A 95,688-nucleotide genomic window follows, 5' to 3' on the forward strand; every position below is an offset into this window, starting at 1 on the left:
GCCTTCACCCGGGGCAACTTAATCACCCTGAGGCCGGGCGGCGCCTACCCGCCCGCCCTGTGGGGCGCCGGGCCCGGGAGGGGCCCGACCGGGGGCGCCCCGCTCGTCCGAGCGGGCCGCCGCCGTACGTACAGGAGGGCCGGCCTGTCCCTCGCGGACCTACCCCTTGCTGACCGCCGCCAGGATCTCCGGCAGCCGCCTCGCCGTCCGGGGGGCCGACAGCTTCAGGCTCGCCCATACGAGGAGCGCGCCGTACAGCGTTCCGGCCGGGAGCAGGAGCCACAGCAGGGACTGCCGGTCGGACAGGTGCAGGTACACCGTCGCGCCGATGAGCGGCGCGCACAGCAGCGGGGCCGTGAGCATGCCGCCCAGGATCGAGATCCAGGCGAGCCCGGCCTGTCCGGGCGCCACGTTCTTGTAGCCGCTGTCCTGCGGGATGGAGTACGGGAAGAGCGCCGAGGCCACCGCCCCCGTCGCCAGCATCGCGCCGAGCAGCGCGAACGCCAGGCCCAGGGCCTCCGGCAGCCGCGACCAGTCACCGAGGACGGCGGTCGTGAGGACCGTGACGAGAGCCGCGTACGGCAGGGTCACGGCGAGCAGGGCCAGGGCACGCGCGCGGAGTTCGGCGTACGCGTCGGCGGTCGTCGAGATGGTCTGGGCGACCATCCAGAACGCCGAGGTGTCCTGGCCGAACTGGTTGTACATCAGCATGCCGAGCATCCCGGAGGCGAAGCAGGCCCAGTAGATCGAGCCGGTGCCCTGGAAGGCGTTGAACAGCGGCACGATCAGACCGAGGGCGAGCGAGGTCACCCACGAGGCCTTCGTCTTCGGGTCGCGCCACATGTAGCGCAGGCTCCGCTCCATGACGGCGCCCGTCCGCCCGCCCGGCAGGACCCGGGCGAGGAGCCCCGTACCGGCGGACTTCTCGCGGACGCCCGCGTCCGACGCGGCGCCGATCGTGGAGCCGTCCGGTTCGACCATCAGCCGGACGAGGCTCCGCTGCCACCAGTGCACGAGCGCCACGAGCGCGGCGGCGGTGAGCAGCAGCCGCGCCACCGCCTGCACGTGGTCGCCGGTGCTCGCCGCGTCGACCGCGCCGATCGCCGCGGAGGGCGGCAGCCAGTCGGCGACGGCCGCCACCGGTTCGAGGGCGGTCAGACCGCCGGGTCGGCTGAGGCGCTGGGCGCCGAAGTTCACCAGCTGGATGCCGACCGCGATGACGAGGCCGCTGAGCAGCGCCAGGTCCCGGCCCTTGCGGGAGGTGAGCAGCCGGATGTTGGCGGCGGCCACGGCCCGGGACAGCGCCACGCACACGGCGACGGTCAGCGGCACAGCGGCGACGGCGACGACCGTGGCGGCGGCGCCGTGCGCGACGGACAGGGCCGCGCCGAACGCCAGGAACAGGGTGAGGACGGGCCCGACACCCACGAGGGAGGCCACGAACAGGGCCCGGATCAGCGGCTGGGGCCGCAGCGGCAGCATCACGAGCCGCGACGGGTCGAGGGTCTCGTCACCGCCGGGTACGAACAGCGGCATCACCGCCCACGAGAGCGCGGTCACCGCCGTCATGAGGACCGCGATGCTCCCGGCGTCGGCGCTGCCCCGCAGGAGGGCGAAGCCCAGCACCATCCCCGCGGCGAACAGAACCCCGAAGACGATCGAGACGATGTACGCGGCGGTCCGCCCGCCCGACTGCCTCAGCCCGTTCCGCAGCAGCGACAGCTTGAGCCGTACGAAGACGGACGTGAGCGACGGTACGGGGGAGGCGGTGGCCGCGGTGGTGGTGGGGGTCGTCACGGCACTCATCGCTGCGCCCCGCCGCCCAGCCAGTCGAGGGAGTCCCCGGCCGTCTCGCGCCCGTTCGCCCCGACGAGTTCGAGGAACGCGGCCTGGAGGGAGGGCGCGTCGCCCCGTACCTCGGCGAGCGTCCCCTGTGCCCGGATCCGGCCCGCCGCCATCACGGCGACCCAGTCGCAGAGCGACTCGACCAGCTCCATGACGTGGCTGGAGAAGACGACGGTCGCGCCGGACGCGGTGTACCGCTCCAGGACCCCGCGGATGGTCTGCGCCGAGACCGGGTCGACGCCCTCGAAGGGCTCGTCGAGGAAGAGCACCTCGGGGTTGTGGAGCAGCGCCGCCGCGAGCCCGATCTTCTTCCGCATGCCGGTCGAGTAGTCCACGACCAGCTTGTTCTGCGAACCGGTCAGGTCGAGGACGTCGAGGAGCTGCGCGGCCCGCTTGTCGACCTCGGCGCCCGGAAGGCCCCGCAGCCGGCCGCTGTACGCGAGGAGTTCACGGCCCGAGAGGCGCTCGAAGAGCCGCAGGCCCTCCGGCAGGATGCCGATCCGCTCCTTGACGCGGGCGACCGACTCCGGGTCGGCCCACACGTCGTGCCCGGCGACCTGGATGCGGCCCTGGTCGGGGCGGAGCAGACCGGTGATCATCGAGAGGGTGGTGGTCTTGCCGGCGCCGTTGGGGCCGACGAGCCCGATGAAGCGTCCTGCGGGCAGGACCAGGTCGATCCCGTTCACCGCGATCTGCTGGCCGAATCGTTTCCACAGCCCCTCGACACGCACAGCGGGCGCCGCACCTTCCCCCGGTGCGGCGCCCGCCTTGTCGAACTTCCCCTCGAATGCCTGGTCAGGCATGGTCCGTCATCCCCTTGATCGTCCCCGTGTGTACGGGCCCCACCTTAAAGGCGGGGCCCGTACGGGGCCCAGGGTCACGGCGCTACGGGCCCGAGGTCACGGCGTCACGGGCCCAGGGTCACGGCGTGCGGTTCCGTGCCTCCGCCGCCTCCCGGCCGCACGCGTACGCGAGGGCGCTGATCAGCTCCTCCGCGTCGGGCAGCCAGCGGTTCGCCGGGGTGGGGCGCCGGGCCCACTGCACCGCGCCGCAGCCGCCGATCCGGGTCGGCGGGGCCGCCACGTAGTAGCCCTCGCCGCGGGTGGTGAGATCGAGGGCGGAGGGGACCCAGCCCAGCTTCCGGACGAGGTCCGGCACCTTGGTGGCGGCGCCGGGCAGCACGAAGAAGTACATCCGGCGGTCCGGGGTGCAGGTCACCGGGCCGAGCGTCAGCTCCATGCGCTCCATCCGGGCGAGCGCCAGGAAACCGGCCGACTCGGAGACCTCGATCGCGTCGAAGGTGCGGCCGGTCGGCAGCAGGATCGACGACTTCGGCTGCTTCGACCACATGCGCCGGGCCCCGACCCCGCTGCCGGTCGCCTGGGTCGACCAGTCGGGCCTGACCGCGTGGGCGCCGGGCACGGCGCACGTGTCCGCGCCGCACGAGCAGCGTTCCCTGCCCTCGACGGCCTCCAGCCAGGTTCCGGGGAACACGTCCCAGTGCCGCTCTTCCGCGTACCGCACGGCGCTGTCCAGCAGCTGCTCGCCCCGCTGCTTGGGGATCTGTGCGGCTTCCGTGACTCCGATGGTCTCTTCCACGGTGAACACAACTTCCCCCGTCACCTGGGGTTACGGGCGGGGCGCCGCCCGGTGTGAGGCATCGATCCTGCACGCGGGGCGCATCGGTGCACGGGCGGGGGCGCGCGGGGGGCCGGGGAGCGGGGATGGGTACGCACAGGTGGGGCGCCGGCGGCGAGGACGCGGCCGACGTGTCCGGTTTCGCGTGTTCACATCGGCATTGACCGGATATCCGCCGGGCAGTGATCACTTCTCTCGTCGTCACTTCTCCCGTGATCACCGCACGGCCTCAGGGGGTACTCATGGCAGCCAGACCACTCGTTCCGCGTCAGCTCAACGAACGGCTCCAGGCGCTCATCCAGGAGGCCGGCTGCTCCAACGCCGGTCTCGCCCGCAGGGTCAACATGGTCGGCGCGGAGCGCGGCCTCGACCTCCGGTACGACAAGACGTCGGTGGCGCGCTGGCTGCGCGGCCAGCAACCGCGCGGCCGGGCACCGGGAATCATCGCCGAGGCGCTCGGCCGCAAACTGGGCCGCACCGTCACGATCGACGAGGTCGGCATGGCCAACGGCCGCAACCTCGCCGCCGGGGTCGGGCTCCAGTTCGCGCCGACCGTGCCCGGGGCGATCGAGCAGGTCTGCGAGCTGTGGCGCAGCGACGTCGGCCGCCGCGACTTCCTCTCCGGCTCCACCGTCGCGGCCTCCGCCCTCGTCGAGCCCAGCAGGGACTGGCTGATCACGGTGCCCGACTCCCACGTGGCCCGGACGGCCGGGGCCCGCGTCGGCGTCGCGGACGTGGCGGCCGTACGGGAGATGACGAGCGCGCTCGTCGACCTCGACCGGCGGTTCGGCAGCGGCCACGTGCGACCGGTGGTCGTCCACTACCTCAACAGCGTGGTGTCCGGCATGCTGTCCGGCTCCTACCGCGAGGCGGTCGGCCGGCAGCTGTTCGCCGCCGTCGCCCGACTCACCGAACTCGCCGGGTACATGGCGGTGGACACCGGCGAACCGGGCCTCGCCCAGCGGTACTACATCCAGGCGCTGCGGCTCGCGCAGGCGGCCGGCGACCGGGGCTACGGCGGGTACGTGCTCGCCGCCTCGATGAGCCATCTCGCCGCGCAGCTCGGAACCCCCCGGGAGATCGCCCAGTTGGCGCGGGCCGCGCAGGAAGGGGCGCGGGGCAAGGTGCCGCCGCGGGCGGAGGCGATGTTCCTCGCGGCCGAGGCACGCGGGCACGCCCTCCTCGGGGACGTGCGCGCCTTCGAGGCGGCCGCCGGACGCGCCGTACGGGCACTGGACCGGGCCGCCCCGGAGGCGGACGACGACCCGGCGTGGATCGCCCACTTCGACCGGGCGTACCTGGCGGACGAACTGGCGCACTGCCACCGCGACCTGGGGCGGGCGGAGGCGGCGGCGCGGGCGGCGGAGGAGTCGGTCGCGGGACACCCGGTGACGCGGACGCGGCGGCGGGCGATCGGTCTCGCCCTGCTCGCCTCGGCGCAGGTCCAGCAGCGGGAGGTCGAGCAGGCCTGCCGGACGGGGACGCGGGCGCTCGAACTCCTGGGCACGCTGCGGTCGTCGCGGGGCACGGAGTACCTGGACGACCTGCGGGAGCGCCTCGAGCCGTACGCGGCGGAGCCCGTGGTGCGGGAGTTCGGGGCGCGGATGGAGCTGTACGCGGCATAGGGCTCCGATGGCGGAAGAAGGTTGTGTAACCGGGCTCACACGTGTGTGCGGAGCCCGGCGCGCACCCGGTAGCGTGGGCCGACGATTCCGTAGGTCCACCAGTAGGAGTCCCGGTGACGCAGAACGGACAGGGTCCGGAGCCGCAGTACCCGGCGGTGCCCCCCGCGCAGAACGGCCAAGGGGGAGCACAGTCGTACGGTGGCGCCTGGGGTCCCGCCGGCGCCGCGCCGGGCGGACAGCCGCTGCCGCCCGCGCAGCCGCTCCCTCCTGAGGCGCCGCCGGGCGGCCCCGCCGACATGCAGTCCACCCAGTACCTGCCGCCGGTCCCGCCGCAGGGCGCGCCGCCGCAGCCCGGCTACGGCTACCCGGGCCAGGGCGCCCCGGGCGCCGCCGACATGCAGGCGACCCAGCACATCGCCCCGGTCGCGGGCGCGATGCCGCCGGTGTCGGGCGGGATACCCCAGGCGCCGGGCGGGATGCCGCAGCCGGGGTACGGGTACCCGCCGCCGGTGTCCGCCCCGCAGCCCGGGTACGGCTACCCGGGGCCGGGCGCTCCGGCCGCCGGTGACATGCAGGCGACCCAGCACATCGCCCCGGTGCCCCCGCAGCAGCAGGGCGGTGGCTCCCACACCCAGTTCCTCGGCACGGGACCGCTCCAGGCGCAGGGCCAGCAGGGCCAACAGGTTCAGCAGGGCCAGCAGGGCCCCGGGCCCGCGGGCGCCTCGGACGCGACCCAGTACATCGCCCCCGTACCGGGGCAGGAACCCGGTGAGCGGCAGCCGCCCGCCGAGTTCGACAACCTCTTCCGTACGGAGGCCCCGAGGCCGCCGCAGCAGCCGCAGCCGCACACCCAGGCGTACCAGCAGCCGACTCCGCCTCCGTACCAGCAGCATCACCAGCCGCCGCAGCACCAGCACCAGCCGCCCGCGCCCCCGCAGCAGTACGCGTACCAGGACGCCTACTACGACGGTGGCGAGCCCGAGCCGCCGCGCCGCAAGTCGCCGGTCGCACTGATCGCCGCCGTCGTCGTCGGCTGCGCGGTCGTCGGTCTCGGCGCCGGCGCCCTCCTCAGCGGCGGCGAGGAGGAGGACCCCAAGACCGACGGGCAGAACGTGGTGGCGACCTCCTCCGCGCCCGCCCCCACCGAGACGCAGCAGCCCACGGAGAAGCCCGCCGACCCGGCGGAGCCGCAGGCGCAGGAGCTGAGCAAGCTGCTGGCGACCAGCAGCGACAGCCGTGACACGGTGATCAGCTCGGTCGAGTCCGTCAAGCAGTGCAAGAACCTGGACAAGGCCGCCGCCGACCTGCGCGGAGCCGCCGACCAGCGCCGGGGCCTGGTCACCAAGCTCCAGGCGCTCTCGGTCGACAAGATCCCGGACAACAAGGCGCTGACGGCGGCGCTCACCAAGGCCTGGCAGGCCTCGGCGGCCGCCGACGACCACTACGCGGCCTGGGCCGTCCAGATGAAGGCCAAGAAGGCGTGCAAGGGCGGCAAGGCCACCTCCACCAACCACCTCTCCGCGGCGAACACGAAGAGCGGTGAGGCGACCAAGGCCAAGCGCACGGCGGCCGGGCTGTGGAACCCGACCGCCGAGAAGTACGGACTGGAGAAGCGGCAGCCCACCCAGCTGTAGGGGGTGTCTTGCCGATCAGGCCGGATCAGGGGGCGCTGAGGACGGTCTCGCCGACGTCGACGAAGCCGGGCTTCTGTGCCACAAGGCGTCCCTGCCGGACCACCTGGAACGTCACCTCGTGGTTGACGATCCGGGGGAAGCTCGGGGCGCCGAGCAGGTCCTCGTACTTCCAGCGCAGGACGGGGGTCAGACCGCCGGTGTCGATCCGCGCGCCCCGGTCCAGGGCGTGGGCGATCCGGGTGGCCGTGACCTTGTCGGTGTCGAGGGCCTCGACGACCTCCTTGAGGACCGTGTACGCGATCCAGGTGGTCTGGACGCCCGCGTCGGCCGGGTCGACCCGGTTGTCGGCGAACGCGTGCTCCTGGATGACCTTGCGCATCGGCGTCCAGCTCTTGTCGGACGCCTCCGGGTACCAGCCGGTGACGAACGCGCCCTCGAAGGGGCTGCGGGCGCCGCCGGTGCGGTCGATCACGGGCTGGTTGACGCTGCCGAGGACGGACGAGATCCGTACGGCGTCCCGCTTCTCGTCCGAGCCGCCGTCGCCGCCGTTGTCGCTGTCACCGCCGCTTCCGTCGTTCCCCGGGAGCCGGCGGAAGGAGTCGAAGAACGTCTGCGTGCGCTCGCCGAGCACGGCGGTGACGCAGCCGTCCTCGTCGCCGGCCTTCTCGCGGGCCCGGTCGGCCTGCTCGGTGTACTCGGCCGCGTCCTCGACGGCCGGGATGTCGACGGCGTTGCGCTGACTCGACTTGCGGAGGCCGGAGTTGAGGAGTTCGGGAAGCTTGTCGCCGGCGAGGGTGTCGGGCCGGACGAGGGAGACCGTACGGCAGGACTCGGCGAGCTGCATGCCGTGGCCGGCGATGAGGGAGGCCTGTCCGCCGTTGACGGGGTAGGAGAGCGGGCTGCTGAACTCGTCCTCCGAGATGCCGTAGCCACCGATGTACGGGATGCCGGCGGCCTCGAGGGGGGCCATGAAGGCGCGGCCGTTCTGGCTGTACGAGCCGACGACCGCGACCACGTTCTCGTGGACGGCCCGGCGTGCGCAGGCGGCGGCGCCGGTGCTGGTGTTGTGTTCGTTACAGGTGAGGACGCGCAGTTCGTGGCCGTCGATGCCGCCCTGGGAGTTGACCCAGCGGGCGAAGGCCTGCGCCATGGCGGGCATTCCGGGCATATTGGTTGCCCGGGTCTGGTCGGGAGCCCACGTCATCACCGTGACGGGCTCCCTGGAGCCCCCCGTGGCCCCAGGGAGCACGCCACACCCGGTGAGCAACGAGGCTCCGGTCGCCGCGGTCGTGACATACGCGAAGAGTGAGGTCAGTCGCCTACCGGTCATGGGCATGCACATTTCCGCCTCATGGGTAACGCGGGAGTGTGCGTGGTTCAACGGTGGGTGACGTCAAGGTGAATTACGGGGGCCGCGAGGGGCGGACTCCGCTTACCGGACACGGGAACGTACGATCGAAGCGTGTCCAGTCCAGTCTCCGGTTCGGTGAACTCTTCCCGTCGCGGCCGTCGCTCCTCCACCATGGGCGGCATGCCGCTCAACGACATGCCGTGGTGGCGCTGGCGCATCAACGTGCGCTCGGCGCTTCACATGCTCTCCGACCCAGGGTTCCACGAGACGACCTGGCTCGCCGGCCTCGACGGGTACGGCGACGTCACCGACGCCGTCTACCGCCTCGTCGAGGACACCTGGCTCGACAACTGGTCCGCCGAGAAGTACGTCGGCTCGATCTTCCGTGACGCCGGCGAGGCCGCCCTCGTCGACGTCGCCGTCCTCCGGGTGCTCCGCATCATGCACCAGGTCGGACCCGACGCCGCCGTCTCCGCCTACCTCGAACACCCCGGCTGGCCCGAGGCCGTGCGGGCCGCCCGCGAGGCCCACGTCCACCTCGCCCGGGCCGACGGCGAGGACCCCGACACGCCCCCGCGCTCGCTCGACGTGCTCAGGATCATGACCCGGTCCTGACCTGATCACGACCCGGTCCCGAGACGCTCCCGGGACGCTCCCCCGGCGTTCCGTCAGACGGACAGTGGCGCACCCGGCCCGCCCGGGTGTGGCAGGCTGACAGGATGACCGACCAGTACGTCCTCACCCTCTCGTGCCCCGACAAGCAGGGCATCGTGCACGCCGTGTCGAGCTACCTCTTCATCACGGGATGCAACATCGAGGACAGTCAGCAGTTCGGAGACCGTGACACCGGTCTCTTCTTCATGCGGGTCCACTTCTCGGCCGAGGCCCCGGTCGACGTCGACAAGCTGCGGGCCAGCTTCGCCGCCGTCGGCGACGCCTACACCATGGACTGGCAGATCAACCGGGCCGACGAGCGCATGCGGGTCGTCCTCATGGTGTCGAAATTCGGCCACTGCCTGAACGACCTGCTGTTCCGGTCCCGGATCGGCGCGCTGCCCGTCGAGATCGTCGCGGTCGTCTCCAACCACACGGACTTCGAGGAACTCGTCGGCTCCTACGGGATCCCCTTCCGGCACATCCCGGTGACGAAGGACACGAAGGCGGCGGCGGAGGCGGAGCTCCTGGACCTGGTCCGCTCGGAGAACGTCGAGCTGGTCGTCCTCGCCCGCTACATGCAGGTCCTCTCCGACGACCTCTGCAAGCAGCTCTCCGGCCGGATCATCAACATCCACCACTCCTTCCTCCCCAGCTTCAAGGGCGCCAAGCCCTACCACCAGGCGCACACGCGCGGCGTGAAGCTGATCGGCGCGACGGCCCACTACGTGACGGCCGACCTCGACGAGGGCCCGATCATCGAGCAGGAGGTCGAACGGGTCGGCCACGAGGTGACCCCCGACCAGCTCGTCGCGATCGGCCGGGACGTGGAGTGCCAGGCCCTGGCCCGCGCGGTCAAGTGGCACGCGGAACGCCGCATCCTCCTGAACGGCCGCCGCACGGTCGTCTTCGCGTAGCCGCCGGGCCCGCGACGAGGGGCGGGCTACAGGCGGCTCAGGGACGCCGCTGCCGAGAGGACGTCCCTGATGGCCTCCCGGTCGCCGTCCTGGCCCGCCGCCGCCTCCTCCGGCGAGACGTGCCCCGCCATCAGCTGGCAGAACTCCACCCCGTCCATCGCCACCTGCGCCACCGCGTGGTCCGGCGATCCGACGGCGGCCGGGGAGTCCAGGGCGATGTACCAGTGGCCACCGCCCGCGCCCTCCACTTCCAGGTGGAGCGAGCGGCCCGGCGCGCCCGCCGCGACCAGGTGACGGGCCGGCGCCGCGAGGCCGCTGCGGCGCCGCCCGGCCAGGGCCGCCGGCAGCAGCCGGGCCGCCAGGTCGATCATGTCGTGGAGGTGCGGGCCGCTCGGCGGCGCGTACGGGTACGCCACCGCCTGCGCGATGTCCTCCGCGTGCACCCAGCACTCGAAGGCCCGCTCCAGGAGGGAGTCCCGCAGCGGCAGCGCGAAGTCCTTGTAGGTGACCGTCAGGTCCGCCACTCCCCGCCCCGCGAACGAGACCGTGCGGATCAGGGTGTGGCTCTGCTCCCGCCAGGGCTCCCGCAGGGACCGGTTCGCCGGCCGGTCGAGACCCGACCAGAACGCCTCCGTCCGCTCGGTGGGTGACAGCTCCGGCGTGCCCGCGCCCAGCGGGTCGTCGAGGCCGAGCGCCGTCGACACCAGGCCGTCCACGGCGAGCAGGTGACCGATGACCCCGGCGACGGTCGCCTTCCGGCGGACGACCCGGTCCTCCTCGTACCACTTGAGCCGTACCGGCGCGTGCCACTCCGACTCGCCGATGTCCCGCAGCAGCGCGTCGAGCCGCGCGGTCTCCGCGTCGTACGGGGTGACCCAGCCGGGGATCGGGATGCGTGCCGGGCGGCGGCCCAGGCAGTTCTCCAGGACCCGGGACCGCAGCAGCGGGTCGAGGTCCAGGTCGCGGTCCTCGTGCAGCAGCGCCACGGCGTCGCGCAGCCTCAGGGCCTCGTCCGCGCACGGCGCGCAGGCCGTGAGGTGGTCCTCGACGGCCTGGGTCTCCCCGGCCGAACACGCCGAAAGTGCCCAGGCCCCGAGGAGGGACTTGAGCACACCGTGACTGAGGACCGGCACCTCCGGCTCGGGTTCCACCCCGGGCGTCTCCTCCGTCTCGTCCGTTCCGTTCGTCTCGTCCCCGTACTCCTCCGGTCGATACGCCTCCGGCCCGTGCTCCTCCGGCCCGTGCTCCTCCGGTCCGCGCTCCTCCGGCTCGGGTGGCGCCGTCAGGTCCGCGTGGTCGTCCGCCGCCCGGCGCGGCCCCGGTATCCACGGGGTGCGTGCGACGCCGTCCGCGTCGTCGTCCGCCCCCGTCACCGTGCCCGTCCGTAGCCCGGCGGTCCGCCGCCCTCGGGGTGCCGGGTGTTCGCCGAGGAGAGCAGCTGGAGGCCGAGGCGGAGGCGCCGCCGCGCCTCGTCCTCGGTGACGCCGAGGTCGGCGGCGGTCTGCCGGTAGTCCCGTCGCTGGAAGTAGGCCAGTTCGAGCGCGGCCCGCAGCGGCGTCGGCATGGACGTCACGATGTAGTCGGCGCGGGCCGCGACGGAGGCCCGGCGCACCTTCTGCTCCAGCTCCTCGACGGAGCCCAGGCCCGTCTCCGCGTACGCCGTCGCCTCGGCCTGCCGCAGCCGGTGCACGGCCTGCGACTGCGTCAGCCGGGCGATCCACGCGCGCATCTTGCCCTGCTTGGGGTCGTAGGCGTCGGGGTTCTCCCAGATGTAGCCGAAGACCTCGCGGGTGATCTGGTCGGCCGCGTCGTCGTCGTCGAGGACCCGGTGGGCGAGGCTGTGCACCAGCGAGGCGAACCGGTCGTACAGCTCGCCGAGCGCGGCGGCCTCACCGCGCGCGAGACGCTGCTGCATTCTGCGGTCCCAGCGCAGTGGTGTGTCCCTCGCCATCCGCCCCTCCGCCCCTCCGGCTCCCCTCCCGGCTGCCCGGTTCTCCTCCAAAGTAATGCGCCGTGCCGACAACGCACGTCCGTTTGCCGCAAGTGCGCCCTTGACGTGGATCCGGGTGGTAAGGAAAGCGCCATCCTTCGGCCGGGGGGTTTCGCCGGGTTACGGCGGGGCAGGCGGCGTCCGTGACGACGATCGAGGTCGACGAGGACGAGTACGGCTCCTGGACGCTGTTCCGCGTGCGGGGGGAACTGGACCTGATCACCTCCCCCCGGATACGTCGCCGCGTCCACGACGTGGTCGCGGGTGGCCGTCACGATCTGGTGCTCGACCTGTCCGCCGTCCGGTTCTGCGATTCCAGCGGCGTGGGCATGCTGATCGCGGCCCGCCGGCTGCTGCGGTCCTGCGGGGGCCGGCTCCGGCTGATCCTTCCCGAGGACCGGGAGGGGCACGTCGGCCGGGTGCTCGCCGCGCTCGGCGTCCGGCGCCTCTTCGAGGTGTACGAGAACGGGGCCGCGGCCCTGTCCGGAACGGATCCACTGCCCGTGGAGGTGCCCTCGCCCACCGGTCCCGGCGACGCCGACGCGGAAGCCGACCCGGCCGGTGTCACGAGGGCGGACATCATCACGACCGGCCTCACCGTCACGGGGCCGAGACCGGCCTCATCGTGACGGGCCTCACCGCGACGGGCCGAAGCGTTCCCTGAGCTTGTACTTGAGCACCTTCCGCAGCGTCTCGTTGCGGGGGAGCGCGTCCACCACCTCCAGCTGTTCCGGCAGCTTGTGGACGGAGAGGCCCGCCTCCCGCAGGAAGGCCGTCAGCGCGGGCAGGGTCAGCGGCGCGGCCCCCGGCGGCTGTTCGACGACCGCGCAGACGCGTTCGCCGCGCTCGGCGTCCGGGAGGCCTATGACGGCGGTGTCACCGACGTCCGGGTGCTCGTGGAGCAGGTCCTCGATCTCCTTGGCGGAGATGTTCTCCCCCTTGCGGATGATGATGTCCTTCACGCGGCCCGTGAGGACGAGGTGTCCGCTCGGGGTGAGGTGTCCGACGTCCCCGGTGACGAGGAAGCCGTCCTCGTCGAAGGCGGCGGCCGTCTGGGCCGGGTCGAGATAGCCCCGGCAGACGGCCTCGCCGCGCAGCCGGACCTCGCCGGTGCCGGTGATCCGGATCTCCATGCCGGCGGGCGGGCGGCCCTCGGTGGTCGCGAGGTTCTCGGGGGTGTCGTCGGGGTCGCCCATCGTGATCATGGGGACCTCCGTCATGCCGTACCCGTGGGTGAGCTGGCAGCCCAGCTCCTTCCGTACGGCGTGGTAGATCTCCGGCGGCTTCGGCGCCCCGCCGCCCGCGAGCAGCCGCAGGGTGGGGATGACGGGTTCGCCGGGGTGTTTGCGCTGCTCGGCGAGGAACATCGCGTAGAAGGCGGTGGAGCCGCCGGCCACGGTCACCCCGTGCCTGCGGTACTCGGCCAGGGCGTCCGGGAGCGCGAACTGTTCGAACATCACCGCCGGGAATCCGTAGAGCAGCAGCATCACCGTGTAGTCGGGTCCGGCGATGTGCGCGTACGGGAAGGCCATCGAGCCGACGTCGGCCTCGGTGAGCCGGAGCGCGTGGGCGAGGCAGGAGCCGCCGGCGAGGAGCGAGCGGTCGGTGTGCAGGACGCCCTTGGGGTCGGACGTGGTGCCCGAGGTCCAGTAGATCCAGCGGACGTCGGTGCCGGAGGAGGGCGGCGGGGGCAGGACGGCCGGGTCGCCGTCGGGGAGGGAACCGGGGCCGTACGCCTCGAAGACACCACGCGCGCCGAGCCGCCGGGCCATCTCCGCGTGGTCGAATCCGCGCCATTCTCCGGGGACGGCGAAGAACTCGGCCCTGGACTCGCGCAGCGCGAAGCCGACCTCCTTGTCCCGGTAGAAGGGGATCACGGGCGTCTGTACGGCTCCGATGCGGGCGAGCGCGAAGGAGAGCACCGCGGTCTCGATGCGGGTGGGCAGCTGCCAGGCGACGACGGTACCGGGGCGCACGCCCATGGCGTACAGGCCGGCGGCGCAGCGCTCGGCGCGCTCGCGGAGGCCGCCGAAGGTGAGGACGCGGTCCTCCTGGAGGAGGACGGGCCGGTCGGGGGTGAGGGCGGTGCGGCGCTCGACGAGCTCCCAGAGCGTGCGGGACTCGCCGAGCGTGTGTGCGGTCTCTTCCATCCCGTACTCCTCTTGGCTGACGCTCCGTCAGATCGTGCGGCGAGCGTAGAGGTCCGCCGCTTGTCGGTCCAGGGGTGCGGGGCTAGCCTGGTCCCGTCAGATCTGACGGGTCATCAGAAAATGGAGAACGCTCCATGACGGAACTGCCCCGCATCATCAGCGTCGACGACCACGTGATCGAGCCGGCCCACCTCTTCGAGACCTGGCTCCCGAAGAAGTACCGCGACCGCGGCCCCCGGCCCCTCACGGCCGGCATCGGCGCGCTCGCCTACGTCGCCGGCAAGTACCAGATCACGATGGACCCCGAAGGGCCGCCCACCGACTGGTGGATCTACGAGGACCTCAAGTTCCCGTACAAGCGCAACATCGCCGCCGTCGGCTTCGACCGCGACGACATGACCCTCGAAGGGATCACCAGGGCGGAGATGCGGCGCGGCTGCTGGGACCCGAAGGCGCGCCTCGCCGACATGGACCTCAACCACGTCGAGGCCTCCCTCTGCTTCCCCACCTTCCCCCGCTTCTGCGGCCAGACCTTCGCCGAGGCCCACGACAAGGAGGTCGCCCTCGCCTGCGTCCGCGCCTACAACGACTGGATGGTCGAGGAGTGGTGCGGCGACAGCGGCGGACGGCTGATCCCGCTCTGCATCATCCCCCTGTGGGACATCGGCCTCGCCGTGGCCGAGATCCGGCGGAACGCCGCCCGGGGCGTCAGGGCCGTCACCTTCTCCGAGATCCCCACCCACCTCGGGCTCCCCTCCATCCACTCCGGCTACTGGGACCCCTTCTTCGCCGTCTGCCAGGAGACCGGAACGGTGGTGAACATGCACATCGGCTCCAGCAGCCAGATGCCGGCCGCCTCCCCCGACGCCCCGCCCGCCGTCCAGGCCTCCCTCAGCTTCAACAACGCCATGGCCTCGATGATGGACTTCCTCTTCTCCGGCGTCCTCGTCAAGTTCCCGACGCTCAAGCTCGCCTACAGCGAGGGCCAGATGGGCTGGATCCCGTACGCCCTCGAGCGCGCCGACGACGTCTGGGAGGAACACCGGGCCTGGGGCGGCGTCCGCGACCTGATCCCCGAACCCCCCTCCACGTACTACTACCGACAGATCTTCTGCTGCTTCTTCCGCGACAAGCACGGCATCGCCTCGCTCGACGTGGTGGGGAGGGACAACGCCACCTTCGAGACCGACTACCCGCACGTCGACTCGACCTTCCCGCACACCAAGGAGGTCGCCCTCGACCACGTCCAGGGCCTCGACGACGAGACGGTCTACAAGCTCATGCGCGGCAACGCCATCCGCATGCTGGGCCTCGACCTCGACCGGCGCCTCGTCTGATGGACCTGTCCTGCACCGACGAGGAGGAGGAGTACCGCGCGAGGTTGCGGGAATGGCTCGCCGCGACCCTGCCCGGCCTCCCCGCCCGGCCCGACCCGCTCGACTGGCCCGCCCGCCGCGCGTACGACTGCGGCTGGCAGCGCCGCCTGTACGACGCCGGATACGCCGACACCCACTGGGACGCCTCCCCGACGCAACGGCTCATCTTCCTGGAGGAGACCGAACGCGCCGGCGCGCCCTACGTCGGCGCCAACTTCGTCGGACTCCTCCACGCGGGCCCCACCGTCGCCGCCGAAGGCACGGCGGAACAGCGCGCGCGCTGGCTGCCGCCGATCCTGCGCGGCGACGAGGTCTGGTGCCAGGGCTTCAGCGAACCCGACGCCGGCTCCGACCTGGCCTCGCTCAGGACCCGCGCGGTACGGGACGGCGACGCGTACGTCGTCAGCGGCCAGAAGATCTGGACCTCGCACGCCGAGGTCGCCGACTGGTGCGAACTCCTCGTACGGACCGACCCGGCGGCCCCCCGGCACCGGGGCATCAGCTGGCTCGCCATGCCGATGGACGCCCCCGGCGTCACCGTACGGCCGCTGCGCACCCTCGCGGGCTCGACGGAGTTCGCCGAACTCTTCCTCGACGAGGTGCGCGTACCCGTCGGGAACCGGGTCGGCGAGGAGAACGACGGCTGGCGGGTCACCATGGTCACCCTCTCCTTCGAACGCGGCACCGCCTTCGTCGGCGAGGTCGTCGCCTGCCGCCGCCTCCTCGGCGGACTCGCCCGTACCGCCCGCGCGAACGGCACCTGGGACGACCCCGTCCTGCGGCGGCGCCTCGGCAGGCTCTCCGCCGAGTTCCAGGCCCTCTGGCGGATCGTCCAGGCCAACGTCAGCGAGGCCCAGGCCACCGGCGGGGTCCCCGGCGCCGGCGGCTCCGTCTTCAAACTGCACTACTCGCACGCGCGTCAGGAGCTGTACGAGGCCGCCGCCGCCGTCCTCGGCCCCGACGCGCTCGACCTGGACCGCGACTGGACCCTCGACCGGCTCTCCTCGCTCTCGTACACGATCGCCGCCGGCACCTCCCAGATCCAGCGCGACATCGTCGCCGAGCGCATCCTCGGCCTCCCGAAGGGCCGGTGACCCCCGCCATGGACTTCCGACTCACCGAGGACCAGCGGGCCCTGCGCCGGGGCGTACGGGAACTGCTCGCGCGCCGCTTCGACCGGGACGCGCTGCGGGCCGCCGTCGCGTCCGGCCGGCTCGACCGGGACCTGTGGCGGGAGCTCGGCGCGGCCGGGTTCTTCGCGCTGCGGCTGCCCGAGAAGGAGGGCGGGGTGGGGCTCGGACTCCCGGAGGCGGCGCTCGTGTTCGAGGAGGCGGGGCGGGCGCTGCTGCCGGGACCGCTGGTGGCGACGCACCTGGCGGCGGGGTCCGTGCCGGGCGCGGCGGAGGGGGACGTGGTGGTGACCTCGGTGGACGAGGGGCTCGTCCCCTGGCTGGACGAGGCGGACGTGGTGCTGGGGGATGTGGAGGGAGCCGTACCGATGAGGTCGGTGGATCCGCTGACCCCGCTGCACCGGGTGCGGGGCCAGGGGGGCGCACCACTGCCGGCGGCCGTTCTGCTCACCGCCGCCGAGCAGGTGGGGAGCGCGGCGGCGACCACCGACGCGGCCGTCTCGTACGCGCGCGTGCGTGAGCAGTTCGGGCAGGCGATCGGGGGGTTCCAGGCCGTCAAGCACCTCTGCGCCGGGATGCTCGTCCGCACCGAACTCGCCCGCGCCGCCGTCCGCGCCGCCTCCCTCACCGCCGACCCCGTCGAGATCGCCGGGGCCAAACTGCTCGCCGACGAGGCCGCCACCGGCAACGCCCGCGACTGCCTCCAGGTGCACGGCGGCATGGGCTTCACCTGGGAGGCGGACGTCCACCTTCACCTCAAACGGGCCTGGGTGCGGGCGGAACTGCGGCTGCCCGCCGCGCGGGCCGAGGAGGCGGTGGCGGCCGCCCTGTGACCCGGTGGCACTGCGCGTCCACCGGGTCACGGAACGTCGATATCGGGTTGTGTCCTTCGGCGGGGTCGTCACGGCCCGGAGTCGGCCTCCGGCTCCGGTACGCTCCGTGGGATGCGAGTGCACGTTGCCCCGGATCGTCCCGGTGTCGCCCCCGAGGTGGCTCCGGCTCCGGGAATGCGCGCCGCTCGCGCCCCCAGGAGGCGCCCTGCGCGCTCCTGTTCGACTCCCCGCAGCGTGCGTCGCACAGTATGGACTACGCGTACTCCTTCGCGCTGGAATATGCCCGAAGCGCTTGTTGCGGTGACTGTACGTCAACCATGCTGTCTCGCAAGGAAATCACGTTCTGTCAGGGCGTCGATGGCTGTGAGGCGCGAGGCGATGTGTCCGCCGGTTCGGATGGTGTGAGCGGTGCAGGTGCTTCAGGTTCAGTTGGAGGTCGGGCCCGACCCGGCGGAGGTGGGGCGAGCCCGGAGGTGGGCCCGGTCGCGGATCGCCGGCTCGGGCATAGGGGACGACGAGTCGCTGGCCGAGACGCTGGTGCTGCTCATCTCCGAGCTCGTGACCAATGCCGTGGTGCACACCGGCTGCCCGGCCGTGCTGCGGATGCTGTTCGTGGCGGAGGGCGGGGTGCGGGTCGAGGTCGCCGACGCGAGCGACCGCCCGCCGCGGCCCCGGCACGCGGAGGGCGACGACACCAACGGGCGGGGCCTGGAGCTGGTGGACGGCCTCGCGGACCGGTGGGGCTGGCAGCCCGAGGGCGCGGGCAAGAGCATCTGGTGCGAGCTCGACCGGGCTCCGGCCGGTCCGGGACCGGTTTCGGAGGCCCCCGTGTCGCCCGGCCGGGTGCACTGTTGACGGTTCGTTCCGTTCTGTCCACCCTGGTGTGAGCGATGCGCGGCGAGGGGAGCCGAGGGCCGTGGGCCCTCGGCGTGCGGGTCGCGGCCGGGTGGCGGCGGTGGTGCCGCCGCCCATCGGCACCGGGTGCGGGGGTGAACAACGGTCACAGGATCGCGACCGGTGCCACCGGTGTGCCCGTGCCGCCGACGAAGGGCTCCGGCATCGCGGAGAGCAGGAACGCGTACCGCCCCTCTTGTGCACAGGCTGTGGACAGAGTTTCCAGATTCCAGTTCTGCCCCTGGAGCATCCCCATCTCGACCAGGTGGAGCGCGTGCACGGGCAGCCACAGGTCCTCGATCTCCGGCGGGAAGATCTCGAAGGTGAGGGTGTCGTTGGCGACGGCCGCGACGTCCCGGTCGTGGAACCACTCCGGCGTACGGACCGAGAGCCCCGGTGACGGGAAGGCGTACCCGTGCCGGTCCCCGGCCAGGTACGACCGCATCTGACCCGTCCGTACGAGCACGATGTCGCCGGACCCGACCGTCACCTCCCCGAAGTCCGCCGCCTCGTCCAGGTCCTCGGGGGTGACGGCGTGGTCGCCCGGCAACCGGTCCAGGCCCTTCGCGCCGGCGACGTCGAGCAGCACCCCACGGCCCACCAGGTGCCGGGCGGTGTGGATGCCGCTGAACTCGGAGCGGCCGTGCGGGGTGATGGAGGCGGCGGGCCGGCCGTTGTAGATGCGGCCCGAGTGGGAGACGTGGGTCAGGGCGTCCCAGTGGGTGCCGGCCTGGAGTCCCAGGGTCACGGCGTCGTCGCTGGTGGCGACCGTGCCGGGGCCGAAGAGCTCCTGGTTGACCTGGACCATGACGTGGAGCGGATTGACCCGGCCGGGGATCATGCCGGTCTGTACGCCGTCCTGTCTGAGGTCGACGGCGAGCGGGACGCGGTGGCCGGTGCGGACGGTGGCGACGGCGTTCCGCACGACCTCGTCCGTGACGAGGTTGAGGGTGCCGATCTCGTCGTCCTGGCCCCAGCGGCCCCAGTTGTTGACGCGCTTGGCGATCTCGTGGAATGCGGCGGGGAGAGACATCGGGGCCTCCGGGGTCTTGTTCTCCGGTATCTGACGGGCCGTAGAATCCTGACGACGAACGAATCTAACGGACCGTCAGAAAGTGACGGAAGGGGCCGGGCGTGGGGAACTTCTTGGCTGGCAAGGTCGTCGCCGTCACGGGCGCGGGACGGGGCATCGGCCGCGCCGTCGCCCTCGCGTGCGCGGCGGAAGGCGCGAAGGTCGTCGTCAACGACTACGGCGTGTCGATCGAGGGCGGCGAACCGACCTCCGAGATCGCCCTCTCCGTCGTGAAGGAGATCGAGGCGGCGGGCGGCACGGCCGTCGCCGTCGCCGACGACATATCGACGATGGCGGGCGGACAGCGGGTCGTCGACACCGCGCTCACGGAGTACGGGCGGATCGACGGGGTCGTGTGCGTGGCGGGCATCCTGCGCGAACGGATGCTCTTCAACATGTCGGAGGAGGAGTGGGACCCGGTCGTCGCCACCCACCTGAAGGGCACCTTCACCGTCTTCCGGGCGGCCTCGGCGGTCATGCGCAAGCAGGGCGCCGGCACCCTGATCGGCTTCACCAGCGGCAACCACCAGGGGTCCGTGGCCCAGGCCAACTACTCCGCCGCGAAGGGCGGGATCATCTCGCTCGTACGGTCGGCGGCGCTCGGCCTCCACAAGTACGGGGTCACGGCGAACGCGGTGGCGCCGGTGGCACGCACCCGCATGTCCGCGAACGTGCCCATGGAGCTCAAGGAGATCGGCGAACCCGAGGACGTGGCCGCGCTCGTCGTCTACCTGCTCTCCGAGAGGGCGAGGGAGGAGCGGATCACCGGCCAGGTCTACACGATCGCGGGTCCCAAGATCGCGGTCTGGGCGCAGCCGAGGGAACTGCGGGCGGGATACGCGGAGGGCGGCGCGTGGACCCCGGAACGGATCGCGGACTTCCTGCCGGGGACGGTGGGGGTGGACCCGATGCCGATGCTGGCGCGGCTCGAGGAGATGGCGAGGGCGGCGGCGGAGGGCTCGCGCCCCAACGCGGTCGCGCCGACGGGCAGTAAGGAGAACGGCTCATGAGGGGAGTGGTGTTCGACGGGAAGCAGGTCCAGGTCGTCGACGACCTGGAGGTACGGGACCCGGGACCCGGCGAGGTGCTCGTCGGGATCGCCGCCGCCGGCCTCTGCCACAGCGATCTGTCCGTCATCGACGGAACGATCCCGTTCCCGCCGCCCGTCGTCCTCGGGCACGAGGGGGCGGGGGTCGTCGAGGCCGTGGGTCCCGGCGTCACGCACGTCGTCCCGGGCGACCACGTCGCCCTCTCCACGCTCGCCAACTGCGGGGCCTGCGCGGACTGCGACCGGGGGCGGCCCACCATGTGCCGGAAGGCCATCGGGATGCCGGGGCAGCCGTTCTCACGGGGCGGGCGGCCGCTCTACCAGTTCGCGTCGAACTCGTCGTTCGCCGAACGGACCGTCGTCAAGGCGGTCCAGGCGGTGAAGATCCCCCAGGACATCCCGCTGACCTCGGCCGCCCTGATGGGCTGCGGTGTCCTCACCGGCGTCGGAGCCGTACTCAACCGGGCGAAGGTCGGCCGGGGAGAGACGGTCGTCGTCATCGGCACCGGCGGGATCGGGCTCAACGTCCTCCAGGGCGCGAGGATCGCGGGCGCGCCGACGATCGTCGCCGTGGACACGAACCCGGCGAAGGAGGCGGTGGCCCGGCAGTTCGGAGCGAGCCACTTCCTGACCTCCACCGACGGGATACGGGACATCCTGCGCACCGGCGCCGACCACGTCTTCGAGTGCGTCGGCCACACCGGACTCGTCCGCACCGCCATCGACCTCCTCGACCGGCACGGCCAGGCGATCCTGCTCGGCATGACAGCCCCGAAGGCGGAGGCGAGCTTCCTGCCCGCGGCGATGTTCCTGGACAAGTCGATCCTGGGCTGCCGCTACGGCTCCTCCCGCCCCCAGCACGACATCCCCCTCTACGCCGAGCTTTACCGCTCGGGCCGCCTCCTCCTCGACGAACTCGTCACCGCCACCTACCCGGTGGAGGAGTTCGCGCGGGCGGTGGAGGACGCCGAGCAGGGGAAGGTGGCGCGCGGGGTGCTCACTTTCTGAGCCGTACGAGGCGGTGGGGAGCCCCTGCGGAAACTCCTGAGGGACAGGACCACCGACAGGTTACGGTCGTGGCCATGTCCTACCGCGAGCTCGCCACCCGACCCGTCCTCGCCTGGTGTGCCGTCACCGCCGCCGGGCGGCTGCCCGTCGCCATGGCACCGCTCGCGCTCGTCTTCCTCGTGCGCGAGCGGCCCGGCGGGTACTCCCTCGGGGCCGTGCTGGCCGCCGCGTACGTCATCGGGGAGATCGTCGCCGCCCCGGTCCTCGGCCTCCGCATGAACGCCGAACGGGCCCGGCCGCAGCTCGCCGCCGGACTCGCCGTCGGTGCAGCCGGGTTCGCCGGGCTCGGGTTCGCGCCCGACGCGCACCCCGTCGCCCTCTCCGCCCTCGCGGTGCTCGCGGGCGCCGGTCCCGCGGCCGTGGCGGGCGGGCTGCGCGCGCTGCTCACGAGCATGGTTCCCGAGCGGGCCGTCACGCAGGCGATGAGCGTGGAGTCGATGCTGACCTTCGGCGTCTGGGCGGCCGCCCCCGCGCTCGCCACCGGCCTCGCGCTCGGCGCCGGCCCCGCCGTACCGCTGCTCCTCATGGCCGTCCTGACGGGGCTCTCCGTGGCCGGGATGTGGCTGCTGCCGGCCGGCTGGGCGGCCGAGCCGCCGGAGAAGGGGGTCTCCGCGCGGCGGGCGCTGCTGCGGGCCTGGCCCGTGTACGTCCTCGGGGCCGCCGGGCTCTCGCTGCTCGCGCTCGCCGAGCTGCTCCTGCCCGCCCTGCTCGAACAGCGCGGGATCGCCATCGGCTGGGCCGGTGTGCTGCTCGCCGGGTTCTCGATCGGCTCGGCGGCCGGCGCGTTCGTCTACGGCCTGCGGGGGCACTGGCCGGGCCCGCTGCTCGTGCAGTCCGTCGCCCTGGTGCTCGCCGTGACCGCGGGAGTCGCCCTCGTCGCCCTCCTGCCCTGGACCGCCGCCATCGGTGTCGTCCTGGTCGTCGCCGGACTCCTCCAGGCCCCTGCCGCGCTCACTCGCAACCTCGCCCTGCGCCGGCTCCTCCCGCCGTCCGCGCTCGCCGCCGGATACTCGGTCATGTACGCGGCCGTCGGAGCCGGTTACGCGGCGAGCGGCGCCCTCGCGGGCGGCCTGCTCAAGGTCGTGGCCCCGTCGACCGCGATCCTCTGCGGCGTCGCACTGACCGTGCTGCTCACGGCGGTCGGCGCGGTGGGGGAGCGGCGGCTGACCCGCCGGACCGGTGACGCTCAGGAGGAGGTCGCGCCCGTGGAGGAGCGGAAGGTGCGCCGGTAGGACGTCGGGGTCACCCCGATCGCGCTCATCAGGTGCGTCCGCAGCGACTGGGCCGTGCCGAAGCCCGCGTCCCGCGCGACCCGGTCGACGGGCAGGCCGGTGGACTCCAGGAGGTGCCGGGCGCGTTCGACGCGCTGCTGGGTGAGCCACTGGCCGGGGCTGACGCCGACCTCGTCACGGAAGCGGCGGGTGAACGTCCGGACGCTCATCGCCTCCTTCCCGGCCAGGTCCCGCAGCTGGATCGGCTCGTGGAGGTGGGCGAGCGCCCACGCCCGCGCGGTCGTCGTGGTGTGGGTGCCGGCCTCCGGCAGGGGCCGCTCGATGTACTGGGCCTGGCCGCCGTCCCGGTGCGGCGGTACGACGGTCCTGCGGGCGACGTCGTTGGCGACCGCCGTGCCGTGGTCGCGCCGCACGATGTGCAGGCACAGGTCGATCCCGGCGGCCACGCCCGCCGAGGTGAGGACGTCGCCGTCGTCGACGAACAGGACGTCGGCGTCGACCCGTACGCGCGGGAACAGGCGCTGGAAGTGCTCGGCCGAGGACCAGTGGGTGGTGGCCGGGCGCCCGTCGAGGAAACCGGCGGCGGCGAGCACGTACCCGCCGGTGCAGATCGAGACGAGCCGGGTCCCGGGCCGGATGTGGGCGAGCGCGGCCGCCAGCTCGTCGGTGAGCCTGCCCTCGTCGTAGACCGGGCCCAGTTCGTACGAGGCGGGCACGACGACCGTGTCGGCGGTGGCCAGGATCTCCGGGCCGTGCTCGACGTGCACGGAGAAGTCGGCGTCGGTCGGGACGGGCCCGGCGACCGGGGCGCAGGTGACGATCTCGTAGAGCAGCCGGCCCTCGGGGTCCCGGGCGCGGCCGAAGATGCGGTGCGGGATGCCCAGCTCGAAGGGGAGGAGGCCGGGCAGCGCGAGGACGGCGACGCGGTGGGGGGTGGGCACGGGCGGTGCTCCCTTCGAAAATCACTGGTGGTCCAGACCACTTGGGTGATAGGTCAGCTGTCCGTGACGGACGACACGTACAAGTCTGAGGCCCCCGACCGGATTCCCGCCCCGGTGGGGCCGCCCGCCGAGCCGCCCACCGGGTCACCCGTCGAGTCACCGGCCGAGTCGCCCGCCGAGTCGCCCGCACTCTGGAACCGTAACTTCCGGCTCTTCTTCGTCGCCCGGGGCGTCGCCGTCTTCGGCGAGGGCATGGTCCCGGTCGCCTTCGCCGCCGGACTCCTCGGCGCCGGCCACCCCGGCTCCACCGTCGGCTACGCGCTCGGCGGCTGGACGGCCGCCTTCGCGCTCTTCGTCCTCTTCGGCGGCGTCCTCGCCGACCGGTTCACCGCCCGCCGCATGATGATCCTCGCCGACCTCCTGCGCCTGCCCGGAGCCGCCGTACTCGCCGTCTCCTTCACGCTCGGCAGCCCACCGCTGTGGGCGGTGTACGTCCTCTCCGTCGCCGCCGGCACCGGCGCCGCCCTCTTCCAGCCGGGTGTCGCCTCCACCATCCCGCGCATCGCCCCCGACGTGCAGCGCGCCAACGCCGTCCTCCGGGTCGTCGAAGCCCTCATGACCATGGCGGGCCCGGCCGCCGCCGGCCTCCTCGTCGCCGTGTGGGACGCGGGCGCCGCCTTCGCCGTCAACGGCGCCACCTTCGCCGTCAGCGCCCTCTGCCTCGCCCGCATGCGCATCCCGCCCCTCCCGTCCGACACCCTGCGGCGCGACTCCCTCGGCGCCGAACTGATCGGCGGCTGGCGGGAGTTCAGGGCCCGGAGCTGGCTCTGGGGCGTCATCGCCATCTGGACGGTGTACGGGCTGACCGTCGCCGGACCCATGGTGCCGCTCACCGCGAGCCTGGTCACCGACGACCACGGCTCGGCCGCGTACGGCGTGCTCATGGCCGTCAACGGCGCCGGCAGCGCCGTCGGCGGCCTCCTCGCGCTCCGGCTGCGCCCGCGCGCGCCCCTCGCGGCGGGCGCGGTGGCGCTCCTCGGCCTCCCCGTGAACCTCGCCCTGCTCGGCCTCGGCGCGCCGGTGACCCTGCTCGGCGCCGGCCAGTTCGTCGGCGGGGCGGCCTTCGCCTTCTGGCTGGTGATGTGGTCGACCGCCGTGCAGACCCACGTACCGCAGGAGGCGCTGAACCGGATGCACGCGTACGACGTGGCCGGCTCGCTCCTGATGATGGGGGTCGGCCGGACCCTGTCGGGGCCGGTGGCGGCGGTGGTCGGCGCGGAGGAGGTGCTGCTCGCGGGGGCGGGGATCGCGGTGCTCGTGGTGGGCGCGCTGCTCGCGGTGCGCCCGATCAGGACGCTGCCCCGGGTGTAGGCCACCGCTGCCCCGGGTGTAGGCCACCGATGTCCCGATCCTTTGCAAACCTGTCATTCGGGCCAATGGCCGGGAGGCGGCGGAGACGGGAGGCTCGGTGGCATGGCCCAGACAACCGAGACCCCCGCCGGACCGCCCCTCCTCCGCACTCCTCGCACCCCCCGCATCCACCGCGCGTGGTTCGTCGCGGCGGTCACCTTCGTCACGATCATCGGCGCCGCGGCCTTCGCCTCCCTGCCGGGCCTGCTGATCGAGCCGCTGCACGAGGAGTTCGCGTGGTGATGCTTGGGGGAACCATCGGCAAGAGCGGCTGATCAGACCGGTGAACTCCTGCACCACCCTGGACGGCGCTGCCCCTCCCCTTGCCGAACAGTCCGGATCCGGCCCCCTTGACCAGCGCTGTCCGGCAGAGTGAAGGTCGTGCAACCAGGCGCAACGCGCTCGACAGGGAGGGACACCATGGCCTTACGGTTCGTCGGTAAAGATCCCGAGTCCGGAGATCACGGATCACCCGCTGTGTGGGTGGACCAGGAGTCGAAGGATCTTGTGATCCAGGGGTGGACGGCAGACGAGCGGACCACGGGCGAGAGCTCGCAGGATGTGCCGATCCCCGGGCATGAGTCGGTGATCAGGGTTCCGAAGCGGATGATCCCGCTTCTCAGGGAGGCGCTCCGTGTCGCAGAGTCTGACTGACTTCTCTGACCTCATCAGGTCAGTGCAGGAGTCAGCCGTGCATCTTGAGATGCGCGACACGTACGGCGTTGAGAACGAGATCGAAGGCTTCGCGGCGTGGAAGCAAGGGCGCCGGCTCGACCCGGAGGACCGGGGTTCGTGGTGGCGTCCGTGGCTCGACCTCGTTCAGGAGGTCACGGCCAAGGGTGTTGTCATCCGACGTGCCCGCATCGTCTCGGAGCCCGTCAGTGATTACATCGCCTTCGAGCACTCGGGCACCTTCACGAACGTGGCTGCTGGGGAGCAGATCCGTTGGCTGCCCCGTCGCCACGCCTCGGACCTTGCCCTGCCGGGCAACGACTTCTGGTTGTTCGACGGCCGCCTTGTCCAGTTCAACGTCTTCGATGGAGTCGGCCGGTGGGTCCACACTGACCAGACGGAAGACCCTGCCGCCGTTGGGCTGTGCGCGTCGGCGTTCGAAGCGGTGTGGGATCGAGCCATCCCGCACGAGAAGTACACCGTCTGATTCCTGACCGGTCAGCTCATGCCTTCCTCTCCACTCTCCAGCGCCCAAGCGGCGCGAGCCGCTGTGGCTGCCCGCTTGCAGGGCCTCATGCAAGACGCTGGCCTGACAGGGCATGAGCTGGCCGCTCGGTGTGGTTGGCACAAGTCGAAGTCGTCCCGTATCGCGCGGGGCAAGACGCCGCCCTCGGATGCTGACATCCGTGCATGGTGCGCTGCCTGCGGGGCTGACGATCACGCGGCTGATCTGATCGCTGCGTCCCGAAACGCCGAGTCGATGTACGTCGAGTGGCGGCAGATCCATCGCGATGGGATGCGCCGGGTTCATGAGCAGACTGTCCCGCTGTACCAGCGGACCCGCTCGTTTCGCGTGTACGCCTCGAACGTCATGCCGGGGATACTCCAGACCCCCGGCTACGCGACAGGGCTTCTGCGATCCATCACAGCCTTCCAAGGAACCCCGGACGACGTGGCCGAAGCCGTGCAGGCTCGGGCCCAACGGTCCCGTGTGATCCGGGAGGGGGATCATCGGTTCGCCCTGGTGCTCGAAGAGACTGTTCTCTACTACAGGGTGAGCGACGATGCCGCGATGGCGGCCCAGCTTGAACACGTGCTCTCCGTGATGGGACAACCGAACGTATCCCTCGGCATCATCCCCGCACGGGCCCGCCGTACCGTCTGGCCGCTCGAAGCCTTCTACGCTTTCGACGATCAACAGGTGGCGGTGGAGACCCTCACCGCAGAGATCAACCTGACCACGCCCGGCGAGATCCGTACCTACCTTCGGGCCTTCTCCGAGCTGTCCCGGTCCGCCGTGCGCGGAGCCGAAGCCCGAGCGCTGATCACGAAGGCGCTCGCCGCCCTCGGGTGAATCCGTGCAACCGTGTGCAACAGCGTGGACCCCTCACAACCCCGCTCCCTACGGTCTGTTCATCGACCTCGGAAGCGACAGGGAGGGCGCGACGATGACGAGGACAGAACCCACACGGTGGCAGGAAGCGCCGGTAGAGCTGCCGATTAGGGAGGAGCGCCCTGCGCCCCGTCCGGTGCCTGGATGCCCCGAGTGCGCGCGACTCGGTCAGCTTCGAAAGGCTGCCGGGATGGAGGGCGACGGCACGACGGTCGTCGACTGCAACATCCTGCTTCGGATGCACGGGACCGGCCACTGATGGACATGCAGACGTGGCGAGATGCCTGGTCGCAGGCAACGGACGCGACGGAATCCATACGCGCGACACTCGCCGCGCTCGGCGTTCCCGAGTCCGCGTGGAGCAGCGTCCGGCCCATGGTGACGCACACCGGTAAGGCGTACGTCCACCTCGGGATGATCCGCGCTGATGCGGTCGAGCAGATCGCAGAGGTGCTGCGGGTTCCCTCGGCTCCTTGAGCCGCTCACAGAATCCTGTCACCGCTGCCCTCCCGGCGAGAGGCAGGTAGTCCCCCGATCGACAGGCCGTAGAGCAGAGACAGGACGTGTCTCGTCTGAGTTGACGTGCCCAGGCTCCGGCCCGGTCCGCCCCTTGACTGGGGTGCCGCCCTGGGCGGTGAGGGCATCGCTCCGGACTCAGGGAAGCCGGGGCATCCACTCGAAGACTTCCGTCCGCTACGGGCGGGGGACGGCCCTGTCTGGGCCGTCAGCAGATCAGGAAGGGCACGACGATGACCGACCTGTACGAACTTCCCATCGAGGGAGCCGAGTTCTCGAAGGCGTGCGGCGGCAGTACCCACCCGGACGGCGAGGCGTGCGTGACCCTCGCGAAGATCGGGCCGGACGCGTGGGCCATGGGCGACAGCAAGCGCCCGGGCGCCGAGCCGCTGCGCTTCACCACGGCCGAGCTGGACGCGGCGGGTATCGACCCCGCGCGCTTCGACCTCTCCGCCTGATCCACGGCACCACCTGAACTGACGGCCCCGCCCTCACGCCGACGGGCGGGGCCGTCGTCATCCCTCGGAACGGAGCAACGGTGCACCACCACGGTTACGCATGGGTGGGGGAGAAGAAGACGTTCGACAGGGAGAGCGTCCGCAGACCGGCCGGACAGGCCCCGACCGGGAGCAGCGAGAAGGAGGTACTCGACCGGTACCGAGAAGCCGTGGCCGTGTTCCCGACGACCGACGTGCCCCCGATCCAGACGGCGCACTGGCTGATGAAACCGCCCTCGATGATCCGAGGGACATGGGAGGAACCCAAGGAGGCCGGCGAGTGGTTGGGCCTTCAGCTCGCAGAGTTCGCACCCCGCTTCGCCTCTGAGCAGGATCGGGAAGTGACCAGACTGGTTCTCCTGGTGAAGGGTGCAGTCGAGCGGCTGACATGGGGAGGAGACGTGTCCCTCGGCCACTACCTGAAGGGCACTGTCTTCCACTCCCTCGCCCTCGTGACGTGCTCGCCGAACCGCGCTGCTCCCGACTTGCCCTGCCCCGTCCAGCAGGCCCGCGCATGACAGCGGCCCCCGACGTAATGCCAGGGGCCTGTCTGCGTCCGTGTGCGCCTGCCTCAGGCGCTCTCTCCCAGGTGCCGGTACAACGTGGCACGACCGATTCCCAGGGCCTTGGCGATGGCTGTGACGCTCTCTCCCTTGGCGTACCGGGCACGGGCTACGGCAAGCCTGTCGTCGTCCACGACGGACGGACGCCCACCGACGTTGCCCTTGCGGGCCGCAGCTTCCAACCCTTCCAACGTCTTCTCCCGGATGCCTTCCCGCTCCACCTCTGCACTGACGGCGAGGACGGCGAACACGATGGCACCTGCCCCGTTCGGGTCGTACACACCCTGAAGGGGGCCGGACAGGAGTTCCAGTTGGATGCCGTCCGCCTGAAGGGCGGAAGACAGCGTCATCAGCTCTGACGCGCTGCGGGCGAGACGCTTCATCTCGACCACGGTCAGGATGACCGGCTGATTCGGTGCGGCTGCCTTGATCTCCCGTGCCAGGGTGAGCGCCTTCTCAAGCTCCGGCCGCTCCTTCACGCGGGTGCTGATCTTCTCCGAGAACACGCGGGTGCAGTCGGCACGGGCAAGCATGTCCAACTGGGACTGAAGTTCCTGTCCAACGGTTGAGCAACGGGCGTAGCCCAGCCGGATCGCTGCGCCCGGTATCGCGTCGGACACCTGTGTGACAGGAGCACCCTGTGTCCACGCCTTGCCAGGGTTGCGGTCGGCCGGAGTCTTCACGGTCAGTTCCGCCTTGAGCGCGGGCACCAGGGCGAAGCGGCCCGTGTGGTAGTTCGCCGCCACCTTGCCCGTGGTCGTACGGCAGGGGCTACCGGCGGGGGCATCGCACTTCGGGCAGGCGTGACGTTCGACCTGTGCGGCCGGGGTGTTCGTGGTCATGACGAGACCGTCTCACAAACGTGTCCCGAAAGCCAGTGGTGAGAGTGATGTTTCGGGACGGGTTACGAGACATCCGAGCGTGGGCGAAACGGACACGACCCGAGCCTGGCCCGTCCGTCCCGAAAACGAAGGTTTACGAGACGGCCTACGCGGGCGAGAGAGACACGAGCATCGGACCGGCCGCCTTGCTCCATGCCGCGCCTCGCGAGATGGCTGCCTGTCCCTCGGTGCGTACAGCCTCGACCACGGGGGCGAGGAACGTGGACCGCCAGTGCTGCGCCGTCTCGGCTGTCATGCCGCTGTCCTCGACCACGGCCGTGAGCCTGGCTTGGAGTACAGCCGCGCCCTCTTGGGTGTCGGCCCCGGTCCACTCGTCTGCGTGCTCGCCTATCAGTGCCCAAGACATCTTGATCATGCCGGGCATCGTAGGGCGACGGCGGTGGGATGCGAAGGCCCAAGGGGTGGGGGTATGACCCCCGAAGGGGGCCTTGCCCGACCGCCTTGTCTTAGCAGCTCTGATTCCGCCACGGTTTCAGGGGCGACGAGGCGCCCTCGCCTACCCGTAGGCGTCGCGCATCTATGCAGGTCAGCGGCGACAAGAGGGTCCTATAGCGGTTCGCCGGCGCTGTGCAGGAATGAAGCATTCTCGTTAGGTCATCGACCGAAGTGAACCTGCCAGCGATGACGGACGCTACGGCCCCACGTCTCCTTGGCAGCCCGCATCAGAGCGTCGACGACCTGCTGGTCCGTCACCCCGTAGAGCGCGCACATGTCACGCACATCGCGTGGGTTGGCGGCGCGATGGCCGTTCTCCAGGTTGCTGATCTTGCTCTGAGACACCAACAGTCGTTCTGCTGCTTGCGTGGCGGTCAGGCCGCTCGCCTCTCGGAGTCGGCGGAGTTCGGCCCCCGGGTGCCGTCCACTGGCAGAGGTATCGGTGTTCGCCGCCACTGGTCGTGCGCCTCCGGCTCCCAGGGCTCCAGTCGGCAGCCCGCCATGATCAGGTGAACGATTCTGCATCGCATCTGTCGAGGCCAACAGCACCGTTTGCCGGACTTCACCTATCTGGCTCCTTCGTGTGCTCCCGAGGTGACCCGGTGGCCTTGCCGCTGGCAGTAAGGAGTCTTCGCGAAGGGGCGGCCTCCGGCCGCACAGCCGCTTGCCGTCTTCATGCTGTCCGCCCTTCGGGCGGCACTGCTCCTTCGCCGCTGGAAGGCTTCGGGCTTGGCAGTTCTTCAGCGGCCTGCGTGCTGGTCGGCCGAAGGCCGCCAGTGTCAGAGGACTGACGTACTTACGTAAGTAGAAGGAGGAGCGAGGCTTGCCGAGCGGAGCGAGGTAGCTGGTGGTGGTGACACTTCCTATAAGGGGGCAGCATCACCACCACCACGACTCACGCTGTGTCGGCAGGCTTCCTCACCCAGCGCCCGCCTTCACGTACGAGGGCGTCGCTGAGCTTGGGCCGTACCGTCTCCCACTTCCTTCCGACGAGGGGCGCGTATCGTAGTGCGAGCGCCTTGTACGTCGTCTCCTCCGGCTGCTCCTCCACCACGCGGGCAACGAGGTCTTCGTCCCAAGGCTTCGCCTTCGGCAGGCTGACGACCTTCAGTCCGGGCTCTGTCCGCTCCCAGACGGGCACCTCTCCGTGCTCGCCGGCACGGCGCACGGTGACGCTCAGGTCCAGGTCTTCCCTGGCCCGGTTGCTCGCGGTCTGAATCCTCTTGCCGTGCTTGCCGGAGTTCCGCAGCGCGATCAGCCCACGAGCGCCCGCAGCGATGGCCCGTCCGCCGATCGGGGAAGACGAGACGCTCATCCCTTCCCCTGTCCCCTTGGGCGTGTGGGTGACCAGGAGGGTGGGGATGCCCGCCTCGCTGATCGGGCGAAGGCTGCGCATGATCCGCTGTGCCGTGACGGGTGACGAGATGTCCTCGCCGGGGGCGAGTGCGCCGATGATGTTGTCCAGGACGAACAGTCCCGGCTTGATGTCCGCCAGGTCTGCGGCGATGCCTGCCCAGTAACCGGAGTCGCCGGGGTCCTCGACGGGGAAGATGGTCACCGCGTCGTCGGGCACGGCATCCTGTAGCCGCTCCTTCAGTTCCTCGGGTGCGCCGTCGTCGGTCACGCCGAACACGATGTGATCCAGCTTGCGGAGTACGGGTTGCCCGAGGAACGTCGGCTCACCGTTGAGCAAGGCGATGCCCATGCCCGCGCTGAGCAAGGTCTTACCGGCCTTCGGCTCCCCGGACAGGATGGTGGTCCGGGTGGTGAGGAGATCACCGATGAGGAACGCATCCTCGTAGGGGACGCGCTCGATCTGGTGGAGCTGTCGCCCCATGTCCTTGATGGCACCCAAGGGGTTGCCTACCTCCCTGCTTCCTGTGTGGCGCAGCGTGCGCCGATGACCCCCGCCGGATGGCGGGCGCATGTGCCTCCCTTTCTTCGCGGGGGTGGACCAGCCACGGATGGGCGGTCTCTTCACAGGAGCGCCCGAGGCTTGGCCTCGGACTCGGTCTCGTGCAGTCGGGGGCGACGGCGGCGACCTGGCCCGGCATCGTACAACATGCCGAGACGGGAGAGGCTTCCTGGTCAGGGCCCTCGCCTGCCCGCTTGGCGTAAGACGGGACGACAAAGCCCCGCCCTCGGGTGAGAGCGGGGCTGAGTCGAGCGGGCAGGCTACGCGTCGGATTCGTCGTCAGCGGTGTGGTTCCAGTCCACGGACATGTAGTCGTCCACGGTCATCTTCGCCGCCTTCTTGAAGCCGTTGGGGTGCATCGTGATCGTGGTGACGAACTTGACCCACGCGCGCCGGACGGGGAGCGGAGTGTTCGGCCAGTCCTGAATCAGGCCAGCGATGCCGGACACGGGATCGATCGGGGGCAGGCCGGTGACACCGGACAGCTTCTCGTCGATCTCGTCCAGCCTGGCGCGGATCGCCTGGGTACCAGCCGTCATCTGCGACAGGGTGATGGACCCCGAGGCGTAGGCCACAGCCAACCCGTCGAGCCGTTCCCGCAAGGTCTGCGCTTCCTGGTGAAGGTGGGCCGAGTCGTCTCCCTGCTCCTGTCGAGCGGCGAGGACCCAGGGCAGGAAGTCGGGGAAGACGATCCGCGCCAGGACGGCGTTACCGGCTCGCTTGTCGGCCAGCTCGCGGGGTACGCGGACGTGCTTCTGTCCGCAGCGGTAGACCGGGGTCCCTCGGTACATGCCGCCTCGCACGGTCTCCCCGCAACGCCCGCATGTAGCCAGTCCGGCGAGCAGGGTCTGAGGGGCCGAGCCGGTACGTGCACCACCCGTGAACCGCTTGGGGTTCGTCAGTGCCGACACGAGGGCGTAGTGAGTCGCCTCGTCCAGTATCGCGGGCCACTGACCCTCGCCCACCACTTCGCCCAGGTAGGTGGCCTGAGCGATGTACCGAGGGGAGATGAGCACCTTCTTCACTCCGCCTACGCCCCACCCCTTCGCCTCGCCCTTCGCCTTGCCGGACGACGAGCGCGGGGCGAGCAGGCCGAGCCCCGTCCAGTAGCGAGCGACGGCCGCCAGGGTCTCGCCCTGAAGAACCATCTCGGCACCCTTGCGGATCGCGTCCGCCTCGTCCTCGACCACGGTCAAGTAGTCATCGGCGTAGCCGAAGGGACGGATACCCGCCTTGTGCGGGGTGCCGTTCTTCGCTGCCTGGAGGTTCGACGCCTTCTGTCGTAGCGCCTTCTGCTCCCCCTCGTACTCGGCCCACGCCGTAACCGTCTTGGCCGTGGCACGACCAGCCGGGGTCGAAAGGTCAAGGTGTCCGGCGTGGATGGCGTGGACGTTGACCGCGAGTGCGATCACTCGCAACAGGTCTTCCGTCCTGCGCACCAGTCGGTCGGTGTGCCAACAGAGGATCGCGTCCGGCTTGGACGCCAGCAGCCGCTCGAACCCCGGCCTCACCTTGCCCGAGGTGGCGCTGATGTCGTTGTCCGAGATGACTTCTCGTACGCTCCAGCCACGGGCTGCGGCAAACGCCCGACACTCGTCCTCCTGGCGCTGAACGCCCAACTCGTCGCCGTGCTGATCGAGGCTGAGTCGTACGTAGATGGTGACATCCATCTGTCCCGCCCCCCTTGCTCTTACTCGCGGACTGATGTGCCCCAAAGTTTTACCACGGGTTCGGCTGGTCACGGGGCACCATCGGCTTCGCCGTCTCGGTGAACCTGGCCCTCTACGGCCTGACGGCCCCCTTCGCCGCCGCCCTCATGGACCGCTTCGGCATCCGCCGGATCGTCGCCGTCGCCCTGACGGTCATCGCCCTCGGCTCGCTCCTCACCGTGTGGATGACGGCCGCCTGGCAGCTGATCCTCTACTGGGGCGTCCTCGTCGGCCTCGGCAGCGGCTCCATGGCCCTCGCCTTCGCCGCGACCGTCACCAACCGCTGGTTCGTCGCCCGCCGGGGTCTGGTGACCGGCATCCTCACCGCGGCCGGCGCCTCGGGCCAGCTGGTCTTCCTCCCGCTCCTCGCCTACCTGATCAAGCACCACGACTGGCGCCCGGCGGCCGTCACCGTCGCGCTCGCTGCCCTCACGGTCGTCCCCTTCGTGTGGCTGCTGCTCCGCGACCACCCGGCGGACGCCGGACTCGCCCCGTACGGCGGGGAGTACGCCGACAAGCCCGCCCCCGTCCCGGGCGCGGCCCGCCGCGCGGTCACCGTCCTGTTCAAGGCGGCCCGCACGGGGCCCTTCTGGCTGCTCGCGGGCACCTTCGCGATCTGCGGCGCGTCCACGAACGGCCTGGTGAAGACCCACTTCGTACCGGCGGCCCACGACCACGGGATGCCGGTGACGGCGGCGGCCGGACTCCTCGCGGTGATCGGCGTGTTCGACGTCGTCGGCACGATCGCCTCGGGCTGGTTCACGGACCGCTTCGAGGCCCGCCGCCTGCTCGCCGTCTACTACGCGCTCCGCGGGATCTCCCTCCTCTTCCTGCCGATGCTGCTGGCCCCCTCGGTCCACCCCCCGATGCTGTTCTTCATCGTCTTCTACGGCCTGGACTGGGTGGCCACCGTCCCGCCCACGATCGCCCTGTGCCGCGAGCACTACGGCGAGGACTCGGCGATCGTCTTCGGCTGGGTCCTCGCCTCCCACCAGATCGGCGCGGCGGTCGTCGCCTTCGCGGGCGGGGTGGCCCGCGACGTCTTCGGCACGTACGACGTCGTCTGGTACGCCTCGGGCGCGCTGTGCGCGGCGGCGGCCCTGATGGCCCTGGTCATCCGCCGCCCCCGGACGGAGCCGCCGTCCCTGGCGGGAGCATGATGATCGCCAGGGGGTGATCGCACGTGAGCGGTCCGGGCATGGGGCGCACGCACGCCCGGATGCTGAGGGTCTCGACACCGGCGCTGTGCCTGGAGGCCGGGGCGGGCCTGGCGGTGCTGATGACGGTGGGCCTGTCCATGGAGCCGGGGCCCGGGGAGGACACCGCCGGAGGCGGCATTTACCTGCTGGCGCTTCCGTTCGTCGCGGTGTTCGGCGTACTGGCGGCGTTCGCGGTGTCCGCGGTGCTGGTCCTGCCCGTGGTGCTGATGGGCGAGGACCTGGGCCGCACATTCGGCGGCCGCCCGGTCTGGTGGCAGCTGGGCCTGTCGGCCCTCGCCGGAGCCCTCCTGGCGCCGCTCGCCGGCGTGTGGGGGTGGCTCGCGGGCTGGGCGACCCTGGCCGGGGCGGCGCTGCTCACCCGCCCGGCGAGGCAGGGCTCCTTCGTCTCCCTGCTCCTGTGGGGCTCGCTCGCCGTGGTGAGCGTCTTCATGGCGGGCGGGATCGTCCTGTACGCAAAGGGCTGACGCCCCGCTCGTACGGCGCCGGAGCGGCCGTACCCGCCCCTACCCGCTGAACCGCCCGAACCGCCCCCGGTGGAACAGCAGCGGCTCACCGCCGTCCTCCGTCGCGCCGAGCGACTCCACCCGGCCCACCACGATCAGGTGGTCGCCGCCCGTGTGGACGGTGGTGATCGCGCAGTCGATCCAGGCGGGGGCGCCGGGCAGCCGGGGCGAGCCGGTGGCCGGGGACGGGGTCCACTCCACGCCCGCGAACTTGTCGGCGCCGCTCACCGCGAACGTCCGGCACAGTCCGCCCTGGCCGGCGCCGAGGACGTTGACGCAGAAGGTCCCGGCCGCCGCGATCCGGGGCCAGGTCGTCGACGTGCGGGCGACCATGAAGGCGACCAGGGGCGGGTCGAGGGAGAGCGAGGCGAAGGACTGGCAGGCGAAGCCCGTCGGGCCCTCGGTGTCGAGGGCCGTCACGATCGTGACCCCGCTCGCGAAGTGGCCGAGGACGCGGCGGAAGTCGGCCGGATCGACGGGTGGCCGTTCGTCCTCCCGTACCGCGCGCAGTGCCGGCCGTGGCAGTGGTTCCACGGCCGTCGGCGAACCGGCCGCTCTCAGGTGTCGGACGGCGGTGGCCGCCATCCCCGCGTGTCCCATCACATCGCCCATTGAACCTGACGATGCGTCAGATGAGTACCCTCAAGACCCCTCGGAACGCGGCCTGTCGGGAGGGAGGTGGCCGGGGGCGTCCCAGGGCAGGTGGTTGCCGGGGCGCTGTTTCGGGGTGCGGCGGGCTCTCCAGGCATTGACGAACAGCTGTTCCTGGTCGGAGAGGCGGTCGTACGCTTCGGGGGGCAGGTCGTCCTCGTACCACGCGGTGCCGGGCAGCTCGGAGGCTTCCGTGCGTCGTGGGCCCGCGGGCAGGGCGACCAGAGCCAGCCTCGGCGGCAGCAGCTGGGTGACCGGACCGAGCGCGCGCAGCGCGACGACCACGGTCTCCCAGTCACCGTCCTCGACCAGCACGAGCACCTCGCGCTTCTCGTCCATACCGTCCTGCTCCATCCGGTTCGTCGGGAGACTTCGCGGTCTCGGCCCCGGAGGCCGTCGCGGTGGGGCCGTCCGCGGGCTCGACGCGGGGCCGGGCCCGCGGACGATCGTCACGTGCGGTGGGACCGGACGTGATCAGAGGCGCCACTGCTGGTTGTCGCCGCCCCACCAGTCCCACTGGATGAGCTGCGCGCCGTTGTCCAGGGAGATGCCCGAGACGTCGACGACCTTGCCACTGTGCTTCGCCGTCAGCTTGAAGTAGCCGTTCTCGACGGGTTCCATCCGGAACCGCTGGTTGTCGCCGCCCCACCAGTCCCACTGGATGAGCCGGGCACCGTTGTCCATCGACGCGCCCTCGACGTCCAGCACCTTGCCGCTGTGCTTCGCGATGACGCGCACGTAGCCGTCACCGACCGGTTCCAGCCGCCAGTTCTGGTTGTCGCCGCCCCAGTAGTCCCACTGGATGACGGCTGCGCCGCTCGCCGTGTCGATGCCGGCCACGTCCATCGCCCTGCCGCTGTGCTTGGCGAAGAACGGCTGGAACTGGCACTGCCAGCGCTGGTTGTCGCCGCCCCAGTAGTCCCACTGGATGATCCGGGCGCCGTTGTCCTTGGAGACGCCCTCGACGTCGAGCACCTTGCCGCTGTGCTTCGCCACCAGCACGTGGACTCCGTCGGCGATCGTGTCGAAGCGCCAGCGCTGGTTGTCGCCGCCCCACCAGTCCCACTGGATCAGGGGTGCGCCGTTGTCCGGCGAGACGCCCGAGACGTCCAGTACCTTGCCGCTGTGCTGGGCGACCGCCCGGACGTATCCGTCGCCGACCGCTTCCAGCCGCCAGCGCTGGTTGTTGCCGCCCCAGTAGTCCCACTGGATGACCTGCGCGCCGTTGTCCGGCGAGACGCCCGAGACGTCCAGCGACTTGCCGCTGTGCCGGGCGAAGAGCGGGGTCACCACCGACCAGCCGAAGTGGCTCGCCGTGTAGTCGCAGAAGCTGAAGTCGTTCTCCTTCATCAGGCAGGCCGATCCGCCGGCCGGAGCGCAGTTGCCGCAGTTGCCGTTGTTGACGCCGAAACGGCCCCACCGTCCGCCGCAGTCGCACCCGCTGCTGGCGTACTCGTCCGGGCAGCCGAAGATGTGCCCGGTCTCGTGCGCGAAGACCCGGTCGATGTTGTCGGGGCCCCACCCGTCGTTGTTGTAGTCCATCACCACGCGGGGCCCGCCGATGCTGGCGTACGCGAAGTGACCGATGGGGTACTTGGTGAAGAAGCCGCAGTACGTCCACCGGGTGCCCAGTCTGCTCCGGATGGCCTCGACGTAGGACAGGACGCCGTTCCAGTCGGCGCTGTAGCCGAGCGCGCCCATGGCGGGGTCCCGCCAGACGGCCTCCAGGTCGGTCGCCGAGGGGTCGGGCTGGGTCGACAGCGAGACGGTCTGGATGTCGTAGGTGAAGCTGACGCCGGCGAGGGGATTGGCGCTCGCCAGCCACCCGAGCCCGTTCTGAACCTCCGCGACGACCTTCGTCCGCTCGTCGTCGGTGAACTGCAGTGCGGCGGTGGGCCCCTGGACGATGATGATCCCGACCGCGACGCTGCCTTCGAGGTAGGCGCTCGTCGGCGGGGCGAACGCCGCCGCCCCGGGGTGCGTGGCCGCGGTGGGGGTGGGGACGACGGTGGTGCAGCCGGGCATGTCCCAGCGCTCACCGGCCCTCGGTCGGTCGGTCTTGGCGGCGATGAAGCCCTCCGACTGCCGCAGGCGGAGTGCTTCGAGCCCGAGACGCTCGATGTCCTTCAGACCGTTCCTGCTGTCCGCGAAATTCGATGCCGTCGGTACGGCCGTGGGCGATTCGTGGTCCACGTCGGAGACGATGGTGAGCCGTCCGTACCGGTGGATCGTCCGCCCGGGTGACTGCTCCCCGTTCGGTTGTCGCGTGGTCGACGGTGGTACAGCCGCGGCCAGTTGTGGTTCGGCCGTGGTCTCCCTCACGAAGAGGTCGTCGTAGCGAGCCATGTGAACTCCATTTGTTGCGCAGCTGCTTCCCGCGGCGAGGCCTGGAGCCGGTTCGGCACGCCGAACCACGCTCACCGGTTGCCACGTTCAAGGAAGCGCCGATACATGTCTCGGCTGATAGCCGGGCGGGAGACGGGACCCCGCGCGTTTCGACGAGCGCGCACTGTGGGGTGGGACCGTCATGACATGTTGGCTGTCGCTCTTCGAACGAACCCGGCCGGGCGCGGCCGTGGATCGGCGAAGAGGTTTCTCTCCCAGAGTGACACCTGCCGGAGCGAGTCGCGACTCGGTACGCGGAGCTCCGAGGGGTACGGGTCGTGCGCCGGGGCGCAGGTGGGAGCGCGGGCGCGGAAGGAAGGCGATGCGGCGGCTGCCCTCTCGGGTTCGAGCGCGCACGGGCACCTCGGCCCGACGACGGTCCCGCCGGAGCCGGAGCCGGAGCCGGAGCCGCCGTGGAAGCGCGTCATGGCGCGGGCGGCACTTCGCGGTCTCACCGGCACCCGCCTGATCGCGTCGCCCGGGCCGCCGGACGGGGAGCCGCGGTACGACAGCCTCCGTCGAAGGGCGGGAGGCACGACAGCCCCCGCTACCGCCCCTCGTACCGGGCCTCCCGCCGTTCCACGAAGCTCGCCACCCCCTCCCGCGCGTCCCTCGTCGTCATGTTCAGCTCCTGTGCCACCGCCTCCGCCGCGAAGGCGGCCGCCCGGTCCGCGTCCAGGGACGCGTTCACCAGCTGCTTCGTGAGCGCGAGGGCGCGGGTCGGGCCCCGGGCGAGGCGCTCGGCCCACTCCCGGGCCGTCTTCTCCAGGTCCTCCGCCGGGACCACCCGGTTCACCAGGCCCAGCTCCTTCGCCTCCGCCGCCGGCACCGCGTCCCCGAAGAACATCAGCTCCTTCGCCCGCTGCGGCCCGATCAGCCGGGGGAGGAGATACGCCCCGCCCCCGTCCGGGACGAGGCCCCGCCGTACGAACACCTCGACGAACCGCGCCGAGTCCGCCGCGAGGACCAGGTCGCACGCGAGGGCGAGGTGTGCGCCGATCCCCGCCGCCGTGCCGTTCACCGCCGCGATCACCGGCTTCTCGCAGTCCAGTACGGCCCCGACGAACCGCTGGGCCCCGAGCCGGATCATCCGGGACACGTCCCCGGCGACCTGTTCCCCCACCGACGGCGCGCCCCGCAGGTCCGCGCCCGCGCAGAAGCCCCGGCCGGTGGCGGTGACGACGACCGCCCGGACGTCCGGGGCCGCGGAGGCCTCGGCGAGCAGGGCGATGATCCGTTCCCGCTGGTCCCAGGTGACGGCGTTCATCGCCTCGGGGCGGTTGAGCGTGATCCACGAGACGCCGTTCTCGACGGCGTGCAGGACATCGGCCATGAGATCTCCTCAGCGGCAGACCGCGAGCGCGTCCAGGGCCACCGCGCCCTGCCCCCGCGGCAGCACCATCAACGGGTTGATGTCCAGTTCGGTGAGGTCGCCGTCGAGTTCGAGGGCCATCCGCTGCACCCGCAGGACGACTTCGACGAGCGCGTCGACGTCGGCCGGCGGGGCACCCCGCACCCCCTCGAGGAGCGCCCGGCCCCGCAGCTCGTCGAGCATCGAACGGGCGTCCCGCTCGCCGAACGGCGGGACGCGTACGGCCGTGTCGTTCAGGACCTCCACCAGGACCCCGCCGAGGCCGACCGTGACCGTCGGCCCGAACAGCTCGTCACGGGTCACGCCCACCACCATCTCGACCCTGCGCCCCACCATCTGACAGACCAGGACGCCGTCGAGGTCGACCGACTCGTAGCGGGCGATGTCGGTGAGCTCGCGGTACGCGTCCCGCACCTGGCTCGCCGACGTGAGCCCCACCTTCACCAGGCCCAGCTCCGTCTTGTGGGCGAGCTGCGCGCCCGAGGCCTTCATCACCACCGGGTAGCCGACGAGCCCGGCGGCGCGCACGGCCGCCGCCGCGCTGGTGACGAGCTGTTCGCGCGGCACCCGTATCCCGTACGCCCGCAGGAGCTGCTTCGCCGCGTGCTCGCTGAGTCGCCGGCCGGGCCGCATGAGGGCCTTCGCCTTGCGGAGGGACGGGGAGGGGGTGCGGGGCGCCTCGTCGAAGGGGGAGCGGTAGCCGGCGGCGAAGCGGTGGTGGTCGAGATAGGCCTTCACGGCCCCGATGCAGTTGGCGAACGTACGGAAGGTGGCGAGGCGCGAGGAGCCGAGCAGGGTCGTCCGGTAGGCCTCCTCCGTCCCGACCGGGGAGCCCCACACCACGCACACCAGCTTGTCCGTCGCCTCGGCCGCGTCGGCCAGGTCCTGGGCGAGCCTGTCGCTCATGGGAGGGAAGGGGCCGGTGATGGGACAGATGAGGACGCCGACCGCCGGATCGGCGAGGATCGCGTCGATGATCTTCCGGCCGCGCCAGTCGCCGACCGGGTGCCCGCCGTTGTCGACGGGGTTGGCGACGTTCAGGTACTCCGGTATCCACTGGTGGAGTTCGTCCTGTTTGGCCTGCGGGAGGGTGGGCAGCCGGAGTCCCGCCGCCGTGGCCAGGTCGGCGAAGTGGGCGCCCGTACCGCCGGAGATCGAGTAGACGACGACCCCTTCGGCGACCGGCCGGCGCGCGCGGGCGAGGAGCGTCGCGGTGTCCTGGAGCTGGTCGAGCCCGTCGACCCTGATCACCCCGAACTGGCGCATGGCCGCGTCGACGACCTGGTCGGCGCCGGTGAGCTTGCCGGTGTGGGAGGCGGCGGTACGGGCCCCGGTCTCGGTCCTTCCGACCTTCACGGCGACGACGGGGACGCCGTTGCGGGCGGCGCGGTCGGCGGCGAGGAGGAAGGAGCGGCCGTCCTTGAGTCCTTCGACGTAACACGCGATGGCGCCGACCTCGGGCCGTCCGGCGAAGTACGAGAGGAAGTCGGCGGTCTCCAGGTCGGCCTCGTTGCCGGTGGGCGCCCAGTGGGAGAGCCGGACGCCGAGCTCCTGGAGGGTGAAGACAGGCCGTCCCTGGTGGCCGGACTGGGTGATGAGCGCGACGGCGGGCCCTTCGAGGTCCTCGCGGAAGCGCTCGAAGGCGTTGAGGTTGGTGTTGGGGCCGAGGAGGCGGAGTCCGGAGCCGCGCACGGCGGCGGCGAGACGTTCCTGCGCGGCGGCGCCGGCCTCGCCCGTCTCGGCGAAGCCGGAGGCGAAGGCGACCGCGAACCTGACCTTGGTCGCGGCGAGCTCCTCGACGACGGGGAGCGGGTCGGCGACGAGGAGGACGGCGAGGTCGACGGGCTCGGTGAGCGCGCCGACGGAGGGCACGCAGTCGATCCCGAACACGCTGGTACGGGTGGGGTGGACGGGCACGAGCCGGGCGCCGACCCGCTCGGCCCAGGCGAGCAGTTGCCGGGTGATCCCGGTGTTGGGCCGGCCCTCGGTGTCGGACGCGCCGACGACGGCGACGGACCCGGGCCGGAAGAACCGGTCCAGGTCGGGCACGGGCGCGTACAGCGGGCGTCCGCTGACGTCCCGGTCGCCGGCGACGGCGGTGACGCCGTGCACGGCGTCCCGGGGCGATTCCCCGCAGGCGACCACGCGGGCGCGGAGATCGGTGGTGAAGGTGCCGTGAGTCGATCCGAGCATCGTTCCGCTCCACCCTTCCGCCCATGACAAGGAACCTGACACCTAGTCAGGTTACAGAACTGATGCCCAGTCAGGAATGGGTGTGCGCGGACCGGATCGGGACTGTCCCGAGACCGGCCGCCGACCGGCTCGGCGCCGGCTTCACGCCCCCCGGGGAATGGCCTCGATGCGCTCCATGTGCTCCTCGCCCCACTCGCCGAGCGGCGCCAGCGCGGTGTTGAGGGAGCGGCCGAACGCGGTCAGCGAGTACTCCACCTTCGGCGGGACCTGGTGGTACACCTCCCGGTGCACCAGGCCGGCCGCCTCCATCTCCCTGAGCTGGAGGATCAGCATCCGCTCGCTGATCCCGGCCACCGCGCGCCGCAACTCCCCGAAGCGCAGGGGACCCTCGTCGAGCGAGAAGAGGATCAACCCCTTCCACTTGCCTCCCATGACGGCGACGGCGGCGTCGAGTCCACAGGTGTAGCGGGGTTTCGTCATCCGTTCCTCCTCACAGGAATGTCAGTACCCCACAAAAATGTAGGTACTTGAGGGAATGTGCGTACCGACCCAGTATGAGGATCATGCATCCGCCCGTGGAGGAACTGGAGCAGCACATGACCGAGAACAGCCGCTCACCCGTCACCGTCATCGGGTTGGGGGCGATGGGACGGGCGCTCGCCGAGGCGTTCCTCGGCGCCGGGCACCCGACGACCGTATGGAACCGCACACCGGAGAAGGCCGCGCCGCTCGTGGCCGGAGGGGCCGTCCTGGCCCCGTCCGTGGAAGCCGCGGTCACGGCCGGCCCGCTGGTCGTCACCTGCCTGACGACCTTCGAGGCCACCCGACAGGTCCTCGCCCCCGCCACCGGGGCGCTGTCGGGACGCACCCTCGTCACCCTGAACAGCGGTTCCCCCGCCGGTGCCCGCGAGACCGCCGCCTGGGCGGCCGGCCACGGCGTCCCGTTCCTCGCCGGGGCCGTCAAGAACGTGCCCTCCGCCGTCGGCGCCCCCGACACGCTCCTGTACTACAGCGGCGACCGGGCCGTCTTCGACGCGTACGTCACCACGCTGGAGGTCCTGGGCGGCGACACCGTCCACCTCGGCGAGGAACCGGACCTCGCCGCCCTGTACGAGATGGCCGTGGGCGCCATGCTGCTGCCCGCGCTCGTCGGCTTCTTCCAGGGCGCCGCGGCCGTACGGGCGCGCGGGCTCGACGCGGGCAGCATGGTGCGGTTCGCCGGGAAGTGGCTGGACATGATCAAGTCCCTGCTGCCGGTGTACGCCGAGGAGATCGACAGCGGCGACTACTCCGAGGCCGCGTCCTCCGTGAACCTCTTCCTGGAGGGAGCGGCCTACGACGAGGAACTGGGCCGCGAGACGGGCGTCGACACGGCCTGGCTCGCTCCCCTCCACGACCTGGTGGAAAGGGCGGCCGCGGCGGGCCACGGCGAGCACAGCGTCTCGGCTCTGACGGAGGTGCTGGGGAAGCGGGGGTAGGCCCGCGACGCCCCGAGTGTTCTCACCCGGCTCGGGCGCTCCGGCGTCCCCGCCCCGACGCCCGTCCCGGCATCCCGGTTCAAGAGCCCCGGCGTCCCGGTTCAGTCGCCCCGGCGTTCCGTCCGGGCTATCCGCCGCGCGATCTTCTCCGCGTCGATGGCCAGCTCCCTGAGCATCCCGCTGATCGGGTTCGTGAACCCCGTGAAGTACAGGCCCGGCGCCTCGCGCGGGCAGCGCGCGCCGCTCACCAGCGGCAGCCCGCGCCCGTCGAGCACGTCCAAATGGCCGAGGAGCGGTTCCAGGGCGCGCCGGTAGCCGGTGGCGGCGATGACGGCCTCCGGGGCGATGCGGGTGCCGTCCGCGAGGAGCACCTCGCCGCCCTCGAAGCCCTCCACGGCGGCGACGATCTCGACCTTCCCGGCCCGCACGGCGTCGATCAGGCCCACGTCCTGCACGGGGACCGCGCCCTCGCGCTGCCGGGTGGCGAGCCCCTTGTCGGGCCGGGGGAGCCCGTACGCCGTCAGGTCCGGTGCGGCGACCCGGGCGAGCACGGCGCCGAGCCGGTCGACCAGGGCCGCCGGGAGCCGTCGCACCAGGATGCCGGAGCGCTGGGCGGGCCAGCCGGCCGTCGTGCGGCGGACGATGTGCGGGACGGTGCGGACCGCGAGCCGGACCCGCCCGGCACCGCCCCCGGCGAGGTCGGCGGCGATCTCGGCGCCGGTGTTGCCGATGCCGACGACGAGGACGTCCTTCCCGGCGTACGGCTCCGGGTTGCGGTAGGTCCTGGCGTGGGTCAGCTCGCCCGCGTACGCGTCGCGGCCGGGCCAGTCGGGCAGGCGCGGGGTGTGGTTGTAGCCGGTGGCCACGACGACCGCGCCCGCGACGAGGCGCCGCCCGCCGGTCGCGTGCAGCACCCACTCCTCACCGGCCCGCTCGATCCGGAAGACCTCGACGCCCGTCACGATCTCCAGCTCGTGCTTCTCGGCGTACGTCTCCAGGTAGCGCACCACGTCCGCGCGGGCGACCCAGCGTCCGAACGAGCGGGGCATCCGCAGCCCGGGGAGGGCGGAAAGCCGCCGCGTGGTGTGCAGCCGCAGCCGGTCGTAGTGGGCGCGCCAGGAGGCGCCGACGGCGTCGGACCTCTCCAGGACGACGGCCCGGACGCCCCGCGCGCGCAGGGCGGCGGCGACGGCGAGTCCGCCGGGGCCGCCGCCGATCACGTACACGGGGTGGGTGGAGCGTTGCTCGGGGGTGGGGCGTTGTCGGGGGGTGGTGACCATGACTGCTGAGCGTAATGACGTGTACACGTAGTGGGTCTCGACCGGGAGGGATTTCGGTTGCGAATCGGTCACGTGCGCCCACCCCTTGCGCTCCGTACCGGCCTGCGCTGAACTGACGTACCGTCAGATCCTTGGGATCGGGTTCATGGGACCCGCCTCGCCGAGAGGACGCGCGCATGCAGACCGTCTGGCTCACCGGCGCCGAATGGCTCGCCGTCCTCCGCATCGGCCTCGGCCTGTGGTGGCTGGAGAGCTGGCGCCACAAGGACAGGAAGGGCTGGTTCGAACGCGGCACCGGCATCGCCTGGGCCGCCGACGTCGCCGCCAAACACAGGTGGCCACAGGTCGGGAAGGGCTTCGAGACCGTCGTCGCCCCCCGCCCCCGACTCATGGCGTACGTCGTCGTCTACGCCGAACTCGCCCTCGGCCTCGGCCTGGTCACCGGCTTCCTCACCCCGGTGGCCCTCGTCGGCGGCCTCCTCCTCAACCTCCTCTACCTCGTCCTGATGATCCACGACTGGGCCGAGCAGGGACAGAACGCGATGATGGCGCTCATCTCCCTCGTCGCGCTCTTCGCCATGTCCTGGCAGACCTGGTCCCTCGACTCCGCGATCGGACTCTTCCTGTGACGGCGACGGACCGCGACCGGACAGGTCCGACGACGGCCGCCGACCCCGACATCGACGCCTTCACCCGCCCCTACTGGGACGCCGCCGCCGAAGGCCGGCTGCTCCTGCGCCACTGCACCGCCTGCGACCGGCCCCACCACTACCCGCGCGAGTTCTGCCCGTACTGCTGGAGCGAGGACGTCCGCTGGGAGCGGGCGAGCGGTCGGGCCACCCTCTACACCTGGTCGGTCGTGCACCGGAACGACCTCCCGCCCTTCGGCGAACGCGTCCCGTACGTCGCCGCCGTCGTCGACCTCGCCGAGGGGCCGCGCATGATGACGCAGGTCGTGGGCGTGCCGGAGGACGACCTCCGGATCGGGATGGATCTGGAGGTCGCCTTCCGGGCGGAGGGTGAGGTCACGGTCCCGGTCTTCGGCCGCCCGCGCTCAGAGGGCTGAGATGTTCCGCCAGAGGTGGGCGCGGTCGCTCGGGTTGCAGGTGTACGTCATCGCGAACGGCGGCCCGGTGATCAGGCAGTAGCCGCTGTTCACGTTCTTGATGGTCCGCCCGGCGGACGTCGACGTGCCGATCTTCCAGGACTGGACGTCGGAGCCGTTGCAGGCGGCGACGGTGACGGTGGAGCTCGACGGCTGCAGGCACTTGCCGGAGATCTTGCTGACGAGGCGGAAGGTGCCGTTCGCGCCGGGGGAGTAGGTCCAGGAGTAGGCGAGAGAGCCGCCGTTGGTGGGCTTGGAGCCGCACTCGTACGTGTCGACGAGGACGGCGTAGCCCGCGTCGTTCTCCGCCAGACAGTGACCGTTGGAGACGTTCTGCAGGGAGTACGTCCCCGAGGTCGACGAGCCGCCGCCGGTGGACGGCGGGGGCGCGGGCTTCTGGGTCGTGGGATCCGGCCGGGGAGCGGGAGGACGGGTCGTCGAACCGCCGCCGGAAGAGCTGGTGGAGGTCGAACCGCCGTCGGACCCGCCGCCGGAGCCACTCCCGGACCCGCTTGCCGACCCGCCCCCGGAGCCACTCCCGGACCCGCTTCCGCCGCCGGTCGCGGTGCCACCCGCATCGCCACCTCCGCCACCGCCGACACCGCCGCCGTCGGCGGGCGGGGGCAGGGGCGGGAGCGGCGCGCCCGGGGACGACCCCGGCGGCTTGGACGACGGGGTCTTGACGCCCGGGGTCTTCGCGGACGGCGAGCCGGACGCGGCCGACGAGGGGACGCTCGCCGGCTGCGAGGCCACCGAGGACGGCGGCGCGGAGGAACCCTCCGGGGCCGCGCCGAGCCGACCGATCTCGTACGGGCCGAGGGCGACGGTCAGGGTGGTGCCGGTCGCCACGACTACGGGCACGGCGAACATGACGAACCGGTTGCGCCGCCCCTCCCGCTTGCCGGGCGCGGCCTGTCCGGTGACGGCCAGGGGATCCGGCGAGGCGGTCGCGGGCTCCCGCCCGCCCTGCGGGGTGAGGGAGGCCGTCGCCACGTCCTGGGCCGGCTCGGCCTCCTCCAGCTCGGCGAGCTGCTCGGCCGTGGGCGCCCCGGCCGCGAACGTCGCCCGCTCGTCGATCCGCTCGGTGACGGCCGCCGGCCACACGACGCCCGCCGCGTGCTCCTCGGTGAGCCCGACGAGCTCGTCGGCGGTGGGCCGGTCCGCCGGGTCCTTGGCGAAACATTTCTGTACGAGCTCCGCGAGCTCGGGCTCGGTCTCCGTGAGCCGCCCGAAGTCGGGCTCGCCGTGGACGACCCGGTAGAGCAGGTCGGGCCCGGAGCCGTCGCCGAAGGGAGGGCGGCCGTTCGCCGCGTACAGGAGGAGGCTGCCGAGCGCGAAGACGTCGGCGGCACCGGTCAGCCGGCGGTCGGCGACGGCCTGCTCGGGAGCCATGTAGGCAGGGGTGCCGATGACCATGCCGGTCCTGGTGAGGCGGCTCTGGTCGGCGGCGCGGGCGACACCGAAGTCGATGAGCGAGAGGCCGGAGGAGGTGAGCATGATGTTGGAGGGCTTGAGGTCGCGGTGCACCATGTCGGCGCCGTGCACGACGCGCAGCCCGGCCGCCGCCTCGCGCAGGAGCCGCCACAGGGCCTCGCCGGGCAGCGGGCCGCCGTTCAGCCGGATGGCCTCGCTGAGGGTGATCCCCGGTATGAACTCGGTGGCGAACCACGGCGGCTTCGCCGTGCGGTCGCTCGCGAGCAGCTTGGTGTTGGCGCCGGCGGGCAGCCGGGCGAGGTTGTCGAGCTCGTGCCCGAAGTGGTTCAGGAAGTCGGTGTCCTCGGCGAGCACGGGCAGTACCCGCTTCACCGCCGCGAACTTGCCCGGCACGGCGCCGAGATAGACCCGCCCCATCCCCCCGGACCCGAGGACGCCGAGCAGCCGGAACGCCCCGATCTGACGAGGATCCCCCGCTTCCAGCGGCATGGCCCCGCTGCCGCTCAAACTGTCCGGACTGGAATTGTTTTCCGGTTCCCCCTGCATGGGCCACACAGTAGCCGAGCGGGTTGACGATCTGAATGGAGGTCAAGTGCTTGTTGTGCGGCGGAGGTTGGAGACACCGCGTACGGCACATGCCGTATGTGCCGTACATGCCGTACATGCCGTACGCGCAGGCGGACGAGCGGTCGGGCGGGGGCGGACGGGCGGACGGGCGGGCGGGGGCGGCGAGCCGGCTGTCCGCCGATCGCGGCGCGCCGCACGGCTTCCGGCTACCGATCCGACTCCATCGGGAGCGCCACCGCCTTCTTCCACTCCGTCAGCTGCGCGTCGTCCACGGGAACCATCGGGCCCTGGTACAACTGCGCGTGCCCGTTCTCCGTGACGTCCGCCCAGGCGTGGGTGGCGAACACGTACGTCCGGCCGCCCTCGGTCGGGCCGCACATACGGGGCTAGCCTGACCGGTGGGATTGCCGATGCCTCCGAGGGGAGCCGTTCATGACCACGGCGAAAGACCTGTTCATCATCGCCATGGACCGGGGCGTGGGCCAGGGCGCCCTGTCGCTCGCGCTCGCGGGAGCCGAGCTGATCGACCTGATCGACGCGGGGGCCGTGACCGTGGACGACGACCGGATCGTGCCGGGCGGGGCGGCGGTGGACGACCGCCTTCTCGGCCGGGCTGCGGCCGAGCTCACCTCCCGCGAGGGGATCGACGACTGGCTGTGGCGCCGGGGCCGCGACCTCTCGGCCGCGTATCAGGCCGCACTGGAGGCGGACGGCGAGCTGACGCGGAAGCGAAGCGGCCTGCTGCCCTTCGGCGCGGAACGCGTGGAACTGGTCGACACGCCCGCCCGTAGCCGGGCGAACGACCGCTGGGAGGAACGGGAACCCGTCCTGACGGCCCTCGCCTCGGCCGTGGGCATGGACGGAGGATCCGGCGACGAGCCCGACCTCGACGAGGCGGTGACGACGGTGGTGGCCGCCGTCCACGACGCGATCATGGAGCTGGAGGCCGTACGCCAGAGGCGGACCATCGAGAACACGGCCTTCGCCAACATCTGGCGCGGCCCGTGACCCCCGCACGACCATGTCGGAAATTCGGAGCCGGTTACCAGGAGTAGGGCGGAGTTACCTCCCTCTTCCCCGCCGGGAGTGACCGGCGGGGCCTGAAGCCCAGCCATCTGACAACCGCGAGACGCCGAGCCGGAGCCGACCGCCCCATGCAACAACCGCGCACCCAGACGCAACCGAACCGCACCCGCTCACCCCGGCAACGAACCCGGCCCCCGCCCACCAACCGGTCAGGCCCATGACGACCCGGACCACTGCCCGGGGCTCCGGTGACCCCCGCCCCCGGACCGCCCTCCGAGAGGTCTTTCGCTCCTGGAGGCGGCGGGTCAAGGGTGGGCGCAGCCCATCGCGCAGCGGCGCCGAAGGCGCCCTTGACGCGCCGCCGGAAGGAGCGACTCTCGGAGAGAGGGCGGTCCCACCAGAAGCCCATCAGACACGACCACCCCGAGGGCCTACACCCGCGCGGCCAGCGCCAGGATCTCCGGTGCCGCCTCCGCCAGGGACCGGAAGTGGCGATGGGCCCCGGGGTGCGGGGTCCCGGTGTTGACCGTCCACACCGTCATGCCGGCCGCGAGCCCGGACCGTACGCCGGACGGCGCGTCCTCGATCACCAGACACTCCGCCGGGTCCGCGCCCAGCTTCTCCGCCGCCAGCAGGTACGGGACGGGCGACGGCTTCCCTTCCACCACCGAGGCCGCGTCCACGACCAGTCCCGGCAACGGCAGACCGGTCCGCTCGAACCGCCCCCGTACCCGGTGCTCGTAGTTCGACGTCACGAGCGCCCACCGGTCCGCCGGCAGCGCGGCGAGCAGCTCGGCCGCCCCGTCGAAGGCCGCGTACGTCCCCGTACGGACGTCCTCGTCCTCCAGCTCGTGCAGGAGGGCGAGGCACTCGTCCGGATCGGCGTCCGGCGCGACGGCCGCGAAGGTCTCCACGGGCCGTGTCCGCAGCGCGACGGCGTACACCTCGTCCCCGTCGAGCCCGTACCGCGAGGCCCACGCGTGCCACATGCGGCGCTGGTTGGCGACGGCGTCCACGAGGGTGCCGTCGACGTCGAAGAGGAAGAACTTCGTGGGGATCACGCCCCGGATGCTACGGCGAGGCGTCCGAGGCGCGACCGCCCGGTACCGGGCTACGCGGTCGTCACGACACCGACGTGAACTTGGTCCCCTCGCCCGCGTACAGCGAGGTCGCCGTCTTCGTGAACGGCGTGGCCCACGCCCCCGTCCCCAGGTACACGTGCGTCCCCGCCGACCCGTACGCGACGAGGTCGGGCCGCCCGTCGTTGTTCGCGTCGTCGACACCCACCAGCTGGCTGTACGCGCCCCAGCCCGTGCCGATCTTCGTCCGGGCCGTGAACGTTCCGTCGCCCTTCCCGAGGTACAGCCACAGCACGCCCGCGGTGTCGCGGGCGACGAGGTCACCGGCCGGACCCCCGGCGAGGTTCCCGACGGCCGTCAGCTGGTTGTAGACGCCCCACCCGGAGCCGACCTTGGTGCGGGCGGCGTAGGGAGTGGTGGCGCTGCCCGTGCCCTTGTAGAACCACAGCACGCCGGAGGCGTCCGTCGCGACGAGATCGGCCCTGCCGTCGCCTGTCAGGTCGGAGCCCGCCGCGAGCTTGTTGTAGATGCCCCAGCCGGGTCCGACCCGCACGCGCGTCGCGAACGTGCCGTCGCCCTTGCCGAGGTGGTTCCACAGCACGCCGGCCGTGTCCCGGCCGATGAGGTCACCGGCGGCGCTGCCCGCGTTGTTCCCGGCCGCCTCGATCAGGTTGTACGTGTTCCACCCCGTACCGACCTTCACGCGAGGCTTCGCCGGCGTCACCTGACCGGCCACCGGCCAGTCGAGGGTGTCGTCCCGCCACAGCGTCCCCGACGCGTCCCGCGCGAGCAGGTCGGGCGAGCCGTTGTCGCTGAGGTCGTGCGCGTTCGCCTTCCGGGTCACCTTGAACGCGCCCGTCGCGTGCCCGGGGTACCCGATGCCGTTGGTCGGCGTGAGGGTGACCTGCCAGGTGTAGTCGCCGTTCGGGGCGCTGACCCCGTTGATCAGCCCGTCCCAGGTGAGCCGCGCGGGCGCCGAGGGCCGCGTGAGCCGCTTCGTGAACGTCTTCCCGGTCACGTTGTGCCGCAGGGTGACGTCCAGGTTCACGTTGTACCGGGAGAGCTGCCACTCCATGGGCACCCGACCGCCGTTGCGGTCGAGCTCCGCCACGGCGGGGACGGTGCTGTGGAGCACGGTCGGGGAGGTGGACGCGCCGGGTGTGCCCGCGATCAGCGAGGCCTGCGGGTAGCCGCCCTCCGCGATCTTGAAAAGCCCTTCCCCGTCGGTCGCCTTCCCGCCCTGGACGTAGATGCTTCCGTCGGGCGCGGTCGACGTGGACGTGAAGTGGTCGAGCAGCGTCATCGTCTCGCCGGTGAGGACGTTCTGCGCGGTCAGTCCGTACAGCGGGTCGGGGGAGGGGGCGGTGAGCCCGCCCGGCACCCCGTACAGCACCCAGTCCCCGTCGAACCCGACGACGACACCACTGGTGCCCGCGCCCAGCGAGACGTACCTGAAGGGCTCGTACGCGCTCCGCTTCTGCACGGCCACCCGCGTGACGCCATCCACGGTCTCCGTCCACCCGAGGTACGACGGACTGAGGGCGCCGGTGACCTTGGCCGGGTCGAAGGGCCGGGTCGCCTGCTCCAGCCCGTGGAAGTTGCCGAGGAGGTTCGTCAGGGCGCGCAAGTACGTGGTGACGCCGTTCACCTCCTTCGTGAACATGAGGGACACGTCGGTGCCGGAGTGCGCGACGATCCTGTAGTCGCGCGCGTAGGGGAGGTACGAGATCTCCTCCTGCTGCTGCACGCCGTTCACCCGGGTGAGCCGGTAGAGGTCCTCCCCACCGGCCGTGTTGGGAACGGTCAGGTAGAGCGTCGAGCCGGCCGCCCCGACGACCCTGTAGTTCGTCCCGAGCGACGCGGACGGCTCGACGAAGGACGTGAACATGCTGACGCTCATGTCCCGGAGGACGAAACGATTCCCCTCGCGGGTGATGACCGTGTCCGAGCGGCTCGGGTGGGCGAGCGTCCCCGGAATGTCGGTCCTGCTGCCGTCGGACAGCCTCGTCCACGTCAGCGCGGTCCCATCCGCGCCGTCGTCCTTCGAGGTGAGGAAACCGGTCGTCCCGGCGCTGACGAGCTTCTCGCCGGCCGGGAGGGTGACGGTGACGTCCTGCGTCGCCGCCACGGCGGCCACGGCCGTCGGCGCGGCGACCAGCGTCGTCCCGCCGACGGCGGTGACGGCGAGCACGGCGGTGACGGCCACGACGAGCCGACGGCCGGATATGTGCGCGTGATGCATGGTGCGTGTCCCCCCGGGGATGCGGGCGGGGTGTCAGCAACACCGCGTCCGTTACTCATGATTGCGTAGAGGTCGCAGCGTACGAGACGAAGGACGACCACGTCGCGGGGGTGACGGCGGGCTGGGGGCCGTGGGGGTTCTTGGAGTCGCGGAGGTGGATGGCGGTGGGGTGGGCGGCTACCTCGACGCAGTTACCGCCTTCGCCACCGTTGTAGCTGCTCTCGAACCGGTCAGCGTACGGCCGACGGCCCACTCTCGTGGTCATGAAGTCCGAAACGGCCACTCCAACCGGCGAGTTCACGCTCCGGCTCTCGGCGACGCGCCGGGGCGCGCGCCCCGCCCGGCTGCTCGCCGTGCGGCAGCTCCACGACTGGGGCGTGACCGGCTCCGCCGCCGAGGCGGCCGAGCTGGTCGTCGCCGAGCTCGCCAACAACGCGGCCCTGCACGGACGGGTGCCGGGGAGGGACTTCGAGGTGCGGATGGCCCTCGACGACGAGCACGCGCACGTACGGATCGAACTCTCCGACGCGCGCGGTGAGCGCCGCCCGTTACCGTCCACGAACCCCGACGAGGGCGGTAACGGGCTGCTGCTCGTCGCCGCCCTCGCCACCGCCTGGGGCGTGAGGACCGCCGCGTCGGCAAGACGGTCTGGGCGACCGTCCCGCTGTCACGCCTCTGATCCGTCAGAACACGGTCGCGTCCCGGCCGAGCGTGTCGTACCCGTAGACGGAGCGGCGGGCTTCGAAAGGCGCGCGCCAATTGCCCGTGCCTTTGTAGTAGTACGTGCTGCCCGCGTCGTTCGCCAGCAGGTCGGCGTGGCCGTCACGGTCGACGTCGCCGAAGCCGACGAGCCCTTCGTACGCGTTCCAGCCGCTGCCGATCCTCGTCCGGGGCGCGAAGGTCCCGTCGCCCTTGCCGAGGTACAGCCACAGCACGCCGGCGGTGTCGCGGGCGACGAGGTCACCGGCCGGGCCGCCGCCGATCTGGCCGGTGGCGGTGAGCTGGTTGTAGACGCCCCAGCCACCGCCGACCTTCACGCGCGCCGCGAAGGGGGTGATGGCGGAGCCGGTGCCCTTGTGGAGCCAGAGCGCGCCCGAGGCGTCGGTGCCGAGCAGGTCGGACCTGCCGTCGCCGTTGAGGTCGCTGCCGCCGGTGATCTGCTGGTAGGCGCCCCAGCCGCCGCCGACCCGCACGCGGGGAGCGAGCGCGTGGCCGGTGCCCTCGTGGAGCCAGAGGACGCCGGTCCTGTCGCGGGCGACGATGTCGGCGTGCGGGGCTCCGGCGACGTCTCCGGGCGAGACGAGCCGGTCGTAGGCGTTCCAGCCGCCGGTGCCGAGCAGCTCGGGAGTGCCCGAGCCCCAGGACCCGAGGGGCTGGCTCGTGTTGTGGAGCTTCAGGCCGCCGGAGTCCCGGACGAGCAGGTCGGGGGTGCCGTTGTCGTTGAAGTCGTGCGCGACGGTCTTGCGGACGACCTTGAAGGTGCCGGTCCTCTCGACCGGCGGGCCGACCCTGTTGGCGGGTGTGGCCGTCATCCGCCAGGTGTACTCGCCGTTGTAGGCGGGGACGGCGTCGCGGCCCGTGCCGGACATGCTGTTCCAACCGACGGTTCGGGTCCATCCGCCGTCGGATCCGGGAAGCGGCACCTTCGTTCCGGTCGCGGTGTGCGTCAGCTCGACGCGCACGCCCACCGACCTCCGGCTGAAGGTCCAGCTCAGGGGGATCGGCACGGAGGCGGTGTCGAGGTCGATCACCTCGGGGACCTTCTGGTCGTACAGTTCGAGCGCGGTGGGCTCGCCCGTGCTCGCCACGAGCGTGGCGGCCGGGGTGCCGTCCTCCCCGACGGAGATCCGGTACAGGCCCTCGCCTTCGGCGAGGGTGCCGCCGCGCACCACCTGGGTGCCGTACGGCCCGGTGGTGGCGCTCTCGAAGGTGTCGAGGAGCTTGACCCTGGTGCCGTCCTTCAGCGACAGGGCCGTCAGCGCGTACAGGGGGTCACCGGTGCCGTGGTAGCCCCCCGGCATCCCGTACGTCAGCCAGTCGCCCACCAGCTCGACCTGTATTTCCCTGTACGTGGTGCCCAGGGGCACGCGCGTGGTCTCGCCGGTGTCCCGCCGGACGGCGACGAGGGTCGGGGCGAGGGACTGGGGAGAGGTGACGGGCCACTCGACCCAGGCGACGTGCGTGGCCGACAGCGCGGTGCTGTAGAACCGGCTGTTGAGCGCCCCGTTGGTGATCTCCTGCGAGGCGTACGTCTCGACCACCGCGTGGGTCGCGAGGTCCACCACGGCGACGTGGCGGGTGGGCGTCGCCCCGTCTCCGGGGCGGGTGTAGACGGCCACGACGGTGTCGGGGGAGTCGAGGTCGAGGTGGACGAACGTGGCGTCCTCGGGCAGGCCGGTCACCTTGTGGTCGACGAGTTCGCCCTGCGGCTTGCCGACGACGTGGAGATCACGGCCGCCCGTCGCGTTGGCCTTCGTCACGACGAGGGAGGAGCCGGCGCTCCTCGCGTGACCGTAGCCCTCTCCGAGCAGACCGAGGTCGATCACCACGGGATCGGCGCCGGTGGCCATGTCGTACAGCGAGTGGACGGTCCCGTCGATCCTGGTGACGATGTCCGTCCGCCGGCTCGACGTGTACGCGCCTTCGGGCAGCGTGGTCGTCACACCGTCCGCGTACCGCGTCCACCGGTAGGTGAAGGTCTGGAAGTCGGCGCCCCTCCGGGCGCTCAGGAAGCCCGAGGGGCCGGCGCCGGTGATCTGGTCCTCGGCCGGGAACGGGAGCACGTCCTGCTCCGTCGACTGCGACCCGGCCGCCGTCACGGACCCCGTCGTCGCCATGGCCACCGGCGCCGCTCCCGTCGCCGCCGCGCCCGCCGTCACGGCGAGGGCGACGGCGACGGCGGTGGTGAGCCGGTACCGGGATGCGCGTGCTGTGGACAACGTGTGTTTCCCCCAGAGGTGTGGGCATGGCGGGTGATCCGCCATGCCCCCATGACTCACGAGGGAGTCGAGAAGTTGTACGTCGGTGGTTGTGCGCCGGTGTCAGGAGACCGAGGTGAACCTGCTGCCCTCGCCCGCGTACAGGTTCGTCGTCATCCGGCTGAACGGAGCCGTGGCCGAGCCCGTCGACCGGTAGACGTACGTGCCTCCCGCGCCGTACGCGATCAGGTCCGGGCGTCCGTCGGCGTTGACGTCGCCCGCGCCGACGAGCTGGGAGAAGGCGCCCCAGCCGCTGCCGACCCGCACGCGGGTGGTGAAGTTGCCGGCGCCGTTGCCCTGGTAGAGCCAGAGGACGCCGGCGGTGTCACGGGCGACCAGGTCACCGGCGGCCGTGCCGGCGATGTTCCCGACGGCGGTGAGCTGGTTGTAGGTGCCCCAGCCACCGCCCACGCGCACGCGTGTCGCGAACGGGGCCGTGGTGCTGCCCGTGCCCTTGTAGAACCAGAGCACGCCGGCGGTGTCCGTCGCGAGGAGGTCCGAACGGCCGTCGCCGGTCAGGTCGGAGCCGCCGGCGAGCTTGGTGTAGCCGCCCCAGCCGGCACCGACCTTGACGCGGGGCGCGAAGGTGCCGTCGCCCTTGCCGAGGTGGTGCCAGAGCACGCCGGAGCCGTCGAGGCCGATGAGGTCGCCGTGTGCGCTGCCCGCGATGTTGCCGACGGCCTCGATCTGCTTGTACGTGTTCCAGCCGGAGCCGATCCTGGTCCGCTCGGCGGTGCCGATCTGGCTGCCCACGGGCCAGTCGAGGAGGTCGTCCCGCCAGAGGACGCCCGAGGCGTCGCGGGCGAGGACGTCCGTGGAGCCGTTGTTGTTGAAGTCGTGCGGGTTCGCCTGGCGCGAGACCTGGAGGCTCCCCGAGGCGGTCGCCGGGCTGCCGAGGCCGTCGGCCCGGGTGGCGGTGACCTGCCAGGTGTAGGTGCCGTTCGGGGCGCTGATGCCGTCCAGGAGGCCGTCCCAGGAGAAGGCGACCGTGCCGCCGGGGTCCGGCGGGGACAGGCGCCGGGTGAGCTTCCTGCCGGTGGCCGTGTGCGTGAGCGTCAGGTTCGCGGTGGCGTCGGCGCGGGACAGGGTCCACTCCATGGGGACCGTGGTGCCCGGCTTCTCCAGGCTCACCGCGGCGGGGACTTTCGACCCGGTCACCTGGAGGGACATGACCCGGCCCGTGTCGGCCACGAGCGTGGCTGCCGGACGGCCGTCGGGCCCGGTCAGGATGCGGAAGATCCCGTCGCCCGCACCGGAGAACCCGCGCACGAGCACGGCGCCGTCCGGGGCGTGGGCGACGCTGGAGAAGTTGTCCAGGACCTTGTACGGAGCGGCGGCGGCGTCGGTGAGGCTCCGCGCGTACAGCGGGCTCGGCGTCTCCCCGGCGGTCGTACCCGGGACGCCGTACAGGAGGACGTCCCCGACGATGCCGGCGACGACGACGCCGCTCATGGAGCTGTCCATGGGGAACCGCTTGGAGCCCGCGGCGATCACGACGCCCTCGTCCTCCGGGTACTGGACCCATCCCTGGTGGGCGGTGGTGTAGGCGCCCGTCGAGCTCTGGGTCCACCGGTAGGTGCCGTACGAGCCCTCCCAGTCGATGACGCTGTTGCTGAGGACGCTCGTGGTGGCCCTCCACCACGAGGGCGCGTAGGCGCTGGCCGGCGTGGACCGTGTCATCTCGGTGCCCAGGACGATCAGCTTGTTGCCGTCGGAGGCGACGACCTTGTAGTCCGTGTTGCGGGTGCGGGACGACAGCTTCGACTTCTGGGAGACGCCGTTGACCTTGGCGATCTTCCACAGCTCGCGGTAGCCATCGGTGTTGGGGACCGAGACGCTCACGTAGAGGTTCCCGCCGACGGCGCCGACCAGCTCCGACGACGCCCTGAACTCGGAGTACAGGTCGATGTACGTTGAGAAGGACGCGCCGGAGTTCATGTCCCGCAGCCAGACCGCACCGCCGCTGCTCGTCACGACGATGTCGGAGTTGCTGTCGTGGGCCTTGGTGCTCAGGCCCGTGCTGACGGGCACGACCGAACCGTCGGAGTACTTGTGCCACTCCAGGACGGTGTTGCCCTCCTCGTCGTGCCGCGACGTGAGGTAGCCGGTCGTGCCGGTGCTGACGACCTCGGCGTCGAGGGGCAGGTTCGCCTCGGCGGCGGCTGTGGTGGCGGTGATGCCCGCCGTGGCGCCCGCCGGGGCGGCGAGGGCGGCCGGACCGGCCGCCAGAGTGCCGGCGGTGACCGCGAGGACGGCGGTGACGGCGGCGGCGAGACGACGGGCGGACAAACGGTTCTGCACGGTGAATTCCCCCAGGACGACCGGGCGTGGCGATTGCCACGCCCGGTTGGACTCATGATCGACGCCGAGGGTTGTACGGCAGATCGAACAAGTGGGCGGTCAGGGGCGCGCGTTGTACGCCAGGTCCTCCCGCCAAGGGGACACGCCGACTGCCTCCGCCGTGCGGAACGGCTGCGTCCAGGAACCCGTACCCCGGTGGAGGACCGCCGAGTCGCCGCCGTCCGACGCGGTGGCGTACAGGTGGGGGCGTCCGTCGCGGTCGGCGTCGCCGGCGCCGAGGCCGTTGAGCGGCCTCGCCACGATCTGCCCACGTACAGGGCCCGGCGTTCGCGCCGGTCCACAGGGCACCGCTGCCGTTCCGGCTGAGCTCCCCGGCGGCCCCGCTAACCGCGCTCCACCACACCCCGTACGTACGCCGCCTGCCCCGCGTGCTGGAGGTCGTCCGCGATCACCGACACCAGGCGGACGCCCAGGGTGACCGGCGGGTCCCAGGTGGTGTCGACGACCCGGTCCAGGTCCGCGTCGGTCACCGCGCCGACCAGCTCCTCCGTACGGGCGTGCACGGCGTCGTGGTAGCCGAGCAGCAGCTCCGCCGGGGCGCGGACCTTCCCGGCCTGGGCGCGCGACTGCCCGTAGCCGGTCGCCGCCGCGGGGAACGGGAGCCCGAAGCGGTCCCGCCAGCCGTCCGTGTCCCACAGCTGGTCCCTGCCGAAGGCGCCCGCGAGGTGATCGTCCTGGATGCGGGTGAGGTGCCAGACGAGCCAGGCGATCGAGTTGGCGCCGGGATCGACGCGTACGGCGAGCTGTTCCTCGGTGAGGCCGTCCACGGCCTCGTGGACGGCCTCCCGGATCCGGCCGAACGAGTCGACCAGCAGACCGGCGCTGTTCATGGGGGCTCCTCCGTGTCAGGGCAGGTGTCGGCCGTCGGGGACCTCGGCGACCGCGGGGCTACGACCGCTTCTTCTTCCTCCGCCACGCCTCCACCGCCGCCTCCACGTCGAACGGCCTCAGGTTCAGCGGCGGCCCGGCCGGCGGGCGGAGGAGGGCTTCGGCGATCTTGGTGTTGATCTCGCCGAGGATCCGGCGGACCTGGCTCTCCGAGACGGCCGCCGCCACCGCCGCCTCCGCGTCCTCGGCCTCCTTGCGCAGGGCGAGCGAGGGCGGCAGCACGGACGCGCCCTCGCGGTGCATCTTGCCCTTGATCCACCACAGCTCGTCGTACGGGGCCGAGTCGTCGGGCAGGGGCTTGCCGAAGCCCGACAGGCGGCTGAACTCACCCCGTTCCGACGCCTCGCGGATCTGCTTGTCCACGAACGACTCGAAGCTGACTCCGGGCGGCTTGCGTTCGGTCATGTGTCCAGCCTACGTAAACGACCCCGCCGGGGTGTGGTCGTCGCGGTCTACTACGGCACGCGATCTTCCGGCACGCTGTGGTCCGTTCAACGCGCGTCGACCCTTGTCCCGTCTCGGTACCCGGAGGACACATGCGTGCACGGATCACCCCGCTCGGCACCCTGTTCGCGCTCGTCGCGGGCCTGCTCACCGCCCTCGTCACCACCACCCCCGCCCAGGCCGCGCCCGTCTTCAAGGCGCCCTACCCCTGCGGCCAGACCTGGACCTACAGCCACCACTCGGCCGAGGTGCGCCAGGCCCTCGACTTCGTCCGCTCCGACGGCGGTACGACGGCCGGCGCCCCGGTCCTCGCCTCGGCGTCCGGCACCGCCTACCGCTACTCGCAGCCGTCCGGAGCGGGCAACTACATCGTGATCGAGCACGGCGGCGGCTGGAAGACGTACTACTTCCACCTCAACGCCTACTCGGTGGCCCACGGCGCCCAGGTCGCCCAGGGGCAGCAGATCGGCACCACCGGCAGCACGGGCAACAGCTCCGGCGCCCACATCCACTACGAGCAGCTCTACAACGGCGTCGGCCAGCCGATCGTGATCAACGGAGCCTCCCTGGCCCCGTACCCCGGTTCCTACGGCTCCAAGTCCCTGACCAGCGACAACGGCTGCTCGGGCGGGGGCGGCGGAAAGTACTGGGTCGACACCTTCGCCAACGCCACCGGATACGCCCAGGCGAACACCACCTCCCCGCAGGGAGTCCTGAACGCCGGCACCAACTACGTCTACTGCAAGGTCTGGGGCCAGGAGATCCGCGACGCCTCCGGCAACTACAACCACTGGTGGCTGAGGACCGACCTCGACACCGTCTACGCCGGGAAGAACGGCTACGGAGCGTACGTCTCCGCGTACTACCTGTCCCGCTGGGGGAACGACGAGGCCCGCGACAACAACGGGGCCGTCATCCCGAACTGCTGAGTCTCCCGAAGGGGCGGCCGTCCGCAAAGGGCAGGAGCCCCGCTCGTGCCCGGAGGCACGGAGCGGGGCTCCTTGGGTACTGCTCTAGTCGTGCTTGTCCGCCGACCCAGGCACCTTAGGCCGGGGAGACGTTCTCCGCCTGCGGGCCCTTGGGGCCCTGCGTGACGTCGAAGGTCACGAGCTGGTTCTCCTCGAGCGAACGGAAGCCGTTCGCGTTGATCGCGGAGTAGTGGACGAAGACATCCGGGCCGCCGCCGTCCTGGGCGATGAAGCCGAAGCCCTTTTCAGCGTTGAACCACTTGACGGTTCCGGTAGCCATAAGCCCTCCTTGGGCCAAAGGGTTGCCCTGCTCCAGAACCTGCAAAGAAGTCTGAAAACTACAAAAGCCTGCGGGTCACATGCTCCGCAGGCTCTGTACTGCAAGGGAAACCAAACTGCAACTTGCGTTGAGCGTAGCACGCAGGACGCGCGTGGCGGTAGAGGGAAGGATCACGTCACTCGCATGTTTGATCTCGCTCCGGACGCTGACGCGCGTGCCCCGCCGATGCCCATGGACCGAGACGGGTCTAGCCTCACTATGTGGACAATGCAACCGACGAGCAGCAGCGCAGCCGGCCCCGCGTCGGGCACATCCAGTTCCTGAACTGCCTCCCCCTCTACTGGGGTCTGGCGAGAACGGGGACGCTCCTCGATCTGGAGCTGACGAAGGACACCCCGGAGAAGCTCAGCGAGCGGCTCGTCCGGGGCGATCTCGACATCGGCCCCATCACCCTCGTCGAGTACCTCCGCAACGCGGGCGCCCTGGTGGCCCTCCCGGACATCGCCGTCGGCTGCGACGGCCCCGTCATGTCCTGCGTGATCGTCTCCCAGCGGCCCCTCGAGGAGCTCGACGGGGCGCGCGTCGCGCTCGGTTCCACCTCCCGCACCTCCGTACGCCTCGCCCAGCTGCTGCTCGCCGAGCGGTACGGGGTGGCGCCCGACTACTACACCTGCCCCCCTGACCTCGGCCTGATGATGCAGGAGGCCGAGGCGGCCGTCCTCATCGGCGACGCCGCGCTCCGGGCCTCGCTGCACGACGCGCCCCGGCTCGGCCTCCAGGTCCACGACCTCGGCCTCATGTGGAAGGAGTGGACGGGCCTCCCGTTCGTCTTCGCCGTGTGGGCGGCCCGCAAGGACTACCTGGCGCGCGAACCGGAGACCGTCCACGAGGTGCACCAGGCGTTCCTGGCCTCGCGCGACCTCTCCCTCGAGGAGGTCACCAAGGTCGCCGAGCAGGCCGCCCGCTGGGAGACCTTCGACGCCGAACTCCTGGAGCGGTACTTCCGTACGCTCGACTTCCGCTTCGGTCCCGAGCAGCTCGCCGGGGTCCGCGAGTTCGCCCGCCGCACCGGCCCCACGACCGGCTTCCCGGCGGACGTCAGGGTCGAACTGCTCCCGCCCGTAAGGGGTTAGGGCCCGCCTTTCCCGTCTTTCCCGGTGAGGGCCGGCCGCTCACCAGGACGGAATCCCGGCAGAATCCCGGCGGAATCCCTGAGGTATCCGGGAGGTATCCGAACGGGACCCCGGCGGTATCCGTGGGGTTCCCTTTACGGACCCCTCCCGGCCCCCCGGAATTCGCCGCCGCGTCCCCGTCCGGTAATTCGCCCGTGAATCCGCGCCCCTCCGGGCCGACGGCACCCACCGCCGCGTCCGGCCGCATCCGGGGCCGCGCCCGGCGGCACCCCACGGAAGCCGCGAGGAGCCCTGGCGTACGCTGGTTCGGTCTGCAGAACCCCTCCGAAAGGGACACATCCGGTGACCGAGAAGGCCGAACTCCAGTCTGTTCTCGACCGCGCCGCCGCGGGTGGCCGGATCACCCCCGAGGAGGCGCTCGTCCTCTACCGCTCGGCGCCCCTGCACGCCCTCGGCGCCGCCGCCGACGCCGTGCGCCGCCGCCGGTACGCGGGGACCGAGCACATCGCGACGTACATCATCGAGCGGAACATCAACTACACGAACGTCTGCGTGACGGCGTGCAAGTTCTGCGCCTTCTACGCGCCGCCGAAGGACACGAAGAAGGGCTGGACCCGCGACCTCGACGACATCCTGCGCCGCTGCGCGGAGACCGTGGAGCTCGGCGGCACCCAGATCATGTTCCAGGGCGGCCACCACCCGGACTACGGCGTCGAGTACTACGAGAAGCACTTCGCCGCCATCAAGCAGGCCTTCCCGCAGCTGGTCATCCACTCCCTCGGCGCCTCCGAGGTCGAGCACATGGCCCGGATCTCCCAGGTCTCCGTCGAGGAGGCGATCACCCGCATCCACGCCGCCGGTCTCGACTCCTTCGCGGGCGCCGGCGCCGAGCTGCTTCCGGAGCGGCCCCGCAAGGCCATCGCCCCGCTCAAGGAGAGCGGCGAGCGCTGGCTGGAGATCATGGAGATCGCCCACAAGCTGGGCGTCGAGTCCACCTCCACCATGCTGATGGGCACCGGCGAGACCAACGCCGAGCGGATCGAGCACCTGCGGATGATCCGTGACACGCAGGACCGGACGGGCGGCTTCCGGGCCTTCATCCCGTACACGTACCAGCCCGAGAACAACCACCTCAAGGGCCGCACGCACGCCACGCTCTTCGAGTACCTGCGCATGATCGCCATCGCCCGGCTCTTCCTCGACAACGTCGCGCACATCCAGGGCTCGTGGCTGACCACCGGCAAGGAGGTCGGCCAGCTCTCCCTGCACTACGGCGCCGACGACCTCGGCTCGATCATGCTGGAGGAGAACGTCGTCTCCTCGGCCGGTGCCAAGCACCGCTCCAACCGCCTGGAGATCATCGACCTGATCCGCAAGGCGGGCCGCGTCCCGGCGCAGCGCGCCACCACGTACGAGCACCTCGTCGTCCACGACGACCCGGCGAACGACCCGGTCGACGAGCGCGTCGTCTCGCACATCTCGTCGACCGCGATCGAGGGCGGCACGGCCCACCCGGAGCTCAAGCTCCTCGACGCCAACTGACGCGCGCGTGCTCACGATCCACGTCGCCGAGGCGTCGCCCGAGACCGCCGTCCTGGTGGACGGCGGTCTGATCGCCGCCGTCGGCCCGTACGAGGACCTGGCCGCCGTCCGCCCCGAGGCGCGGGTGCGGGAGTGGCCGGGCATCCTCACCCCCGGGCTCCTCAACCCGTTCGGTCCCGAGCTCCTGGAGGGCATGTACCACCCGGACCCCCGGGAGGCCGTCGGGTTCGGCACCGAGCCGATCCCGGGGGAGCGGGCGCAGCGGATCTTCCGGGCCGACCCGTCCCGACGCGGTGCCTCCGCGCGCCGCGCGGTGCAGCGGCTGCTCGCCCACGGCACGGTCGCGATCGCCGGCGAACTGCGCGACCGGGCCGCCGTGGACGCCGTACGCCGGGCAGGTCTCGCCCTCGCCCGACGCCCGGAGCGGCTTCCCGGCCCGCCGTCCTTCTCCCCGGCGCCGCTGGTGCTCCTGCCCGGCCTGGCGCCGGGCGGCCCGGCCCGCTTCGCCGTCTTCGACGTCCCGGACCGGGCGGCCCTGGTCCGCCTCGGCGCGTCGACCTGCGTGGCCACGGTCCTCGGCGGCCGACTGGTCTACCGGGCCCGCTGACCCTTCCCCGAGGCCGCCCCGGAAGGCTCGCCCAAGGAAAGCGGCGACTGCTTCGCCTCCACCGGACGCGCGTCCGCCTCCTTCACCAGGGCCAGGAAGCGCGGGTCCTTGGCGACGTTGGACAGATCGCGCACCGTCACTGGCGCCCACACTTTCCCGGCGTCCACGATGAGATTGACCACGCTCTTGCGGTACCAGTACTGCGTGGTCACCCTGTTGCCCAGCTCGCTGAATCCCCCGGCCCTCAGCCGCGTGTCCTCCTCACAGGTGGGGGCGTCCTTCGGCTCGTTCTCGCAGAGCCGGTCGCGACCAGCGTCCGGCCGTACCGACGCGACCATGCGGAAGGTCTCGCCGCCCGCCTTGATCCGGTACTCGGCCGTCCGGTCCTTCACCGGACGGATGTCGGTGATCGTCGCGGGCAGCAGCTCGTCCAGCAGAGCCGCCATCTTCTGCTGGTGCTGGGCGCGGCGCTCCCGCTCGGCCGGGGGCAGCCCCTCGGGGTTGTCCGGCGGCGGGACGCCCGGCGTCTCCTCCACGACCACCGGGGGATAGCTCGCCTTCGGGCCCCCGCCGACCACCGACACCCCCGGGACGGTCGTCCCGGGAGCGGCCCCCGGCAACAGCGCGAGACCGAGGGCCCCCGCCGTGACCACGCCGAACGCGGCAGCCCCGACCGCGAACCGGGACCGGGCCCGCCGCCTGAGGCCCTCACGCACCGCGAGCGGGGCGAGGTCGGGCAGCGGCGGCAGACCGTCCGTCGTCCGGTCCATGGCGTCGCGCAGCAGAACGATGTCGTCGTTGTCCTTCACGGTGGACCTCAGCCTTCTGTGATCGAGAGCCCGGCGTCGGCCAGGCGGACGCGGAGTCGGGCGAGGGAGCGCGAGCACTGGCTCTTGACGGTGGCCTCGCTGCACCGCAGCAGCGAGGCCACGGAGGCCACGCTCTGGTCGTCCCAGTAGCGCAGCACGACCATCGCCCGTGCCCTCGGCGGCAGCTCGGCGAGCGCCGCGAGCAGCGTCACGCGCAGGTCGGCGTGGTCGGCGGCGGGTTCCGGCACCGTCCCCCCGGTCCGGGTGAGCAGCAGCAGGTCCCGCAGCCGCCGCCGCCGCTCCGCCAGGAACGTGCGGGTGAGCACCGTCTTGGCGTACGCGTGCGGATGGTCGGCGGCGCCCGCGCGCCGCCAGTGCTGGTACAGCTTGGCCAGCGTGGTCTGGGTCAGGTCGCGGGCGGTCTCGGCGTCGCCGCAGAGGAGGTACGCGGTGCGGTACAGCCGCTGCTGCCCCGCCCGGGCGTACTCCTCGAACCCGTCGGCCGCCGGGCCGGCCGACACGCCGACGGAGGGGTCGGCCGATCGCCCGGCGGACACGCCGACGGAGGGGCCGGCCGCCCCGTCGTCCCGCCCGGCCGGGGAGCCGGGTCTCACTTCGATCGGTACCGCCATCGCGTTCCTGCCTTCTCTCGCCGTCGGTGTCGGCCGGTGTCGCACACTCATCCGTCCTTGAGCGCGGACGCGCCGAAAAGGTTGAAGCGGTACGAGGAGACATTTCGGCGGCTGCCACAATGACGGGGTGACCCGAGCATCCCTGGACAAGCAGCCGCACGAAGTCGCCTCGATGTTCGACGACGTGGCGGCGAACTACGACCTCACCAATGACGTGCTCTCCCTGGGCCAGGACCGGCGGTGGCGCAAGGAGGTCGCGAAGGCGGTCGACGCCCGCCCGGCGCAGAAGGTCCTCGACCTCGCGGCGGGCACGGCCACCTCCTCGCAGCCCTTCGCGCGGGCGGGGGCGTACGTCGTGCCCTGCGACTTCTCGATCGGCATGCTCCGCGTCGGCAAGCAGCGTCACCCGTGGATGCCGTTCACGGCGGGCGACGGGACGAAGCTGCCCTTCCGCGACGACGTGTTCGACGCCGTCACCATCTCCTTCGGGCTCCGCAACATCCAGGACACCGAGCAGGCGCTGCGCGAGCTGTACCGGGTGACGAAGCCCGGTGGCCGGGTGGTCATCTCCGAGTTCTCGCACCCGACCTGGGGGCCGTTCCGGACGGTGTACGAGGAGTACCTGATGCGCGCGCTGCCGCCGGTGGCCCGCGCCGTGTCCTCCAACCCCGACGCGTACGTGTACCTCGCGGAGTCCATCCGGTCCTGGCCGGACCAGCCGACCCTGGCGGGCATGCTCCGGAAGGCCGGCTGGTCGAAGGTGGCCTGGCGGAACCTGTCCGGCGGGATCGTCGCGCTCCACCGCGGCTTCAAGGCCTGACGGCCGCATCACGTACGACCGCTTCGCGTGGAGGGCGTCGACGACGCCGAGCTCGGGGGGAGTCCAGGAGGGCGGCGAAGGCCCGCGGGCAGTCGCCGTCCTCGTCGTCCTGGCCGGTGAGGGCGACGAGCAGCTCCGGGTGACGGGGCCGGTCACGGGTGATCACCGTGCCATCGCGCACAGCACGTGGAAACGCGCGTTCGTCACGGGGGAAAGCGGTGGGGTGACCCTCCGGTCCCGGCGCGACCGGCCCCCATAGACTTCGACACGTCCTTCCATCGCCGAACCACCGGGAGAAACCGCCGTGAGCGAGCAGCCCCTCTCCGAGCACACCGCGGACGTCATCGTCGTCGGAGCGGGTCCGGCCGGCTCCACCACCGCGTACTACCTCGCGAAGGCGGGACTCGACGTCCTCCTCCTGGAGAAGACGGCGTTCCCCCGCGAGAAGGTCTGCGGCGACGGCCTCACCCCCCGTGCCACCAAGCAGCTCGTCTCCATGGGCATCGACATCTCCGAAGAGGCCGGCTGGCTCCGGAACAAGGGCCTGCGGATCATCGGCGGCGGCGTCCGCCTGGAGCTGGACTGGCCGGAGCTCGCCTCGTACCCGGACTACGGACTCGTCCGCAAGCGCGACGACTTCGACGAGCAGCTGGCCCGCCAGGCGCAGAAGGCCGGCGCCCGCCTGTACGAGCGCTGCAACGTCGGCGCCCCGGTCATCGACGACCGCACGGGCCGGATCACCGGCGTCCACGCCAAGCTCGGCGAGGAGAAGCGCGAGGTCACCTTCCACGCCCCGCTGGTCGTCGCCGCCGACGGCAACTCCACCCGGATCTCCCTCGCCATGGGCCTGCACCGGCGCGAGGACCGGCCGATGGGCGTCGCGGTCCGCACGTACTTCACGTCTCCCCGGCACGACGACGACTACCTGGAGTCCTGGCTGGAGCTGTGGGACCGGCGCGGCCCGCAGGACCGGCTGCTTCCCGGCTACGGCTGGGTCTTCGGCATGGGCGACGGCACCTCCAACGTCGGCCTCGGCATCCTCAACTCCTCGAAGGCCTTCCGCGAGCTGGACTGGCGCGAGGTCCTCAAGGCCTGGTGCGCCTCGATGCCGGAGGACTGGGGCTTCACCCCGGACAACATGACGACGCCGATCCGCGGCGCCGCCCTCCCGATGGCCTTCAACCGCCAGCCGCACTACACCAGGGGCCTGCTGCTCGTCGGTGACGCGGGCGGCCTGGTCAACCCGTTCAACGGCGAAGGCATCGCGTACGCCATGGAGTCCGGCCAGATCGCGGCCGACGTGATCGTCCAGGCGCACGCCCGCACCACCCCCGCCCAGCGCGAGCTGGCCCTGCGGAACTACCCGCAGGTCCTCAAGGACACCTACGGCGGCTACTACACGCTCGGCCGTGCCTTCGTGAAGCTCATCGGCAACCCGAAGGTCATGAAGATCGCGACCCAGCGCGGCCTGACCCACCCGCTGCTGATGAAGTTCACCCTGAAGATGCTGGCCAACCTCACCGACCCGACGGGCGGCGACGCGATGGACCGCATCATCAACGGCCTGTCGAAGGTGGCCCCGAAGGCCTGACCCCGGTCGTACGCACGACGAAGGGCCGTCTCTCCCCCGAGGAGTGACGGCCCTTCGTCGCGAGCGGGAACGGATCAGAGGATGCGGACGGCGCCCGAGGGGGTGTCCCAGTCGAGGGAGCGCTCGACGACACCGGTCGACGGGTTCTGCGCGCCGACGTACATGCCGCCGCCCACGTAGATGGCGACGTGGTACGAGTTGCTGCGGCCGCCCCAGTACAGGATGTCGCCCGGCTGGAGGTCGCTCAGGGAGACCGAGGTGCCCATGCTCGACTGGGAGTACGAGATGCGGGGCAGGTCGATGCCGGCCTCGCGGTAGGCGGCCTGGACGAGGCCGGAGCAGTCCCAGGAGTTGGGGCCGGTGCCGCCGGAGACGTAGGCGTCACCGATCTGGGCGCGGGCGAAGGCCACGATCGCGGCGGCGGAGCCGGAGGGGGCCTGCGTCTGGCTGTCGTTCTCCGAGGCGGAGGACCCGCTGTCGGAGGACGAGGACGACGAGGAGCCGTTGTCCGAGGACGCGCTCGCGGACGTGGCGGCGAGCCGGGTGCGCTCGCGGTCGCGGGAGGCGCGCTCCTCGGCCTCCTGGCGCTCCTGCTCGGCCTTGAGGCGGGCCTCCTCGGCGCGCTCGGCCGCGGCCTTGCGGTCCGCCTCGGCCTTGGCCTTCTTGGCTTCCTTGGCGGCCTTCTGCAGCGCCGCGTTCTCCTGCGTCTGGAGGCTCTGGTCGAGCGCCTCCTGATGCGAGGCCTCGGCGGCGGCGGCGACGGCGCTGGCGAGGCCGGCGCCGGTCTCGAGGGAGCCCAGGGTGGGCATTTCGATGGTCTCGGTCACCGGCTCGGCATTCGCCGGCCCGGCAGCACCGGCCACCGCGATGGTGCCGAGGACGCCACCGGCGACTCCGGCTCGCAGCGCGAGCTTCGAGGCGCTGCGGCGGGGCTTCCGGTGGCTGGGTATGTGAGCGGTGTGGGACATGGGTACAACCGCTATCAGGGCTTCACGGTTCCTTCAAGAAACGTGGAGTGCGCCACAGTTGCGTTTGGAATCGGATAATCCGCTTCTGCGGAGCCCTTATTGACGCCGTAACGGGCAAAACGGGCACGCCTCAATCGGCCCTTGATCACAGGGTTTCACTGAAACGTCCGAATTGCCCGCCGCTTACCACCTCTTGACGCCGATGGCCAAGCCCCGGATTTTTGACGCCTTCGACCTGTGGTGCAGGTCACACCCGCGTCTCACGAACGCTCGTGAACGCGCGCACACGTCCACCCGCGTCCGCCGAGCCCCTCGACCGGGCGACGGGCGGATCCTTTATCAGTCGGATCCGTCTATCGCCAATTTGCCTGTAGGGGGCATCCTTTGATAGTGGACACCCCCTCCGATCAGCGATTTCCGATCCGGATGTCACATCTGGTGATCGCCTGGGCGCTTCGCGTGACAATCTCACCGCTCATCCGACTTCATGATCCTTCGTCGGGTGGTGGAGATCACAAACTCACTGCCGTACCCCGTGTCGCAGATCACAGATGGGCGGGCATAAGATGCGGGACAGCCGGGCTTGTGAACTGCCTCACATGGGGGTGATCTTTCAGGTCCGGCCGTGCGGTCCAACGGTCAAGGACGACTGGAAGGAGCGAGGAGCGTGAATGCGTACGCGCCCGTCCTCGTGCTCGGTGCCCTGGGTGCGGGGTTTGCGATCTTCTCCGTGGTCATGGCCACGCTTATCGGTCCAAAGCGATACAACAGGGCAAAACTTGAGGCGTACGAGTGCGGCATCGAGCCGACACCCACTCCCGCCGGCGGCGGCCGCTTCCCGATCAAGTACTACCTGACGGCGATGCTCTTCATCGTCTTCGACATCGAGATCGTCTTCCTCTACCCCTGGGCCGTCACCTTCGACGCCCTGGGGCTTTTCGGGCTCGTGGAGATGTTGCTCTTCGTGCTCACCGTCTTCGTCGCCTACGCCTACGTGTGGCGTCGCGGCGGCCTGGAATGGGACTGAGGGGCTGAGGGGCACCTATGGGACTCGAAGAGAAACTCCCGAGCGGCTTTCTGCTGACGACGGTCGAACAGGCCGCGGGCTGGGTGCGCAAGGCGTCCGTGTTCCCCGCGACCTTCGGCCTCGCCTGCTGCGCCATCGAGATGATGACCACCGGAGCCGGCCGGTACGACCTGGCCCGCTTCGGCATGGAGGTCTTCCGCGGCTCGCCGCGCCAGGCCGACCTGATGATCGTGGCCGGCCGGGTCAGCCAGAAGATGGCGCCCGTCCTGAGGCAGGTCTACGACCAGATGCCCAACCCCAAGTGGGTCATCTCCATGGGCGTCTGCGCCTCCTCGGGCGGCATGTTCAACAACTACGCGATCGTCCAGGGCGTCGACCACATCGTGCCGGTCGACATCTACCTGCCCGGCTGTCCGCCGCGCCCGGAGATGCTGCTCGACGCGATCCTCAAGCTCCACCAGAAGATCCAGACCTCCAAGCTCGGCGTGAACGCCGAGGAGGCGGCCCGGGAGGCGGAGGAAGCGGCGCTCAAGGCGCTGCCCACGATCGAGCTGAAGGGTCTTCTCCGGTGAGTGACGAAACCCCGAACCCCGAGAAGGAGCTGAGCGAGCAGAACCTGCCCGGTCAGCGCGGGGACCACGGCGAGGAGGTCCGCGTCCAGCGCGGCATGTTCGGAGCCCAGAGCGGCGCCGACACCTCCGGCTACGGCGGCCTCGTCCGCTCGATCCGGCTCCCCGGCCCGGCCACCCGCCCCTACGGCGGCTGGTTCGACGAGGTCGCCGACGAGCTCGAAGGCGCCCTGGAGGAGCAAGGGCTCCTCCCGGACAACGCCATCGAGAAGACGGTCGTCGACCGCGACGAGCTCACCTTCCACATCGAGCGCGAGCACCTCGTCCGGGTCGCCCGCACCCTGCGCGACGACCCGGCGCTCCGCTTCGAGCTGTGCACGGGCGTCTCCGGCGTCCACTACCCCGGGGACAAGGGCCGCGAGCTGCACGCCGTCTACCACCTGCGCTCGCTCACCCACGGCCGGCTGATCCGCCTGGAGGTCTCGGCCCCCGACGCCGACCCGCGCATCCCGTCCCTCGTCACCGTCTACCCGACGAACGACTGGCACGAGCGCGAGACGTACGACTTCTTCGGCATCGTCTTCGACGGCCACCCCGCCCTCACCCGGATCATGATGCCGGACGACTGGCAGGGCCACCCGCAGCGCAAGGACTACCCCCTCGGCGGCATCGCCGTCGAGTACAAGGGCGCCCAGATCCCGGCTCCGGACCAGCGGAGGTCGTACTCGTGACCACTCCCCACGCGTCTCCCCGCGAGACGACAGAAGGCACCGTCTACACGGTGACCGGCGGCGACTGGGAAGAGGTCGTCCAGTCCGCGGCCAAGGCCGACGACGAACGCATCATCGTCAACATGGGCCCCCAGCACCCGTCCACCCACGGCGTGCTCCGGCTCATCCTGGAGATCGACGGCGAGACCGTCACCGAGGCCCGCTGCGGCATCGGCTACCTCCACACCGGCATCGAGAAGAACCTCGAGTACCGGACCTGGACGCAGGGCACCACCTTCGTCACGCGCATGGACTACCTCACCTCGTTCTACAACGAGACGGCGTACTGCCTCGGCGTGGAGAAGCTGCTCGGCATCACCGAGCAGATCCCGGACCGGGCCAGCGTCATCCGGGTCCTCCTGATGGAGCTCAACCGGCTCTCCTCCCACCTGGTGTGCATCGCCACCGGCGGCATGGAGCTCGGCGCCACCACGATCATGATCTACGGCTTCCGGGACCGCGAGATGATCCTGGACCTGTACGAGCTGATCACGGGCCTGCGCATGAACCACGCGTTCATCCGCCCCGGCGGCCTCGCCCAGGACCTCCCGCCCGGCGCCGTCGACGCCGTGCGCGAGTTCGTGAAGACCATGAAGAAGAACCTGCCGGAGTACGACAAGCTCGCCACCGGCAACCCCATCTTCAAGGCCCGCATGCAGGACGTCGGCTACCTCGACCTCACCGGCTGCATGGCGCTCGGCGCCACCGGACCGATCCTGCGCTCGGCGGGCCTCCCGCACGACCTGCGCAAGACCGACCCGTACTGCGGCTACGAGAACTACGAGTTCGACGTCCCGACCGCCGACACCTGCGACTCCTACGGACGTTTCCTCGTCCGCCTGGAGGAGATGCGGCAGTCCCTCCGGATCGTCGAGCAGTGCCTCGACCGCCTGGCACCGGGCGACGTCATGGTCGGCGACAAGAAGATCGCCTGGCCCGCGCAGCTCGCGCTCGGCACCGACGGCCTCGGCAACTCCACCGACCACATCAAGAAGATCATGGGCACCTCCATGGAGGCCCTGATCCACCACTTCAAGCTGGTCACCGAGGGCTTCCGGGTCCCCGCGGGACAGGCCTACGCGGCCGTCGAGTCGCCCAAGGGCGAGCTCGGCGTGCACGTCGTGTCCGACGGCGGCACCCGCCCCTTCCGGGTCCACTTCCGCGACCCGTCCTTCACCAACCTCCAGGCCATGGCCGCGATGTGCGAGGGCGGCCAGGTCGCCGACGTCATCGTCGCCGTCGCCTCCATCGACCCCGTGATGGGAGGCGTCGACCGATGACCGACCAGATCAGTCTGGGCATGCCCCAGCTCCCCGCCCCCGCCTACCCGGCCGAGGTCCACGCCCGGCTGACGGAGGACGCGCGGGCGATCATCGCCCGCTACCCGGACTCCCGCTCCGCGCTCCTGCCGATGCTGCACCTCGTGCAGTCGGAGGAGGGCCACGTGACCCGGACCGGCATGGCGTTCTGCGCCGACCTGCTCGGCCTCACCACCGCCGAGGTCACCGCCGTCGCCACCTTCTACTCGATGTACCGGCGCAAGCCCTCCGGCGACTACCAGGTCGGCGTCTGCACCAACACGCTCTGCGCGGTCATGGGCGGCGACGCCATCTTCGAGGAGCTGAAGGCCCACCTCGGCGTCGGCAACGACGAGACGACCGACGACGGCAAGATCACCCTCGAGCACATCGAGTGCAACGCGGCCTGCGACTTCGCCCCCGTGGTGATGGTCAACTGGGAGTTCTTCGACAACCAGACCCCCGAGTCCGCCAAGAAGATGGTGGACGACCTCCGGGCCGGGCGGACCGTCGAACCCACCCGCGGCGCCCCGCTCTGCACCTTCAAGGAGACCGCCCGCATCCTGGCCGGCTTCCCCGACGAGCGCCCCGGCGCCGTCGAGGCCACCGGCGGAGCGGGCCCCGCCTCCCTCGTCGGCCTGCGCCTGGCCAAGGGCGAGAGCCCGTCCCACCGAATCGTCCACCCGCGCGGTGAGTCCTCCGGTCAGGAGGGGGAGTGATGACCTTGGCCGCCGAGATCAACAACAGCAGTCCCGAGAAGCTTCTGGCGCCCGTCCTGTCCGCCTTCTGGGACCAGCCCGACTCCTGGACCCTGGAGACCTACGAACGGCACGAGGGATACCGGGGCCTCAGGAAGGCCCTCGCGATGAGCCCCGACGACCTCATCGCGTACGTCAAGGAATCCGGTCTCCGCGGACGCGGCGGCGCCGGCTTCCCCACCGGCATGAAGTGGCAGTTCATCCCGCAGGGCGACGGCAAGCCGCACTACCTCGTCGTCAACGCCGACGAGTCCGAGCCCGGCACCTGCAAGGACATCCCCCTCCTCTTCGCCAACCCGCACTCCCTCATCGAGGGCATCGTGATCGCCTGCTACGCGATCCGGTCGAACCACGCCTTCATCTATCTGCGCGGCGAGGTCGTCCCCGTCCTGCGCCGCCTCCACGAGGCCGTCCGGGAGGCCTACGCGGCCGGCTACCTCGGCACGAACGTCCTCGGCAGCGGACTCGACCTCGAACTCACCGTGCACGCCGGCGCCGGCGCGTACATCTGCGGTGAGGAGACCGCGCTGCTCGACTCGCTCGAAGGGCGCCGCGGCCAGCCCCGGCTGCGCCCGCCCTTCCCCGCGGTCGCCGGTCTGTACGCCTGCCCCACTGTCGTGAACAACGTCGAGTCCATCGCGTCCGTTCCCGCCATCCTCAACAAGGGCAAGGAATGGTTCACGTCGATGGGCAGCGAGAAGTCCCCGGGCTTCACGCTCTACTCGCTGAGCGGGCACGTCGCCTCGCCCGGCCAGTACGAGGCGCCCCTCGGGATCACCCTGCGCCAGCTCCTCGACATGAGCGGCGGCATGCGCCCCGGCCACCGCCTCAAGTTCTGGACCCCCGGCGGCTCCTCCACGCCCATGTTCACCGACGAGCACCTCGACGTGCCCCTCGACTACGAGGGCGTCGGCGCCGCCGGATCCATGCTCGGCACCAAGGCGCTCCAGTGCTTCGACGAGACCACCTGCGTCGTCCGGGCCGTCACCCGCTGGACCGAGTTCTACGCCCACGAGTCCTGCGGCAAGTGCACCCCCTGCCGCGAGGGCACGTACTGGCTCGTCCAGCTGCTCCGCGACATCGAGGCGGGGCGCGGACGGATGTCCGACCTCGACAAACTCAACGACATCGCCGACAACATCAACGGCAAGTCGTTCTGCGCCCTCGGCGACGGCGCCGCCTCGCCGATCTTCTCCTCGCTCAAGTACTTCCGCGCGGAGTACGAGCAGCACATCACCGGCCGGGGCTGCCCCTTCGACCCGGCCAAGTCGACCGCCTGGGCGGACAACCACAAGGAGGTGACGGCATGACGGTCACCACGGCCGGCCCGGCGGGCGGCTCCCCGGCGGTACCGCCCGAGGACCTCGTCACGCTGACCATCGACGGCGCCGAGATCTCCGTCCCCAAGGGGACCCTGGTCATCCGCGCCGCCGAACAGCTCGGCATCGAGATCCCGCGCTTCTGCGACCACCCGCTCCTCGACCCCGCCGGCGCCTGCCGCCAGTGCATCGTCGAGGTCGAGGGCCAGCGCAAGCCGATGGCCTCCTGCACCATCACCTGCACCGACGGCATGGTGGTGAAGTCCCAGCTCACCTCCCCCGTGGCCGAGAAGGCCCAGCACGGCGTGATGGAGCTGCTGCTCATCAACCACCCGCTGGACTGCCCCGTCTGCGACAAGGGCGGCGAGTGCCCCCTGCAGAACCAGGCCATGTCCCACGGGCAGGCCGAGTCCCGCTTCGAGGGCGTCAAGCGGACGTACGAGAAGCCCGTCCCGCTCTCCACCCAGGTGCTGCTCGACCGCGAGCGGTGCGTGCTCTGCGCCCGCTGCACCCGCTTCTCCAACCAGGTCGCCGGCGACCCGATGATCGAGCTGGTCGAGCGCGGCGCGCTCCAGCAGGTCGGCACCGGCGTGGGCGACCCCTTCGAGTCGTACTTCTCCGGCAACACCATCCAGATCTGCCCGGTCGGCGCCCTCACCTCGGCCGCCTACCGCTTCCGCTCCCGCCCCTTCGACCTGGTCTCCTCCCCGTCGGTGTGCGAGCACTGCGCGGGCGGCTGCGCCACCCGCACCGATCACCGGCGCGGCAAGGTCATGCGGCGGCTCGCCGCCGAGGACCCGGAGGTCAACGAGGAGTGGATCTGCGACAAGGGCCGGTTCGGCTTCCGGTACGCGCAGCAGCGCGACCGGTTGACGACCCCGCTCGTCCGGAACCCCGGCACCGGTGAGCTGGAGACCGCCTCCTGGCCCGAGGCCCTGGAGGCCGCCGCCCGCGGGCTCGTCCGCGGGCGCACCGGCGTCCTCACCGGAGGCAGGCTGACCGTCGAGGACTCCTACGCGTACGCCAAGTTCGCCCGGGTCGCCCTCGACACCAACGACATCGACTTCCGGGCCCGGATCCACTCCGGCGAGGAGGCCGACTTCCTGGCCTCCGCCGTGGCCGGACGAGGACGGGACCTGGACGGCAGCGGTGTCACGTACACCTCGCTCGAAGCCGCCCCGGCCGTCCTCCTCGTCGGTCTGGAGTCCGAGGAGGAGGCCCCCGGCGTCTTCCTGCGGCTCCGCAAGGCCTGGCGGAAGAAGGGCCAGAAGACGTACGCGGTCGCCGCGTTCGCGACCCGGGGCCTGGAGAAGGCGGGCGGCACCCTGCTGCCCGCCGCCCCCGGCACCGAGACCGAGTGGCTCGACGCGCTGACCTCCCGGGTCGGCCTGGAGGGCGACGGCCTCGCCGCCGCCCAGGCCCTCCGCCAGGACGGCGCCGTCATCGCCGTCGGCGAGCGCCTCGCCGGTGTCCCCGGCGCCCTCACCGCCGCCCTGCGCGCCTCGACCGCCACCGGCGCCCGGCTCGTGTGGATCCCGCGCCGTGCCGGTGAACGCGGAGCCGTCGAGGCCGGAGCGCTCCCGGCGCTGCTGCCCGGCGGCCGGCCCGCGACCGACCCCCGCGCGCGTGAGGAGGTCGCCGCCGCCTGGGGCGTCCGCGAACTCCCGCACCGCTACGGCCGCGACACCGGCCAGATGATCGAGGCCGCCGCCACCGGCGAACTCGGCTCCCTGCTCGTCGCGGGCGTCGAGGTCGCCGACCTGCCCGACCCGGCACGCGCGCGCGAGGCCCTCGACGCGGCCTTCGTGGTCTCCCTGGAGCTGCGGCCCAGCGAGGTCACCGCCCGCGCCGACGTCGTCCTGCCGGTCGCCGCCGTCGCCGAGAAGGCCGGCACCTTCCTCAACTGGGAAGGCAGGGCCCGGCTCTTCGAGGCCGCGCTCAAGCCCGAGCAGATGACCCGGCCCGTCGCGCCGGGCGACGCGCGCGTGCTCCACATGCTCGCCGACGCCCTCGACGTCCACCTGGCGCTGCCCGACCTCAGGGCCGTACGGCGGGAGCTGGACCGGCTCGGGGGCTGGACCGAGCAGCGGGCGTCCGAGCCCGTCGAGCCCGGCCGGCCCGCGCCCCGGGCCGGTGACGGCGAGGCCGTCCTCGCCGGGCACCGGCTCCTGCTCGACCTGGGCCGGCTCCAGGAGGGCGACACCGCGCTCGCCGGCACCCGGCACGCGGCGGTCGCCCGGCTCTCCGCCGCCACCGCCGCCGACACCGGCGTCAAGGACGGCGACGTCCTGGAGGTGACAGGCCCCGCCGGCTCGGTCGCGTTCCCGCTCCAGATCACCGAGATGCCCGACCGGGTCGTCTGGGTCCCGCTGAACTCGGCCGGCCGGGGTGTCCTCTCCGACACCGGCGCCCGCCCCGGCGACCTGGTCCGCATCGGCGCGGTCATCACGACGGAGGTCCAGGCATGAACACCCTCGCCGCCGAAGACCTGTCCATGTTCGGCACGGACCCCTGGTGGCTCGTGCTGATCAAGGCCGTCTTCTGCTTCGCCTTCCTGATGATCACCGTGCTCTTCTCCATCGTGTGGGAGCGCAAGGTCGTCGCCTGGATGCAGCTGCGCGTCGGCCCCAACCGGCACGGCCCCTGGGGCCTCCTCCAGTCCCTCGCGGACGGCATCAAGCTGATGCTCAAGGAGGACGTGATCGTCAAGAAGGCCGACAAGGTCGTCTACGTCCTCGCCCCGATCGTCGCCGCGATCCCCGCGTTCATGGCGATCGCCGTGATCCCCTTCGGCCCGGCCGGCAACGAGGTCTCGATCTTCGGCCACCGCACCGCGATGCAGCTCACCGACCTGCCGATCGCGATGCTGTACGTCCTCGCGGTCGCCTCCGTCGGCATCTACGGCATCGTCCTCGCGGGCTGGTCCTCGGGCTCCACGTACCCGCTCCTCGGTGGTCTGCGCTCCTGCGCGCAGATGATCTCGTACGAGATCGCCATGGGCGCGGCCTTCGCCTCCGTCTTCCTCTACTCCGGGTCGATGTCGACCTCGGCGATCGTCGAGGCGCAGGCGGACCGCTGGTTCGTGATCCTGCTGCCGGTGTCGTTCATCATCTACATCGTCACGATGGTCGGTGAGACGAACCGCGCCCCCTTCGACATGCCGGAGTCCGAGGGCGACCTCGTCGGCGGCTTCAACACCGAGTACTCGTCCATCAAGTTCGCGATGTTCATGCTCGCCGAGTACGTGAACATGGTGACGGTCTCGGCCGTGTCGGTGACCCTCTTCCTGGGCGGCTGGCGGGCCCCGTACCCGGTCTCCACCTTCTGGGAGGGCGCGAACCACGGCTGGTGGCCGATGCTCTGGTTCGTCCTCAAGGTGCAGCTGCTGCTGTTCTTCTTCATCTGGCTCCGCGGCACCCTGCCCCGCGTCCGCTACGACCAGCTGATGAAGCTCGGCTGGAAGGTCCTCATCCCGGTCTCCGTGGTCTGGCTGATGCTGGTCGCCACCGTCCGGGCGCTGCGGAACGAGAACATCGCCTTCACCAACATCGTCCTGTACGTGGCCGGAGCCGTCCTCGGGCTGCTGCTGCTGTCCTTCGTGGTCGACGTGTTCCGCGACCGGAAGGCGAAGGCGGAAGCGGCCGGTCCGGCCGACGAGCCCGCCTTCGACCCGATGGCCGGAGGCTTCCCCGTACCGCCCAAGCCCGGACAGTCCCTGCCGCCCGTGCCCCGGCGCGGGCCTCGGCGGGACCAGGACCTCGTTGTCAGTGGCGCCCCCGATACTGCTACTGCGAGTGATGGAAAGGAGACGGACGGTGTCTGACTTCCAGAATCCGGTGGCTGGCTTCGGCGTGACCTTCAAGGCCATGTTCAAGAAGCGGCTGACCGAGCAGTACCCGGAGCAGCAGAAGACGACGGCGCCCCGCTTCCACGGCCGGCACCAGCTCAACCGTCACCCCGACGGTCTGGAGAAGTGCGTCGGCTGCGAGCTGTGCGCCTGGGCCTGTCCGGCCGACGCCATCTACGTGGAGGGCGCGGAGAACACGGACGAGGAGCGCTACTCGCCCGGTGAGCGCTACGGCCGCGTCTACCAGATCAACTACGCCCGCTGCATCCTGTGCGGGCTGTGCATCGAGGCCTGCCCCACGCGGGCGCTGACGATGACCAACGAGTTCGAACTGGCCGACTCCTCCCGCGCGAACCTGATCTACACCAAGGAGCAGCTCCTCGCGGGTCTCGAGGAGACCATGGTCGACACCCCGCACGCGATCTTCCCCGGCATGACCGAGCAGGACTACTACCGGGGCCTCGTCACCGAGGCCGCGCCCGGGACCGTCCCGCAGGTCGCCGTGTCCAAGGGGGAGAAGGGCGAAGACGAGGAGGTGGACGCATGAGCGCGAACCTCGCGGCGTACACCACGTCTTCGGGTGAGGCCTTCCAGTTCTGGGTGCTCGGCACCGTCGCCGTCGTCGGCGCGCTGTGCACGATCCTGATGAGGCGGGCCGTGCACTCGGCGCTCTGCCTCGCCGGGACCATGATCATCCTGGCGGTCTTCTACCTGGCCAACGGGGCGTACTTCCTCGGCATCGTCCAGATCGTCGTCTACACCGGCGCGATCATGATGCTCTTCCTCTTCGTCGTCATGCTGGTCGGCGTCACGGCCGCGGACTCGCTGAAGGAGACCCTCAAGGGCCAGCGCTGGTGGGCCGCCGCCTGCGGGCTCGGCTTCGGCATCCTGCTCGCCGCCGGCATCGGGAACGCGTCCCTGACGGAGTTCGCCGGACTCGGCGCCGCCAACAGCGCGTACGGCGGGAACGTGGAGGGCCTCGCCGCCCTCATCTTCACCAAGTACGTCTTCGCCTTCGAGATGACCGGCGCGCTCCTCATCACCGCCGCGGTCGGCGCGATGGTGCTCACCCACCGGGAGCGCACCGAGCGGGCCCGCACCCAGCGCGAGCTCTCCGAGCAGCGCGTACGGGAAGGCAAGCACGTCCCGCCGCTCCCGGCGCCCGGCGTCTACGCCCGGCACAACGCCGTGGACATCGCGGGACTGCTGCCCGACGGCACCCCGGCGGAGCTCACCGTCATGCAGACCCTGCGCAAGCGGGGCCAGATCCGGGACGTGTCCACCGAGGCGCTCGCCGACCTCAAGGCCCTGGAGCAGCGCTCCGAGGAGCGGCTCGGCCGGGACCGGGACGAAGAGGAGTCCAGCCGGTGAATCCCGTCAACTACCTGTATCTCGCCGCCCTGCTGTTCACCATCGGTGCGGCCGGGGTGCTGATCCGGCGCAACGCGATCGTGGTCTTCATGTGCGTCGAGCTGATGCTCAACGCCTGCAACCTCGCGTTCGTCGCCTTCTCCCGTATGCACGGAAACCTCGACGGCCAGATCATCGCCTTCTTCACGATGGTCGTCGCCGCCGCGGAGGTCGTCGTCGGGCTCGCGATCATCGTGTCCGTCTTCCGTGCCCGCCACTCGGCCTCGGTCGACGACGCCAGCCTGATGAAGCTGTGAGGGGCTGACCGTGGAAAATCTCATTGCGCTGCTCGTCGGGGCGCCCCTGCTCGGCGCGGCCGTCCTGCTCTGCGGCGGACGGCGGCTCGACAAGGCCGGGCACTGGATCGGCACGCTGCTCGCGGCCGTCTCCTTCGTCATCGGCCTGGCGCTCTTCGCCGACATGCTCGGCAGGAGCGCCGACGACCGGGCCCTGCACCAGCGGCTCTTCACCTGGATCCCCGTCGAGGGCTTCCAGGCGGACATCGCCTTCCAGCTCGACCAGCTGTCGATGACCTTCGTCCTGCTGATCAGCGGGGTCGGCACGCTCATCCACGTCTACTCCATCGGGTACATGGAGCACGACGAGCGCCGCCGCCGCTTCTTCGGCTACCTCAACCTGTTCGTCGCGGCGATGCTGCTGCTCGTCCTCGCCGACAACTACCTGCTCCTGTACTTCGGCTGGGAGGGCGTCGGCCTCGCCTCGTACCTCCTGATCGGCTTCTGGCAGCACAAGCCCAGCGCGGCCACCGCCGCCAAGAAGGCCTTCCTGGTCAACCGGGTCGGCGACATGGGCCTCTCCATCGCCATCATGATCATGTTCACCACCTTCGGCACCTTCGCCTTCGGGCCGGTCCTGGCGGCGAGCGGCCAGGCCTCCGAGGGCACGATGACCGCGATCGGTCTGATGCTGCTCCTCGCCGCCTGCGGCAAGTCGGCCCAGGTGCCGCTGCAGTCCTGGCTCGGGGACGCGATGGAGGGCCCGACCCCGGTCTCGGCCCTCATCCACGCGGCCACGATGGTGACCGCCGGCGTCTACCTGATCGTCCGCTCCGCCGACATCTTCAACGCGGCGCCGGACGCGCAGACGGTGGTCGTCGTGGTCGGCGCGGTCACGCTCCTCTTCGGTGCGATCGTCGGTTGCGCCAAGGACGACATCAAGAAGGCGCTCGCCGGTTCGACGATGTCGCAGATCGGCTACATGATCCTGGCGGCCGGCCTCGGCCCCATCGGCTACGTCTTCGCGATCATGCACCTGGTGACCCACGGCTTCTTCAAGGCCGGGCTGTTCCTCGGCGCCGGTTCGGTCATGCACGGCATGAACGACGAGGTCGACATGCGGAAGTACGGCGGCCTCCGGAAGTACATGCCGGTCACCTTCGTCACCTTCGGCCTCGGCTACCTCGCGATCATCGGCTTCCCCGGCCTGTCCGGCTTCTTCTCCAAGGACATGATCATCGAGGCGGCCTTCGCCAAGGGCGGCACCCAGGGCTGGATCCTCGGCTCGGTCACCCTGCTCGGCGCGGCCATCACCGCGTACTACATGACCCGCGTGATGATCATGACCTTCTTCGGCGAGAAGCGCTGGCAGCCGGCCCCGGACCCGGACAAGGCGCCGGGCGTCGAGCCCGGAATCGAGGTGGCTCCCGGCGAGATGCCGCACCCGCACGAGTCGCCCAGGTCCATGACGATCCCGATGATCGTGCTGGCATTCGGCTCGGTCTTCGCGGGCGGCTTCTTCGGCATCGGCGACCGGTTCGTGCACTGGCTGGAGCCCGTCACCGGCTACGCGCACGGCCATCCGCCGATCAGCGCCGCCGCCGTCACCTCCGCCACCGTCGCCGTCATGGTGATCGGCGTCGGCCTCGCCTACCTCCAGTACGGGCGCGGGCCCGTCCCGGTGGTCGCCCCGCGCGGCTCGCTGCTCACCCGGGCCGCCCGCCGCGACCTGCTCCAGGACGACTTCAACCACGCCGTCTTCGTCCGCGGCGGCACCCACCTGACCCGCTCGCTGGTCTACGTCGACCACAGCCTGGTCGACGGCGTGGTCAACGGCACCGCGGCCTCCGTCGGCGGACTCTCCGGCCGGCTGCGCAAGCTCCAGAACGGCTACGCCCGCTCGTACGCGGTCTCCATGTTCGGAGGTACTGCGGTGCTGATCGCCGCGACCCTGCTGATGAGGGCGGTGTAACCACCATGTCATTCCCGCTCCTTACGGTGACGGCAGCGGTTCCGGCGGTCGGTGCGATCCTCACCGCCGCCGTCCCCGCCGCCCGCCGCACCGCCGCCAAGTGGCTGGCGCTGCTCGTCTCCCTCGCCACGCTGGTGCTCGCCGCCGTCGTCTTCGTACGGTTCGAGCCCGGCGGCGAGCGGTACCAGCTGACCGAATCGCACGCCTGGATCAAGGACTTCGGCGTCCGCTACGAGCTCGGCGTGGACGGCATCGGGGTGGCGCTCATCGCGCTCACCGCGCTGCTGATCCCGTTCATCGTCCTGGCCGGCTGGCACGACGCCGACCCCCTGGAGACGAAGAGCAGCCGCTGGCGGCCGACGCAGGGCTTCTTCGCCCTGATCCTCATGGTCGAGGCGATGGTGATCCTCTCCTTCGAGGCCACCGACGTCTTCCTCTTCTACATCCTGTTCGAAGCCATGCTCATCCCGATGTACTTCCTCATCGGCGGCTTCGGCGACCGCGCCCACGCGGGCTCCGACGAGAACGCGGCGGCCCAGCGCTCGTACGCGGCGGTCAAGTTCCTCCTCTACAACCTGGCCGGCGGCCTCATCATGCTGGCCGCCGTCATCGGGCTCTACGTGGTCGCGGGGAACTTCTCGCTCACGGAGATCGCGGCGGCGCGCGCCGACGGCTCGCTGGAGATGGCGACCAACACCGAGCGGCTGCTGTTCCTCGGCTTCTTCTTCGCCTTCGCGGTGAAGGCGCCGCTCTGGCCGCTGCACACCTGGCTGCCGAACGCGATGGGGGAGGCCACCGCCCCGGTCGCCGTCCTCATCACCGCCGTCGTCGACAAGGTCGGCACCTTCGCGATGCTCCGCTTCTGCCTCGGGCTCTTCCCCGAGGCCTCGAAGTGGGCCACGCCCGCGATCATCGTCCTCGCCCTCATCAGCATCGTGTACGGGGCGCTGCTCGCGGTCGGCCAGCGGGACATCAAGCGCCTGGTGGCCTACGCGTCGATCTCGCACTTCGGCTTCATCATCCTGGGCATCTTCGCGATGACCAGCCAGGGCCAGTCCGGTGCCACGCTCTACATGGTCAACCACGGCATCTCGACGGCCGCCCTGATGCTCGTCGCCGGCTTCCTGATCTCCCGGCGCGGCTCGCGGCTCATCGCCGACTACGGCGGGGTGCAGAAGGTCGCCCCGGTGCTCGCCGGCACCTTCCTGATCGGCGGTCTCGCGACCCTGTCACTGCCCGGACTCGCGCCGTTCGTCAGCGAGTTCCTGGTCCTGGTCGGCACCTACGCCCGCTATCCGGTGGCCGGGATCATCGCCACCACCGGCATCGTCCTCGCCGCGCTCTACACCCTCGTCCTGTACCAGCGGACGATGACCGGGCCGGTGAAGGAGGAGGTGCGGTCGCTGCCCGACCTGCGGGCGCGCGAACTGGCGGTGGTCGTCCCGCTGATCGCCGTCCTGATCTTCCTCGGGGTCTTCCCGAAGCCGCTCACGGACGTCGTCAACCCGGCGGTGCAGCACACCATGTCCGACGTCCAGCAGAAGGACCCCCAGCCCGAAGTGGAGGCCGCCAAGTGAGCCCCATGGCTGTCCACAGCTTGTGGACGACAGCGGCCGAGCCGCTGAACAAGATCCAGACGCCCCACATCGAGTACACCCAGCTGTCACCCGTACTCATCGTGATCGGCGCCGCGATCCTCAGCGTCCTCGTCGAGGCCTTCGTGCCCCGCAAGGCCCGCTACCACAGTCAGCTGTTCCTCAGCGTGGTGGCGCTCGTCGCCGCCTTCGCCGCGATCGTCGCCCTGGCCGCCGGCGGCTACGGTTCCACCAAGGCCCACATCGCGGCCATGGGCGCCATCGCCGTCGACGGACCCGCCCTCTTCCTCCAGGGCACCATTCTCCTCGCCTCCGTCGTGGCGATCTTCACCTTCGCCGAGCGCAGGCTCGACCCGGCCGACCACGGCCACAAGGTCGACTCCTTCGCCGCCGAAGCGGCCGCCGTCCCCGGCAGCGACCAGGAGAAGGCCGCCGTCAAGGCCGGGTTCACCACCACCGAGGTGTTCCCGCTCGCCCTCTTCGCCGTCGCCGGCATGCTGGTCTTCCCGGCGGCGAACGACCTCCTGACGCTCTTCGTCGCCCTGGAGGTCTTCTCCCTCCCGCTGTACCTGCTCTGCGCCGTCGCCCGCCGCAAGCGGCTGATGTCGCAGGAGGCGGCCGTCAAGTACTTCCTGCTCGGCGCCTTCTCCTCGGCCTTCCTGCTCTTCGGGATCGCCCTGCTCTACGGCTACGCGGGCTCCGTCTCGTACGCCGTCATCGCCGACGTCGTCGACGGCGCCGTCGGCACCGTGAACCCGGCGCTCGCCGACACCATGGGCAACGACGCGCTGCTGCTCATCGGCTTCGCCATGGTCCTGACGGGGCTCCTCTTCAAGGTCGGCGCCGTGCCGTTCCACATGTGGACCCCGGACGTCTACCAGGGCGCTCCGACCCCCGTCACCGGCTTCATGGCCGCCGCGACGAAGGTCGCCGCGTTCGGCGCGCTGCTCCGCCTGCTGTACGTGGTGCTGCCCGGCCTCACCTGGGACTGGCGGCCGGTCATGTGGGGCGTCGCCATCGTCACCATGCTGGGCGGTGCGATCGTCGCCATCACCCAGACCGACATCAAGCGGCTCCTCGCGTACTCGTCGATCGCGCACGCGGGCTTCCTGCTCGCGGGTGTCATCGCGGCCACGCCGAGCGGGATCTCGTCGGTCCTGTTCTACCTCGGCGCGTACTCCTTCGTGACGATCGGCGCCTTCGCCGTCGTCACCCTGGTCAGGGACGCCGGCGGCGAGGCCACCCACCTGTCCAAGTGGGCCGGTCTCGGGCGTCGTTCGCCGCTCGTCGCGGCGGTCTTCGCGGTCTTCCTGCTCGCCTTCGCCGGCATCCCGCTGACCTCCGGCTTCTCCGGGAAGTTCGCCGTCTTCAAGGCGGCGGCGGAGGGCGGCGCGGGCGCGCTCGTCGTGGTCGGCGTGATCTCCTCGGCGATCGCCGCGTTCTTCTACATCCGGGTGATCGTGCTCATGTTCTTCAGCGAGCCGAAGGCGGACGGCCCGACGGTCGCCGTGCCCTCGGCCCTGACGACCCTCACCATCACGGCGGGCGTGGTGGTCACGCTGGTGCTCGGCCTCGCGCCGCAGTACTTCCTGGACCTCGCGAACCAGGCGAGCGTCTTCGTGCGGTAGCGCTTCCCGTACGGCACCGAGGGCCCGGTTTCCGCCGCAGTGGCGGGGCCGGGCCCTCGGCACGTGCTCCTCCGGGCCCTGCGCTCCTACGGCTTCTCCGGTTCGCCGTCGGGGCGGACGCGGTGCACCCGCGAGTTCCCCCTGCGTCCGCCAGGCCGGGGTGCCGCACGCGGGGTGACCCAAGGGAGGTGTCCGTGCCATCGTGGAAACCGCTCCGAATGGTCTGTACCAGCATGCGAGAGGGAGGCGGCGCGATGCGCGGCACCACCGTCTTACCGGGGACGCCCTGTGCCACCCCGAGAACCGGCGAACCCCCCATGCACCGCCTGGAACTGCGCCTCCCCGACGACGTGCCCTTCGCCGTCGGCGGCTTCGACGCCGTCGGTCCCCTCTCCCGGGCCGCCTTCCCGCACCGGCACACCTTCCACGAGATCGTCCACGTCACCGCCGGCACCGGAACCCACGTCGTCGACCTCGACCGCCGGCCGCTGCGCCCGCCCCACCTGGACGTGATCCTGCCCGGACAGGTGCACCACTGGGAGGACGCCCACGGCCTCGACGGCACGGTCGTCCTGTTCACCGAGGACTTCCTCCTCGACCACCCCGGCGACCGCGACCTGCTGCGCCGCCTCGGCGAACGCCCCTGGCGCACCCTCGACGGGCCCACGCACGCGCGCACCGGCCGTCTGATGGCCGAACTCGTCGAGGAGTACCGGCACGGGGCCGACGGGTTCGCGACCGTTCTGCGCTCCCTGCTGCACGTCCTCCTGGTCCGCACGGCACGACTGCCGGGCCCCGGCGCGCCGACGCCCCCGCCAGGCAGACCGGGGGCCGTCTCCGAGGAGTTCACCCGCCTGATCACCCGTACCGGAGCGGAGACGCGGACCGTACGGGAGTGCGCCGAGCTGATCGGGGTCACCCCCGGCCACCTCGCCGAAGCCGTCCGGGCCGCCACCGGACGCACCCCCGCCGCTCTGCTGCGCGAGGCCCGGACGCGCGAGGCCCAACGGCTGCTCGTCAGCACCGACCTGACCGTCCGGCAGGTCGCGTCCCGGGTCGGCTTCGGCGACCCCGCGTACTTCTGCCGCTTCTTCCGGCGCGAGACGGGACGGAGCCCCGGAGACTTCCGAAAACACCACGACCGCCGTGATCCGTCCCTCGAAGGCGACGGCGTACCCGCCTAGGTTCGTTGCCGACCCCAGCGCCCCCACGAGGAGCAGGCATGGACATGGACAACGAGACCAGCACCGGGCACGTCACCCGGAAGACCGTGCTGCGGGCCGCGCTCGCGGCCGGCATGGCGGCGCCCGCCGTGCTCATGGGCGTACCGGCACTCGCCCGTACCCTCACCGCCGGCGAGGCGGCGCCCGCGCTCACCCCCGAGTGCGACGACGGTGACGACCCCACCCCGCCGCAGACCGAGGGCCCCTACTTCAAGCCCCGCTCACCTCGGCGGACCAGCCTCCTGGAGACCGGCACCGTCGGCGTACGGCTGACCGTCAGCGGCTACGTCTTCGGGCTCGCCTGCCGGCCGATGGCGGACGTCCTGCTCGACTTCTGGCAGGCCGACGCCAACGGGGCGTACGACAACACCGGATTCCGCTTCCGCGGGCACCAGTTCACCGACTCCCGGGGCGCCTTCGCGCTCACCACGATCGTGCCCGGCCTCTACCCGGGCCGCACCCGGCACATCCACGTCAAGGTGCAGGCCCCCGGCCGCCCGGTGCTCACCACCCAGCTGTACTTCCCCGGCGAACCCCGCAACAACACCGACAGCATCTTCGACCCGCGGCTGCTCATGGCCGTGCGGGACGCGGGCGGCGCCAGGGAGGCCGCCTTCGACTTCGTCCTGAACGTGCCGCAGGACCCCGGTCCGAGCCCCACCCCGACCGCCCCGACCACCCCGCCGCCCGGCGGCAGCTGGGCCGCCGGGACCGTCTACCGGGCCGGGGACAGGGTCACGTACGGCGGCCCTGGCTATGTGTGTCTCCAGGCGCACACGGCCCAGGCCGGCTGGGAGCCGCCGAACGTCCCCGCCCTGTGGAGGGTCGGCTAGGAGCCTCAGGCGGAGGGAACGATCCTGCCCCGGACCTCGCCCAGCGCCACGCGCGTACCGTCCGGGCCCGGTGCCCAGGCCGTGAGGACGACCTCGTCGCCGTCTTCCAGGAACGTCCGCTTGCCACCCGCGAGTTCGAGCGCGTCCCGGCCGTTCCAGGTCAGTTCGAGCAGTGAACCGCGCTGGTCCACCTCGGGCCCGGAGACCGTCCCGGAGCCGTACAGGTCACCCGTGCGCAGCGAGGCGCCGTTCACCGTCATGTGCGCGAGCTGCTGCGCGGCCGTCCAGTACATGGTGGAGAACGGCGGCTCCGCCACCACCTCGCCGTTGATCTCCACCGTGATCCGCACGTCGAAGCCGCCCGGCTCCTCCTCGGCCGCGTCGTCCAGGTACGGCAGGAGGGGGAGGTCCCGGGCCGGCGGCGCGGTCCTGGCCGCCTCCAGCGCCTCCAGGGGCGTCACCCACGCCGACACCGAGGTCTGGAACGACTTGCCGAGGAACGGGCCGAGCGGCACGTACTCCCAGGCCTGCACGTCCCGCGCCGACCAGTCGTTGAGCAGCGTCAGACCGAAGACGTGCTCCCGGAAGTCGGCCAGCGGCACCGGCCGGCCCAGCTCCGACGGGGTGCCGACGAGGAAGCCGACCTCCGCCTCGATGTCCAGCTTGACCGAGGGCCCGAAGACCGGGGCCGCGTCGGTGGGCGCCTTGCGCTGCCCGGAAGGACGTACGACATCGGTCCCGGAGACCACGACCGTGCCCGCGCGACCGTGGTAACCGATCGGCAGGTGCTTCCAGTTGGGGGTGAGCGCGTCACCGTCGGGGCGGAAGATGCGGCCCACGTTCGTCGCGTGGTGCTCGCTCGCGTAGAAGTCGACGTAGTCCGCGACCTCGTACGGCAGGTGCAGCGTCACCTCGTCCAGCGGGTGCAGCAGCGGCTCGACGTCCGCCCGGTGCGCGGGCACCGTCACCCAGGCCGTCAGCGCCCGGCGCACGTCACGCCAGGCGGTCCGCCCGGCCGCGAGCAGCGGGTTCAGGCTCGGCTGCGCCAGGAGCGCCGCGTACGGGGAGCCGAGCGCGCGCGCCGCGGCACCCGCGTCCAGCACGTACCCGCCGATCCGGACGCCGAGCCGGCGCCGGCCGGGCTCGTCGGCGGTCGAGAAGACGCCGTACGGGAGGTTGTGCGGGCCGAAGGGATCGCCCTCGGCCAGGTCGAGCGGGCTGTGCTCGGACATCGGTGCGTGCCTCGCTTTCCAGGTGTGTGGGGGACACGTTACGGGGCGGGCCGCCGCGCGCGGATGACATGGATCACACAGAAAGTGCGGCCTCCGTGGGCAACTGCCCCGGTTCGCGCTGTTTGTGTGCGGGGTGGCCCTCGAAACCGGCCCCGAACTGCGGAAACCGGTCTCCCGCAGGGCCGTTCGGGGCCCTACGATCGCGGTGGCGTCGCGCCGCGTGAAGTCGCCGCAGGCGCGTGCCCCGCACTTCTCTCACTTCTCCCTGACCAGGAAAAAGGTCCGCACTGTGAAGATTCGTCGCATTCTCGCGACCGCCGTGGCCGCCGCCGTGACCACCCCGGTCGTCTTCCTCTCCGCCTCGCCCGCGTTCGCGGACACCAAGCCGTCGTCCACGACGACGCAGAAGTCCACGCTGGAGGAGGAGGACCCCAAGGAGGACACGCCCTCGATCGAGGAGCTGAAGGCCGCCGTCGCCGCGGCGCAGAAGGCGTACGACGAGGCCGTCGTCGCCGTTGCCAAGGCCGAGGCGGACTTCAAGGCCTTCGAGAACGCCGATCACCCGACCCGGGGCCCGATCGCCGAGGCCAAGACCGCCGCCGACGAGGCCGCCGCGGCCAAGACCGCCGCCGACGAGGCGCTCGCCAAGGCCGAGAAGGCCGTGACGGAGCTGCCCGCCGACGCCACCGAGGAGCAGAAGAAGGCCGCTGCCGCTGCCGTGACCGCCGCGAAGAAGGTCGCCGACGAGGCCGCCGCGGCCAAGACCGCCGCCGACGCGACGTACGAGCAGGCCCGGGAGGACCGTGAGGACGCCCGGGTGGCCGCGGCCAGGGCCGTCAGCATCGCCCAGAAGGCGAAGGAAACCGCCGCCGAGGACCTCGCCGAGGCCAAGGAGGAGCTGGAGTTCTTCGAGGAGATCGGCGGGGAGTGCGAGGACGACCCCTCGCTCAAGCTCGCGCTGAGCGGTCCGAAGACGGTCACCGCCGGTCAGCCCGCCTTCTTCTCTCTGCGCGTCACCAACACCTCCGACGGCACCCTGGACGCCGTCCACGCCTTCACCAACGCCTTCCGGGCCCCCGAGCCCGGTGAGGTCATCGACGAGGAGACGGACTTCACCAAGCGGATCATCCCCGTCGAGTGGTCCTCCGCCGACAACCTCGAATGGACGACGTTCACCGAGGAGTTCGACTCCATCGAGGTCGGCAAGCTCGCCAAGGGCGCCCACTACGACGTGAAGCTGCGCCTCACGGTCCCCGCCGACGCCCTTGCGGGCGAGGGCACGGCCTTCGCCTACGCCGAGTACGAGAACAACGACGGCACGTGCGGCATGGGCGACTTCACGAACGCCGACTTCGACATCCTCGCGGCGAAGGGCGACAAGCCGAAGCCGACGCCGACCCCGTCGGAGACGACCGCGACGCCCACCCCGGCGCCGACCGTCACCACCACGGGCAACAGCAACACCACCCAGCAGGGCGGCTCGTCCAGCACCCCCGTGAACGGCACCCTCGCCGCCACCGGTGCGAACGACACCCTGCCGCTCGGCCTCGCCGCCGCGGGGGCCGTCGCCCTCGGCGCCGGCGCGCTGTTCTTCGCTCGTCGCCGCAAGGCCGGCGCGAACGCGTAACCCTTTTTCCGGTCCCCCGTACGGCGCGAGCTCAGCCCGCCGTGCGGGGGATCCGCTTTTCCCACGTGCGGTGGAAGACGACCTCGCTGTCCTCCTTGCACACCACCTCGTTGGTGGTGTGGAAGGCGTTCGCGTCGCAGGTGATCTCCGAGCGGGTGTCGATCGTGACGTCCCAGGCCGCCTCGGGCCGGTGCAGCCGGATCGACCACTCCGAGCGGGTCCGGGCGGACAGGGGGTCGCTCTCGTCGATCGTGTACGTGTCCAGGGCGTCCTCGGTGAACTCCAGGCCGTCCGGGTAGATCCGCGTACCGCCGTATTTCGGGTCGACCTCCAGGGTCCATTCGCCCTTCGCCACGTCCCTGACCACCAGCCGCTCGGGGCGGGGCTCCTCCAGGGTGTCCGGGACGACCACGCCGAGCGGCTCGGACTGCTCCGGTTCCTCCCAGGTGACAGCGTCCTCGGTGGGGCGGCGTACCGGCAGGGTGAGGGAGGAGCCCGCCGGGTCGAGGGTGAAGCCCGCCGCGTCCGGCTGGGGCCAGATCCACGGCCAGTACGTGGAGGAGACGGCGAGGCGTACCCGGTGGCCCGGCGGGAAGCTGTGCCCGATGCCGTTCAGTTCGAAGACGAGGCTCTCCGTCTCCCCGATCTGCGCCTCCACGGCCCGGTCGCGGCCGTAGCGGGCGGAGAAGTTCAGGGCGCCCCGGGTGACGAGGGTGGAAGAGCCGTCCGGGGCGATGTCGCAGAGCCGGGCGACGACCTGCCCGGTGGGGGCGGCGGCGCGCAGGGCGAGGGTCACGGCCGGCCGGCCGAGGATCTCGAGCGCCGGGCCGTCCTCGGGGACGGGGAAGTCGAAGCAGGCCGAGTGGGCGTCCTCGTCGCGCTGGTCGGGCGGCAGGTCGGCTTCGTTGCCGAAGGGGAAGAAGCGGCCCGCCTCCAGGCCGGTCTGCTGCGGGGAGTCGACCACGACGGGGGCGCCCTGGAAGGCGTACGTGACGGGGGTGACGTTCGGGGAGGGCCAGGCGGGGTCGGTGACCCAGCGGCCAGGGAGCTGCTCGTACACGGTGGCCGGGAGGTGCGACTCGCTGATCCAGGAGCGGAGGAGCGGCTCGGCCATGACGCCGTTGTCGACGCCCTTGAGGTGGTGGTCCCACCAGCGGAGGGTCTCCTGGAGGAAGCCGATGGCGGGTCCCGGTGGCAGCCCGCGGTCCGGGTACTGGTGGGACCAGGGTCCGATGATGCCCCGTACCCGGTCCCGGGGGAGGTGCTCGGCGAGGCGGAGGACGGTGTCGCGGTACGGGTCGTGCCAGCCGCCGACGGCGAGGACGGCGGCCCGGATCGCGGAGTAGTCCTCGCAGACGCTGCCGTGCCGCCAGTAGGCGTCGCGGGTCTGGTGGGCGAGCCAGGTGTGGATGAAGGGGTCGACGGCCTCCAGGCGCTTCAGCCACATCGCGCGCCACTCCTCGCCCACGTACCGGGGGTCGGGCGGGCGGCAGACGAAGGCGAGCATGGTGGCGGCCCAGGCGTGCATGTCGACGGCGAGGACGGAGCCGCCCATGTAGTGGACGTCGTTGTCGTAGCGGTCGTCGGTCGAGCAGACGGTGACGACCGCCTTGAGGGGTTCGGGGGCGAGGGCGGCGATCTGGAGCGAGTTGAAGCCGCCCCAGGAGATGCCGAACATGCCGACCCTGCCGGTGCACCAGGGCTGCTCGGCGAGCCAGTTCACGACGGCCACGCCGTCGGCGAGCTCGACCGGGTCGTACTCGTCGCCCGGCAGGCCCTCGCTGTTGCCGTGGCCGCGGACGTCGACGCGCACGGAGGCGTAGCCGTGTCCCGCGTACCAGGGGTGGCGCTGCTGGTCGCGGGGCGCGGTCCAGTCGGTGAGGCGGTACGGCAGGTACTCCAGGAGGGCCGGTACGGGCTCGTCGGTGAGCGGGCGCCACACGCGCGCGTACAGCCTGGTTCCGTCCGGCAGCGGGATCCGGACGTCGTCGTGCCGGGTCTCGTACGGGAAGTCGGTACGGATTCTCATCACGGACACCTCACGGCTTCCTCAGTGGACGGGGTGCATGGTGCGGCGCAGCCAGGGCGCCAGGGCGATCACGGCGAGGCCGACGGCGACGGCCACGGCGCCGTTCACGCCGAAGTAGACGGGCTTGGACACGTCGTCGTAGAGCTTCACGGTCTGGGCCTGGATGCCGTTGGCGAGCGCGAGGGAGAGGAACCAGAGCGACATCGTCTGGCTGGAGAAGGCCTTCGGGGCGAGCTTGCTGGTGGCGGACATGCCGGAGGTCTCCAGGAGCACGTCGCCGAGGCCGAGCAGCAGGTACGAGCCGACGATCCACCAGGCGGCCATCTCGTACGTGTCGTCGGCGTGCCCGGAGGTCGGCAGGACCATCAGGAGGAAGGAGAGGCCGCCGAGGACCACCCCGAACGCGATCTTGTTGGAGGCGTGCGGCTGTCGGTGGCCCATCCGGGCCCAGACGGCGGCCACGACGGGCGCGAGGGCCACCTCGAAGGCGCCGAGGGCGGAGGCGTACCAGCTCGCCGGGAAGTCGAAGCCCAGGATGGTCGTGCGGGCGTTGGTGGAGGCGAGCAGGATCATCGTCGAGTACGCCTGGAAGAGGATGAAGTTGAAGACCACCGAGGCCAGGAAGAGCACGATGTACGGCCTGAGGCGGCCGCGCTCCTCGGCCGTGACCCGGGGGCTCCTGAACATCACCCAGAAGTAGACGACGGGCGCGATCACCGAGATCAGGGTCAGCAGGTCCACGAACCGGTCCATGGTCAGCCAGCCCGTGAGGGCGAGCACCACGGCGACGGCGGCCGTCACGACCGTCCCGACGACGATCAGGCGGACCGCCCGGCGCATGGCGTCGGGGGCGAGCGCGAACTCGGCGGCGTGCTTGCGTCCGGCCAGGTGACGGCGGCCCGCGACGTACTGGATCAGGCCGAGCGTCATGCCGAGCGCGGCGGCCGAGAAACCCCAGTGGTAGCCCTGGTGGTCGGCGAGCCAGCCGGTGATCAGCGGGCCGGCGAAGGCGCCGATGTTGATCGCCATGTAGTAGAGGGCGAAACCGGCGTCGCGGCGGTCGTCGTCCGTGCGGTACAGCTTGCCGACCATGGTCGCCACGTTCGGCTTGAGCAGGCCCGTACCGGCGCTGATCAGGCCGAGGCCCACCCAGGTCATCGCGGCGGTCGGCACGGCCATGGCGTAGTGGCCGCAGGCGATCAGGATGCCGCCCCACAGGACCGCGCGGTACGAGCCGAGGATGCGGTCGGCGAGCCAGCCGCCGGCCACCGAGACCAGGTACACGAGGGTGCCGTAGGCGGCGGCGACGGAGGCGGCGGTGCCGGTGGCCATGCCGAGGCCGCCGTCGGCGACGGTGGCGGCGAAGTAGAGGACGAGGATCGCCTGCATGCCGAGGAAGGAGAACCGCTCCCAGACCTCGAGGCCGGAGAGGGTCAGCAGGCCGCGGGGGTGCCCGAGGAAGGCGTGGTCGTCCTCGGGGGGCGGCTGCTCGCCGTTCGTGTCGCTGTCGATCACTGTTCGGGACAAAACGCCTACTCCTGGTCGTATGAGCTGATCACGAACATACCGGGGGTGACGGGAAGGCGCCCACGGTGATCGAAAGGTGACCGGATACGCTGGCTTGAGTGAATCCAGCGACACATCGACAATCCGTGTGACCCTCAACAGTCCATGCGAACAATCCGTGTGATCGTCAGCAGGCGTCAGCAGACAGGAGACCCCCTCGTGACCGTCGTCGGGCCGTTCGGTCTTAGCGTGCGGGACCAGGCTCTTGAGGCCGATGTGCAGACCGGGTTGGCGGCTGTGGAGGCGGGCCTCCTGGACGCCACCAAGAGCGGTGTCCCCTTCATCACGGAGGCGGCGCAGCACCTCGTCCTCGCCGGTGGGAAGCGTTTCCGCCCCCTGCTCGTGATGCTCGCCGCCCAGTTCGGAGACCCCTACGCGCCGGGCGTCGTGCCCTCCGCCGTCGTCGTCGAGCTCACCCACCTGGCCACGCTGTACCACGACGACGTCATGGACGAGGCCGACGTCCGGCGCGGAGTGCCCAGCGCCAACACCCGCTGGGGCAACTCGATCGCCGTCCTCACGGGTGACTTCCTCTTCGCCCGCGCCTCGCACACCCTCGCGAACCTCGGCCCCGAGGCCGTACGGATCCAGTCCGAGGCATTCGAACGCCTGGTGACCGGCCAGATCCTGGAGACCGCGGGACCGGCCGACGACCGCGACCCCGTCGAGCACTACCTCGACGTCCTCGGCGGCAAGACCGGCTCGCTCGTCGCCGTCTCCTGCCGCTTCGGCGCCATGATGGCCGGCGCCGACGAGAGCGTCGTCGACACCCTCACCCAGTACGGGGAGCGGCTCGGCGTCGCCTTCCAGCTCGCCGACGACGTCCTCGACATCGCCTCCGACTCCCACGAGTCCGGCAAGACCCCCGGCACCGACCTCCGCGAGGGCATCCCGACCCTGCCCGTCCTGCACCTGCGGGCCGCCGCGGCCGCCCACGGGCGCCCCGACGACCTGGAGCTCGTCGCCCTCGTCGACGGCGACCTCAGCGACGACGAGCGGCACGCCGAGGTACTGCGCCGGCTGCGCGCCCACCCGGCCCTCGAGCAGGCCCGCCGGGACACCGTGCGGTACGCGGAGGAGGCGCGCGCGATGCTGGCGCCGCTGCCCGACGGGTACGCGAAGGCGGCCCTGGCGGAGATGTGCGACGCGGTGGTCCACCGCGCGGGCTGACCGCCCGGCCGGCGCGCCGGCCGCCTCGGACCGGCCCCGTCGACCGCGCCTGCCGGCCGGCCGGGTCAACCGCGCGGGTGAGCCCGTCTCGGGGTCGGGTCATCCCGAAGCAGTACGTGAGGTTGATCCCCGGGGCTGACGCTTCCGTGCCGCCGCTTTGGTGAGATGGGTACATCGACCACGGAGGTAGCGGAGACCATGGCAGAGACCCGTAAGGCGAGCCGGTTCATCGTCCCGGTCGCGGTGGCAGGAGTGGCCGCGGCGACCATCGGACTCGTCCCGGCGCTGGCGGCGTCCGGCGACCCCGACCTGCCGGAGATCACGGCACAGCAGCTCATCGAGAAGATCGCCGCATCGGACGCCCAGACCCTGTCCGGCACGTTCAAGATCTCCACCGACCTGGGGCTGCCGTCCTTCGGCGGCCTGGTGTCGGGGCTCGGCGGCGGCGGTGACGGCTCGTCGGCCGACCCGTCGGAGAAGCTCACCCAGCTCGTCTCGGGCACGCACACGCTGCGCGTGGCGGCGGACGGCCCCGAGCGCCAGCGGCTGACCCTGCTCGACGGCTCCGACGAGTACAGCCTGATCCACAACGGCGACGACGTCTGGGCGTACGACAGCAAGTCGAACGAGGTCTTCCACGAGAAGGCCCCCGAGGGCGCCGACGCCCCGGAGGACAAGGAGGTCCCGGCCACGCCCAAGGAGCTCGCGGACGAGATCCTGAAGGCGGCCGGCGACACCACGTCGATCACCGTCGACGGTACGGCCACGGTGGCCGGCCGGGACGCGTACCAGCTGGTGATCAAGCCGAAGCAGGCCGGTTCGACGGTCGCGTCGGTGAAGATCGCCGTGGACGCGGCGAACGGCACCCCGCTGAAGTTCACCCTCGCCTCGGTGGAGGGCGGCAAGCCCGTCGTCGACGCGGGCTTCACGAAGGTCGACTTCGCCAGGCCGGCGGCCTCCGAGTTCGCCTTCGAGACCCCCGCGGGCGCGAAGGTGACCGAGGGCGCGGCGAAGGACGCGGCGGGCGGGGAGAAGCTTCCCGAGGAGTTCGAGAAGGGCCTCGGCGACCTGGAGAAGGGCTTCGGCGACTTCGGCGACGGCCTGAACGTCATCGGCGAGGGCTGGACGACGATCGCGAAGCTCGACACCGGGGCCCCGGCGCCGAAGACCGACGAGGCGCCGAAGGAGATCCAGGGCCTCCTGGGCTCCTTCGGCGACGAGGTCACCGGGAAGTTCGGCTCGGGCACCGTCTTCAAGACGAAGCTGGTGAACGCGCTCCTCACCGACGACGGCAAGGTCTACGTCGGCGCGGTCACGAAGGACGCGCTGGTGGACGCGGCGAACGCCGGCAAGTAGTCGGTACGGCGGGGCTGGTTGGGACCCCGGGCGGGTCGGGGGCGATGGTCACCGACCCACCCGGGAGCTTTTCGCCGTCCCCTCACGGGAACGCCGGATCGAGAGGAACGCCGGGGCCTACGGGAACGTCAGCTTGAAGCTGTTGATGTATCCGGTGTCGGCCGAGGCCTTGTCCTGGGCGCGGAGCTTCCAGGCGCCGTTGGCGACCTCGGAGGAGGCGTTCACGGTGAAGGTCTGGACGATGTTGTCGGCGCTGC

General features: G+C 71.4%; 86 protein-coding genes and 4 pseudogenes. 51 read left to right on the forward strand and 39 right to left on the reverse strand.

Going from position 1 to position 95,688, the window contains the following annotated elements:
* Positions 1-159: 159 nt before the first annotated feature.
* From ACFWUY_RS24670 to ACFWUY_RS24680, 3 genes are all read right to left on the reverse strand, one after another.
* Positions 160-1,806: a transporter gene (locus ACFWUY_RS24670; protein ID WP_384112964.1), complete on the reverse strand. Its 1,647-nt coding sequence runs from the start codon at positions 1,804-1,806 to the stop codon at positions 160-162.
* Positions 1,803-2,648, reverse strand: coding sequence for an ABC transporter ATP-binding protein (locus ACFWUY_RS24675; protein WP_384112967.1), 846 nt, complete (start codon positions 2,646-2,648; stop codon positions 1,803-1,805). The genes ACFWUY_RS24670 and ACFWUY_RS24675 overlap by 4 nt, the downstream gene beginning before the upstream one ends.
* A 118-nt stretch (positions 2,649-2,766) precedes the next feature.
* Positions 2,767-3,453: a bifunctional DNA primase/polymerase gene (locus ACFWUY_RS24680; RefSeq protein WP_384112971.1), complete on the reverse strand. Its 687-nt coding sequence runs from the start codon at positions 3,451-3,453 to the stop codon at positions 2,767-2,769.
* A 272-nt stretch (positions 3,454-3,725) separates the two neighbouring features.
* On the opposite strand from ACFWUY_RS24680, the gene ACFWUY_RS24685 reads away from it, so the two are divergent.
* Both ACFWUY_RS24685 and ACFWUY_RS24690 read left to right on the forward strand, forming a co-directional pair.
* Positions 3,726-5,108 carry a transcriptional regulator gene (locus ACFWUY_RS24685; protein WP_384112975.1) on the forward strand — a complete coding sequence of 461 codons (1,383 nt, stop codon included), beginning with the start codon at positions 3,726-3,728 and terminating at the stop codon, positions 5,106-5,108.
* A gap of 113 nt (positions 5,109-5,221) precedes the next feature.
* On the forward strand, positions 5,222-6,742 hold the full coding sequence (locus tag ACFWUY_RS24690; RefSeq protein WP_384112978.1) for a hypothetical protein: 1,521 nt from the start codon (positions 5,222-5,224) through the stop codon (positions 6,740-6,742).
* A 25-nt stretch (positions 6,743-6,767) separates the two neighbouring features.
* Here ACFWUY_RS24690 and ACFWUY_RS24695 read toward each other — a convergent pair whose 3' ends face one another.
* Complete coding sequence (locus ACFWUY_RS24695; RefSeq protein WP_384112981.1) at positions 6,768-8,072, reverse strand: ABC transporter substrate-binding protein; 1,305 nt, start codon at positions 8,070-8,072, stop codon at positions 6,768-6,770.
* Positions 8,073-8,264: 192 nt separating this feature from the next.
* Between ACFWUY_RS24695 and ACFWUY_RS24700 the strand changes: the two genes are divergently transcribed.
* Entirely contained in the window at positions 8,265-8,708 is a 444-nt protein-coding gene (locus ACFWUY_RS24700) for a hypothetical protein (protein WP_384113245.1), read from the forward strand.
* A 104-nt stretch (positions 8,709-8,812) separates the two neighbouring features.
* Positions 8,813-9,664 (forward strand): formyltetrahydrofolate deformylase, encoded by an 852-nt coding sequence (gene purU / locus ACFWUY_RS24705; protein WP_384112984.1) that lies wholly within the window; start codon positions 8,813-8,815, stop codon positions 9,662-9,664.
* Positions 9,665-9,690: 26 nt separating this feature from the next.
* Here the strand turns inward: purU and ACFWUY_RS24710 are convergent, their stop codons facing one another.
* Both ACFWUY_RS24710 and ACFWUY_RS24715 read right to left on the reverse strand, forming a co-directional pair.
* On the reverse strand, positions 9,691-11,037 hold the full coding sequence (locus ACFWUY_RS24710) for a maleylpyruvate isomerase N-terminal domain-containing protein (RefSeq protein WP_384112987.1): 1,347 nt from the start codon (positions 11,035-11,037) through the stop codon (positions 9,691-9,693).
* On the reverse strand, positions 11,034-11,615 hold the full coding sequence (locus tag ACFWUY_RS24715; protein WP_384112990.1) for a sigma-70 family RNA polymerase sigma factor: 582 nt from the start codon (positions 11,613-11,615) through the stop codon (positions 11,034-11,036). Before ACFWUY_RS24715 ends, ACFWUY_RS24710 begins: the two co-directional genes overlap by 4 nt.
* 182 nt (positions 11,616-11,797) lie before the next feature.
* Here ACFWUY_RS24715 and ACFWUY_RS24720 point away from each other — a divergent pair.
* Positions 11,798-12,145 (forward strand): annotated as a pseudogene (locus ACFWUY_RS24720) (STAS domain-containing protein); the annotation flags it as partial.
* A 144-nt stretch (positions 12,146-12,289) separates the two neighbouring features.
* On the opposite strand, the gene ACFWUY_RS24725 reads toward ACFWUY_RS24720, so the two are convergent.
* Positions 12,290-13,804 (reverse strand): class I adenylate-forming enzyme family protein, encoded by a 1,515-nt coding sequence (locus ACFWUY_RS24725; RefSeq protein ID WP_384112993.1) that lies wholly within the window; start codon positions 13,802-13,804, stop codon positions 12,290-12,292.
* A 134-nt stretch (positions 13,805-13,938) separates the two neighbouring features.
* On the opposite strand from ACFWUY_RS24725, the gene ACFWUY_RS24730 reads away from it, so the two are divergent.
* The 4 genes from ACFWUY_RS24730 (at position 13,939) to ACFWUY_RS24745 (ending at position 17,998) form a co-directional block, all read left to right on the forward strand.
* The gene (locus tag ACFWUY_RS24730; protein WP_384112996.1) at positions 13,939-15,141 is read left to right on the forward strand and encodes an amidohydrolase family protein; all 1,203 of its coding nucleotides are present in this window, start codon (positions 13,939-13,941) and stop codon (positions 15,139-15,141) included.
* Entirely contained in the window at positions 15,141-16,274 is a 1,134-nt protein-coding gene (locus ACFWUY_RS24735) for an acyl-CoA dehydrogenase family protein (RefSeq protein WP_384112999.1), read from the forward strand. The genes ACFWUY_RS24730 and ACFWUY_RS24735 overlap by 1 nt, the downstream gene beginning before the upstream one ends.
* A gap of 8 nt (positions 16,275-16,282) precedes the next feature.
* The gene (locus tag ACFWUY_RS24740; protein WP_384113002.1) at positions 16,283-17,143 is read left to right on the forward strand and encodes an acyl-CoA dehydrogenase family protein; all 861 of its coding nucleotides are present in this window, start codon (positions 16,283-16,285) and stop codon (positions 17,141-17,143) included.
* 408 nt (positions 17,144-17,551) lie between these two features.
* Positions 17,552-17,998, forward strand: coding sequence for an ATP-binding protein (locus ACFWUY_RS24745; RefSeq protein WP_384113007.1), 447 nt, complete (start codon positions 17,552-17,554; stop codon positions 17,996-17,998).
* Positions 17,999-18,143: 145 nt separating this feature from the next.
* Here ACFWUY_RS24745 and ACFWUY_RS24750 read toward each other — a convergent pair whose 3' ends face one another.
* The gene (locus ACFWUY_RS24750; protein ID WP_384113011.1) at positions 18,144-19,070 is read right to left on the reverse strand and encodes a cyclase family protein; all 927 of its coding nucleotides are present in this window, start codon (positions 19,068-19,070) and stop codon (positions 18,144-18,146) included.
* A gap of 101 nt (positions 19,071-19,171) precedes the next feature.
* Here ACFWUY_RS24750 and ACFWUY_RS24755 point away from each other — a divergent pair, with 101 nt between their 5' ends.
* The 3 genes from ACFWUY_RS24755 (at position 19,172) to ACFWUY_RS24765 (ending at position 22,457) form a co-directional block, all read left to right on the forward strand.
* Positions 19,172-20,119, forward strand: coding sequence for an SDR family oxidoreductase (locus tag ACFWUY_RS24755; protein ID WP_384113019.1), 948 nt, complete (start codon positions 19,172-19,174; stop codon positions 20,117-20,119).
* The gene (locus tag ACFWUY_RS24760) at positions 20,116-21,165 is read left to right on the forward strand and encodes a Zn-dependent alcohol dehydrogenase (RefSeq protein ID WP_384113025.1); all 1,050 of its coding nucleotides are present in this window, start codon (positions 20,116-20,118) and stop codon (positions 21,163-21,165) included. Before ACFWUY_RS24755 ends, ACFWUY_RS24760 begins: the two co-directional genes overlap by 4 nt.
* A 74-nt stretch (positions 21,166-21,239) precedes the next feature.
* The gene (locus ACFWUY_RS24765; RefSeq protein ID WP_384113033.1) at positions 21,240-22,457 is read left to right on the forward strand and encodes an MFS transporter; all 1,218 of its coding nucleotides are present in this window, start codon (positions 21,240-21,242) and stop codon (positions 22,455-22,457) included.
* On the opposite strand, the gene ACFWUY_RS24770 is transcribed toward ACFWUY_RS24765, so the two are convergent.
* The gene (locus ACFWUY_RS24770) at positions 22,412-23,398 is read right to left on the reverse strand and encodes a GlxA family transcriptional regulator (RefSeq protein ID WP_384113041.1); all 987 of its coding nucleotides are present in this window, start codon (positions 23,396-23,398) and stop codon (positions 22,412-22,414) included. The genes ACFWUY_RS24765 and ACFWUY_RS24770 overlap by 46 nt on opposite strands.
* A gap of 63 nt (positions 23,399-23,461) precedes the next feature.
* Between ACFWUY_RS24770 and ACFWUY_RS24775 the strand changes: the two genes are divergently transcribed.
* The 7 genes and pseudogenes from ACFWUY_RS24775 to ACFWUY_RS24805 all read left to right on the forward strand — a co-directional run bounded on the left by ACFWUY_RS24775 (position 23,462) and on the right by ACFWUY_RS24805 (position 28,404).
* The gene (locus ACFWUY_RS24775; protein ID WP_384113046.1) at positions 23,462-24,769 is read left to right on the forward strand and encodes an MFS transporter; all 1,308 of its coding nucleotides are present in this window, start codon (positions 23,462-23,464) and stop codon (positions 24,767-24,769) included.
* Positions 24,770-24,871: 102 nt separating this feature from the next.
* Positions 24,872-25,048, forward strand: a pseudogene (locus ACFWUY_RS24780) (MFS transporter); the annotation flags it as partial.
* Positions 25,049-25,442: 394 nt separating this feature from the next.
* The gene (locus ACFWUY_RS24785; protein WP_384113053.1) at positions 25,443-25,967 is read left to right on the forward strand and encodes a DUF6879 family protein; all 525 of its coding nucleotides are present in this window, start codon (positions 25,443-25,445) and stop codon (positions 25,965-25,967) included.
* A gap of 18 nt (positions 25,968-25,985) precedes the next feature.
* Positions 25,986-26,834 (forward strand): helix-turn-helix domain-containing protein, encoded by an 849-nt coding sequence (locus tag ACFWUY_RS24790; RefSeq protein WP_384113060.1) that lies wholly within the window; start codon positions 25,986-25,988, stop codon positions 26,832-26,834.
* Between the two features lie 297 nt (positions 26,835-27,131).
* Positions 27,132-27,350 (forward strand): hypothetical protein, encoded by a 219-nt coding sequence (locus ACFWUY_RS24795; RefSeq protein WP_384113064.1) that lies wholly within the window; start codon positions 27,132-27,134, stop codon positions 27,348-27,350.
* A 272-nt stretch (positions 27,351-27,622) separates the two neighbouring features.
* Positions 27,623-27,847, forward strand: coding sequence for a DUF397 domain-containing protein (locus tag ACFWUY_RS24800; RefSeq protein ID WP_384113068.1), 225 nt, complete (start codon positions 27,623-27,625; stop codon positions 27,845-27,847).
* A gap of 80 nt (positions 27,848-27,927) precedes the next feature.
* Entirely contained in the window at positions 27,928-28,404 is a 477-nt protein-coding gene (locus ACFWUY_RS24805; protein ID WP_384113076.1) for a hypothetical protein, read from the forward strand.
* 53 nt (positions 28,405-28,457) lie between these two features.
* Here the strand turns inward: ACFWUY_RS24805 and ACFWUY_RS24810 are convergent, their stop codons facing one another.
* From ACFWUY_RS24810 to ACFWUY_RS24830, 5 genes are all read right to left on the reverse strand, one after another.
* Positions 28,458-29,291: a recombinase family protein gene (locus ACFWUY_RS24810; RefSeq protein WP_384113078.1), complete on the reverse strand. Its 834-nt coding sequence runs from the start codon at positions 29,289-29,291 to the stop codon at positions 28,458-28,460.
* Positions 29,292-29,436: 145 nt separating this feature from the next.
* The gene (locus ACFWUY_RS24815) at positions 29,437-29,706 is read right to left on the reverse strand and encodes a hypothetical protein (protein ID WP_384113081.1); all 270 of its coding nucleotides are present in this window, start codon (positions 29,704-29,706) and stop codon (positions 29,437-29,439) included.
* Between the two features lie 239 nt (positions 29,707-29,945).
* A complete protein-coding gene (locus tag ACFWUY_RS24820) occupies positions 29,946-30,242 on the reverse strand; it encodes a helix-turn-helix domain-containing protein (RefSeq protein ID WP_384113084.1) in 297 nt (98 codons plus the stop codon).
* A gap of 439 nt (positions 30,243-30,681) precedes the next feature.
* Complete coding sequence (locus tag ACFWUY_RS24825) at positions 30,682-31,713, reverse strand: AAA family ATPase (RefSeq protein ID WP_384113087.1); 1,032 nt, start codon at positions 31,711-31,713, stop codon at positions 30,682-30,684.
* A 248-nt stretch (positions 31,714-31,961) separates the two neighbouring features.
* A complete protein-coding gene (locus tag ACFWUY_RS24830; RefSeq protein ID WP_384113089.1) occupies positions 31,962-33,443 on the reverse strand; it encodes a recombinase family protein in 1,482 nt (493 codons plus the stop codon).
* On the opposite strand from ACFWUY_RS24830, the pseudogene ACFWUY_RS24835 reads away from it, so the two are divergent.
* Together ACFWUY_RS24835 and ACFWUY_RS24840 are read left to right on the forward strand one after the other, a co-directional pair.
* A pseudogene (locus tag ACFWUY_RS24835) lies at positions 33,431-34,570 on the forward strand (MFS transporter); the annotation flags it as partial. The gene ACFWUY_RS24830 and the pseudogene ACFWUY_RS24835 overlap by 13 nt on opposite strands.
* A gap of 38 nt (positions 34,571-34,608) precedes the next feature.
* Positions 34,609-35,094, forward strand: a complete 486-nt coding sequence (locus tag ACFWUY_RS24840) for a hypothetical protein (protein ID WP_384113092.1) — start codon at positions 34,609-34,611, stop codon at positions 35,092-35,094.
* Positions 35,095-35,133: 39 nt separating this feature from the next.
* Here the strand turns inward: ACFWUY_RS24840 and ACFWUY_RS24845 are convergent, their stop codons facing one another.
* From ACFWUY_RS24845 to ACFWUY_RS24870, 6 genes are all read right to left on the reverse strand, one after another.
* The gene (locus ACFWUY_RS24845; protein ID WP_384113095.1) at positions 35,134-35,745 is read right to left on the reverse strand and encodes a flavin reductase family protein; all 612 of its coding nucleotides are present in this window, start codon (positions 35,743-35,745) and stop codon (positions 35,134-35,136) included.
* Positions 35,746-35,775: 30 nt separating this feature from the next.
* Positions 35,776-36,123, reverse strand: a complete 348-nt coding sequence (locus tag ACFWUY_RS24850) for a hypothetical protein (protein WP_384113098.1) — start codon at positions 36,121-36,123, stop codon at positions 35,776-35,778.
* Positions 36,124-36,258: 135 nt separating this feature from the next.
* The gene (locus tag ACFWUY_RS24855) at positions 36,259-38,130 is read right to left on the reverse strand and encodes an RICIN domain-containing protein (RefSeq protein ID WP_384113101.1); all 1,872 of its coding nucleotides are present in this window, start codon (positions 38,128-38,130) and stop codon (positions 36,259-36,261) included.
* A gap of 586 nt (positions 38,131-38,716) precedes the next feature.
* Positions 38,717-39,502, reverse strand: a complete 786-nt coding sequence (locus ACFWUY_RS24860) for an enoyl-CoA hydratase/isomerase family protein (protein WP_384113104.1) — start codon at positions 39,500-39,502, stop codon at positions 38,717-38,719.
* A gap of 9 nt (positions 39,503-39,511) precedes the next feature.
* Positions 39,512-41,734 (reverse strand): acetate--CoA ligase family protein, encoded by a 2,223-nt coding sequence (locus ACFWUY_RS24865; RefSeq protein WP_384113110.1) that lies wholly within the window; start codon positions 41,732-41,734, stop codon positions 39,512-39,514.
* A 141-nt stretch (positions 41,735-41,875) separates the two neighbouring features.
* A complete protein-coding gene (locus tag ACFWUY_RS24870) occupies positions 41,876-42,214 on the reverse strand; it encodes a winged helix-turn-helix transcriptional regulator (RefSeq protein ID WP_384113114.1) in 339 nt (112 codons plus the stop codon).
* An 83-nt stretch (positions 42,215-42,297) separates the two neighbouring features.
* Between ACFWUY_RS24870 and ACFWUY_RS24875 the strand changes: the two genes are divergently transcribed.
* Positions 42,298-43,212: an NAD(P)-dependent oxidoreductase gene (locus ACFWUY_RS24875; protein WP_384113118.1), complete on the forward strand. Its 915-nt coding sequence runs from the start codon at positions 42,298-42,300 to the stop codon at positions 43,210-43,212.
* A 101-nt stretch (positions 43,213-43,313) separates the two neighbouring features.
* On the opposite strand, the gene ACFWUY_RS24880 is transcribed toward ACFWUY_RS24875, so the two are convergent.
* Positions 43,314-44,492, reverse strand: coding sequence for a flavin-containing monooxygenase (locus ACFWUY_RS24880; protein ID WP_384113121.1), 1,179 nt, complete (start codon positions 44,490-44,492; stop codon positions 43,314-43,316).
* Between the two features lie 176 nt (positions 44,493-44,668).
* Here ACFWUY_RS24880 and ACFWUY_RS24885 point away from each other — a divergent pair, with 176 nt between their 5' ends.
* Positions 44,669-45,121: a DoxX family protein gene (locus tag ACFWUY_RS24885; protein WP_384113124.1), complete on the forward strand. Its 453-nt coding sequence runs from the start codon at positions 44,669-44,671 to the stop codon at positions 45,119-45,121.
* On the forward strand, positions 45,118-45,558 hold the full coding sequence (locus tag ACFWUY_RS24890) for a Zn-ribbon domain-containing OB-fold protein (RefSeq protein WP_384113126.1): 441 nt from the start codon (positions 45,118-45,120) through the stop codon (positions 45,556-45,558). The genes ACFWUY_RS24885 and ACFWUY_RS24890 overlap by 4 nt, the downstream gene beginning before the upstream one ends.
* Here ACFWUY_RS24890 and ACFWUY_RS24895 read toward each other — a convergent pair.
* Complete coding sequence (locus ACFWUY_RS24895; RefSeq protein ID WP_384113129.1) at positions 45,547-47,520, reverse strand: protein kinase; 1,974 nt, start codon at positions 47,518-47,520, stop codon at positions 45,547-45,549. The genes ACFWUY_RS24890 and ACFWUY_RS24895 overlap by 12 nt on opposite strands.
* A 284-nt stretch (positions 47,521-47,804) precedes the next feature.
* Positions 47,805-47,978: a hypothetical protein gene (locus ACFWUY_RS24900; RefSeq protein WP_384113132.1), complete on the reverse strand. Its 174-nt coding sequence runs from the start codon at positions 47,976-47,978 to the stop codon at positions 47,805-47,807.
* Between the two features lie 52 nt (positions 47,979-48,030).
* On the opposite strand from ACFWUY_RS24900, the gene ACFWUY_RS24905 reads away from it, so the two are divergent.
* Complete coding sequence (locus tag ACFWUY_RS24905) at positions 48,031-48,606, forward strand: GPP34 family phosphoprotein (RefSeq protein WP_384113135.1); 576 nt, start codon at positions 48,031-48,033, stop codon at positions 48,604-48,606.
* Positions 48,607-49,055: 449 nt separating this feature from the next.
* Here ACFWUY_RS24905 and ACFWUY_RS24910 read toward each other — a convergent pair whose 3' ends face one another.
* The 3 genes from ACFWUY_RS24910 to ACFWUY_RS24920 form a co-directional block, all read right to left on the reverse strand.
* Positions 49,056-49,685 (reverse strand): HAD family hydrolase, encoded by a 630-nt coding sequence (locus ACFWUY_RS24910; RefSeq protein ID WP_384113138.1) that lies wholly within the window; start codon positions 49,683-49,685, stop codon positions 49,056-49,058.
* A gap of 61 nt (positions 49,686-49,746) precedes the next feature.
* Positions 49,747-51,945 (reverse strand): FG-GAP repeat domain-containing protein, encoded by a 2,199-nt coding sequence (locus ACFWUY_RS24915; protein ID WP_384113141.1) that lies wholly within the window; start codon positions 51,943-51,945, stop codon positions 49,747-49,749.
* A gap of 55 nt (positions 51,946-52,000) precedes the next feature.
* A complete protein-coding gene (locus ACFWUY_RS24920) occupies positions 52,001-52,210 on the reverse strand; it encodes a DUF397 domain-containing protein (protein ID WP_384113144.1) in 210 nt (69 codons plus the stop codon).
* Between ACFWUY_RS24920 and ACFWUY_RS24925 the strand changes: the two are divergent.
* A pseudogene (locus ACFWUY_RS24925) lies at positions 52,209-52,502 on the forward strand (ATP-binding protein); the annotation flags it as partial. The gene ACFWUY_RS24920 and the pseudogene ACFWUY_RS24925 overlap by 2 nt on opposite strands.
* Before the next feature lie 126 nt (positions 52,503-52,628).
* Here ACFWUY_RS24925 and ACFWUY_RS24930 read toward each other — a convergent pair.
* From ACFWUY_RS24930 to ACFWUY_RS24950, 5 genes are all read right to left on the reverse strand, one after another.
* Positions 52,629-54,884 (reverse strand): FG-GAP repeat domain-containing protein, encoded by a 2,256-nt coding sequence (locus ACFWUY_RS24930; protein WP_384113147.1) that lies wholly within the window; start codon positions 54,882-54,884, stop codon positions 52,629-52,631.
* Between the two features lie 102 nt (positions 54,885-54,986).
* The gene (locus ACFWUY_RS24935) at positions 54,987-57,224 is read right to left on the reverse strand and encodes an FG-GAP-like repeat-containing protein (RefSeq protein WP_384113150.1); all 2,238 of its coding nucleotides are present in this window, start codon (positions 57,222-57,224) and stop codon (positions 54,987-54,989) included.
* 99 nt (positions 57,225-57,323) lie between these two features.
* Entirely contained in the window at positions 57,324-57,524 is a 201-nt protein-coding gene (locus ACFWUY_RS24940; RefSeq protein WP_384113154.1) for a hypothetical protein, read from the reverse strand.
* Positions 57,525-57,607: 83 nt separating this feature from the next.
* Positions 57,608-58,114: a DUF664 domain-containing protein gene (locus tag ACFWUY_RS24945; RefSeq protein ID WP_384113157.1), complete on the reverse strand. Its 507-nt coding sequence runs from the start codon at positions 58,112-58,114 to the stop codon at positions 57,608-57,610.
* Positions 58,115-58,172: 58 nt separating this feature from the next.
* Positions 58,173-58,577, reverse strand: a complete 405-nt coding sequence (locus tag ACFWUY_RS24950; RefSeq protein WP_384113160.1) for a DUF1992 domain-containing protein — start codon at positions 58,575-58,577, stop codon at positions 58,173-58,175.
* 131 nt (positions 58,578-58,708) lie between these two features.
* On the opposite strand from ACFWUY_RS24950, the gene ACFWUY_RS24955 reads away from it, so the two are divergent.
* A complete protein-coding gene (locus tag ACFWUY_RS24955) occupies positions 58,709-59,545 on the forward strand; it encodes a M23 family metallopeptidase (RefSeq protein ID WP_384113163.1) in 837 nt (278 codons plus the stop codon).
* A gap of 115 nt (positions 59,546-59,660) precedes the next feature.
* Here the strand turns inward: ACFWUY_RS24955 and ACFWUY_RS24960 are convergent, their stop codons facing one another.
* Positions 59,661-59,864: a cold-shock protein gene (locus ACFWUY_RS24960; protein ID WP_015035453.1), complete on the reverse strand. Its 204-nt coding sequence runs from the start codon at positions 59,862-59,864 to the stop codon at positions 59,661-59,663.
* A gap of 260 nt (positions 59,865-60,124) precedes the next feature.
* Between ACFWUY_RS24960 and ACFWUY_RS24965 the strand changes: the two genes are divergently transcribed.
* The 3 genes from ACFWUY_RS24965 (at position 60,125) to ACFWUY_RS24975 (ending at position 63,146) form a co-directional block, all read left to right on the forward strand.
* On the forward strand, positions 60,125-60,997 hold the full coding sequence (locus tag ACFWUY_RS24965) for a menaquinone biosynthetic enzyme MqnA/MqnD family protein (protein ID WP_384113166.1): 873 nt from the start codon (positions 60,125-60,127) through the stop codon (positions 60,995-60,997).
* A gap of 342 nt (positions 60,998-61,339) precedes the next feature.
* The gene (mqnC, locus tag ACFWUY_RS24970; RefSeq protein WP_384113169.1) at positions 61,340-62,539 is read left to right on the forward strand and encodes a cyclic dehypoxanthinyl futalosine synthase; all 1,200 of its coding nucleotides are present in this window, start codon (positions 61,340-61,342) and stop codon (positions 62,537-62,539) included.
* Between the two features lie 7 nt (positions 62,540-62,546).
* Positions 62,547-63,146, forward strand: a complete 600-nt coding sequence (locus tag ACFWUY_RS24975) for a hypothetical protein (protein ID WP_384113173.1) — start codon at positions 62,547-62,549, stop codon at positions 63,144-63,146.
* On the opposite strand, the gene ACFWUY_RS24980 is transcribed toward ACFWUY_RS24975, so the two are convergent.
* Together ACFWUY_RS24980 and ACFWUY_RS24985 are read right to left on the reverse strand one after the other, a co-directional pair.
* Positions 63,131-63,955, reverse strand: a complete 825-nt coding sequence (locus ACFWUY_RS24980; protein WP_384113176.1) for a hypothetical protein — start codon at positions 63,953-63,955, stop codon at positions 63,131-63,133. The two genes, ACFWUY_RS24975 and ACFWUY_RS24980, sit on opposite strands and share 16 nt — an antisense overlap.
* Before the next feature lie 8 nt (positions 63,956-63,963).
* The gene (locus ACFWUY_RS24985; RefSeq protein ID WP_384113248.1) at positions 63,964-64,476 is read right to left on the reverse strand and encodes a SigE family RNA polymerase sigma factor; all 513 of its coding nucleotides are present in this window, start codon (positions 64,474-64,476) and stop codon (positions 63,964-63,966) included.
* Between the two features lie 238 nt (positions 64,477-64,714).
* On the opposite strand from ACFWUY_RS24985, the gene ACFWUY_RS24990 reads away from it, so the two are divergent.
* Complete coding sequence (locus ACFWUY_RS24990) at positions 64,715-65,407, forward strand: demethylmenaquinone methyltransferase (protein WP_384113179.1); 693 nt, start codon at positions 64,715-64,717, stop codon at positions 65,405-65,407.
* A gap of 304 nt (positions 65,408-65,711) precedes the next feature.
* Positions 65,712-66,998, forward strand: coding sequence for a geranylgeranyl reductase family protein (locus tag ACFWUY_RS24995; protein ID WP_384113182.1), 1,287 nt, complete (start codon positions 65,712-65,714; stop codon positions 66,996-66,998).
* Between the two features lie 74 nt (positions 66,999-67,072).
* On the opposite strand, the gene ACFWUY_RS25000 is transcribed toward ACFWUY_RS24995, so the two are convergent.
* Positions 67,073-67,966 (reverse strand): C40 family peptidase, encoded by an 894-nt coding sequence (locus tag ACFWUY_RS25000; protein WP_384113185.1) that lies wholly within the window; start codon positions 67,964-67,966, stop codon positions 67,073-67,075.
* A 667-nt stretch (positions 67,967-68,633) separates the two neighbouring features.
* On the opposite strand from ACFWUY_RS25000, the gene ACFWUY_RS25005 reads away from it, so the two are divergent.
* The 16 genes from ACFWUY_RS25005 (at position 68,634) to ACFWUY_RS25080 (ending at position 86,451) form a co-directional block, all read left to right on the forward strand.
* Positions 68,634-68,993, forward strand: coding sequence for an NADH-quinone oxidoreductase subunit A (locus ACFWUY_RS25005; RefSeq protein ID WP_019888619.1), 360 nt, complete (start codon positions 68,634-68,636; stop codon positions 68,991-68,993).
* 17 nt (positions 68,994-69,010) lie between these two features.
* Complete coding sequence (locus ACFWUY_RS25010; protein WP_024756031.1) at positions 69,011-69,565, forward strand: NADH-quinone oxidoreductase subunit B family protein; 555 nt, start codon at positions 69,011-69,013, stop codon at positions 69,563-69,565.
* The gene (locus ACFWUY_RS25015) at positions 69,562-70,293 is read left to right on the forward strand and encodes an NADH-quinone oxidoreductase subunit C (RefSeq protein ID WP_384113190.1); all 732 of its coding nucleotides are present in this window, start codon (positions 69,562-69,564) and stop codon (positions 70,291-70,293) included. Before ACFWUY_RS25010 ends, ACFWUY_RS25015 begins: the two co-directional genes overlap by 4 nt.
* Entirely contained in the window at positions 70,290-71,612 is a 1,323-nt protein-coding gene (locus ACFWUY_RS25020) for an NADH-quinone oxidoreductase subunit D (protein ID WP_384113193.1), read from the forward strand. The genes ACFWUY_RS25015 and ACFWUY_RS25020 overlap by 4 nt, the downstream gene beginning before the upstream one ends.
* Positions 71,609-72,349, forward strand: coding sequence for an NADH-quinone oxidoreductase subunit NuoE (nuoE, locus tag ACFWUY_RS25025; protein WP_384113196.1), 741 nt, complete (start codon positions 71,609-71,611; stop codon positions 72,347-72,349). Before ACFWUY_RS25020 ends, nuoE begins: the two co-directional genes overlap by 4 nt.
* Positions 72,346-73,698, forward strand: coding sequence for an NADH-quinone oxidoreductase subunit NuoF (gene nuoF, locus ACFWUY_RS25030; RefSeq protein WP_384113199.1), 1,353 nt, complete (start codon positions 72,346-72,348; stop codon positions 73,696-73,698). Before nuoE ends, nuoF begins: the two co-directional genes overlap by 4 nt.
* On the forward strand, positions 73,695-76,175 hold the full coding sequence (locus tag ACFWUY_RS25035) for an NADH-quinone oxidoreductase subunit G (RefSeq protein WP_384113202.1): 2,481 nt from the start codon (positions 73,695-73,697) through the stop codon (positions 76,173-76,175). Before nuoF ends, ACFWUY_RS25035 begins: the two co-directional genes overlap by 4 nt.
* Positions 76,172-77,530 (forward strand): NADH-quinone oxidoreductase subunit NuoH, encoded by a 1,359-nt coding sequence (gene nuoH / locus ACFWUY_RS25040; protein ID WP_384113205.1) that lies wholly within the window; start codon positions 76,172-76,174, stop codon positions 77,528-77,530. The genes ACFWUY_RS25035 and nuoH overlap by 4 nt, the downstream gene beginning before the upstream one ends.
* Positions 77,505-78,101 (forward strand): NADH-quinone oxidoreductase subunit NuoI, encoded by a 597-nt coding sequence (nuoI, locus tag ACFWUY_RS25045; RefSeq protein WP_384113208.1) that lies wholly within the window; start codon positions 77,505-77,507, stop codon positions 78,099-78,101. The genes nuoH and nuoI overlap by 26 nt, the downstream gene beginning before the upstream one ends.
* A complete protein-coding gene (locus ACFWUY_RS25050; RefSeq protein WP_384113211.1) occupies positions 78,098-78,925 on the forward strand; it encodes an NADH-quinone oxidoreductase subunit J in 828 nt (275 codons plus the stop codon). The genes nuoI and ACFWUY_RS25050 overlap by 4 nt, the downstream gene beginning before the upstream one ends.
* On the forward strand, positions 78,922-79,221 hold the full coding sequence (gene nuoK, locus ACFWUY_RS25055; RefSeq protein ID WP_030214504.1) for an NADH-quinone oxidoreductase subunit NuoK: 300 nt from the start codon (positions 78,922-78,924) through the stop codon (positions 79,219-79,221). The genes ACFWUY_RS25050 and nuoK overlap by 4 nt, the downstream gene beginning before the upstream one ends.
* A 10-nt stretch (positions 79,222-79,231) precedes the next feature.
* Positions 79,232-81,172, forward strand: a complete 1,941-nt coding sequence (nuoL, locus tag ACFWUY_RS25060; RefSeq protein ID WP_384113216.1) for an NADH-quinone oxidoreductase subunit L — start codon at positions 79,232-79,234, stop codon at positions 81,170-81,172.
* A gap of 5 nt (positions 81,173-81,177) precedes the next feature.
* Entirely contained in the window at positions 81,178-82,749 is a 1,572-nt protein-coding gene (locus tag ACFWUY_RS25065; protein WP_384113219.1) for an NADH-quinone oxidoreductase subunit M, read from the forward strand.
* Positions 82,746-84,395 (forward strand): NADH-quinone oxidoreductase subunit NuoN, encoded by a 1,650-nt coding sequence (gene nuoN / locus ACFWUY_RS25070; RefSeq protein ID WP_384113222.1) that lies wholly within the window; start codon positions 82,746-82,748, stop codon positions 84,393-84,395. Before ACFWUY_RS25065 ends, nuoN begins: the two co-directional genes overlap by 4 nt.
* A gap of 254 nt (positions 84,396-84,649) precedes the next feature.
* Positions 84,650-85,579 (forward strand): AraC family transcriptional regulator, encoded by a 930-nt coding sequence (locus ACFWUY_RS25075; RefSeq protein WP_384113225.1) that lies wholly within the window; start codon positions 84,650-84,652, stop codon positions 85,577-85,579.
* A gap of 44 nt (positions 85,580-85,623) precedes the next feature.
* Positions 85,624-86,451, forward strand: coding sequence for a carbohydrate-binding protein (locus tag ACFWUY_RS25080; protein WP_384113251.1), 828 nt, complete (start codon positions 85,624-85,626; stop codon positions 86,449-86,451).
* Positions 86,452-86,456: 5 nt separating this feature from the next.
* Here ACFWUY_RS25080 and fahA read toward each other — a convergent pair whose 3' ends face one another.
* Positions 86,457-87,683: a fumarylacetoacetase gene (gene fahA / locus ACFWUY_RS25085; RefSeq protein WP_384113228.1), complete on the reverse strand. Its 1,227-nt coding sequence runs from the start codon at positions 87,681-87,683 to the stop codon at positions 86,457-86,459.
* A gap of 289 nt (positions 87,684-87,972) precedes the next feature.
* Here fahA and ACFWUY_RS25090 point away from each other — a divergent pair, with 289 nt between their 5' ends.
* Positions 87,973-89,310, forward strand: coding sequence for an LPXTG cell wall anchor domain-containing protein (locus tag ACFWUY_RS25090; protein WP_384113231.1), 1,338 nt, complete (start codon positions 87,973-87,975; stop codon positions 89,308-89,310).
* A gap of 31 nt (positions 89,311-89,341) precedes the next feature.
* On the opposite strand, the gene ACFWUY_RS25095 is transcribed toward ACFWUY_RS25090, so the two are convergent.
* Together ACFWUY_RS25095 and ACFWUY_RS25100 are read right to left on the reverse strand one after the other, a co-directional pair.
* A complete protein-coding gene (locus ACFWUY_RS25095; RefSeq protein WP_384113234.1) occupies positions 89,342-91,339 on the reverse strand; it encodes a CocE/NonD family hydrolase in 1,998 nt (665 codons plus the stop codon).
* A 21-nt stretch (positions 91,340-91,360) separates the two neighbouring features.
* Complete coding sequence (locus ACFWUY_RS25100; protein ID WP_384113237.1) at positions 91,361-92,866, reverse strand: peptide MFS transporter; 1,506 nt, start codon at positions 92,864-92,866, stop codon at positions 91,361-91,363.
* A 198-nt stretch (positions 92,867-93,064) separates the two neighbouring features.
* Between ACFWUY_RS25100 and ACFWUY_RS25105 the strand changes: the two genes are divergently transcribed.
* Both ACFWUY_RS25105 and ACFWUY_RS25110 read left to right on the forward strand, forming a co-directional pair.
* On the forward strand, positions 93,065-94,075 hold the full coding sequence (locus ACFWUY_RS25105; protein ID WP_384113240.1) for a polyprenyl synthetase family protein: 1,011 nt from the start codon (positions 93,065-93,067) through the stop codon (positions 94,073-94,075).
* Positions 94,076-94,273: 198 nt separating this feature from the next.
* Entirely contained in the window at positions 94,274-95,431 is a 1,158-nt protein-coding gene (locus ACFWUY_RS25110; protein ID WP_384113243.1) for an outer membrane lipoprotein carrier protein LolA, read from the forward strand.
* A gap of 117 nt (positions 95,432-95,548) precedes the next feature.
* On the opposite strand, the gene ACFWUY_RS25115 is transcribed toward ACFWUY_RS25110, so the two are convergent.
* Positions 95,549-95,688, reverse strand: a 140-nt coding sequence (locus ACFWUY_RS25115) for a proprotein convertase P-domain-containing protein (RefSeq protein WP_384113254.1), incomplete at its 5' end; no start/stop codon positions are given.

The organism is Streptomyces sp. NPDC058664 (genome assembly GCF_042716635.1).
Lineage (GTDB): Bacteria > Actinomycetota > Actinomycetes > Streptomycetales > Streptomycetaceae > Streptomyces.

Coding starts and splice junctions, on each gene's coding strand:
- ACFWUY_RS24905 (WP_384113135.1), top strand. CDS start 48,031: ATGACCACGGCGAAAGACCTGTTCATCATCGCCATGGACCGGGGCGTG.
- ACFWUY_RS24760 (WP_384113025.1), top strand. CDS start 20,116: ATGAGGGGAGTGGTGTTCGACGGGAAGCAGGTCCAGGTCGTCGACGAC.
- ACFWUY_RS24920 (WP_384113144.1), bottom strand. CDS start 52,210: ATGACCACGAGAGTGGGCCGTCGGCCGTACGCTGACCGGTTCGAGAGC.
- ACFWUY_RS24725 (WP_384112993.1), bottom strand. CDS start 13,804: ATGGAAGAGACCGCACACACGCTCGGCGAGTCCCGCACGCTCTGGGAG.
- ACFWUY_RS24790 (WP_384113060.1), top strand. CDS start 25,986: ATGCCTTCCTCTCCACTCTCCAGCGCCCAAGCGGCGCGAGCCGCTGTG.
- ACFWUY_RS24795 (WP_384113064.1), top strand. CDS start 27,132: ATGGACATGCAGACGTGGCGAGATGCCTGGTCGCAGGCAACGGACGCG.
- ACFWUY_RS24735 (WP_384112999.1), top strand. CDS start 15,141: ATGGACCTGTCCTGCACCGACGAGGAGGAGGAGTACCGCGCGAGGTTG.
- nuoE (WP_384113196.1), top strand. CDS start 71,609: ATGACCGACCAGATCAGTCTGGGCATGCCCCAGCTCCCCGCCCCCGCC.
- ACFWUY_RS25080 (WP_384113251.1), top strand. CDS start 85,624: ATGGACAACGAGACCAGCACCGGGCACGTCACCCGGAAGACCGTGCTG.
- ACFWUY_RS24845 (WP_384113095.1), bottom strand. CDS start 35,745: ATGGGCGATGTGATGGGACACGCGGGGATGGCGGCCACCGCCGTCCGA.
- ACFWUY_RS24885 (WP_384113124.1), top strand. CDS start 44,669: ATGCAGACCGTCTGGCTCACCGGCGCCGAATGGCTCGCCGTCCTCCGC.
- ACFWUY_RS24740 (WP_384113002.1), top strand. CDS start 16,283: ATGGACTTCCGACTCACCGAGGACCAGCGGGCCCTGCGCCGGGGCGTA.
- ACFWUY_RS25010 (WP_024756031.1), top strand. CDS start 69,011: ATGGGACTCGAAGAGAAACTCCCGAGCGGCTTTCTGCTGACGACGGTC.
- ACFWUY_RS24900 (WP_384113132.1), bottom strand. CDS start 47,978: ATGTGCGGCCCGACCGAGGGCGGCCGGACGTACGTGTTCGCCACCCAC.
- ACFWUY_RS25110 (WP_384113243.1), top strand. CDS start 94,274: ATGGCAGAGACCCGTAAGGCGAGCCGGTTCATCGTCCCGGTCGCGGTG.
- ACFWUY_RS25075 (WP_384113225.1), top strand. CDS start 84,650: ATGCGCGGCACCACCGTCTTACCGGGGACGCCCTGTGCCACCCCGAGA.
- ACFWUY_RS24960 (WP_015035453.1), bottom strand. CDS start 59,864: ATGGCTACCGGAACCGTCAAGTGGTTCAACGCTGAAAAGGGCTTCGGC.
- ACFWUY_RS24955 (WP_384113163.1), top strand. CDS start 58,709: ATGCGTGCACGGATCACCCCGCTCGGCACCCTGTTCGCGCTCGTCGCG.
- ACFWUY_RS24730 (WP_384112996.1), top strand. CDS start 13,939: ATGACGGAACTGCCCCGCATCATCAGCGTCGACGACCACGTGATCGAG.
- ACFWUY_RS24945 (WP_384113157.1), bottom strand. CDS start 58,114: ATGAACAGCGCCGGTCTGCTGGTCGACTCGTTCGGCCGGATCCGGGAG.
- ACFWUY_RS24675 (WP_384112967.1), bottom strand. CDS start 2,648: ATGCCTGACCAGGCATTCGAGGGGAAGTTCGACAAGGCGGGCGCCGCA.
- ACFWUY_RS24750 (WP_384113011.1), bottom strand. CDS start 19,070: ATGTCTCTCCCCGCCGCATTCCACGAGATCGCCAAGCGCGTCAACAAC.
- ACFWUY_RS24860 (WP_384113104.1), bottom strand. CDS start 39,502: ATGGCCGATGTCCTGCACGCCGTCGAGAACGGCGTCTCGTGGATCACG.
- ACFWUY_RS24850 (WP_384113098.1), bottom strand. CDS start 36,123: ATGGACGAGAAGCGCGAGGTGCTCGTGCTGGTCGAGGACGGTGACTGG.
- ACFWUY_RS24670 (WP_384112964.1), bottom strand. CDS start 1,806: ATGAGTGCCGTGACGACCCCCACCACCACCGCGGCCACCGCCTCCCCC.
- ACFWUY_RS24810 (WP_384113078.1), bottom strand. CDS start 29,291: ATGACCACGAACACCCCGGCCGCACAGGTCGAACGTCACGCCTGCCCG.
- ACFWUY_RS24800 (WP_384113068.1), top strand. CDS start 27,623: ATGACCGACCTGTACGAACTTCCCATCGAGGGAGCCGAGTTCTCGAAG.
- ACFWUY_RS25000 (WP_384113185.1), bottom strand. CDS start 67,966: ATGTCCCACACCGCTCACATACCCAGCCACCGGAAGCCCCGCCGCAGC.
- ACFWUY_RS24815 (WP_384113081.1), bottom strand. CDS start 29,706: ATGATCAAGATGTCTTGGGCACTGATAGGCGAGCACGCAGACGAGTGG.
- nuoI (WP_384113208.1), top strand. CDS start 77,505: ATGGAAAGGAGACGGACGGTGTCTGACTTCCAGAATCCGGTGGCTGGC.
- ACFWUY_RS24875 (WP_384113118.1), top strand. CDS start 42,298: ATGCATCCGCCCGTGGAGGAACTGGAGCAGCACATGACCGAGAACAGC.
- ACFWUY_RS25095 (WP_384113234.1), bottom strand. CDS start 91,339: ATGAGAATCCGTACCGACTTCCCGTACGAGACCCGGCACGACGACGTC.
- fahA (WP_384113228.1), bottom strand. CDS start 87,683: ATGTCCGAGCACAGCCCGCTCGACCTGGCCGAGGGCGATCCCTTCGGC.
- ACFWUY_RS24695 (WP_384112981.1), bottom strand. CDS start 8,072: ATGACCGGTAGGCGACTGACCTCACTCTTCGCGTATGTCACGACCGCG.
- ACFWUY_RS24855 (WP_384113101.1), bottom strand. CDS start 38,130: ATGGCTCGCTACGACGACCTCTTCGTGAGGGAGACCACGGCCGAACCA.
- ACFWUY_RS25050 (WP_384113211.1), top strand. CDS start 78,098: ATGAGCGCGAACCTCGCGGCGTACACCACGTCTTCGGGTGAGGCCTTC.
- ACFWUY_RS24880 (WP_384113121.1), bottom strand. CDS start 44,492: ATGGTCACCACCCCCCGACAACGCCCCACCCCCGAGCAACGCTCCACC.
- ACFWUY_RS25065 (WP_384113219.1), top strand. CDS start 81,178: ATGTCATTCCCGCTCCTTACGGTGACGGCAGCGGTTCCGGCGGTCGGT.
- ACFWUY_RS24950 (WP_384113160.1), bottom strand. CDS start 58,577: ATGACCGAACGCAAGCCGCCCGGAGTCAGCTTCGAGTCGTTCGTGGAC.
- ACFWUY_RS24865 (WP_384113110.1), bottom strand. CDS start 41,734: ATGCTCGGATCGACTCACGGCACCTTCACCACCGATCTCCGCGCCCGC.
- ACFWUY_RS24700 (WP_384113245.1), top strand. CDS start 8,265: ATGGGCGGCATGCCGCTCAACGACATGCCGTGGTGGCGCTGGCGCATC.
- ACFWUY_RS24715 (WP_384112990.1), bottom strand. CDS start 11,615: ATGGCGAGGGACACACCACTGCGCTGGGACCGCAGAATGCAGCAGCGT.
- ACFWUY_RS24825 (WP_384113087.1), bottom strand. CDS start 31,713: ATGCGCCCGCCATCCGGCGGGGGTCATCGGCGCACGCTGCGCCACACA.
- ACFWUY_RS24895 (WP_384113129.1), bottom strand. CDS start 47,520: ATGCCGCTGGAAGCGGGGGATCCTCGTCAGATCGGGGCGTTCCGGCTG.
- ACFWUY_RS24765 (WP_384113033.1), top strand. CDS start 21,240: ATGTCCTACCGCGAGCTCGCCACCCGACCCGTCCTCGCCTGGTGTGCC.
- ACFWUY_RS24870 (WP_384113114.1), bottom strand. CDS start 42,214: ATGACGAAACCCCGCTACACCTGTGGACTCGACGCCGCCGTCGCCGTC.
- purU (WP_384112984.1), top strand. CDS start 8,813: ATGACCGACCAGTACGTCCTCACCCTCTCGTGCCCCGACAAGCAGGGC.
- ACFWUY_RS24840 (WP_384113092.1), top strand. CDS start 34,609: ATGGGGCGCACGCACGCCCGGATGCTGAGGGTCTCGACACCGGCGCTG.
- ACFWUY_RS25035 (WP_384113202.1), top strand. CDS start 73,695: ATGACGGTCACCACGGCCGGCCCGGCGGGCGGCTCCCCGGCGGTACCG.
- nuoH (WP_384113205.1), top strand. CDS start 76,172: ATGAACACCCTCGCCGCCGAAGACCTGTCCATGTTCGGCACGGACCCC.
- ACFWUY_RS24915 (WP_384113141.1), bottom strand. CDS start 51,945: ATGCATCACGCGCACATATCCGGCCGTCGGCTCGTCGTGGCCGTCACC.
- ACFWUY_RS24685 (WP_384112975.1), top strand. CDS start 3,726: ATGGCAGCCAGACCACTCGTTCCGCGTCAGCTCAACGAACGGCTCCAG.